Origin of the sequence: Mangrovibacterium diazotrophicum (assembly GCF_003610535.1) — a bacterium.
GTDB lineage: Bacteria > Bacteroidota > Bacteroidia > Bacteroidales > Prolixibacteraceae > Mangrovibacterium > Mangrovibacterium diazotrophicum.
The window spans coordinates 230,687-346,029 of record NZ_RAPN01000003.1 but is presented as its reverse complement, the minus strand read 5'-3'; the positions used below and the strand labels follow the sequence as shown (position 1 = coordinate 346,029).

Below are 115,343 nucleotides of genomic sequence, written 5' to 3'. Positions count from 1 at the left end.
CAGCAGCTCCAAAGGTGCATCAACAATTCAGGTCAATTTAACCCCAACTTACTACTTCTCGTTCGATGATGATGATACGCGTCGTGAAGCGACATTTACCCGCACCTACTACAAAAACGACGATGACAAAAACTACGTGGAAAGTACAACGGGGCTGGCCTGTGCCAAATGGAACCGCCTGTGGTTAACCAACGATCCCGGCTCCTCTTCATCTAAAGGTACAGGTATTAACTGGCCACTGATGCGCTACTCCGACGTTTTACTGATGTTGGCAGAAGCGGAAAATGAACTAAACGGACCAACATCAACTGCAAAGAATGCACTGAAGCGCGTACGTGAAAGAGCATTCCCCGAAGATGTACAATCGGAAAAAGTTGACCAGTATGTTGATAACCTGTCATCAAAAGATGATTTCTTCGATGCCTTGGTTGACGAACGTTCCTGGGAGTTTGGAGGAGAATGTCTGCGTAAATTTGACTTGATCCGCTGGAATATCTACGGTAAGAAAATTATTGAAACCAAAGCCACTTTGGATAACCTGGGTAAAGCAGCTTTCGATTTGGAACTTGAAAATCCGGATGTTGCCCAGTACGCCGATTATGCGAATTACCTGTACTACCGCAAGGCAAATGGCGAAATTACCTTCTTAAATGTCAAGTATCGTCCGGACGACGTGCCCGAAACAATTGTTGATGTGGAAGATCTGGATGAAGAAGGAAACGAAAACGCCTATGCCCGTGCAAACTGGTCGCGTAGCTTGTACAAATACACCGACGATGCAACAACCGGCGAACGCACTTACGATTCAGCCGACTACACTGTTCGCTGCTGGAGAGGATATACCGACCCAACCGGACAATCAGCTGTTCCGTACGTGCTACCGATCTCAACCACCACCATTGGAAGTAGCGAGTACCTGGATAACGATGGTTACCTGTTAAATTAAAAAATGCTGTTTAATTACGGATTAAAATTAATTTGAAAAAAGATCTTCTTATGAAATATAAAACGAACAAAATAAGCTGGTTATCGCTCGCAGCCATAATTTTCACACTAATTTACAGTGGCTGTAAAGAAGACGATGACCTGGGGATGGCGGATCGACTATTCCGCCCCATTATCAGCGACACAAGCTATGGTGGCACATGGATCAGATTGGTGTGGGACAAATATGCCAGTGCCAACTCTTACCAATTACAATTGTCAACTGATACTTTTCAGACAATCCTGTCGGAGGTTGAAACCGATACAACCTTCTACCGATTCGACAACCTGGAGTACGATACCGATTACTTCATTCGAATTAAGTCGATCGGCGAGACCCTGGAATCGGACTATTTTGAGAATGACATTATCCGTACTTCCGATTACCCGACAAAACTGGAAAACATCACATCGAGCGATGTTATTGACACTCAGGTTAAAGTAAAATGGACAGACGTTAGCTACGATAGTTTGGTTGTAATGAGTGCTGATACTGTTTTCAAAACGGTTGTTTTAACCGAGACCAACAATACCGACAAGCAGGTTATTATTAAGGCTTTGACTGCTGAAAGTGATTACGTTGTAAAAGCCTATCTGGATGGCGGATACCAAGGTAAGAAAAGCTTCTCGACAATCGCTCCTCAGGTTTTCGACGGCGACGTGCTCGATTTGCGCGGTTACTCGGATGAAGAAAGTTACAGCATGCTCAATCAAACATTCTTCGATCAGTTAGCCATTGACTATCCGAATGGCGTTACGATCGTTCTCTCGGGCGGTACAAAATACGAGCTTAGCGGTGGTATTGGCATTACTTCGCCGTTCAGTCTGGTGACCGGATATACCGTCAACGGAAAAGCAATTATCGAAGTAAACGGCAACTTCGACCTACCGGCATCAGCGACTGTGGGCAACGTTTATTTCGAATCACTGGCTTTCACCGATCACCCAAACAAACCAAAAACAACCGACAGCAACTATGGAGGAACCTATGTGATGAACATCTCCGGTTCCGGTTCAAGCCTCGATTCTTTGTTGTTTGAAGACTGCGATATTCGCTATAAACGTGGTGTACTCCGGATTAAAACCGGTGCGACCGTAAAAGCGATTTCATTCAATAATTGTTTTATCGACTCTATTTCGGGTTATGGCGTTGTTAACCTCGACAACAGCGGTGTAATTACGAATTCCATCTCGCTGACCAATTCGACGATCTCTCATACTTACTTGATTGTTCGTGCCGATAAAGCATCCAATCCGCTTCAGTCGTTTGTTGCAAGCAACCTGACAATTTATAAATCAGGAGGGACTACAGGCACGTACCTTTTCGATTTGAAAAATCATCCGTTGACAGAGAAAGGCGAAATCTCCAATTGTATATTCGGACCCGGTGCTGCAGAAACGCTCAACGGCTATCGAAGCGCTTCTTCAACAATAAAAATCCAGAACAATTACCGCACTTCCGATTGTGTTTGGACTTACAACGTTGATGCCAATGGTGTGCCGACCGGAGATGTTGCTCCAATCGAATCGACACAACTGACTGAAACAGCAGCCGAAATTTTCGGAGATGTTAACGATAACGACTACACTGTGACGGATTCCAGACTGAAAGATAAAATTGGCGATTCTCGCTGGTGGTAGACTGCAAATTCTGATTTTAAGTTTTAGATAAATTGGTTTTTAATTAGACGAACATTTTCAAACAAAGAACTGAAGTCCCAAACCCTTATAAAAGGACGGGACTTCAGGTTCTTTTTCCTTTCTGCAGCACCAATCTTCCGGTTGCTTTGCTTCATTACGACTAGTTATTGTACGAAGCAAGTTTACTCTTACCAGTCATTCTGCTGGAACTAGACTTATCTGAATTCGATACGGATATTGAATTGAAACCTAACTTGTAAAAGAATGAAATTCCTTTGCTTTACTGTTTTGTTATTGTCATTGCTTTTGGTAAGCTCGACCACGCCGGCGCAAGTGACTGCAGGTAACGCAGACATTGTCGTTGCACTCGACGGCAGCGGCGACTTCACGAAAATTCAAGATGCCATTGATGCTGTTGCCAACAACAGCGACCGAACTACTACGATCTATATAAAACGCGGCACATACAACACTGAAAAACTCATTGTCCCCTCTGAAAAGAAGAATATTGCATTAATTGGTGAAAGCCGTGACGAAACAATTATTAGTTATCACATCTACGACTGCTCCGCCGGGAAATGCCCAACGGAAGACGTAGCTTTGTGGACGGGCGACAATATCACATCGTCTGCTACGCTCACCGTTTTAGCGGATAATTTTAAAGTCGAAAATATGACCATCCGGAATACGGCCGGACCGGTTGGACAAGCACAGGCACTGACAATCAGAGGCGATAAAAACATTTTCATCAATTGTAATCTGTTAGGTTACCAAGACACCATTTGGTTTTGGAACGATGGAAAGCGATGCTATTTTAAAAACTGCCTTATCAGCGGACGAACAGACTATATTTACGGCGGCGGAATTGCCTTTTTCGAAGCTTGTGAAATAAGAAGTTATGGCGGAGGCTGGATTACAGCGCCTTCAACGGCTCAAAGCCAGACCTACGGATTTGTATTTTCGAACTGCAATGTCACGTATGCATCTGGCAGTCCCCGCGCAGGAGACGATGGACAATTGATCCGCTTGGGCCGTCCCTGGCATAACTACCCCAAAGTTGCCTGGCTCTATTGCCAAATGACTGAAATGATTAATCCCGAAGGCTGGGGCGACACCTGGAATATGGACTACGCCTCAACAAGTACCGACCTTCACCTTTACGAATACCTAAATACCGGAGCCGGAGCAGATATGAGCGGACGTGCTGCCTGGGTCGGACTGCGCTCACTCACTACCAGTGAAGCCGAAAACTATACGGCACAAAAAGTCTTAGCCGGCATCGACAATTGGGATCCAACAGCTGAAGCACCTCTGGTGACCAGTTATGAATGGATCGGCACTGGCACTGATTTAGGATGGCTTGCTGCCAGTAACTGGAATCCCGAAGGCACGCCAGCCGCAGGCGAATTAGCAACTGTGAGCGGGAAAGACACCATCGAAGCGAACGGAGGAACCTTTAGTGCAGACCTCAACCTCAACGACACTACCAAACTTTTCGTTAGCGGAGTGAACACCGTAAATTATATGGCGGTCAACGGTGGGAAAATTCAAACAGCCACAGCGGGTACGCTCGGTGGGAAAATTGCAACTAAAGATTCTGTCATTTTCAATATCGCGGGCACATTGACGCTCGATGCACAGCTAACCGGTGTGCACAAACTCATAAAACAAGGCTCTGGAAGACTGATTCTAAATGCTGACAATTCAGCTTTTAGCGGAGCGATCCTGGTGGAAGAAGGTCAACTTGAAGGAGCAACGGCTTCTTCACTCGGCAAAGGTGATCTTCAAGTAAGTTCTACCGGAGAGCTGATCGTCTCAAACAACAATGCCTTTTTGCCAACATCAAGCTTGTCTGTACAAACCGGGGCGAAACTATCTCTGAATGCCACTTTAACAACAAGTGAATTCTTCATTGAGGGATCGATGCAGGCGGTTGGCACATACAATTCAACAACGACTCCTGATCTAATCAGCGGAACCGGATCCGTATTGGTTGGCCGACCAGACGTATTTACGTTCACCGGTGCCATTAGCGGAACCTGGGATGAACCGGGCAACTTCACCCCGGCATTAATGCCCGAAGCCGGTGAAACGGTTGAGTGTTCCATTCAAATAGAAACCACCTCGACCGTGTTTCCGGCCAATCTGAATATCCACGCTCCCGGTAATATTCGCATGCGGGGAGACCATTCCGCCACCGGAACCATCACCATGGACGACGCAACCAATTTGAATTACAACACAGGCGGAACAGGTATGAGCTTAAATGCCCCGCTAACGCTGAACGGCGACATCGAACTGACTATGGAGAGTGGCAACTCTGCCGGAAGTGCGCTTACGCTGGGGGGGCCGATTTCGGGAACCGACACCATTACGCCAATAAACAACGGAAAAGGCACCGTCAATACCGGCACATTGGTATTGAATGGAGATAACAGCAACTTTACGGGAGTCTGGAACCTCAGCTCCGGAAGTAAGAAATACCCCAGTGAAAACTACATCACCGAAATTGAAGGTAAAGTTGCCAATGCCTTTGGTGCAGGGAAAATCGTCGCCGATAAAAACAATCGGGTGATTTTTGCCAATGAAAATTGCGCAGGCGACAAACTGACAATGGATCTGCTTGGCAGTTCGAAAGCGAAGCTCACCTCCAATGTGTTTGTACAGGAATTCATTTTAAACGGCACCAGTTATACTGAAGGAAGTTTTTCGGCCACTTCGAATCCGGATTACTTCGAAGGTGCAGGTACAATCTACGTTGGAAACACCGAAGTTGAAGAACCGGAACAGCTCCCTGCTTTTCCGGGGGCGGAGGGACATGGGAAATATGTGACGGGTGGCCGCGGTGGTCGCGTCATCTACGTAACAAATCTCGAAGATAACTCCCTGCCGGGGTCACTACGTTATGCGGTTGAACAGTTGGGTGCACGTATCGTGATCTTCCAGGTTTCGGGAACCATTCAACTAAAATCAGAACTTAAAATCACCAATCCCGACATTACAATTGCAGGGCAAACAGCTCCTGGCGATGGCATCACCATTCGCGACTATCCAGTGGTAACCAGTGCCGACAATATCATTATTCGCTTCATGCGTTTTCGGATGGGTGATGCCGCACAACAGGAAGCTGACGCCTTGGGAGGACGATTCCATAAAAACATCATCGTCGACCACTGTTCCATGAGCTGGTCCACCGATGAATGTGTCTCGTTTTACCAGAACGAGAACTTCAGCCTGCAATGGTCCATCATTTCCGAATCGTTACGCAATTCGGTTCACGACAAAGGAGCGCACGGTTACGGTGGCGTTTGGGGTGGTAAAAATGCTTCGTTTCACCACAATTTACTGGCACACCATGATAGCCGAAATCCTCGCTTGGGCGAATATGCCGGCGATATATTTGCATTGACCGATAACGTAGACCTTCGAAATAACGTCATCTACAACTGGGGCAATAACAGCTGCTACGGTGCAGAAGGCATGAATGTGAACATTGTAAATTGTTACTATAAACCGGGACCCGCCACCGCAAAAACGGAGCGAATTATCGCAATCGACAAAAACACGGTTGAAGGAACAGCCGTGTACGACCAATGGGGAAAATTTTACATTGACGGGAATGTCATGACAGCGTCGGAACGGGCAACCAGCGACAACTGGACTTACGGAGTCTACAACCAGTATCACAGCAAATACGGTACAGTTTCCGATGAGGACAAAGCTGCTATGAAACTCGATGCCCCTCATCCGTTCGGAGAAGTGACCACACAAACAGCAGAAATCGCCTATGCAAAAATTCTTCAATATGGCGGTGCAAGTCTTGTCCGCGATGCTGTTGATACCAGGGTACTGAGCGACGTTAAAAACGGAAACGCAACTTATATGGACGGTGGAAACGGTAGTACGAACGGCATTATTGATACCCAAACAGCTGTCGGCGGATGGCCGGTACTGAATTCTCTACCAGCTCGAACCGATACGGATTTAGATGGTATGCCAGACGACTGGGAGAATGCAAATTCCCTCGACCCAAACGATGCCAACGATGCCCAGCTTAAATCTGTCGACGGAATTTATCCCAATATTGAAGTCTATATTAATAGTCTGGTTGCTGACATTGTGGAAAACCAAAATACAACTGACATTTCCACAGGCCTAACCACATTGCAAAAACAACAGGATACATTTATAGCCTACTTCAACAATTCAACCAACCAATTGAATCTACAACACGATTCGAAAATACGACAGGTCGAACTGTTCGATATTACCGGGAAAAAGCAGCTAATTCAAAAGCCGAATGGGAATCCGATATATATACAACTTTCAAAACAATTAAGCGGCGTGTACATCATTCGGATTCTGGATGAAGAAAACAACTGGCTTAGCCAAAAAATTATGATCGCAAATCAATAAACAAACGAAGCATTTTTAAGAACCGCAAATAGGAATGAAAAGCTTATTTTCGCCCGCCGATTTGTAATCCTCCCTGCCTTTCAACGGGTGGAAAAAATCAACTTTAAATAAACACACAACTATCAATGAATCTAAGAACTGTATTATTTTTCGCACTACTGCTGATGTTTATAGTTTCCTGTTCAAAGAATGAGAACGAGGAAGTCACTCTACCGGATGATGAAGAGGAGGAAATCACAGGCCCAATTGATGGTCCGGCATTTCCGGGAGCCGAAGGATACGGGAAATATACCACCGGAGGACGCGGAGGAAAGGTTTATTATGTAACCACGCTTGAAGATACTGGTGTATCCGGATCGCTTCGCTACGCCGTGAACCAAACAGGAGCGCGAACCATTGTCTTTGCCGTTTCGGGTAACATCAAACTAAAATCGAACCTGACAATTACCAACGGCGATTTAACGATCGCGGGGCAAACAGCTCCCGGCGATGGCATCTGTATCCAGGACTACACGGTGGTTGTGAATGCCAGCAACGTTATTATTCGTTTTATGCGTTTCCGCTTGGGCGACGAGACCAAAACGGAGAATGACGCTATTTGGGGACGCAACCAATCAGACATTATTATTGACCACTGCAGTATGAGCTGGAGCACCGACGAAGTTTCATCGTTCTACGACAACTCAAACTTTACCATGCAATGGTGTATTTTGGCTGAAAGTCTGCGTAACTCGGTGCACGACAAAGGTACGCACGGTTACGGCGGGATCTGGGGTGGCAAAAAGGCCTCTTTTCACCACAACCTACTGGCTCACAATGACAGCCGCAATCCCCGTTTTTGCGGTAGCCGCTACTCGAATAAACCCGACGAAGAAATCGTCGATTTCCGGAACAATGTGCTGTTTAACTGGGGCGGAAACACTGCCTATGCAGCCGAAGGTGGCTCGTACAACCTGATCAACAATTATTACAAAGCGGGCCCTGCCAGCTCAAACAAAGGGCGCATTATTCAACCTTATCCCGATGGTGGCACCAACTCGCAACCAGCAGGCGTTTACGGTAAATTCTACATCACCGGTAACGTGCTGACGGCAAGCAGTGCGAATACAGCAGACAACTGGTTAGGTGTGAATATGCACAGCACATTTTCAACTTTAGCGCCGGGAGTAACACTGAGCGATTTAAAGTTGACAGAAGAAGTATCACCTCCGGAAATTACCACCCACTCGGCAACCGATGCTTACAGTAAAGTGCTGGCTTACGCCGGTGCCAGCCTGAGTCGGGATCCGATCGACACCCGAATCACCAGCGAAACCAGCTCTGGAACACCGACCTACTTGGATGGTGGCAACGGAAGTACCAACGGACTGATCGACACGCAGACCGCTGTGGGTGGATGGCCGACATTGTCGTCGGGAACGGCATTGACCGATACCGACGGAGACGGCATGCCCGATGACTGGGAGATCAGCAAAAAACTGGATCCGGCAGATCCGGCAGACGGAAACAAAAACAACCTGGTTACAAGTTACAGTAACCTGGAAGTTTATCTCTATGGCCTGGTGAGCACAATTATTGAAAGCCAAAACCAGGGAGGCACAGCCCAATAACTACACTACGATAGCAGCAAGCCACATTGGTGAGCTAGAAAGGCTCGTTACAAATCAGGTAACGGGCCTTTTGTTTTAAATGACTTTCACAATTCCGATGATGAAGTTTTAAAACACAAACGATAAAGGTATTACTTACTTTTATTAAATTTGAAAGATCATTCAATAACTAAATCATGAAAAAAAACAAAAGCCTGCTGCTGGCAGCAACCCTGTTTTTGGGAATGGGTGTATCAGCCCAAAACTCCATCAACCTGGATACTGAAGCAGCAAAAACAACAATCAGTAAAGAAATCTACGGACATTTTGCAGAGCACCTCGGACGCTGTATCTACGGTGGTATTTTTGTTGGCGAGGACTCTTCCATCCCCAACATTCAAGGCTACCGCGAAGATGTTGTGGGTGCGTTAAAAGATATGCACATTCCCCTACTCCGCTGGCCCGGAGGATGTTTTGCCGACACCTACCACTGGAAAGACGGCATCGGCCCTCGCCAGAACCGCCCTTCAATTGTCAATGTAAACTGGGGAGGCGTTACCGAAGATAACAGCTTTGGGACACATGAATTCCTCAACTTTTGCGAACTAATCGGCGCCGAGCCGTATGTCAATATCAATGTTGGTTCTGGTACCGTTCAGGAAGCATCCGAATGGGTTGAATATGTAACTTCGTCGAACGTGAGCCCAATGACCGACCTGCGTAAAAAGAACGGACGCGAAAAACCCTGGGATGTTAAATTCTGGGGAATCGGTAACGAAAACTGGGGCTGCGGCGGCAACATGACTCCCGAGTACTACTCAGACTTATATAACCGTTTTGCCACTTATTGCCATGGCGATTTGTACCGCATTGCAGGCGGGCCCAATGTTGCCGACTATAACTGGATGGAGGTAGTCATGCAAAAGACAACGCGCCACCGCCACCTGGTACAAGGCGTCTCCCTGCACTATTACACTTTCACCACCGCTTGGGAAGACAAAGGTTCGGCAACCGACTTTGGCGAAAAAGAATGGTTTGCCGTTTTGAGCAGAACATTGAGAATGGATGAACTGGTTACAAAACACTCCGCCATTATGGACAAATACGATCCCGATAAAAAAATTGGGTTGATTGTTGACGAATGGGGCGACTGGTTCAACGTTGAAGAAGGAACGAATCCCGGATTTTTATACCAGCAAAATACCTTGCGCGATGCTTTGGTCGCAGGTGTCAACCTCAATATTTTCAACAACCATTCCGATCGCGTGAAAATGGCCAACATTGCCCAAATGGTCAATGTATTGCAATCGGTTATTTTAACTCAAGACGATCAAATGGTGCTCACTCCAACTTATTTTGTATTTAAAATGTACGCCGTCCACCAGAATGCAGAATTGATTCCGATGGATTTGAAGTGCGAAGATTACGAAGTGGATGGTCAAAAAATTCCGGCAATCAGTGCTTCGGCCTCAGAGAAAGATGGAGTTGTATCGATTACCATGTGTAACCTGAACCCGAACAAAGCTGAAACAATCGATTTGAACCTGGCAGGCACGTCGGTGAAAACAGCAAGCGGAGAGATTGTCACTTCAAAAAACATGAACGACTACAATGATTTTGGGCAAGCTGAAAAAGTGAACCTACAATCATTCGAAGTGAAAAAGCCAAAAGACGGAAAACTGACCATTGAAATTCCGGCAAAATCTGTTGTTTTAGTGCAATTGCAATAAAAAACTTTTTAAAAACATACGTGCATTAAAGGGTATTCTTCGGAATGCCCTTTTTTTTCTTAAAAATGCTTAAGTATATTCTTTAACATCCCCTCTCACGGTAGGAGAAATAACATTTTGTCATATGTTTGTTAAGCAAATGTTACCGAAGGTTAAGTTAAAGTTATACGCTATGAGAAATGTAAATTTAAAAGGGAATTCCGTTGAGAAGAAAATTGATCTGGAAGAATTCCGCAAACTATACAGGTTCGTACACCAACTGGCTGCCATGGGGGTACGAAATGAAAAAGAAGACGAGTTATTTTACAAGAGTTTAAAACGGAGTACAGAGCTTCTTCATTACATCCATCCGTATAAAGACCAACATATTGATGAGATGCTGAATTTCTCGTTTCAATATTATATGACAAAACGGGAGGAGGCTATGGATGGCAATCTTAAATCACAGAAAATTGTCAATGAATTGAAGCCACTGTATCAAAAAGAATTAATGGCACTTCTTCATTTGAATTAAAAAGTTTTTGGGGTTACAACAAATTAGTAAATAGAAAATCCCAGGTTGGCTATCCAACCTGGAATTTCTCTTTTAAATAAGATCGTCGAGCTTAGTTTAAAAAACAGATGAGATCATTGTCTGTGTTAAAAGTGAACGACCGGCCATCCGTCTTTATCCCAGTTGATCTCACGAATCAGCAATTTCGGATGTCCCCCGTCGTTTGCATCGTAGCCGTGAAAAACCAGGTAGTCTTTGCCGTCGAACCGAACAACCGCATTGTGTCCTACGCCATGCCAGTTTTCGTTTCCTTTCAGCACAACACTTCCTCCTCCGTGAGCCATATCTTTCCCATCTTTATCTTTGAAATTACCGGTGAGCGTTTCCGAACGACCAACGATCATCTTGTAGGTACTTTTCACACCCCTGCAGCAATAATCAATCGATGCGAACAGGTAGTAGTCGTCTCCCTTTTTAAATACAAAAGGAGCCTCAATGGCATTTGCTCCGGCATCAGCCGAAATTTCGTCCGAATCCGCTTTGGCACCTTTACGGGATGCCACGGTTGGGATTGAATAAATATCTTCAGCAACCGATAATAAATCGTTGTTCAGTTTTACCCGTTTTAATCCATCCCAGAATGAGCCAAAGAAGAGGTACGGTGTACCATCATCATCCAGAATCAGGTTCGGGTCAATCGCATTCCAATCAGTTTTTCCCGGAACTGACTGAACAACTTTACCGTGATCCACCCATTTAAATTCCGGATCGTCCGGATCAAGTGTTTTATTGGTCGCAACGCCAATGCAGGAAGTATTCTTGCCAAAGGCCGAAACCGAGTAGTACAAGTAGTACTGTCCGTTGTGATAGGAAATATCAGGTGCCCAAATGTGCCCCTTGTAACCGGGGATTGCATCCATCGCCCATTGAGGACCCGATTCGAAAACCGCCTTTTCCTTCTCCCAGTTTACCATATTTTTCGAGGACCAAACATCGATCCCCATACCGGTTGCAAACAAGTAATAGGTCGAATTTTCGCGAATCATCACCGGGTCGTGCACAATAACAGATTGTGCCTGCGCCTGTACTCCCATCGCCAACCCAAGAAGGGCAAATACAAAAGTTCTAAGTGCTTTCATATGTCGTTGCATTCTTGTTAATATTATTTTGACATTTTGCCCCAATAGGTTGCATTCAGCGACTTCTCTGTTCCGGCATAAACGAACGTCACGCGCCGTGGACTTGCTTCCCAGTCAACCTCACGTTCAACGCAAACAATTACGTTGCCCAATGTCAGTTGCTTTTTGGCTGCATCGTAACTCCAGCTACCGGTTAATGCTCCCGACATGGTACCGTCAGACTTCAGTGTCAACGAAGTCGCAGCATCTTGCTGGCCGTAATTGTATGCCAGGTTGATGTGTTCCCATGTTCCAATGAGCGAGTCTTTGGTGATTGTGCCGTAATCGGGTACAGCGGCGTAACGTTCGGGCAAGGCAATTGGCCACAAGTTATCAGGTTCACTGGCCGAAGCAGGACACCAAACAATGCGGCGTACATGTCCCATCATAATCGCATTAGAGTAGGCATTACCTCCAACATTTGCAGGTAATCGACCCTGCGACATGTAGAACCACTCGTCTGTATTTTCCTTTTGGAAAATGCAGCAGTGAGCAATTCCGACCCAGCCGTAGCTTAAATTGAATTTATAAGGATGAGTTACGATCGGATAGCAATCACCGCGTCCGTTTGTGAAGTTACGTCCCGTGATATCGAGGTACGGACCTTCAATATTTTCACTTCGTACCACACGCGTATTATAAGGTACATCCAAGCCATCGTAAGCCATAAACAAATAGTAGTAACCATCTTTGTAAATAACTTCGGGCGCTTCACTACCCTGCCAACGCGAACCATCGGTGCGTGTACCAACCCGCTCTCCATATCGGGCCGTCAGCTCACTTGTACTGCTTGCCCAGGGGTTACCTAATGCATTCAGCGGTTTACCTGTCGTCGCATCCAGTTGCAACAAAGCGAAGCCGCTATGCCACGAACCGTGTATCAGGTAGTGTTTTCCTTCCGGAGTGACGATATAGGTCGGGTCAATCGCGTTGTAGTAGAAATAAGCGCTCCAATCAGATGTACTGGAACGACTGTAGTCCAAGCCGCGATCAGATGAAGAGCTGGTAACAAATCCTTTATCTGTCCAGACTGCTCCGGCAGGGTCGGTTGATTCGCACATGCCGATAAAGGCACGTTCACTCCAGCTTCCATCAAAGCTGGTGCCGCCTGTTTCAATATAGTTAAAGATTACAACGCTGTAGTACATCCGCAGAATGTCCTGTCCGCCGACGTTGACCTTGCGTACGACCGGTGCCCAATAGCCATAGGATATATTGCTTTCGGCAATAGCATCCAGTCCCATGCGCAAACGAATGGCATTGAGCGAATCGGCTACCCATGAAGGCGGATCATAAAAAGGACCGCCAACCCATTGCCAGTTCACCAAATCTTTTGAACGCTTGCCCTGAAAATGGCCGTGTCCTTCTGCCTCGTTGCCATAGGACGCATCGGTACCGTACATGTAATAATAGCCATCATAATAGGCTACCGACGGATCGTGCGTGTTCGCCAGGTTCCAATCGCTGCGGTTTGACCACGATGCTATCGCTGAGTAGTCATCGTCATATGTTGGAATCGTAAAATCTGTTTCGGTGCCAGGATCTCCTCCCCCGCCCGGATCATCATCATCAATATCATCTTTACACCCTACAAATGTGAGAGCAGTTATGCTGATTGATAAAATCAGTAAATACTTTAGTTTCATGCCTTAAATGTTTAAAGTTTAAGAAACTTCCCTGGCAACATTCAAAAGATGTGCCGCCAAGGAAGTCCCCGGTTTCAGAGAATGGTTTCTAATCTACCACCGGATGAACAGAATAACCTTTTTCGAAGAAGGCAGGTCCGTTATCTTCGTTATTATTTGCCGAGTTACCCACCAAATTCGGGTTGGCATTTAATGTTGATTGATAGATTGGGAAATATTCATGTCCCTTGTAATAGTATTGGAACGACGAGCCGCTTGCAGTTTCAGCAGTAAGCTCATCGGTATTCGCTGTACCATCAAGTACGTAATAACCATGTTCAACCAATTGATTCAGACGAGCTGAATCGTAGAAGAATCCCCAACGCAGCAGGTCGATACCACGTCCGTTTTCGCAACCGAATTCTTTCGGGCGTTCAACGTTTGCAATTTGTTCGAACAGGGCATCAGTTGACGGGAAGTCAGCCAATTGAAGATCGTCCAGAGCTGCACGTTCGCGTACTTCATTAATGTAATTGATCGCTGTTTGAGTGGGGCCATTGATTTCATTTTCGCATTCAGCAGCGCGCAGTAAAACGTCGCTGTAACGCATCAGCCGCAGGTTAACACCACAGTGCAAACCGTTTGTAATCGAGCTGTAAATGTTGTTGCGTGCATTGGTGAATTTCGCGATAGAAATACCACCTTGCGAATTATTCGACAACGGAGTTTTGGTCATTTCCTGTTGGTAAACAGTGTTGGAACGAGGATCTCCGTCTGGATAAGCCGCTGTTTTAATCCCGGTATAAACATCGTATTCAGATTCGTATGTAACCAGAGTCCAGTACAAACGAGGATCAAGACGGCCATCGGTACATTTTTCTTTGATAAACAGGTTGTACAACCATGGTGAACCGGCTAAGTCGCCCCAGCTACCCAACTCCTGCGAAGCATAGTTACTTTCAACGGCGTGTCCCTGAGTGGCTTCCGAGCTAATGTTTACCGGAGTCCATTCTTCGTCTGTACCACCTGTTCCGTAATCCAAAAATTGTACTTCAAACAGACTCTCTTTGTTATTTTCGTAGGCTGAACCTTCTCTGAAGTTATCACCATAGTCGGCAGTCAATTCGTAATGACCGTATTTACCGGCAATGATATCTTTCAATACCGCGTAAGCCTCGGTAAATTTATGACGGAACATCAACGCGCGAGCCAAGTATCCGGCTGCAGCACCACAAGTGGCACGACCTTGAGCCCACTCGCCACCTTCGTCGCGCGATGGCAACATTTCCATGGCTTGGGTCAGATCTGTTTCAATTAGGTCAAACACCTCGTCTTGAGTAGAGTTGGCTGCGAACATCGTATTGATATCCGAATAGTCTGAATAATCAGTAAACAGCGGAACAGTTTGATAATAAGTAGCCAGGTTATAGTAAGCCAATGAACGAAGGAACAACGCTTGACCTTTAATCTGGTTGTAAGATTCTTCCGTCATTTCAACACCTTCAACCTTAGACAATACCAGGTTCGAACGGTTCACCACATGGTAGTTATCACGCCACATCCACAGGTCACCGATTTCGATAGTCCCCGGAGAGTTCAGGTTGTCGTAGTTGATATACCACTGCTGAGATGAGTTCCATACTTCGTCGCCACGCACGGCATCCATTGTATAACCAACGCGGGCAAAAGTACCTTCGAGGCGAATACGGTTGTAGCAGGCGATAACAGCCTCCTGTAACTCCGACTCGGTATCGCCGAAATCGTAAGTTCCCTGGGCGTTCGGATTTGTAACATCAAGCTGGTCATCGCAGGAAACCAAGCCTCCGATAAGCGCCAGTATTGCTAGAAATATATTTAAACGTTTCATATTGTTACCCAATTTTTAGATTTTGAATTTAGAATGACAAGTTTACACCGAACATGATGGTACGTGGCGTTGGATACGAAGCATAGTTGTAACCAGGAGTCATTGTACCGCCGGCGAAGTCAACGTTGTAACCTTTGTATTTCGAGAATGTAGTTACGTTTTGAGCTGAAGCGTACATCCGAACGCCGTGAATATAACTTCCGAACCATTTATCAGGGAAGTTGTAGCCCACTTCGATATTGGCTATTTTCAGGTATGACGCATTTTGAATGAAACGTTGGCTAAACAAATCGTTGGTAATCGCGCTTGATGTTTTGTAGGCAACGCGGGGCACATTGGTGGTTGTGTTTTCCGTTGTCCAGGCATTCAACAAATCAACGCTCTTGTTGAGTGCACCGTATGAACCACGCAAAGTAACGTCAACAAAATCCACTGCTTTGAAATTTGCAGCTCCGTAAGTGGCAACACTCAGGTCGAAACCTTTCCATTCAGCGCGAACATTCAAGCCGTAGTGGATTTTTCCAAGACCGCTTCCAAGGAATGTTTGGTCACCGGCAAGGGTAATTTCACCATCGTTGTTCACGTCTTTGTACTTCACATCACCCGGTTGTGCTCCTGCCTGCGTTACTAATTCGCCTGCTTCGTTATAATTGTTGTCAATCTCTGATTGTGACTGGAAGATACCTTCTGAAATCAATCCGTAGAATTCACCCACTTCGCGACCTACTTCGGTGCGGCAGTAGCCACTTGTAATCGGGTTATCCAACACACCTAACTTGGTTACTTTGTTGGCCAGGGTTGATAAGTTAGCCGAGATATCAAATTTAACGGCGTGTTCGCGGTTGTGATAAGCAGCCAGGAATTCAAAACCTGAGTTTTCCATGGTTGCAGCGTTCATTGTAACAGTTGTGTTGGTAACACCAGCCTCTGCCGGAACCGCAACATCATAGTGAAGATCTTCAGAGATCGCTTTGTAGTAGCCCAGCGTGAACTCCAACTTATTATTGAACATCGCCAAATCGAGTCCTAAATCAAGCATTTTCTTCTTTTCCCACATCAACACTTCGTTCACGTAGTTTGAAATAGATGAACCGGTAACTTTATTGTTGCCAAAGCTATAAGTGTAGTTTCCTCTCAACATCGTGTCCGTGTAACCGTACGCTGGAAGGTTGGAGATATTTCCCAACTCACCGTAGCTGGCGCGAAGTTTGAACAGGTTGATTGTTGATTCGGCAACCGGGAAGAAGTTTTCACGTTCCAAACGCCAGCCTGCAGAAACGGAAGGGAACCAGCCCACGCGGTCGGCAGATGAAAGGCGGCTCGAAGCATCGCGACGAACAGTTGCGGAAAGCAGGTATTTCTCATCGAAATTATAGTTGATACGGCCGATATAAGAAGCCATCAAACTTTCTTCCTCATAACTTGAGGATGATTTTTCTTCAGCATTATCCAAATGCAGGTAGTAGGGTTCAGACAAGGTATGACCTGTGCCGGTAAGGATGTAAGTGTAATTGCGTTCAAATGTTTGACCAACAACAACACTAAGATTATTGCGACCGAATACACCTTCGTAATTCAATGTGTTTTCAACAAGCGCATCGCTGTAGTTAACAGTCTGTTGTGTCAGTACCTCGTTGCTCTTTGACAAGTAGTTTGTTGTACTCTGGATAAATGCAGGTACGAAAGTCAGGTTCTTCACAAAGGTTTTGCTTTGCGACAAGTTCAGATTGTAGGACAACTTATGGTTCTTACTGTTGACTTTTAGCATCTCCATAAAGTCAACATTTACAGAACCGGTAGCAACGATGCGGTCAACTTTCGAATTCCGTTTCAGCAAGCTGTTAGTCAGCAAAACGTTCGTCAGACGCAGGTCGCCATGAACATCATCATAATAAGTACCGAAACCGTAGGAGTCGTAGCTGTATTCTGACGCAGCCGAAATCTTATCGTCGAGCACCCAGGTTGATTCATCGTAAGCTTTGATACTTGGAGGTGTGATCAGCGCCGAAGCCATCACCGGATATTGTGCACCGTATAAACCCTGCACATACTCGTTCGCATTACTAAGCGCCATGTTATCCTGATCACTGTGGCTATAAACCACGTTGGTTTTGATCTTGATAAATTTGACATCCATCGAGTTGTTAACACGGGCTGTGTAACGTTCGAAGTTCGGTCCGGCACCAACCATTGTTCCTTGTTGTTTGTAATAGTCTAGACCAACGTTGTAAGTGTTATTTGCACCACCACCCGATAGGTTGATGTTATGGTTCTGGCGCTCGCCTGTTTTAAATGCCTCTTCAAACCAATTTGTATTCACTTCGTTTGGATCAACATATTTTGTGCTTGTCGGATCGTATCCAGCCGGAACATCCATGCCACTATTGCCATAGGCCATGGTAACGTAATCAGCATATTGGTAGGCATCCATTACATCATATACGTCCTTTTGTACCTGGTCGTATCCAACGTATCCACTGTAGTCAATCTTCATTGCCTGGTTCTTCTGTCCCTGCTTGGTAGTGATGATTACCACACCGTTAGCAGCACGTGAACCGTAGATAGCAGCGGCAGAAGCATCTTTCAAGATCTGGAGTGTTTCGATATCGTTTGGCGAGAAGTCGCGAATGGTTGTTCCCATTGGTACACCATCGATCACATAAAGTGGTGCGGTGCTACCGAATGAACCGATACCGCGAATACGCACGGTTGGGTCGGCTCCCGGTTGTCCGTCGGTTGTAATCTGAACACCTGCAACTTTACCTTCAAGCATTGTCGAGATATTCGAGTTTGATACCTTCTTCATGTCTTCGGTGTTCACAATGGCAACAGAACCGGTAAGGTCAACTTTACGTTGTGTACCGTAACCAATGGCAACCACTTCTTCCAAGCCGATCGAAGCTTCCTTCAAAACAACATTGATAACGCTACCGCTCACGGGTATTTCCTGCGTTTCCATACCGACAAACGAGAAAACCAATGTCGCATTTTCCGGCAAACCACCCAGCGTATAGTTTCCGTCAATATCGGTAATGGTACCAGTACTTGTTCCTTTTACAGCCACGGTAACTCCTGGAAGTCCGGTACCGTCTTCCCCGGTAACCTGACCTTTTACTGTGATGTTGCCTGGTTGAGTCGTGGACATTTGGTCGGCATTGCCGGTACCTTCGGCATATGTTGTCGGCGCCAGCGCCAGTAGTCCCAACAGGATTAAATATGAATATTTCATAGGTTGAATATTTTTATCTTATTGATTATTCGAAAATTACTAGGTAGGACTCTTCAGTTACGATAGCGCAATTCAAATCAGCACTGTCTACGGTTATACCGGCATATTCCTGGAAATGGGTCTCGCCGCTAGCGTAAGTAACATCGTAACGAATATTAGCAGTATTGTCGCCATTATTGGTCACCGTGATGACAATCACTGAATTGCTAATACTTGCCGTGAAAATATCCCAATTCCAATCACTGGTAGCCACCAGGTTGGCATTACCTTCATAACCGGTTCCCCATCCGAAGTTATCCATACGAACCACTGCACTTTCAACTAAAGCAGTATTGCGAAGGATTGTACATGGGCTGTGCCAGTTAGCCAGATTATCAGATTTGCAGTACATTTTAATTACAGTTGAGCCACCTGAAGGAACATTGTATTCTGGTGAGAATGTCGTCCACCAACCGTTGGTATAGTCTTGGGCTCCTACCTCTGCAACACCCATCACTACGGTAACCGGACAAGTCGTCGTTACTGTGCCTGTTGCACCAACATAAGAAATGATCACATCTTGTGAACCTTCCGCCTGCGGAACCTCAAACATAAGGGTTTCGTTTGCCAACACACCGGTTGTTCCATCCGAGTAAGTCGCTGTTACGACAAGGCCCGTACTATTGAACGCAGCAGCGCTACTGTAGTAATAGTAAGTTGTTTGGTCAGGCAGCGTAGTAACCACCATGCTCGCTACCGGGTTAGTTACTTCCAGGTTGTAATAGGTTGATACAGCCGGGCAGTATTCGCCTTGTTTTGTTTTGTTGTATGCTACAATAACAGTCTTTTCACCGAGGGTCGTCATGTCAGGAATTACGGTGAATGAAATATCTGTAGAATCAACTTCTTCTGAAGAACCGTCAGCGTAAGTAACAGTGGCAATGGCATCGCCCCAGAAGTTCTCATCACCTAATTCAACAGCAGAAGGAGCACCTGTAACCGTGATCGAAACCGGGTTAACATCTTCAACAACCGTCACCTTAGAAGGTATAAGGTAAGCTTGTTTCATTTCGAAGTAGCTGGCATCGCAAACAAGGAAAGCCACAATATCATCAGTTGCAGAAACAGGTTGTTGGTAGGTTTCAGTTATCGTTGTACCATTTGTTCCAACTGCAGTCGCAGTTACATAAACATTACCGGTGGCCGAGTGGTCCACGTCAATGGTAACGTATGCACCATCCATCGTCGTACGGAAATCGTTCCAGACATCTCCATCACCGTCGGTGTCCGGATAGTCATTGGTTACCATACTTAAGTCGAAATCATCGTTCCCCCAGCCGTAAGCATCCGAACGCAAAAGAAAGTATTCGGAATAGTCATCGGCGTCGCGATCATCAACATTGACAATAGCGAGGTTCCAGTTATTCCAGTTGTTTGTGCTACCACCATTGTGGTTCACAAATTCCAAATGCAACAGTTTGTTTGTTGGAGCTGTGAAGTAATCAGAAAAGTATGCCCACCAAGCTGCGCTATAATCTTCAGCTCCGACAATCGCTGTAGCGATGTCAATGTAAGTCGTGTCACCTGTATCAACACTTGCTTTTGCTGCTGCAATTGAGTCGATCCTTGCTTGCAGGTCGGAGGGTGAATCGATCGTATAAATATCCATCTTTTCACACCCAACTAAGCTAAATGCTGCAATGACTGCTACGCCTAAAGCGTATCTCATCAGTTTAGTTATTTTCATAAGTTTAAATTTGATTGAAGTTATTTCGTCTACTAATTATATATGGTTCGTTTATCTTGTGCCCGACATGCTGGTTTGATTTATTGATATGGACTGCTGTTATACCGAATCCTTCAAATTGTGATGAATGAATTCGCAGGAAGCCCAAATACCAAATCAGCATAGCGTTGCAGGCGGTACTTTTGGGGTATCGTCGCCTATCGGCGGATCAAATGTTATTTTGAATGTAGATTTTTGTACTGCAAGCAGATTTGCCTGAGACATTGCGAAGACACCTATATAAGAAAAAATCAGGTGTAGGACGACAGCGTTTAGTTTCATCATAAGTTTGGTTTGTGTCGTTAATTAAGTACCCTAAAATTAGATTGGCTTGATTTGCCAAAGGAGGACTTAAGAATATTTGAAGTGGACAAAACAGGAATTCAATTATCCACCTCAAAAACAAACCACACAAACCACTGATATTCTGAAAATTATTCCAAACCGGAAAATTCTGTCGGCGTCATTCCATAAAACTTTTTAAATATTCGGCTGAAATATTTAGGATCGTTGAAACCAACCTGAAACGCAACTTCTGATATAGGCTGCTTGTTCTCCCGGATTAGTTCAACAGCCTTTTTTAACTTGAACGAATTGATAAAATCGGAAATATTCAGATCGGTAATCGCCCGGATCTTCTTGTACAACAAACTTCGGCTCATGAACATTTCCGAAGCGAATTGACTAGCTGAAAACTCCGGATTTTGATAGGATTTTTCCAACACAGCATAAACCTTACTCAAGAATTCCTCATCGACGCTACTGTTTGTCAATTTGTCGACATCAACTTCCTGCGGACTACTAAACATTTTTTTCAAACGTCGCCGGCTGTCTATTAAGTTTTGCATGCGTGCCTGCAGTACTTGCAAATTGAAAGGTTTAGGAATGTAATCGTCGGCTCCTGTTTCCAATCCTTCGATCCAGTTCTCGATCATATTTTGAGCCGTGAGCAAGATCACCGGAATATGACTGGTTTGGATGTCCTTTTTCAGTCGGCTACAAAGTTCCATCCCATCCATAATCGGCATCATCACATCGCTGATAATCAAATCAGGCGAATATTTTTTGGCTAGTGCCAGACCCTCTTTCCCATTTTCTGCACCAATCAGGCGGTATTCGGTTCGCAAGGTTTGCATCAGGAACGACCGAAGATCGAAGTTGTCTTCAACCACCAGCACCAGCGGATTCGATTTTGCCGGCAAATCCTCCCGATCATCCAGATCTTCATCAGCAGTATTCGAGAAAACCATATTCTCGAGCAGTACATCTACCCGTCCCTGCAAATTAACTTCAGCCGGCACTGCAGTTTGATCCAGCTCCTTCTCGTCAAAACGATCTGAGGTGTATGGTAACCGCACAATAAATTTGCTGCCTTTCCCTTTTTTACTCTCCACATCAATGTGTCCCCGAAGCGCTTGTACCAACTCGAAAGTCAGCGCCAAACCAATACCGGAACTCTTCAGATTGGTATTTTTTTCGGAAGGTGCCTGGAAAAAACGCTCGAAAATAAAAGGCATGTGCTCTTCCTCAATCCCCATCCCCGTGTCTGATATTTCGATACAAACATGAGGCGCGTCTATTTTGGCCCCAGCTTCTTTCACAAAAACCGCCGTCATACTGATTTGTCCACCTTCCGAAGTATATTTGAAAGCGTTCGACAGCAGGTTGTAAAAAATATTCTCCATTTTCTCGCCGTCGAACCAGGTATCTTCAGCGGCTTCCGCCATATCGAAACGGTAATCGATATGTTGGTGCTGAGCCAAATCTCCAAACGACTCATAAATCTGGAACAGGAATAGGCGGAGATCTCCTTTGCTCACGTGCAAATTCATTTTTCCCGTTTCAAGACGCCGAAAATAAATCAGTTGGTTGATCAAATGCAACAATCGCTGTGCATTCCGATTGACAAGTTTCAACGTGTTGACCGCTGTTTTGTCTTCTTTCAGGGTTTTCATCAGTTGCTCAATCGGGTCGATAATCAACGTCAACGGTGTACGAAACTCGTGCGAAATATTCGTAAAAAAACGTAATCGCAATTGGTTAACCAGGTTTACTTTCTCATTCAACTCCATTAACTCATCCCGCTGCTGACCGATTTTTGCGTTCTGTTGTTCCAACTCGATCTTCTGCCCCTCAATCAACTTTTGCCGTTCTTCCAACTGCAAGTTTGTTCGCTGTAACCGAAATGCCTGCTGTTCAAGCTTTTCTTTTTGCAATTCGATCTGCTCGGTGCGCTCCAATACCTGACGCTCCAGTTTTCGCTTTTGTTCCTGCAGGAAACGGGTACGATAGCGGATATAGGCCATCACCGACAAAATGACGAGCATGACAACCAAAAAGCGAAACCATGTTGTATTGTAGAATGGCGGCGTCACCACTATTTTCAACTCAGCCGTTTCGTCCGACCAAACCCCATCGCTGTTCGAAGCCCGAACACGGAAAATGTAATTACCACCCGATAAATTCGTATAGTTTGCAAAACGTCGCGTCGCCGGAACTTCGACCCAATCCTGATCTATCCCTTCCATTTTATACTCGTATCGGACCTTCTCCGGTAAAAAGTAGTCCAATGCTGAAAATTCGATTGAGATGACCGCGTCCTTGTAAGACAATTCCAGTTTATCCGTCTCAGAGATCGACTTGGAAAGAATGACGCTGGAATGAAATTTTGCGCCAATCTGAACAGGTTCGTTGAAAATTGAAAATGAAGTAAATACCGGTTTTTCAATTTTCTGATACAGCTCGATATCTGAGGCTTTGAAATAATTCAATCCCCCAATTCCGCCGAAATAAAGTGTTCCATCCGCTGCCGCATAGGACGACGACCAGTAAAACTGGTCATTCAACAGACCATCTTTGACAAAGAAATTCTGAAAAGACTTATCTGACGGGCTAAATTTCGACAACCCTTTATCGGTACTGATCCAAATATTCCCATGCGGATCTTCCTGCAGCGCATAAGCAACATTATTACAGAGCCCTTTCGCCTGATCGTAATTTACGAAGGCCAACGTCCCCTTGTCATTTTCTGAAACGGAACAGATTCCGTGGCCGTACGTGCCTACCCAAATTGTACCGTCTTTCGCCTGCATCAGAGAGATCACGTAATTTCCGGGGATCGTAGTCTCATCTTCCGGGTCGTTTAAATACACCTGCAACGGTATATCTTCATACGAGTCAAAGTCTTTCAGGTATTTCGCGTCCAAAACAAACAAGCCATTCCGGGTACCAATCCATACTCGTTTCTGCGAATCAATCAACAAACAGCCCACCTCCAAAGGCTCAACCCTGTCAAGTTTCGAATCGACACGATCAACTGTTTCCCCATCGATGTGAAAAATATTTAGTCCGCTTTCGGTTCCAACCAGTAAGCTATTGTCCGACAATTGAGCAATCGAAGAAACAAAGTTCGAGGACAAACCCGTGTCTCCTGCATTTACATAGGAGATGATATTCTGACTATTATTAGATACCAATCGTTTTAGCCCTGCCCCCCAGGTTCCCAGCCACAAACTCTGTTTCTTCCCGCGAAATATGGCTGTCACGAAATTGTCTCCAACCAACACTGAGTTACGGGGTTCCAGGTTTAGTCGCTCCACTCTAACTCCGTTTCCAATTATCTTGTTTAGTCCTCCGCCGGCTGTTCCAACCCAAAGCACATTACCTTCTTTCAAAATAGAATTCACCGTATTGTGGCTCAAGCTATTGGCATCTGCCGGATTGTGCACCAGCGAATAAAACGGCTTTTGGTGACTGTTATAATGATTTACCCCTCCTTTGTCTGTACCGATCCAAACATTACCATCAGTGTCAGTCAATATGCTATTCACAAATGGATTATTCAAGTGCTCGTTTTCCAGATTCCCCTGCGACAAATGACTAAATGAATTCGTCTCAGGATGGTAATAATTGAGTCCACTGTAGGTTCCGATAATCACATTGTGATTTGTATCTTCAACAATCGACGTCGTCGCCATGTGGTTCAGACTGCCCGGATCAACCGGGTTGTGGTAGTATTCGTAAGTTTCGCCGGAAGCTTTGTTTTGCTGAAAAAGCCCGTAGTTTGTTCCGACCCAGATATTCTCGCTCGAGTCGATAAAGATTGTATTGACATTAACAATTTGGACGGTTTGTAATAAGTGACTGTAATCCTGAATCACCTTCTCCGTTGTCACATCCAGGATTCCCATCCCGGTGTCGGTACCAATAAACAAACGATTACCGTGCAGATAAAAACAGTTGATATTACGGTTCGGAAGTAAATCATCGTCGACCTTATGTACCGAATCCCCGTTTTTTAGGTCAACGATCCAAATCCCGTTATTCGCGGTTGCAACCCACAATTTGTTGCTGTTATCGATCAATAAATCGTTAATCGTAAATGATGAAAAAATCTGCTCCAGGCTAACAGGGATCGAAAACCGATTCTCATTGAAAATATAATAAGTCAATCCCTTACGGGTTCCCACCCAAATATTTCCAATTGAATCTTCGCAAAGGGTATAAATAAAATTGTTCGGCAGCTCGGCAGGAGTTGATTCACTACGAAAATTGGTGAAAGAATAGCCATCGAACTTACTCAAGCCGTTCCAGGTACCAAACCACATAAAACCACGCTTGTCCTTCAGAATGCAGTCAACCGTATTTTGCGGAAGCCCTTCGTTTGTCGTGTAATATTGAAATTTAATTGGAGTAATATTCGACAGGTCAGGCGCCGCACTGCTAATTACGACAATCGCCATAAACAGTATCAATCCTCCAATGCACTTTACAAGTTTATTCATAGTCTGGTTAAGTTTCATGATAGCCTGGAAAAAAGAGAGAATACCTGGTTATGTAGGCGAGGACAAACTCTTCAATTTCCTTTACTATGCTTGTCGAAATTAGTAATTTTTAAATTGAAGCAATAGAAGACTCCTGTTAAAAGTACTATTTACTCTTATAAAAAAGATTCTCGCGTTTAATCTCTGACCACTTAAAACCCTCTCCCTACTTCCCTTTTGTTTCCTGTCAAACAGCCCGAAACTGTATTCAGAAACAGGCGCTTTAACGTAACAGATTGCCAACTAACATGGTAAATATAAATAAAACCAAAAAGAAAGGAGTATGCTATGTCTGACAGTGTTTATAAAGTAATTGAACTCGTTGGAACCAGTAACGAAACTTGGGAGAAAGCAGCGGCAAATGCAATCTCAAAAGCTTCAGAAACGCTCCGCGATCTGCGTATCGCCGAAGTAACCGCCATGGATGTCCACGTAAATGACGGTCAATTGGAATACCGCACGAAACTAAAAGTATCCTTCAAATTCGAAGGACATCATTGAAATTGAAAGCAGGAATTTACTTTAGCCCCGATTGGGGGAGATTCCTGCTTTTATCAGTACATTAATTAAAGGAGAAGCCTGAATCGGTTAAAGCTGCAAAGACAATTCCATCCCTTAACCTGCCGGCTTCGGAATAATAGATTGAAGTCATGGAAAAACTGTTAGCAAAAGTCGACAGACGAATCAAGAAACTGGGAGATGAATTGCAGCAGCTTTACACCGAGCATCCGGATGCCACGATTGGAGAAATCACATTCCAAAACCTGCTCAGCGGAATGCGCGGAATGAAGAGCCTTATTTGCAATACATCCTTTGTTGATCCCTACCGCGGACTATTTATTAGCGGTTTAGAGGTTCCCGATTTTGAACACAAAACACCGGAAGAAATTTTTTTCTTGCTGGTTACCGGTACACTGCCCTCAAAAAGCGAATTAGAGGAACTATCGTCTGAACTGAAAAAAAGAAGTAAAGTGCCGGAATATGTATGGAAAATGCTCCGATCCCTTCCAAAAACAATTCACCCGATGACCATGTTCAGCCTGGGTATTTTAGCTATGGAAGGAGAATCTGTCTTCAAAAAGAAATATGAAGAAGGTCTGCACAAAGACGAATACTGGAAATATACCCTGGAAGATTCTCTCAACCTGATTGCCAAACTGCCTTCGCTGGCGGCAGGTATTTACCGCATCTTGTTTATGAACGGTGACATCATCGACTCGGATCAGCAACTGGATCTGGCAGGTAACTTAACACAGAGGTTGGGCTTTAACCGCCATAATCAGGGATTTGAAGAGCTGAACCGACTTTACCTGGTGTTGCATTGCGACCACGAGGGCGGTAACGTCAGTGCATTTACGTCCCGTGTTGTCAACTCCGCTCTTTCAAATATTTACTACGCTGCATCTGCCGGGTTAAACGGGTTGGCTGGTCCGTTGCACGGATTGGCAAACCAGGAATGTCTGCATTTCATTACCAATATTCACGATACCCTCGGTAACAAACCAAGTGTGGATGAAATTCGCAAATATGTAATGAAGACGCTGGACGACGGAAAAGTCATACCTGGCTACGGACACGCCGTATTGCGCGTTACCGATCCGCGCTTCACTGCTTTCATGAAATTCGGCGACAAACATTGTCCCGAATCACCGTACTTACAAACCGTGAAAAAATTGTACGAAGTCGTTCCCGATATCCTAAAAACCTACAAAGGTGGAAAAGTATCGAATCCGTGGCCTAATGTCGATGCCATTTCCGGTTCGTTGCTGTACCACTATGGTATGACGCACTACGAGTATTATACCGTGATGTTCGGAATCTCGCGTGTACTAGGATTCTGTGCCCAAAACACAATCGCACGCGGACTACACCAACCTATTATTCGCCCAAAGAGCGTTACAAACTCTTGGTTGAAAGAACACCTCGAATCCCAAACCGTTGCCGGTCATTAATAAAAAAAGCCGTTACCTCTAAAAAGGTAACGGCTTTTAAATATCCTAGCTCAAAAAATCAGGCTTCGGCTGTGGGACCTCCGAATGTCATCGGCGGCATCACAGGATTGTGTCCACCGGGAACGTTGATTGGTCCATTCATTTGTTCAAACTTCTTCACATTGTCTTCCAACGCCATTAGCAGACGTTTGGCATGTTCCGGAGTTAAAATGATTCTCGACTTCACATTCGCTTTCGGAATACCGGGCATAATGCGAACAAAATCGAGCACAAATTCGGATGTTGAATGGGTGATGATTGCCAGGTTCGAGTAAACGCCCTGAGCAACTTCTTCACTCAATTCAATGTTCAACTGATTCTTTGTTTTTTGATCTTCCATAATTAGTCTTCACGATTGGCGTGTTCCGCTTCTTTAATATCGACCATACGATCGTACTCTTCGCGTGAACCAACAACCAGGTTTTTGTATTCTTTCAGACCGGTACCGGCAGGAATCAAGTGACCACAGATCACGTTTTCCTTCAGACCGTCCAAGTAGTCAACTTTACCCTGGATGGCAGCTTCGTTCAATACTTTTGTGGTTTCCTGGAACGATGCAGCCGACAACCAGCTTCGTGTTTGCAGGGCAGCACGTGTGATACCTTGCAAAATTTGGCCTGATGTTGCGGGGATCGCATCACGCGACTCGATCAGTTTCTTATCACGACGACGCAGCGATGAGTTTTCGTCACGCAAACGACGGGCAGTGATAATCATACCGGCACGCAGGTCTGAGTCTCCCGGTTCAACAACAACTTTCTTGTTGTAAATCCAGTCATTCTCGTGCAGGAATTCGTTTTTATCAACCACTTGTTTCTCGAGGAAGCGAGTGTCACCGGCATCATCGATCTCAACTTTACGCATCATCTGGCGAATGATCACCTCGAAGTGCTTGTCGTTGATTTTTACCCCCTGCATACGGTATACGTCCTGAACTTCATTCAAAATGTATTCTTGTACGGCAGTAGGCCCTTTGATACCCAGAATGTCTGAAGGTGTAATTGCACCGTCTGACAATGAAGTACCGGCTTTGATATAGTCGTTTTCCTGTACCAGGATTTGTTTTGACAACGGAACCAGGTATTTCTTAACGTCACCAGCTTTTGAAGTAACGATAATCTCGCGGTTACCACGTTTGATTTTACCCAACGAAATTTCACCATCGATCTCAGAAACCACAGCCGGGTTAGACGGGTTACGAGCTTCGAACAACTCGGTAACACGAGGAAGACCACCGGTGATGTCACCTGCTTTACCAGAAGCACGCGGGATTTTCACCAATACTTTACCTGCTTTTACCATTTCGGCTTCGTCAACCGAGATGTGACCACCTACCGGCAAGTTGTATGAACGGATCACTTCACCACGTTCATCCAACAGCTGCAACGATGGGTTTTTGGTTTTATCACGGGTTTCGATAACCACTTTTTCCTTGAACCCGGTTTGCTCATCCGATTCTTCGCGGTAAGTAACACCTTCAATCAAGTTTTCGAATGAAATCTTACCGTTGTATTCTGAGATGATTACACCGTTATATGGGTCCCATTCACAAATCTTCTGTCCTTTGGTTACTTCAGCACCGTTCTCGATGTAAAGTTTAGAACCGTAAGGGATCGTGTGATTTGACAATGGAATACGTGTGTTTTTATCGATAATACGAAGTTCAGCCAAACGACCAACCACAACATAGACGTTGTTGCCCATTTCGTCTTTGGTTTCAACTGTACGCAATTCTTCGATTTCAGCGATACCATCGTAACGAGACTCAACCATTGACTGAGAAGAGATGTTACCAGCGATACCCCCTACGTGGAAGGTACGAAGTGTCAACTGTGTACCCGGTTCACCGATTGACTGTGCAGCGATAACACCAACAGCTTCACCGCGGCGAGCCAGGTTGGCAGTTGCCAGGTTACGTCCGTAACACTTGCTACATACACCTTGTTTTGCTTCACAAGTCAATACTGAACGAATTTCGACGCTTTCAATTGGTGAATCTTCGATCTTGTTACCAACTTCTTCAGTAATCAAATCGCCTGAGCGAACAATCAAGTCACCTGTCAGCGGGTGGAAAATATCGTGAACAGAAGTACGTCCGATGATACGCTCGAACAGTGATGAAACAACTTCCTCGTTGTTTTTAACTGCTGTTGCAACCAAACCACGCAATGTACCACAGTCTTCGTCTGCGATGATCACGTCCTGAGCAACGTCGACCAAACGACGTGTCAAGTAACCTGCATCAGCTGTTTTCAAAGCGGTATCCGCCAAACCTTTACGAGCACCGTGGGTAGAGATAAAGTACTCCAATACCGACAGACCCTCTTTAAAGTTTGCCAAGATGGGGTTCTCGATAATCTGAGCTCCGGTAGAACCTGATTTTTGAGGCTTAGCCATCAAACCACGCATACCGCAAAGCTGGCGAATCTGTTCTTTCGAACCACGAGCCCCAGAGTCCAACATCATGTATACTGAGTTGAAACCTTGGCGGTCGGTGCTCAGCGTTTTCATTACTGAGTTGGTCAGTTTCGCGTTCGCATGTGTCCAAATATCGATTACCTGGTTGTAACGTTCGTTGTTGGTAATGAAACCCATGTTATAGTTGTTCATTACTTCTTCAACTTCTTCGTAACCGTCTTCTACAATTACTTTTTTGTCTTCAGGAATAACAACATCGCTGAGGTTGAACGACAGACCACCACGGTAAGCAGCCTTGTAACCCATTTCCTTGATGTCATCCAGGAACTTCACGGTAGTGGCGTTACCTGTTTTCTTGAAGATATCAGAGATGATATTACGCAATGACTTTTTAGTCGCCAGCTCGTTAATGTAACCAGCTTTGCGTGGAACCACCTGGTTGAAAAGAATACGACCTACGGTTGTCTCAACGATGTGTTTAAAGTATTCGCCGTTGTCGTCAACATCTTCAACTTTTACTTTGATGATGGTATGCAGCTCAAGCTGACCTTCGTTGTAGGCAATAATTACCTCTTCCGGAGAATAGAAAGTCATACCTTCACCGCGAGCACCTTCACGATGTTTGGTCATGTAGTACAGACCCAATACCATGTCCTGAGAAGGAACCGTGATCGGAGCACCGTTGGCAGGGTTCAACAAGTTTTGTGAAGCCAGCATCAACAGCTGGGTTTCCAAAATTGCAGCGTTACCAAGTGGTACGTGTACCGCCATCTGGTCACCGTCGAAGTCGGCGTTGAACCCGGTACACACCAACGGGTGCAAACGGATTGCCTTACCCTCGATCAACACAGGTTGGAAAGCCTGGATTGACAAACGGTGCAGTGTGGGCGCCCGGTTCAACATCACCGGATGTCCTTTCAATACGTTTTCCAAAATATCCCAAACAACAGGATCTTTACGGTCAACGATTTTCTTTGCTGATTTTACAGTTTTTACAATACCACGCTCAATCAGTTTACGAATGATGAATGGTTTGTAAAGCTCTGCAGCCATATCTTTCGGAAGACCACATTCGTGCAATGACAATGTAGGTCCAACGACGATTACAGAACGTGCAGAATAGTCAACACGTTTACCCAACAAGTTTTGACGGAAACGACCTTGCTTACCTTTCAACGAGTCTGAAAGCGATTTCAGGGCACGGTTATTTTCAGTCTTAACTGCGTTTGATTTACGTGAGTTATCGAATAATGAATCGACAGCTTCCTGAAGCATACGTTTTTCGTTACGCAAGATTACCTCAGGGGCTTTGATTTCAATCAATCGTTTCAAACGGTTGTTACGGATGATTACGCGACGGTACAGGTCATTCAAGTCTGAAGTCGCGAAACGACCACCATCCAATGGCACCAACGGACGCAAATCCGGTGGGATAACCGGAACAACTTTCACGATCATCCATTCAGGACGGTTGATGTTTTTAGAAGCACGGAAAGCTTCAACAACCTGCAAACGTTTCAACGCTTCGTTTTTACGTTGTTGTGAAGTTTCAGTACTTGCCTGGTGGCGCAAGCTGTATGACATTTCATCCAATTCAAGACGCTCCAGCAATTGATACAATGCTTCGGCACCCATTTTTGCGATGAACTTGTGTGGATCATCGTCATCCAGGTATTGGTTTTCTTTCGGAAGTGTATCCAAAATGTCCAGGTATTCTTCTTCAGTCAGGAAATCCAAATTCTTGATTCCGTCCTGAGCTTTCACACCAGCCTGAATAACTACGTAACGTTCGTAATAAATAATTGTGTCCAGCTTTTTAGTTGGCAAACCAAGAAGGTAACCAATTTTGTTTGGCAGTGACTTGAAGTACCAGATGTGTGCAACCGGAACCACCAATGAGATGTGTCCCATGCGCTCACGACGTACTTTCTTTTCGGTCACTTCAACACCACAACGGTCACAAACAATCCCTTTGTAACGGATACGCTTGTATTTACCGCAATGGCATTCATAGTCTTTTACCGGCCCGAAAATACGTTCACAGAACAAACCATCACGTTCAGGTTTGTATGTTCTGTAGTTGATAGTTTCAGGCTTCAATACTTCACCGTGAGAACGTTCCAGGACTTCTTCCGGTGAAGCAAGACTAATTGCTATCTTGGAAAAACTGCTTTTTACTTTATTATCTTTTCTGAAAGCCATATATCGACGTCTTTAATATCAAATTAATTAAGAGGAACGCAAACGCGTTCCGTTGTCATCAATCCAGAGTTACACTCAAGCCCAAACCACGTAATTCGTGCAGCAATACGTTGAGTGATTCCGGAATTCCGGCTTGTGGCATTGGCTCACCTTTTACAATTGCTTCGTAAGCTTTTGCACGTCCAAGTACGTCATCAGATTTCACTGTCAGGATCTCTTGAAGGATGTGTGATGCACCGAATGCTTCCAGTGCCCAAACTTCCATCTCCCCGAAACGCTGACCACCAAATTGAGCTTTACCACCCAATGGTTGCTGTGTAATCAATGAGTATGGTCCGATTGAACGAGCGTGCATTTTGTCTTCAACCATGTGACCCAGTTTCAACATGTAGATCACACCTACCGTTGCCGGTTGGTCGAATGGCTCTCCGGTTTCACCATCGCGCAGATAAGTTTTACCGAAGGCTGGCACGCCTGCTTTGTCAGTGTATGCAGTTACTTCTTCCAAACTAGCACCATCGAAAATAGGAGTGGCAAATTTCAATCCCAATTCTTTTCCGGCCCATCCAAGAACAGTTTCATAAATCTGTCCCAAGTTCATACGAGAAGGTACACCAAGCGGGTTCAATACAATATCAACCGGTGTTCCGTCTTCCAGGAACGGCATGTCTTCATCACGTACAATACGCGATACGATACCTTTGTTACCGTGGCGACCTGCCATTTTATCACCGATTTGCAGCTTACGTTTTTTAGCGATGTAAACTTTCGCCAATTGAATAATACCTGCAGGAAGCTCATCACCGATTGTCACGTTGTAACGTTTACGACGTGCAACCGCTTCGTGTTCCTTGTATTTTTGGATATAATTCAATACCAACGCATAGATCATATCGTTTTTGTCCTTGTCTGTCGTCCATTTTCCAGGGTTCACAGTCAAGTAGTCGATTTCTTGGAGTTGTTTCAACGTGAATTTTACGCCTTTCGCAATCAACTCTCCGCCGTAGTAATCTTTCACACCCTGGCTGGTTTTCCCGTTTACCAGGTTGAAAAGTTTATCTTCCAAGCGAGCTTTCAATGCGCTGATCTGACGGTCAAATTCTTCGTCAATTTGATCCAGCAAGGGCTTAGTAGCCATTTTCCCTTTTTTGTCTTTTACAACACGGGAGAACAGTTTTTTGTCGATAACCACACCATTCAATGAAGGAGAAGCTTTCAACGAAGCATCTTTCACATCACCTGCTTTATCTCCGAAAATTGCACGCAACAATTTTTCTTCCGGTGAAGGATCAGACTCCCCTTTCGGTGTAATCTTACCGATCAAAATATCACCTGGTTTTACAACGGCACCAATACGGATCAAACCGTTTTCGTCCAGGTTACGGGTTGCTTCCTCACTCACGTTCGGAATATCAGAAGTAAATTCTTCTACCCCGCGTTTTGTGTCGCGTACTTCCAAAGCGTATTCATCAACGTGAACAGATGTAAATACATCTTCACGAACGATACGTTCAGAAATCACGATCGCATCCTCGTAGTTATATCCCTGCCATGGCATGAAGGCCACACGCAGGTTACGTCCCAATGCCAACTCACCTCCTTCGGTTGCATAACCTTCAGTCAGGATCTGACCTTTAGTTACACGTTGTCCTTTTTCCACAATCGGTTTCAGGTCAACAACAGTACCTTGGTTGGTTTTTTGGTATTTGGCAATTTTATAGCTCTTCAATTCTGTGTCGAAGCTAACGTATTTCTCATCATCCGTCATATCGTAACGAACAATTACTTCGTCAGCATCTACATAGTCGATAACACCTTCGCCTTCAGCAGCAATCATCACCCGTGAGTCTTCAGCAGCTGATTTTTCCAGTCCGGTACCAACAATTGGTGCTTCCGGACGAAGCAACGGCACTGCCTGACGCATCATGTTCGATCCCATCAAAGCTCGGTTCGCATCATCATGTTCCAGGAAGGTAATCAACGAAGCGGCAACAGAAGCAATCTGGTTAGGACCTACGTCCATCAATTGAACTTCTTCTTTTTCAACCAATGGGTAGTCACCTTCCAAACGAGCTTTAACACGTTGGTTAATAAAATGACCATCATCATCGATTGGCGCGTTTGCCTGTGCAATCACCTTACCTTCTTCTTCCTCGGCAGTCAAGTACATTACGCCGTCTTCCGACAAGTCAACCTGACCGTTTTCTACCTTACGGTATGGAGTCGAGATAAATCCTAAATCGGTTACTTTGGCGAACACGCACAAAGAAGAAATCAAACCGATGTTCGGACCTTCAGGAGTTTCAATCGGACACAAACGTCCGTAGTGAGTATAGTGAACGTCACGAACCTCGAAACCGGCACGTTCACGAGAAAGACCACCAGGTCCCAAGGCTGACATACGACGTTTGTGCGTCATTTCCGCCAGTGGGTTTGTTTGGTCCATGAACTGTGACAGCGCGTTGGTACCGAAGAACGAGTTGATAACAGATGAAAGTGTTTTCGAATTGATCAAGTCAATTGGAGTAAACACCTCGTTATCACGTACGTTCATACGTTCGCGAATGGTACGGGCCATACGGGCCAGACCAACACCAAACTGGTTGTACATTTGTTCGCCAACTGTACGAACACGACGGTTACTCAAGTGGTCGATATCATCGACATCGGTTTTTGAGTTAACCAGTTTGATCAAATATTTGATGATTTCTATAATGTCCTCTTTAGTCAGAACAGTAACATCCATTTGAATGTCCAGTCCTAACTTCTTGTTGATACGATAACGTCCTACTTCACCAAGATCATAACGTTTCTCTGAGAAGAACAATTTGTCAATCACGTCGCGGGCGGTAGCCTCATCAGGCGGTTCTGCGTTACGCAACTGACGGTAGATGTGCAATACAGCTTCTTTTTCCGAGTTACACGGGTCTTTTTGAAGCGTATTGTATATAATGGCAAAATCCTGAAGGTTGTGATCCTCTTTGTGCAACAAAATTGTTTTTGCACCTGAATCAACAATCTCATCGATATGTTCTTTTTCGATGATCGTTTCACGGTCGATCAAAACTTCGTTACGTTCGATAGATACTACTTCACCAGTATCTTCATCTACGAAGTCTTCAACCCAGGTTTTCAATACACGGGCAGCCAGTTTACGACCAACCACTTTTTGAAGACCTGTTTTTGAAACCTTGATTTCATCGGCAAGACCGAAAATTTCCAGGATGTCTTTATCGCTTTCGTAACCAATGGCCCGTAACAAAGTTGTTACAGGTAATTTCTTTTTACGGTCGATGTACGCATACATCACACTGTTGATGTCGGTAGCGAACTCAATCCATGATCCTTTGAAAGGGATGATACGGGCTGAGTACAACTTAGTACCGTTTGCGTGTACACTTTGACCGAAGAAAACCCCAGGTGAACGGTGTAATTGAGATACAACCACACGTTCAGCACCGTTGATAACAAAGGTACCTTTGTCTGTCATGTACGGCACTGTTCCCAGATATACGTCCTGAACGACTGTGTCAAAATCTTCATGCTCAGGATCGGTACAATACAGTTTTAGTTTGGCCTTCACCGGAACACTGAACGTTAATCCCCGCTCAATACATTCGTCGATTGAGTAGCGTGGCGGATCAACTTGATAATCAATAAACTCTAAAACGAAATTATTTCTTGTATCTGTGATCGGGAAGTTTTCTTCGAATACCTTGAATAAACCCTCGCTTTTTCTATTCTCAGGCGTTGTTGCCATCTGAAAAAACTCTTTAAAGGCTTTAATCTGAACTTCGAGGAAATCGGGATAATCAAATACTGTTTTTGTAGAAGAGAAACTAATCCTCTGGTTTTCAATGTTTAATGACATGTATCAACTAAATTAAGTGAACTTAAAATCTAAATATGCAAAAAGGCTTAGAATCCCACATACGTGGGACTCTAAACCATCCAGACCTTATATGGTCTTCAGTCTCTTATTTAAGTTCAACTTCAGCTCCAGCTTCTGTCAACTGATTTTTCAAAGCTTCTGCTTCGTCTTTTGAAACTTTTTCTTTGATAGCTTTCGGTGCACCGTCAACTACTTCTTTAGCTTCTTTAAGACCTAACCCAGTCAATTCTTTAACCAATTTAACAACAGCCAATTTTGATGCTCCTGCAGATTTCAGGATTACGTCAAATTCTGTTTGAACAGCTTCTTCAGCAACTTCACCACCAGCAGCAGGGCCAGCAGCTACAGCTACAGCAGCAGCAGCAGGTTCAATACCATATTCTGTTTTTAAAATGTCAGCTAATTCATTAACTTCTTTTACAGTCAAGTTTACTAACTCTTCTGCAAGCACTTTTAAATCTGCCATTTTCCTTTAAATTTTTATGCGATAAAATGTAACTAAAATTATTCTTTTTCTGAAAGTGTCTGAAGGATGCCGTGGATTGTGTTTCCGCCTGATTGCAATTGACCCAATACGGTTTTGATTGGTGATTGCAGCAAGCCAACAAGTTCTCCAAGTAACTCATTCTTAGACTTGATTGAAGTCAACGCTTCTAATTGGTTTTCACCTACGTAAACTGATTCTTCAACGTAAGCGGCTTTAAGTACTGGTTTTTTGTACTTTTTACCGAATTCTTTGATCAGTTTAGCTGGCTCGTTACCAACTTCACAAAACATGATAGAAGTGTTTCCTTTAAGTACATCGTAAAGTTCCTCTGCATTCTTTTCAGAATTTTCGAGTGCTTTACGCAGGAGTGTATTCTTAACAACAACCAATTTAATTTGTTTGTTGAAACACTGACGTCGCAGACTGCTTGTGTCTTCAGCATTCAAGTCAGCTGTGTCGGCCAGATAAAAGTGGCTGTAAGAATTGATTTCCTGCGTCAGATTATCGATGATATCTAATTTCTCTGATTTTTTCATTTCAACAATTCTTTACTAGTCAACTGACTTTGGTTCAACTTGAATACCCGGACTCATAGTACTTGAGATGTAAATACTTTTTACATAAGTACCTTTTGCAGCAGTTGGCTTCAATTTGATGATAGTGTTCATAAATTCACGTGCGTTTTCTTCGATCTTTTTCGGGTCGAAAGAAACTTTACCAATTGAGGTATGCACGATACCGAATTTATCAACTTTAAAATCAATTTTACCTTGCTTTACTTCTTTGATAGCTTTGCCTACTTCCATCGTAACGGTACCGCTCTTTGGGTTTGGCATCAAGCCTCGTGGACCAAGTACACGTCCCAGTGGGCCAATTTTACCCATCACTGGTGGCTGTGTAATTACAACATCGAAATCAGTCCAACCACCTTTGATTTTGTCGATCATGTCGTCCAAACCAACGTAGTCTGCACCAGCTTCTTTCGCTTCGGCTTCTTTGTCCGGAGTTACTAAAGCTAGCACGCGAACTTCTTTCCCTGTTCCGTGGGGTAAAGAAACAACGCCTCTAACCATCTGATTAGCTTTGCGAGGGTCAACTCCAAGACGAACATCTATATCAACAGAAGCATCAAATTTAGAAAAGGTAATATCCTTTACTAATTGTGCAGCTTCCTCGATTGTATAGAGTTTGCCTTGTTCAAGTTTCTCCTGAGCAAGCTTCATATTTTTTGTAATTCTGCCCATCTTTAATAATTTAATTAGTTATTAGCTGGGAATTCACCTTCAACAGTAATCCCCATACTTCTGGCAGTACCAGCAACCATTCTCATTGCAGATTCCATTGTAAAACAATTCAAATCTGACATTTTAGTTTCTGCAATTTGTTTTACCTGATCCCAGCTTACCTTCGCTACTTTTTTCGCGTGAGGTTCAGCTGAACCAGATTTCAATTTTGCAACTTCTAACAATTGAACGGCTACCGGGGGTTGTTTAATTACAAAATCAAACGATTTGTCTGCATAAACAGTAATAATAACCGGGAGCACTTTACCAGCTAACTCCTGAGTACGGCCGTTAAACTGTTTGCAGAACTGCATGATGTTTACACCTTTGCTACCCAATGCTGGTCCAACTGGTGGTGAAGGATTAGCCGCACCCCCTTTTATTTGCAATTTGATTAATCCAGCAACTTCTTTAGCCATAATAATTAATAATAAAATTTACTACTCCTTTTCGACTTGCATGAAGCTAAGTTCCAAAGGCGTTTTTCGTCCAAAAATTTTGACCATCACTTTCAACTTCTTCTTCTCCTCGTTGATCTCCTCAATGATTCCATTGAATCCGTTAAAAGGACCGTCAGTCACTTTCACAGTTTCGCCAACAACATACGGAATGTTAACCTCTGCATCAGCTTCGGCCATCTGGTCAACACGTCCTAAAATACGGTTCACCTCTGACAATCGCATGGGAACAGGATCTCCCCCTTTGGTGTCACCTAAGAAACCGATCACGTTGGTAATATTTTTCAACATGTGCGGGATCTCACCTACCAGGGCAGCTTCAATCAAAATGTAACCTGGAAAGAAATTTCGTTCTTTACTAATTTTTTTCCCGTTACGGATTTGATAAACCTTTTCCGTTGGAATAAGTACCTGCGAAATGTACTCTTGAAGTCCAGCATTCGCTATTTCGCTTTCGATATATTCTTTAACCTTCTTTTCTTTACCTCCGACGGTTCTGAGAACATACCATTTTTTGACGTTTTCGCTCATTCTGACTCTCCAATCGTATTAATAAAATAAACTGTACACTAGATTCATAACGTTCTCGAAAGAGATATCCATTACGAATACAACAAGTGCTATGATAAAGGAAGCAACCATTACAATAAATGCACTATTTTGCAACTCTTTCCAAGTAGGCCAACTTACTTTATGTACTAGTTCGTTATAAGCCTCTTCGAAATATAGTTTAAGTTTCATTCTAACTTTCTTTATTTAGTTGTTGTGGATGAGCAAGAATCGAACTTACTTTTAAACAGCAAAAAAACTCCCGTCGAGTTTCATCCGAAAAGAGTCCCGAGTCCAAAGACTCGGGACTTCTTCAAATTTATCTTATACCGAAGTATTATTCTACGATTTCAGTAACCTGACCCGCACCTACAGTACGTCCACCTTCGCGGATAGCGAAACGAAGACCGATGTTCAATGCTACTGGGTAGATCAATGTAACGTTGATAGACACGTTATCACCTGGCATTACCATTTCACGTCCTTCTTCCAAAGAAATCTCACCGGTTACGTCCAATGTACGCAGGTAGAATTGAGGACGGTATTTGTTGTGGAATGGAGTGTGACGACCACCTTCTTCTTTTTTCAATACGTAAACCTCAGCTTTGAATTTAGTGTGAGGAGTGATTGAACCTGGTTTTGCCAAGATCATACCACGTTTGATTTCTTTTTTGTCAACACCGCGCAACAACAAACCTACGTTGTCACCAGCTTGACCATCATCCAAAATCTTACGGAACATCTCAACACCAGTACATACAGTCTTACGACCTTCAGCACCCAAACCGATCAATTGCAATTCATCACCTGTGTGAACCAAACCAGTTTCGATACGACCAGTGGCTACAGTACCACGACCAGTGATCGAGAATACGTCTTCTACAGGCATCAAGAATGGTTTGTCGATATCACGTGGAGGAAGTGGAATCCAAGTGTCGCAAGCGTCCATCAATTCCATTACTTTTTCTTCCCATTGTGCTTCACCGTTCAATGCACCAAGTGCTGAACCTTGAATAACAGGAGTATTATCGCCGTCGAAGTTGTAGAAAGAAAGCAATTCACGAACTTCCATTTCAACCAATTCCAACAATTCTTCGTCTTCAACCATGTCAACTTTGTTCATGAAAACAACCAAACGAGGTACGTTTACCTGACGAGCCAACAGGATGTGTTCGCGAGTTTGAGGCATAGGACCATCAGTAGCAGCTACTACGATGATCGCACCGTCCATCTGAGCAGCACCAGTTACCATGTTTTTCACGTAGTCGGCGTGACCCGGACAGTCAACGTGTGCATAGTGACGAGTAGCTGTTTGATATTCAACGTGAGCAGTGTTAATAGTGATACCACGCTCTTTTTCTTCTGGAGCACTGTCGATAGAAGCGAAAGATTTAACTTCAGAAAGACCTTTTTTTGCCAATACAGCAGTGATAGCAGCTGTCAGGGTAGTTTTACCGTGGTCAACGTGGCCGATAGTACCAATGTTAACATGGTCCTTATCCCTATTAAAATGTTCTTTAGCCATAACAAATAAGAATTTTAAATTTTATTTTAATTTCAATCTGAGCCGAGGATGAGAATTGAACTCACGACCTCATCCTTACCAAGGATGCGCTCTACCCCTGAGCTACCACGGCAACAAGTTCGTCGCAAATATTTTGAGCGGGAGACGGGATTCAAACCCGCGACCCTTAGCTTGGAAGGCTAATGCTCTATCAGCTGAGCTACTCCCGCAACTTAATCAGTTTAAAGTTTCGAGTTTAAAGTTTCAAGTAATTCAACTCAAAACTATTAACTGTAAACTTGCAAACTGTTTGGTGGGGAGAGCAGGATTCGAACCTACGAAGGCGTACGCCAGCAGAGTTACAGTCTGCCCCAGTTGGCCACTTTGGTATCTCCCCAACTAATTTTGCTTTCAATATTTTAAAGAACTAAAGCCTTAAGGCTTAAACTTTTGAGCCGGATCACAGATTCGAACTGTGGACCCCGAGATTACAAATCACGTGCTCTGGCCAACTGAGCTAATCCGGCATAACATTTGCTTAACTTTTCGCCGCAGTATCCTCTCCAAATCAGTATACTAACTTATTTTTTGACGATTAATTCTCCCTCAAAAGGAGTACTTCGAAAAGGGTTTGCAAATGTATAAATATTTTTAATTAACACACAAATTCTGGTGTAAATTTTAAAATTATTTTTCTTTCAGCTTTTCTTTGAATTTGGAGAGCTGTTTCTTCAATGCATCAATAGACAAATCGATAGCTTCTTCAAAAGAATCTGCCTGCTTTTTAGCAAACAAATAGTCAGCGGAAGGAATGGAAATTTTAACCTCTGCAACCTTATTATTATTAATCTCAGGTTTCTCAATTTTCAGGATCACTTCAGCAGAAATAATTCCATCGAAAAATGTATCAAGCTTGTTGGTTTTTTTAACGGCAAAATCAACTAGTTTTTGATCTGGCGTAAAATGAACGGCATTCACATTAATATTCATAACTTTTCCTCCTCTGTTAATTTAAGCCCTGGGGTGAGCTTGTTTATAAATGCTTTGTAGTTTTTCTGTCGAAGTATGAGTGTAAACCTGCGTTGCTGCCAAATTGCTATGCCCCAGCAATTCCTTTACAGCATTCAGATCTGCACCCCGGTTCAACAAGTGAGTTGCATAAGAGTGTCTTAATATGTGCGGACTTTTCTTTTCTAGCGGGGTCACCAAAGCCAAATGATTATACACCACGCGATAAATCAACTTGTGGTAAACCGGTTTGCCCTTTGAGGTTACAAAAAACTGTGGGGAATTATTTCCGAATTCGGTCTCTCTCATGTTCAGATACTCTCCGATCAAGTTATTCAAACTCCGTGGATATGGAACAATTCTTTCTTTATTGTTTTTACCCAAAACCCGAAGCAAAGTTTCGCTTTGACGGATATCCGAATCTTTTAAATTAACCAATTCAGAAAGACGCATCCCGGTACCGTAAAACAAGCTTAAAATTAGCTTGTCACGAACACCTTCGAAATCATTCCTGAAATACCCGTTATCCAGCAAACGATGCAAACTTCCCTCATCAACAAAATAAGGAAGTTTTTTGGGGACCTTTGGCGAAATCACCGAATCCATCGGCGTAACCTCTATCAATTCCTGCCTCAATAAAAATTTATAAAACGATTTCAAAGAAGTAATCTTGCGGTTCACCGTCTTTGCTGCCATTCCGCCATCCATTAGCGAAACAACCCAAGACCGAACCATCTTACTATCAACCTTTAAAACGTTAAAATCCCCGACCGTTTTGAACAAAAACTCTTCAAACTGATCGAGGTCTTTCTTATAGGCAACAACTGTATGATCCGAACATCTTTTTTCGAATCTCAAATATTTCAGAAAAGATTCCTGATAGGACATAAACCCTAAATTTCTGCAACCAGGAACCAGGCTTAGAAAATACTAGTCGTCCTGACGTTGCATGTTTTGAATGTAGATCGCTTTTTTAACCTCAGCTCTTCTTGTTACTGAAGGTTTTGTAAAAGCTTGTCTTTCACGCAATTCTTTGATTACGCCAGTTTTTTCAAACTTTCTTTTGAATCTTTTCAGGGCTCTTTCGATATTTTCGCCTTCTTTAACCGGAATAACGATCATATTTTTAAATTTTAATGTGTTTTTATTTTTCGAGCCGCAAATTTAGAAAATCTTCAATACTTATCAAATTTATCTTGAAAAAATTAAAAATAAAAAGATTGAAAAACTGGATTCGTAACGAAAGCACTCTACTGAGAATTACTCTTTTAATGTAGTTGACTTACCTGGATGGTAAACTTTCACTAGTCTTGGGTACCTGAAATCAAAGTATGGGAAGGAGTTTGTATCCTTTATTTTTCCCGGCCGCAAAAGATTAATTTTTCTCATGCATCTTTATTTTAAGTAGAATACAAGTTTCCGGAATTTTTCAGTTCCGATTATTGAATCCGTTAAAAGGATGTTCTTATCGCTAATATAACCGTTTTTGCTTCGCAAATCAATAATCCGCCTCGCTTCTTTATAATTTATATAGGGATGCCGACTCAACTCGTCAACCGAAGCAAAATTCAGATCCAACTTTCTTACTTCAACACCGTCAACTCTGAAATTGTTTAGGTTCTGCTGTACAACTTCTGGCTTCAGTCCGTAAACCTCGTAAAGCTGATCGGGACTAACAAAACCGCCCAATAAATTCCGGTAGCTTACAATCCGCTTGGACAGCACCGGCCCGATACCTGGCAGCTTTTCGAACTCGCTCGCATCTGCTATATTAATCTCAATTTGCAAAGAGATTGCCTCTTTCGTATTGAAATCCTGAAGCGGCAGCACTGACGCTTCTTTAGTTTGTGACTGGGCCTCTGTAACCGCGGGATAAGATTTTCGGGGAGCAGGCTGATCGACGGGCTCAATCTCGACAAACGATTCAACGACAGCAAAAATAGAATCGTTCATGCCGTAGATTTTTCGCAAATCGTCGGCTTTCCTGAATTTTCCACCATGGGCCCGGTAACTCAATATATTTCTTTTGACGTAGGCTGGAAGGTCCAAACCACTCATGGTGATGGAATCAATTGTATTGGGGTCGAAATGAAATAATGAAACAGGCTGGGATTGTTTCTGATTTTCGCCAGCTTTTACTTCGGCCAAAAATTTCTCGAACGCCTGCTCGTCGGCCAGAGTTGGTTTTTCGAAATAGAAAAAGATACGATTAGCAACAATCAGGAAGCACACTATAATAATAAGTACGACAAGGCCCGAACGCTCGCCTTTCGTAAACGTGAAATACTCTCGTATAATTTTGCGCAGTTTCATTGGTCGAAATCGTCCAAAAAAGTTACGCAAAATTCATTAAGATAAAAACACCCGGCAAAAGGCAGTTGCTTGCAGAACCAACTTGCGCTCTTATACCCGTATTGGTGCGTTTAAATATTCAACAAGCCAATTCCCTTCAGGAAGACGATAGCGATTGCAATTGGCGCAATAATACGTACCAGGAACATAAATATCGACAAAAACATTTCGGTAATGCTTCCACCTTTCTGAATTTCTTCACGAACCTTCTTGCGCCCCAATCTCCAGCCCACAAAAAGTGAGATAAATAATCCACCAAGAGGAAGGAGCAGGTTGGCCGAAACCCAATCAAGTAAATCGAAGAAGTTCAAATCGAAGAAAGTATAATGATCAAAGATCCCCATTGACAGGGAGCAGATGATTCCCAAAAGCGAAATAATCACCGTTGCAAAAACGGTCGCAACACGGCGTTTCATTTTTAGTTCTTCATTAAAATACGCGACGACTACCTCCAAAATTGAAATAGACGAAGTAAGCGCTGCAACAGTCAGCAAAAGGAAGAACAAAATCGAAAAGATATAACCTCCCGGCATTTGCTGAAACACGTTCGGCAGTGTAATGAAAACCAATCCGGGGCCGCTGCTCGCCTCGATCCCGAAAGCAAAAACTGCCGGAAAAATAGCAACACCTGCCAGAACTGCTATCAACGTATCGGCGACAGTCACATTAATTGCTGTATTAATCAGGTTGTTTTTATTATCGATGTATGAACCGTAGGTAATCAAGGTTCCCATCCCCAAACTCAACGAGAAGAACGCGTGGCCCAATGCACTCAATATCCCCTCGCCTGTCAATTTCGAAAAGTCGGGGTGAAACAAGAACTTCAGACCCTCGCCTGCCCCCGGCAATGTGATGGCACGAATATCAAGAACCAAAATAATAACAACCAAAAGTGGCATCATGATCTTCACATTCTTTTCGATACCATCCTTGATCCCGATCATAACGATCAAACCGGTGAGAAACATGAAAATCAACTGGTAAATTACCGGGCGAAAAGGTGCAGCAATAAAGTCAGAAAACATCGAAGACAACTGATCGGGCGTTTGCGACTTAAATCCATTTAGGACCGACACCACCACATACTCGACACTCCAGCCCGCAACAACTCCGTAAAAAGCCAAAATCATAAACGCCGCTCCTACTCCAAGCATCCCAACATAGCGCCACATCGATTTTGGAGCCAGTTTTTTGAAAGCTCCGAAAGCATTTCGTCGTGATTTACGACCAATAATCAACTCGGAAAGCATGACCGGCAAACCGATAGCCGCGATAAATCCAAGGTACACAAAAAGGAAAGCTGCCCCACCGTATACACCGGTGATGTATGGAAACTTCCAAATATTTCCCAATCCGACTGCCGAACCGGCTGCTGCCGCGATTACACCAAACTTACTGGAAAACTCAGCTCTGCCGCCTTTACGTTTTTCTGTCATGTCTCATGATTTAAATTGAAATTTCTTCGGGTTGTTTTGTTGCAATTTGAAATCAAAAATGCAAAATAAATCAATGGAGACAAAAAAAGCTCTCCGCAGTGCGAAGAGCTTTAATAAATATTTTATACCGGAAATTAGTTTACACCGATACAGTTCAAATCTTCGAAAGCAACTTTCAAACGAGCGATTGTTGCCTCTTCACCTTTACGAATCCAAACGCGAGGATCGTAATATTTCTTGTTCGGTTTGTCTTCACCTTCCGGGTTACCGATCTGTCCTTGCAGATAATCGTGGTTAGCAGCTTCGTAAGCACGAACACCATCCCAGTATGACCATTGCGTATCCGTATCGATGTTCATTTTGATAACACCGTAAGAGATCGCTTCGCGAATTTCTTCACGAGTTGAACCTGAACCACCGTGGAATACGAAGTTTACAGGTTTTACATCAGTCAAACCGAACTTTTCTGTGATGTATTTTTGAGAAGCATCCAGAATTTTCGGAGTCAATTTAACGTTACCTGGCTTGTAAACACCATGTACGTTACCGAACGACGCAGCAATTGTGAAGTTCGGGCTGATTTTCTTCAGTTCTTCGTAAGCGAAAGAAACTTCTTCAGGTTGTGTGTACAACAAAGCATTGTCAACATCTGTGTTGTCAACACCGTCTTCTTCACCACCGGTAACACCCAACTCAATTTCGAGTGTCATATCGATTTTAGCCATACGCTCAAGATATGTTTTACAAATCTCGATGTTTTCTTCCAGTGATTCTTCCGACAAGTCAATCATGTGAGAGGAGAACAATGGTTTTCCGGTTTCTGCATAGAATTTTTCACCCGCTTCCAACAGACCGTCAATCCAAGGCAATAATTTTTTAGCAGCATGGTCAGTGTGCAAAACAACACGTACACCATACAATGCAGCAACCTCATGAATGTATTTTGCTCCGGCAACAGCACCGGCAATTTGAGCTTGCTGTCCGTCCAATTTTAATCCTTTACCAGCATAGAATTGTGCTCCACCGTTTGAAAATTGAATCATAACAGGAGAGTCAACAACTTTGGCCGCTTCCAGAACTGCATTCACAGAACTTGAGCTTACAACATTTACAGCAGGCATTGCAAACCCACCTTCTTTAGCAAGTTTGAAAAGCAACTGTAAATCAGAGCCTGTAACAACTCCAGGCTTAATGTGATCAGAAATTTTTCCCATTGTTAAAATGAATTTTAATAAACAACTACACCCAAAACTACGAAGTCGCAGAAATGTTCATTAAAATGTGTTAAGCTTAGTTTAAAATCAGAAAGCAGTGCGATTCCTTTCTCCGGCAAATCTTTAAATATTTACTAAAATTGTTGCAGTTTTGAAAAAGCCGAAAAGAATAGTCTATCTGCAAAAGCGTTCCTGTCTTTTTCGAAACCAGAAAAAACCAAAGAAAAAAGTAATTTTTATCAACTAATTATTCATTAAAATGGCAGTAAGTTATAAAGACTTAGGGCTCGTTAACACGAAAGAACTGTTCAAAAAAGCTGTTGACGGCGGTTATGCAATTCCTGCATACAATTTCAATAACCTGGAACAACTTCAGGCAATCATCCAAGCATGTGTTGAAACAAAATCACCTGTAATTCTGCAAGTTTCTTCAGGTGCACGTAAATATGCCAACGCTACTTTGTTGCGTAACATGGCTCGCGGTGCTGTTGAATATGCTGAAGAATTGGGTTATAAAATTCCGGTTGTTCTTCACCTTGACCACGGTGATACATTCGAATTGTGTAAAGACTGTATCGACAACGGTTTCTCTTCTGTAATGATCGACGGTTCTCACCACTCATACGAAGAAAACATTGCCCTGACTAAAAAAGTAGTTGAATACGCTCACGCACACGGTGTAACTGTTGAAGGCGAATTAGGCGTATTGGCTGGTGTTGAAGATGACGTGGTTGCTGAACACTCAACTTACACTAAACCTTCAGAAGTTGAAGATTTCGTAAACCGTACCGGTGTTGACTCACTGGCTATTTCAATTGGTACTTCTCACGGAGCACACAAATTTACTCCTGCTCAGTGTACTAAAAATGCTGACGGCGTGTTAATTCCACCTCCATTGAAATTCGAGATCCTGGAAGAAATCGAAAAACGTATTCCTGGATTCCCAATTGTACTGCACGGTGCTTCTTCTGTTCCAATGAAATATGTTGACGAAATCAACGCTAACGGTGGTTCATTAGCTGCTGCTGTTGGTATTCCTGAAGAACAATTGCGCAAAGCTGCTAAATCTGCCGTTTGTAAAATCAACATCGACTCTGATGGTCGTTTGGCAATGACTGCTGCTGTTCGCAAAGTGTTTATCGAAAAACCGGGAGAATTCGACCCTCGTAAATTCCTCGGACCTGCTCGCGACGAACTGAAAAAACTTTACATGCACAAAAACGTGGAAGTTTTGGGTTCTGCTCAACAAGCGTAAACAAACACACCCGATAATTTTCAAAGAGGATGGCCAATTGGTCATCCTTTTTTATTTCCGATCACCTAACTTTACCAATAAAAAGCCATGCATCCAGTTTTAGTTCAAGTTCGCTCGGAACTTCAACAACTCGCCAATCCTGAAATCGCTGAAATTAATCAACGCTTTTTCAAAGAGCCCATCACCGTTTATGGCTTAAAAGCTGTAGATATCCGTAAACTTGCAAAATCGAGTTACAAAGACATAAAAGATCTCCCGAAAGCAGAAATATTCGACATCTGCGACCAGTTTTGGCAATCGGGTTATCACGAAGAAGCGATCATTGCCTGTCTTTGGGCTTACGAATTGCGAAAAAGTTACACCCTCGACGACTTCGCGGTGTTTGAAAAGTGGATTAAAAACGATATCACCAATTGGGCCCAGTGCGATACGCTTTGCAACCACCCGGTTGGCGACCTGGTCATGTTGTACCCGGATTTGATTTCAAAGTTGAAGGCCTTCGCCAATTCCGAAAACCGATGGGTGAAACGGGCTGCTGCCGTCAGCCTCATTATTCCAGCCCGCCGAGGCAAATTCCTCTACGACATCTTCGAAATTGCTGACCTTCTGCTAACCGACACCGACGATTTGGTGCAAAAGGGTTACGGCTGGATGTTGAAAGCAGCCTCGGAAGCACACCAACAGGAAGTGTTCAATTACGTCGTAAGCAAAAAAGCAGTCATGCCGCGAACCGCACTGCGCTACGCCATTGAAAAGATGCCGAAAGAGATGAAGGCAGAAGCGATGAAAAAGTAATATTTCAATCCTCACCGAATATCCATCCATAAATTTTGTAACAATCCCTTTTTAAGCCCAACTAAATAGAAAACAAGCAGAGAATTGATGATGACGAAAGAAACGCGTTTCAAAGAAATTGTCGCTGAAAACGAAGAACGGATCCGACGAATATGTCGTTATTATGCCCCGTCGGAAGAAGATTCGAAGGATATGTGCCAGGAAGTTCTGGTGAATATCTGGAAAAGCCTGGACAACTTTCGGGGCGACGCTGCCATGAGTACCTGGATTTATAGAATTGCAGTGAACACCTCACTCAGTCATTCGGGCAAAGCGTTTAAGCAGATGAAATTCCGTGTCGATGCAGACGAGCAAACGCTGGGCAAACTTTTAGAGGACGACGGAGGCGAACAGGTTCAGTTACTCGAAAAACAACTGGAGCTGATGGAATCCGAAATCAACCAACTCTCCGTCATCGACAAAGCTTTAATCAGTCTGATGTTAGAAGATGTTCCCGGCAAAGAAATCGCCAACATTATCGGGATCACCGAACCCAATGTGCGGGTAAAATTGCACCGGATCAAAGAAATTCTTCGTCACGCAATGAAAAACTCATTAATCAATCAGGACGCTTAAAAAGAATTCAACATGAACCAATTATTAGATAAATTAAAAGCAGCAGACAAGCGAATGATACGCATCTCGCGCGGCGTTCAGATCTTGTATTTAATTATGGTACCGCTTTATGCTATATTCTACATATGGAATCCCGGCGGCGAAATGAACCTTTACGAGCGCCTCGGCGGTGGTGTAATTGTGATCGCATTATTCTGTTTTGCGTTGATATTCAGACTTCGGATCAAACGACTAAAAAGCGTGGACTATGCGCTACCAACCACTCAAATGCTGGCTGAAGCCACTAAGCGCTTCAAATTGTGGAAACCTGAATTAAAATGGGCCTTGCTAACCGCTGCCCTAATGGATATTGGAGTATCTGTTTCAAGCTACAATCACCTGGAAGAGACCGCTCCCTGGACACGCGTGGTAGAAATCCAGTACATCATGATACCGGCACTACTAATTGGCTTGGGAATAGGAATCATCTGGTGGCATTTCAAATACAAACCTCTGCGCGACCATGCTCAGAAACTATTGAACGAATTAACTGCTGAATAAAAATCACCCGGAATTCCCTTTCCTAGAGTCATCTCCTGTTGAGACCAAATTCTTAACAATAAAAAAAAGAGCCTCGACTTTCGATGAGGCTCTCGGACTAGTTTGCTCCCCCGACTACCGCCTGAATTAACCGGTAGCTATTGTGACCATTCAACTCAAAATGTTGTCTGACGAATGATTGATATTTTCAATTTGAAATTTCAATCATTTGTGCAATATAAAAAATCAGAATGATATAAATCAAGTATGCAAAATATGTTTACAATCATATAATGCAATAGCCAACCACTCAATAATTTGAAGTATTTTATATTAGCAACTACCAAATAATCAGTGGTGAAAGTTGAAAAATAAAAGAAGATTTATTCTGATAAGTTTTGTAAATTGTGTTTTAAAAACGACCGATTTATTAACCTTAACACGAACCATATGTTACGCTTAACGATTGGGCAACTCACTTTTGGCTCAACAGCTCTCCTCCTGATCGCAATCAGTTTCTTTTGCTCTGGTTTGATCATCGGCCTGATTATCTCAGCAGCCATCTTTGATGAAATTCAACTCAGCATTTTTGTTATTATGTTGCCCGCCTTCATTCCCTGGTTGTTTTTGATTAAAGCAATCAGGAAGGAAATTAAAACAGCTAAAATCGCCGACTAACCGACAACTTGCTTTATGAATACACTCCTCAAACAAAATAAAGATTGGCCATGGATTAAGTTTGGCCTCGGCTGGGGGATCTTCATGTTCCTTTTCACGACACTCGTACTACCTTTAATTGAACACGAAACAATCACCCTTAGAAGAATCCTGATCGCCATCCCGATTTGGCTACTTGGAGGTTTGAATTTGGGGTATTTGTTACGCAAAAAAATAAACAAAAAGAACGGTAGATCCAATTCTACATTCGTAGAATAAACACGTTCAATAAAACCAGCCTAATCACCGACTATGAAAAGCCAAACAAAACTCAAAATCCTAGCTTCCTCCGGATTGTTGATTATTAGCGTTCTCCCTTTAATTAGCAAGGAATTGTTTATTGCGGCAAATGGACATTTGAAAACACCGATGGCCGATCCGCTTCTGCCCCTTCTATTCATCGTTGGTTTATTCTTAAACTGGAAATATATCCCCCAAATTCTCATTTCAATACTCGGAATTATTTTCCTGGTCTCAGCATTTATGTTAGTCGGCACAATGGCTTCCAGCGCCAGCCCTTTCCGTCCCGGCTGGATTATCTTCATTCTCTGCTCCATCTTAAGCATCCTCTCATTATTTCAGATTACAAAACCTACCGGTCAGAACTGATTGCCATTACAACTAAGAAGATCCAGCCATTCTAGCACTCCCCTCTTTCACAGCCGAAGTGCCCGTATTCTAGCACAGAGAGTTTTCTTGCGTCTAGAGAAAACCAAAGTCAACTTAACCAGATGATTATCTGTCACGAAAAAACTAAATGCTTTTTAATCCATTTCTCCCAATAGCCCCTGCTGTAAGCTTATCAAAACAATAGGAGGGACCTTCCGGAACGAAAAGGCTCAGTAATGCCGGTTAACTGAAAAAAATCCCCAAAAACGACTGAAAAAATGAACTAAATCAAGATGCGTTTATTCGCATAAATGTGGATTCCCGATTGCTTTTGCTTGGAAAGATACCGCGTTGACAACTGGACCTCAATTCGATACACCACGAGCGGGCTGTGAAAAATTAGCAATGAACTAGAAAACGTAAGCTTGTAGTCGGGCTACTTCACAGTCAATTTACTAAACCATTTTGAACCGAATCGGGATTTGACTTTCATCACATTGGTTAAAGAAAGATAGCGACACCCTCCTTCATTAACGTTACCTTAACAATCAATCTAACAGAACATTAAACAACGCACAAAATTACACCTCCTTGTCTTTTATTCAAGCTGAATTTGTATATTTAGCAAACGGGGATAAAGTCTGGAAAAATTTAGATTCGATAACGTTAAAAAGGGACATTAAACTACTATCGACCACTATCCAGCTTGTTTATTTGATCGCGATTATTCGAGCCTAGTTAGTCAGAACTCTGGTTCTGATTTTATGTGCTTTAATTTTTAAGTCTGTAAACTTTAAAATCGAAAAAATGAAACAAGCGTTGAAATCTGTTGTAAAAGGTAACCCGATCGTGGAAAAATATGCTCGGATCTTAATGAATCGAAATAATTTTGCGGCTCTCTTTCCGCGAAAAAGAATCTCCGGAAAAAATAACATCATACGAGTTAAAAACTCTGTAATCCTGAACAATTGCAAGTTCGACATTGCAGGCAATAATAACAGTGTTGAAATTCACTGTTCTGCGATCTTGAACAACGTAACATTCTTCATTCGAGGAAACCAAAATAAGATTGAGATTGGTGAAAAAGTCAGATTCTGGAGGGGTGGAGAACTTTGGATTGAAGACTACAACGGCACTATCAAAATTGGAAACCACAGTACATTCGAGAATACACATATCGCTGTCACTGAGCCATATTCTAAAATTGAGATTGGAGAGGATTGTATGTTTGCTTACGGCATCGATATTAGGACAGGAGATTCACATTCCATTATCGATATTAATACAAATAAACGAATAAACTATGCGCAGGATATCTCGATAGGCAACCACGTATGGGTGGCCTCTCATGCATCTATTTTGAAGGGTGTTACTATTGGTGACAATAGTGTTATTGCAACCAGGTCTGTTGTCACAAAAAATTTCGAGGAAGATCATATTTTAGTTGGCGGTTCTCCTGCTAGAAAGCTAAAAGAGGGAATCAACTGGGATAGGCAACGAATATACGAGGAAGAACAAAGAATAATTGCTTCGTGACATCATCCAAAAGTTTCAAATTGTGAGAACTAAAAATGCTTTTGAAGATTATTAGACTTCTGCCTCCAAAAGCATTTTTAATCTTCCGTCCTAAAACTCCAGCGCAATTTTTACAAGCTGCCATGCTGAAAGCAATACTTGCTGCCCGGTTTGGCTTTACGCTTGCATCTGGCGCCGCTGGCAGTGATGCCTTGGCATTGCCCGCTGGTTGTTTCCTCCTTGACTTTTTCTACAACTTTTGGAGGAATAACTGATCCATTGAAATCCCATTTCGTAACAGACACATTGCCTTCTAACCGAGTTTCAATTTTGTCCTCCATTCCCGCAAAGAAATCAATCCCGGTTAAGCGCTCCACCTCGTCAACAGCTACGGCGTATTCCTTCAACTCATGGTCGATTTTCGCGTTGGGCATCACGAAAGCGATCATCTCTCCCTGATTCGGAGCATAAATGACTTTGTAATAAAAATTGGGAACAGTCACTTTATCCGGCCCAATGTGCATGTTTGCGCCTCTCAGCAACGGGCCTGTAATCACATATAAACGATCGTACTCAGCCACCCATTTTCGGACCAACGTCTCCAACTCTTTCCATCCGCCGCGATTAAATGCCGGAAGCTGGGGTGACATGTTCGATAGATAAAAGCTTTCGGACATTGCCGTCGCATTTATGGTCATCGAACCCGCAGGACAAAGATGCCCGCGATCGTAACCAGAACCTGCGTAGTCGCTAAGCTGTGCCGAGGCAGTTGACACCTTTGGATCTGGCCGAAAATCATCCGAGCGCTTTGCATTTCCGGCGACAAACTCCGGTGTCAATTCATAATACACCCATTCGGCCTGTTCATTCGCTTCGCTGTACGAAAGTGTAATGTAAGTATGCTCAACAAGCTCACCGCGAGACGAAGGCAAATACTTTTGTGCAAACAAAATACCAACCGAGAGCAGCAAAATAAAAGTAAAGAGTAGTCTTTTCATGCTTTTAGAATCAATTTCGAAAGCACTAAAACTACAGTTTAAACCTTATAAGATCCTGCCAGTGCCGACAAACTAATCAACAAAGGCCAGTCGATAAAAAAGATGTAGCGTTGGTGCAATATTTTTTTGCTTCTAAAATGAACCTTTCAAATTTCGCGTGTACTGTACCTTAAAAACATGCCTATGCTTTTTGATCGAAAGAAATATATCCGGCTGATTTCCATCCTGCTTTTATTAATTTTAGGCTTTGTATTGATGAGCGGCCCGGGAAAACACCCGGCGAATGAATTTGATCCGTCAATTTTCAGTTTTCGCCGTATTACACTGGCACCAATTATTGTGCTGGCAAGCTACGCCGGGATTATTTGGCTGATCATGCACAAACCCAAAGACGAATGTTCGGACGAAAAATAAAGAATTACAGCGACGAAAAACTGATGCAATTCATTGCATCGGGCGATCAGCAGGCTTTTACCCAGCTTTACCAACGATATCAGCAGCGGCTGTACTACTATTTTTTTCGCATGCTGGGAAATTCGGAAGAACTGGCAAACGACTTTCTACAGGAGGTTTTTCTGAAGATCTTTGAAAAACCGGAACGCTTCAACCCGGAGTACTCTTTTAAAACCTGGGTCTTTTCGGTTGCCTACAATTTGTGCAAAAACGAATACCGTCGGTTGGAAATCCGCAAAGACAGCCCGCCCCTGGAAACCGAACTTCCACCTGTATTACCACAAAGTATCAGTCAGGAGGAGTTGCTCAGTCAAATTTTTGCGAGTCTGGATGAACTCAGCACCGAGCACCGATCGGTGTTCCTGATGCACTATCGCGAAGGTTTCGCGGTGAAAGACATTGCCAAGATGTTGGATATTGCGCCGGGAACAGTAAAATCGCGCCTATTCAACACACGGAAATTTTTGGCGGGTAAGTTTCTGTATTTAAAAGACGAAATTGAATTTTAAACACCAACGACGATGAAAACACAACATATCAAACAGCTGATTCAAAACGATTCTGTGGGTAAAGCCAATCCTGCGACCGAAGAGCGACTGCAAAAGGCTTTCCTGGCTCGATCCGCGTCTTACCGTGTTCATCAGAATTCGTTTGCCGGGTTTTTCGCATGGTTATTTACCTCCAATCAGCTGGCTACCAAGCTGGCAATTGCCGGTTTGCTGATCGGATTCCTTGCCATTCGCCCAGCCTTCAACCTGAATCCGCAATTCCCGGTTACAGCCGACAGCACTCGGGTTGATCAGTCGCGGGTACTGGATTCAGCCTTGTTGATTTTACCGAGTGACACGACCGGAGAACGACGGTTTTAGCATGGAGCATCGAGCGAGGGGCTAGGAGCCAGTCCTACCCCAGCCTTTCACTCTGATATCCATTATTTTTTAGGAGTCATTAAAATCGACGGACGGTCTGGTGTGTTTACCATCCAGTTCGAAAAATCATGCAAGTAATTCCAGAAAGCTTCGATAACCGGTTCTGGAACACCGTCCAGTTTACTTAATACTTTTGCATAACACTGCAACCACACCACACGCGCCTCGCTATCGATGCGGAAAGGGAGGTGACGCGAAGCCAGTTGCGGCGATCCACGACGCTGATTGAAGTAATCAGGTCCTCCGAGACGTTGAATAAAAAAGTCGGCAGAACGCTGTTTCGCTCCGTTAAGTCCTTTTTCGTCATCCGGGAATAAATGCTTCATTTTGCTGGCAGCCAACAAATCGTAGTGGTCGCTAACCATTTGGCGAATTCCTTTTTCACCCAAAATAGTATACAGCTCATTGTCTGGCTGATATTTATTCAATCGTAAGCCGAACGGCAGTCGTGTAATCTTGAATTCCATCTTCTAAAGGCTTTGGTTTTTTCTGAAATTTACCCACTATAACCCTCATAAGGCTCCGATGGTTCATTGAAAACTGGCACGAATTGCTCACAAATACCCCTAGTTTTCCGCAGATATACGATCCAGGTAAGCCGAAAATTTCGCATCCATTTCCCGACTAACTTCTGGATCAACCTTTTGAGCCAGCAACAACAATTGACGGTAGTAATAAAGTTTTGCCGTTCGTTCCTCTGCAATAAAAGCTTGCTGCTCCTCGCTGAACTGCTCAAAATAATCGAGCCATTGCTCCAACAGATAACGCTGTTCCTGCAAGCGCTGCATCCCGGCATCAGTCTCTCCAATTTCAAAATATTGCGCAGTACCCTCGCACAACCAATAATCGACCGGCCAAAGGCTGAAAGGCAAAATTTCTGCAGAGCGATCCAACACTTTTTTTGCACGCTCCAAATCACCTTCGCCGATCAATGCATCAGCCAACCGATAGAAAGCTGCGCGGATATTCATCACTGCAAACATACGCCGGTGGTGCCAGTCGAAATAGACTGATGAATCAGTCAGATTATCCCAATTGCAGCGATTCATCAACTTATCGTACAAAACATCGGATTCGATGCCGCCCATATCAGCCACATTTTCCGAAGGTGTTTCTGTGGCAACCAATTTATACACCATCCCGTCAAAACGCAGATAGTCCTTCAGCCCAAAATCGCGCGGGTCGACCCACGATGTGAAGTAGATCGGACGCTCGCTGACATTCGAAGCAATGACATCCCAAAAAGCAAGTTCGTTCCGAACAATATATTTTCGATCCAACTGCAGCGGAATTTGGGTGTCACCCACTGGCAAAGTGATCCGGGTAAGCGGAATATAATCGACTTGTTCACCGTCTTGCAACTCCACCTTGGTCTGGGTCGAGTCGTCGGCCACAAAATTGAGCACCTCTTTCCATCCCGCTTTTTTGCTAATGCGCGACACAACCGGCAAATAATCCACATCGCCCGTTTCGTACTTGGCTAGTGGCACCGTCAACTTCAAACCCGGGTTATCGTAAATTTTTCGGTTAACCTGCCGCAAATACCAACCAGCGCTCAGGTAAGGCATCACCACCACACGCACATCGCGCCGGATTCCTTCAACCTCCTGGCAATACCACAACGGATAAGTATCATTATCAGCATGAGTAAACAAAATAGCATTCGGCTCACAACTTTCCAAGTAATTTCGTGCCAGGTCGCGTGCCGTGTATCGCCCCGACCGATCATGGTCATCGTAATTTTGCGCCAGTAAAATTCCCGGTCCTGCGGCCAGCAACAACAGTCCGCCGATTCCAATCGCCAAGGGAGATTTTAATCTTCGCTGCAACCAAACCAACTCAGCCAGCGCGCCAACGCCCATCCATAAGGCAAACACATAAAAAGAGGCCACATAAACATAGTCGCGTTCGCGGGGCGTTTGCGGAACTTCATTCAGGTATACCACCAACCCGAGGCTCATAATCGCAAACAAAAGCGCCATTGGCCAAAATGATTTTCGCTCCCGTTTAAAATGAAAAACCAATCCAATCACTCCCAACAGAAAAGGCAAAAAGAAATAATGATTTCGCCCTTTATTATTTTTCAACTCTTCCGGTAGATTTTCTTGCGGCCCCAACCGGGCTTGATCAACAAACGAAATTCCGGATTCCCAGTTACCGTGCAACGAACCGCCGAAGCCTTGGACATCATCTTGTTTTCCTACAAAGTTCCACATGAAGTAGCGCCAGTACATATGCCCAAATTGATAACGCAGAAAAAACTGTAGATTTTCACCGAAAGTCGGAATCACCGTCTGCTGCCGCTGACCTTGTTCATCCCGGTAGAAAACCTTCTTCCCTTTCAAATCAACCCAACTGTTATAGGCCTGTTTGTGGCCTTCGTCTTTGCTGGACATACGCGGAAAAAAGCCAACCGTCTCTGGCACATAGTCAACCTTTGGATTTAATTTGACCGGCACATAATGATCTCCTTCTGTAACGTAACTTGTTCGGTCGTGATACCCACGTGGCACTGAAGCGTAATTTTCGCCGTACAAAATGGGGCGCGTCCCGTAATTTTCGCGATTCAGATAGTTGATTAACTCAAAAGTGGTTTCCGGGTTTCCCTGATCGACCGGCGGATTGGCTGCCGAACGAATAAAAACCGTGAAATAAGATGTATAGCCCAACGTGAGAAAAAGCAGGCTCAAGATCACTTGCGTGAACAGGTTGCCGGCGCGGCGATGCGCATAAAACAAAGCCGCCGTAAACACGGCGACCAATACGAACAGGTAAAAGTAAAATCCGGAATTGAACGGTAGGTGAAATGTATTCACCGCAATCAGCTCGAAAGGTCCGGCCAGAGAAAACAATCCGGGAATGTAGACTTTCATTAGCAGCAGGATCAAGGCGAGCGATCCGCCCAGTGCCAGGAATAGTCCCGGCCAGCTAAAGCGATACTTTTTAAAATAGACAATCAAAGCGACCGAAGGAATTACCAACAAATTCAGCAAATGGACGCCAATCGACAAACCCGTTAAAAAGAAAATGAGCAAAATCCAGCGAGAAGCATTCGGATCGTCAGCTTCCTCTTCCCAACGGGTAGCAGCCCACAAAACCAAGGCTGTAAAAAGCGACGACATAGCGTACACTTCAGCCTCGACTGCCGAAAACCAAAACGAGTCGGTAAACGCGTAAGCCAGCGCACCAACTGCCGAAGCTAGCCACACTAAACCAATCTTTTCTGGCACTATTTTTCGCATCAACCATACCGACGTCCAAAATAATAACATCACTGTTCCAGCGCTCGACAAGGCAGAAACTAGATTCACCATCACGGCCTGCCGCTCGGGATTGCCAAAGCTCAGCAGCGAAAAAATTCGACCGATCAGCATAAACAAGGGAGCTCCGGGAGCGTGCGGTATTTCGAGCTTGGTGGCGGCAACCAAAAATTCGCCGCAATCCCACAAACTCATGGTTGGCTCCAGGGTTATCACATAAACGACAAGGGCGATGGCAAAAATCAGCCAGCCCCACAGGCAATTCTTTTTTCTGAAAGTCATGGCTCGGGCAATTTGTTATGCCTATTGATACACCCGAAAAAACGAAGGTTCATTTTCCAATATTAAACCTGTAAAAAGATTCTATAACAGACCTTCCTATCCGGAATAGTCCAAACATTTTTTGTTACTTTTGTCGTACCAAAAAAGTACCGGTAAAAAATCTATGTTTGAAAAGCTAATATTGCTGGAAGGGGTTGATCCTCTTGAATTTTACGGTGTAAACAATGCGAAAATCGACCTGATTAAAGCATTCTTTCCCAAACTGAAAATTATTAGTCGAGGCAACCAATTGATCGTTCAGGGCGACAAAAAAGAAAGCGCTTCTTTTGAGCAAAAGCTGGAACAATTACTCGACCATTATCACCAATTCAACATTTTGCCCGAGGAGACCATCCGCCAGGTCATGAACAATGATCCGCTGGCCATGGAAGCTTTGAATGTTTCGCCCGGAGACGTGTTACTGCACGGCAACAGTGGGAAACCCATTCGGGCACGCACACCCAATCAGCGCATTTTGGTTGAAGAGAGCCGCAAGGCAGACCTGATATTTGCCATTGGCCCAGCCGGTACCGGAAAAACTTACACGGCAATTGCATTGGCAGTTCGCGCGCTGAAAAACCGGGAAATCCGCCGGATTATTCTGAGTCGCCCTGCTGTTGAAGCAGGAGAACGATTGGGCTTTCTGCCAGGTGACCTGAAAGAAAAGATCGACCCGTATTTACAGCCGCTTTATGATGCCTTGCAAGACATGATTCCAGCGAAGAAATTGGAAGAATTTATGAAAGACGGCATCATCCAGATTGCCCCGCTGGCATTCATGCGCGGGCGCACGCTCAGCGACGCCTTTGTGATTTTGGATGAAGCACAAAACACCACGCTAAACCAGCTGAAGATGTTCCTGACGCGTATGGGGATGAATGCCAAATTCATCATTACCGGCGACGAAACGCAAATTGACCTGCCATCGGCCAGCCAATCGGGATTAATACAGGCCAAGAAAATTTTGCGAAACATTGAGGGCATTTCCTTTGTTCAATTCAACACCAAAGACATTGTGCGTCACCGCTTGGTGCGCGACATTGTTGAAGCTTACGATAAACACTATCAAAAACAATTAGCAAAAGCAGAAGAACGAAAATCACAAAATAAATTAGAAGAAAGATGACTAAAGCATTGACCAGAACGGATTTCAATTTTCCGAATCAAAAAAGTGTTTACCATGGTAAAGTTCGTGACGTTTACAACATCGATGGCGAGTACCTGGTAATGGTTGTTAGCGACCGCATTTCTGCATTCGACGTAATCCTGCCTGAAGGTATTCCTTACAAAGGACAGGTGTTGAACCAGATTGCAGCCAAATTCCTGGACGCAACTGCCGACATCGTACCTAACTGGAAAATTGCAACTCCCGATCCCAATGTAACTGTAGGCCACGCTTGCGAGCCATTCAAAGTTGAAATGGTAATCCGCGGCTACCTGACCGGCCACGCATGGCGCGAATACAAGAGCGGGAAACGCAGTCTTTGCGGCGTTCCACTTCCTGAAGGAATGGTTGAAAACCAAAAATTCGAAGCTCCAATTCTTACTCCAACGACAAAGGCAGACGAAGGCCACGATGAAGATATTTCACGTGAAGAAATCATCAGCAGCGGATTAGTTAGCAAAGAAGACTACGAAATGCTGGAGGACTACACATTGAATTTGTTTGCTCGCGGAACTGAGATTGCAGCTGAAAAAGGCTTGATTTTGGTTGACACCAAATACGAGTTTGGTAAAAAAGACGGTAAAATCTACCTGATCGACGAAATCAACACACCAGACTCTTCTCGCTATTTCTACGCTGAAGGTTATGCTGATCGTTTGGCAAAAGGTGAACAACAAAAACAATTGTCGAAAGAGTTCGTTCGTCAATGGTTGATCGAAAACGGCTTCCAGGGTAAAGAAGGACAAAGCATTCCGAAAATGGACGAAGCATTCGTTACATCTGTTACCGATCGTTACATCGAGCTTTTCGAAAACATTACCGGCGACAGCTTTGAAAAATCAGACATCGATCAAATTCAAGGTCGCATCGAGAAAAATGTAACCGATTTCCTGAAAACTCTCTAAGGAAAGCGTTTCAAAATATCATTTACAAAAAATTAACTTCCGGCAATTAACAGCCGGAAGTTAATAACTCATGCGAGATTTAAACAATACGCAACTGCAATCTTGCCGAATAATTTCTATATTGGTATTCATAAATAGACTTTTACAGAATGAAAACGTGGGCTATTCTAGTCTTATTTACACTTAATTTACTGTCTATAAATGCGAAAGCTCAGGATGAGCCCGAAAAGTCAACTTTGGTAAAGGTTGGCCAGGACGCTCCGGATTTCTCATTTACTGACGAAAGCGGTGTGTCCCACAAATTGGATGAGCTGAAAGGAAAGGTCGTATTGTTAAATTTTTTCGCGACTTGGTGCGGCCCTTGCATGAAAGAAATGCCGCATGTTCAAAAAGAAATTTTCGATAAATACGGCAAGAATGATAATTTCATTTTGTTATCGATCGGACGGGAACACAGCCCGCAGGAGATGAAAGATTTCAAAGAGAAAAAGGCGTTTACATTCAACATTATAGCTGATCAAAACAGGGAAATTTATTCTAAATTTGCGCTACAGTACATCCCTCGCAATATATTGATTGATAAAGATGGGAAAATACTGTACAGTTCGATCGGCTTTGACGAAGAAGAATTCGCTCAACTAGTAAATAAAATTGAAGCTCAACTAAATTAGCACGATGGCCCGTAACCTGATCACAGCGTTGATTTTTTTGGCAGTAAGTTTAAGTTGGAATTTCCAACTTAGGGCTGCTGGTGAAAATACGCTTGACGACATTCGGGAGAAAATTCACTCGCTTAACGAGCTGGCCGGCATGGAGGCGAAAAATGAAAACTTCATGACCAGCATGCAATTGAGCCAAACAGCCCTTGATCTTTCCCAAAAATACGGCATTTTAGACGAGGCTGCTGCAGCCAATGAAAACCTGGCAGACAACTACCTGGGATTTAAAAACCAAGCGGAAGCTGTACGGTTTTATCAGGAAGCTGTAAGGCTAAATGAGAAATTAAACAACAATGATGCAGCTTTGCGTCTGCACAAGAAAATATCCGCCCTCTTGCTTCAAAACGGCAATTACCAGCGGTCTATTGAGCACCTTAACGCCTACCAGAATCTAAAAGACAGCATTGACAAGCAAAAGCAGAAGGAGCAAATTGCCGGAATGGAAGCTCAATTTGCAAAGGAAATTTCGGACACCGAAAATCGCCTGACTGCCGTCCAGGATCAGAAGCAAAAAACAAACGAAATTTTACTGATCACTGCTGTGGCCCTGCTGGTTCTGGTTGTTATTGCACTGATTATCGCCGTACAGAAGCACCTGCAGGTTAAAAAATACTTCCTGCGCCTGAACGAGCAAAAAGATCGAATGTTCTCGCTGATCAGCCATGGATTGCGTGGCCCGATTGGTAGTGTAAAAGGCATTTTCGACCTGATTGTGGAACAAGACATGGACGATCCGAAGGAATTGAAGAGCATTTTGAACGAATCCCGCGAAGTAGTTGACAGTTCTTTCAACTTATTGGAAAACCTGCTTAACTGGTCGAAAAGCCAAACCGGCAACCTGACTGTCAATCCGCAAAAAATTAGCGTGGGAAGCTTGGTTAAAGAAAATCTGATGCTGTTTACCAGCTCCATCAAGCATAAGAACTTCACAATCGAAAATCATGTCAGCGACGAGCACTACGCTTATGCCGATATGGAAATGATCAATATTGTTATCCGGAATATACTTTCGAACTCAGTAAAGTTCACACGTACAGCCGGGAAAATCAGCCTTTATTCTCAGATTGCCAAAGACCGGCTATTACTGACTGTTTCTGATACCGGAGTTGGAATGACACGTGACATGATTGACGAGATCATGGAAGATGATCCGGTTGCAATTGGCTACAATGAAGCAAATTACGAAAAGGACAGAGGCATTGGCTTAAAGATTTGCAAAGACTTTCTACAGAAAAACAACGGCAAACTCAGCATTGAAAGTTCACCAAATCAGGGCAGTCGCTTCTTTATCTACTTGCCTTTAAGTGCCTAAGGCAGAAGTTGATCTACTTAGAAACAGGAATGTAAAATTCGAACTGTGAACCTTTTCCTTCGTCCGACTTCACGGAGATTTCTCCTCCCAGAATATTCACGATATTTTTAGAAATAGCCAGACCTAAGCCTGTTCCTCCAAAGTTCTTCGAAAGGTGATTACCGGCCTGCATGAAGCGCTCAAAAATTGTTTCAATATCCGCATGAGGAATACCAATGCCGGTATCGGATACATTAAAAATGATCTTCTCATTTTCAACGAGATTTACATTTAATTTCACCTTCCCTTCTGAAGTAAACTTTACAGCATTGCCCACCAAGTTAAGCAGAACCTGCTTCAATCGGAACTCGTCCGACTGACAAATGAAATTTTCCGGCAAATTGCTCTCCAACTCCAATTGAATATTTTTAGCCGGATCTTTATCCAAAACGCCTTGGAAATGCTGATTGACACTTACCAACAATTCCGACAGGTTAAACTCGTGACTCATGACAGACATCTGCCCCGATTCGATCTTGGCAATATCTATGATATCGTTGATCAACTTCATCAGCATTTCGCCATTTTGAAGAATCAACCGAACAAACTCGCGACTAACATCAGGCGGCAACTCTTCGTCGTTCAATAGCTCCGAAAATCCCAAAATCGCGTTCATCGGTGTGCGGATTTCGTGCGACATGTTTGCCAGAAATGCTGTTTTCAAACGATCCGACTCCTGCGCGCGTCGTTGCTCTTCCAACAACTGCTCATGCACGCGAACCCGCTCTTCGATCATCTCATTGGCTACTTTCCCCATGTTTTTAAATTCACGGAAGTGAATCTTGTCAACACCGATTTTCTGATACCGCCCTTTTCCAACCCGAAAGAACCGGGTAAAATGATTAAAATCTGCTTGAAAATTTCTATTAAAACGGTAAAGCAAATACAGTTCGAACAAAACCGCCAATGCCAGTATGACGATCACTTGCAGGATATTCCAGAACAATCCGGACTTCAACTCCTTGTTCTGAACGGCGATTTCCGACTCAACTTCATCGGTGTAAAAACCAGCACCAATTAACCATTCACAGGGTTCAAAAAAACGCACGTACGAAATTTTCTCCGAGTCCTCGTTTTCACCTATTTTATTCCATCGATAAGAAAAATAACCACCGTCGGCATTTCCTTTAGCTGCTTCAACCTGTTGTTTGAAAATCTCTTCCCTCCCATTGTCCGAGCCATCAAAAAAATTGAAAGTACCCTTATATATTTTGCCATCCATCACAACAGGATGGCCATCCAATTCATTCATGAAAACATAGCCGCCGTAGCGAAAACGCTCCGAGCTAATCTTACGGGCAATCTCCATTTTGAAATCCTCATAATAATCATCCAAATAACATTTCGCCCCGAAATACCAATTAAAATGCGGAAACCGTTTCACGAAACAGATTTTACTATTCAGATCGTCATGCCCTTTAACAGCACCATTATCATAATTTATAAAACCCTCTTCCTCCACGTTTATAAGGTTTATTTCGGCCTGAATAACTTTGTTCCCATGTAAATCTTCCAGCCCCGAGAGGTCCTTCCCATTGAAATCAGAATTTCCGAAATAAAACACCCCCCGCCCGTTCCGGTTATTGATAAAGACATGTGTATAGGGAGAGGTGCTATGCAAAGAAGCTACCGCCTGAATAATTAAGCCTTTAATTTCAGACTCCGACATTTTGCCTTCATAGCGTTGATAGAGAGCTGTCGCCAATTGATAGGCTTCGGTTACACTTTCCGAAAGTTCGCCGGCCACCCGTTTATCAAATTCTATTTTTTGATTCGAAACGTAATCTAACTCTATCGCAATCAAATCCTTGACAAACTGTTTGTGCTTTTCAATTACATCCTGCCGTCTCTGTCCACTAACCCGCTGATAAAAAACAAATTGTTGAACAGTAATCGCCAACCCCACCCCCACAGAGATGAGAATCGTCGACAAGATTACAATTTTGCGTATGTATTCTGGTATTCTTGGGGCTACTATGTCTTTTTTCATTCCGTACTACCGTTTTGACAGGCTAAGCGACTATTCAACTCAAATTTAAACAAATAATAAAAAAACGGTAGTTTGACTATCGTTTTGTTGCTTGTGAAATAACTTTTGTGGAAAATCAGAAATATTGTCAGGTACTTTTATCCAGACTTATTTTATGGCCTGGTTCTTGTATCATCCACCGTTAAAACATGTTAAACAATATAAACGAATTAAAAACGTGAAAACACTGGCACTTATTATGCGTTAATTTTAGCACTCGATTAAAAAGCTAATATTCGTAAACAAAAAATACAGAATGCTATGAAGAACGCTAAAAATTTAGGTTTAACACTGATTATCGCTTTTGGAAGTGCATTTGTAACCTTATGGGCTTACACCCAGTTTTTTGAAAAACCGGAAATTGTTCGGGTCGAAGAGAACCAGGCGATGAAATACGCCAACCTTCCTTCTGCCCCTCAGGGAGAAGCCCCCGATTTAACTTATGCCGCAGAAAATTCAATCCATGCTGTTGTTCACGTCAAAGTGATGTCAAAGGAAGATGTTTCCACCTACAGCAACCCGTTTTACGATTGGTTCTATGGTGGCGACCGTGCTCCTCGGCAGCAGCCAAGAGTGAGAGAAGGATCCGGTTCAGGCGTGATTATTTCAGCTGATGGTTATATTGTAACTAACAACCACGTCATTGATCAAGCCGACGAAATAAAAGTTGTATTGAACGATAAGCGTGAATTCGATGCTAAACTGGTCGGTACTGACGAGACCACGGACATTGCTCTTCTCAAAATCGACGCAAACCAATTACCGTCGCTCAAATTCGGCAACTCAGATGCGTTAAAACTAGGGGAGTGGGTACTGGCTGTAGGAAATCCATTCAATCTAACGTCGACCGTTACTGCTGGGATTGTAAGTGCTAAGGGCCGTAACATTGGTATTAACAGAGCCGACATGAGTATTGAATCATTTATTCAAACTGATGCCGCAGTAAACCCTGGCAATAGTGGTGGTGCTTTGGTCAATATGAATTCAGAACTAGTTGGGATCAACACAGCCATTGCATCGCAAACAGGTTCTTATTCCGGCTATTCGTTCGCAGTTCCATCTGCCATCGTTCAGAAGGTTATAGCCGATTTAAAACAATACGGACAGGTTCAACGGGCAGTTCTTGGAGTTGGAATCCAGGACGTTAATGCCAAACTGGCAGAAGATATGAATTTGGATAAAATCGAAGGTGTCTTCATTGGAAGCTTGGCTGAAGGTGGAGCTGCCGAAGAAGCCGGAATTAAAGAAAAAGATATTATTATTTCTATTGACGATGTGAAAGTAAACTCAACTGCAGAGCTGCAGGAACAAGTAGGCAAACACCGTCCCGGAGATGAAGTAAAAGTTTTGATAAAAAGAGATAATAAACCGAAACCCTATACCGTTACACTCCGTAACATGCACGGAGATACGGAAATTCTTACCACGGACGTTAATGAGTTTCTTGGGGCAAAATTTGACAATGTTACAGAAAACGAAAAGTACAAACTGCGCATAAACCAGGGAATAAAAATTACCGAATTAAATCGAGGTAAATTAAAGGATGCCGGTCTGAGAGAAGGATTCATCATTACCAACGTGAACAAGCAAGAGGTGAACGGGGTTAATGATATGCGAACGATTGTAAAAGGGGCTAAAGGAGGCATTTTAATTGAAGGGATATACCCAAATGGAGAAAGGGCCTATTTTGTCTTCTCTACTGAAGAGAGATAGATATTGGTATATTAACATTTCAATACTGTTTACCCAAGCTTGCTTTTTTATTTGAATTATTGACTTACAAAGTCTATATTTGCACGATTTTTTTAAAAGGGTATGAGACAATTAAAGATCACAAAATCTATTACCAACCGTGAGAGCGCGTCTTTGGACAAGTATTTGCAAGAAATTGGCAAAGAAGAACTTATCACTGTTGAAGAGGAAGTTGAATTAGCACAGCGCATCAAAAAAGGTGACCAAGCTGCTTTGGAAAAGCTGACCCGTGCTAACCTTCGTTTTGTTGTTTCGGTAGCAAAACAATACCAGAACCAAGGATTAAGTCTTCCCGACTTGATCAATGAAGGTAACTTGGGATTGATTAAAGCTGCTGAAAAATTCGACGAAACACGCGGGTTCAAATTTATTTCGTACGCCGTTTGGTGGATTCGTCAGTCCATTCTTCAAGCTTTGGCTGAACAGTCTCGTATTGTTCGATTACCGTTGAATCAGGTAGGCTCGTTGAATAAAATCAACAAAGCTTATTCAAAATTTGAACAGGAAAACGAACGAAAGCCTTCACCTGAAGAGCTGGCCGAAACACTAGAGTTGCCTGCTGAAAAAGTAGCCGATACATTACGTGTATCCGGACGCCACATTTCAGTTGATGCTCCTTTTGTTGAAGGCGAAGACAACAGCCTCCTCGACGTTCTTGTGAACAATGATTCCCCCAATGCTGACCGCAGCTTGATTATGGAATCACTTGCACGGGAAATTGAGCGTGCTCTTGCTACCCTTACTGAACGAGAAAGTGACATCATCAGGATGTTCTTTGGAATTGGTTGCCAGGAAATGACCCTGGAAGAAATTGGAGAACGATTCGGCTTAACCCGCGAAAGGGTGCGCCAAATTAAAGAAAAAGCCATCCGCAGGTTGCGGCATACATCCAGAAGCAAATTGCTAAAATCATATCTTGGATAGTAGTAATGAAAAACTTTTTAACCGCCTGCGTAAGGGCGGTTTTTTTATGCCTAATTTATACTACAGCGCGAATATCCTAGGTATCGAAATCTAAAATTCATTCGATAACAACCATTTTTCGGGATTTAACAATGTAGCGCGATACTAATTTCACATGCTAGAAAGTTATAGATAGATTAAATATCGAATCGCAGCTTTTTTGCGACTGAAAGTATCGACCGCAAAGTGGTAACTTGTAAACATCGGAAAATGCAAAGCGTTATATAATCTAAAAGTTCCAATCATGAAAAGTCTACTTATTCTTTTTTGCGTGTTACCTTGTTTCTTATTTGCGCAGCAAACCGGGGAACCTCAAAATAAAGAGAGTATGTATAGTGATATCGCCAACACACTTATTTCATTTGTGGTATCCAAAACACCGGAAAACAACATCGTGTTTTCTGCAGATAACTTTATTCTTGACCGGATTCCGGATTCTTATTCGGGAAAGGGAATAGAGAAAACCGCACGTTACAAGCCCATTGGTAAATTCGTCGGGTATACATGGATTCGAATTGAAAAATTCACAGTCTATCAAAACAAGGTTTTCGTGTTTGCGAAAATACAAAAACAAGAAAACGATGAACTCGTGGATTGGGACCACGAAAACTCAAATTGCAAATTGACCTACGTTTTAAATGCTAAAGAAGGCACGTACGAACTCGTCGACTTTCAAGCCGTGAAAGCCGTGATGAAATAACACAAAAGATATTGGGAAACTAAACTTCTGCGACAACAACCAAAGGCAGGTGATCTCCACATGGTTTTTTGTCGAAACCACCATAAAAATGAAGTTTCGGGAAACCGGCCAACAGAAGTAACTTCTCTAATTCATTCTTTTGAACAGGAATCAAAGGAGCAGAATTTTCGAAAACGAGATTTTCTGACTTGACAAACAATTTCGTTTTAAAATTGACCTTCGGCTGGTTCGGAGTAGGTAACTCGTAACTACGCTCAAAGCGCACATACTGATTGTCAATAAGCGGCAGTTCCTCGATCTTGTTTCCCAAAATATATTGATAATTCAAAATCTGGAACAATAACTTTCCTCCAGGCTTCAGCAACTGAAAAGACTGCTGAAAGAAATTCCGGATTTGAGTCACCGAGTCTAAATGGACAAGTGTATTTCCAAAACAGATCAACGCATCGAAGTAACCGGGCGTAAAGTTCGAATTGATGTTCATCATATCCATCACCTTAAACGATAGATCCGCTGCCTGATGCGACTCACGTGCACGTTCGATCATCGATGAATTGAGATCAATCCCAATACCCAATGCTCCCAATTGGCACAAACGATTAGCCAATTGCCCGGTAGAACAACCTACATCCAAAAAAAAGAATTCTTCTAACGAGTCGAATTCAGACTGCACAAAACCAACTTGCTGATTACTTAATGGAAATATGTATTCGTAATAGCTGGCGATAGAGTTATAGAAAGCTTCCTGCCCCATTTATTCCTTCCCCCTTAATCAGATAAAACAGCACATTGAGCAGAAAGTTTTCATTCCACCGCCCCAGACATCACCCGCGCACTTCGTTCAACAAACCTTCACAAGCGTCTTCCAAAATATCAAGCACCAACTCAAATCCTTCGGAACCACCGTAGTAAGGATCAGGAACCGAATAATGTCCGCCATGGCTGCAAAAGTCAGTCATCTTGAAAATTTTATTCAAATCTTCGATACCGGAAGCCATGTCTTGCAAATCGTTCACATTATCATCATCCATTCCTACGATGTAATCAAACTTTTCGAAATCTACTGCAGGATCAAATTTACGGGCAATGGAATTCAATCGGTAACCACGTCGGATTGCATGGCTCTGCATACGCTGGTCAGCCGGTTCACCTTCGTGATAAGCAGCTGTCCCCGCCGAGTCGCATTCAATTAAATCCGACAGTCCGTTTTGCTTCACCAAACCGTTAAAAACAGCTTCAGCACTGGGCGAGCGGCAAATGTTACCAAGACAAACAAATAATACTCTTTTCTTCATAATGCAAACAATTCAAATTCATAGTCAACCTAATTAAGATTAACGTTGGTTCCACACCCCGAGCGGGGTATTTCAAACAAAATTAGTGCTTTCATGCTACCTTGAAACACAAGTTCAAAAACTTAACCCAACATTAACTTTCACTGTTCTATTTTGAATTTCACGTAAAAATCGAGAGATTTGAAACCATTAATTCGACTTATGAAAGACTTTACGGAAGGGAATGAAGCACGTCTTATTCTTCAATTTTCAATTCCGCTTGTACTTGGAAATATCTTCCAAAATTTATACAACATTGTCGATAGTGTGATTGTCGGCAATTTTTTGGGAAAAGAAGCACTCGGTGCTGTCGGCGCATCGTTTCCCATCATATTTACCTTGATATCGATGGTTATCGGGATCGGTTCCGGAGCATCCACCGTCATTTCCCAATTTTTCGGGGCCAAACAGGTTGACCAGGTTCGCCGCACCATCGACACCATTTTTACCTTTTTCCTTTTCGCCTCAATCCTTGTAACGTTGATTGGGATCCTGTGTAGCAAATCAATTTTCCTGTTATTGCAACTCCCGGATGAAATGCTACCGGAAGCCGTCACCTACCTGAATATTTACCTCACGGGTATGTTCTTCTTTTTCGGTTTTGCCGGTATCAGTTCGATTTTAAGAGGAATGGGCGACGCCAAAACACCGCTATGGTTCATGATCCTGTCCACCGTTGTCAACATCTTTTTCGACCTGCTTTTCGTTGTCGTTTTTAAATGGGGAATTGAAGGTGTTGCATTTGCAACCGTTGTTGCACAAGCCATTGCTTTTTTCTCGGCAACCTGGTATCTCAACAAAAAACATCCGGTCATCAACCTGTCCTTCCGCAAATACATTTTCGACCGCGAGATTTTTAAAAGCTGTGTGAAAATCGGGCTGCCGACCGGCTTCCAGCAATCATTTATAGCATTCGGGATGATGGCAATTATGGGAATTGTGAACACCTTCGGTACTAATGCAGTGGCTGCTTACACGGCCGCTATGCGAGTCGACTCATTCGCAAAAATGCCGGCGCTAACATTTAGTTCAGCCCTTTCTTCATTTGTCGGTCAAAACTTGGGCGCATTTCAGGAAAAAAGAGCCCGAAAAGGATTAAAGATCACCATCGGCTTTTCACTGGCTTATGCCGTTTTCATCTCCATTATTATCATTGTTTTCGGGAAATACATCATCCAGATTTTCACTCCCGACCAACACGTCATCGCCATCGGACAGGACTACCTGGTTATCGTGTCTTCTTTCTACTTATTACTCTCCATCATGTTTTCACTCACCGGCTTTTTACGAGGTGCCGGGGCAACTTTCATCCCCATGCTGACAACGCTCTTATCGCTCTACCTGGTAAGAATACCGCTCGCATTCTGGTTATCCGGAAAAATTGGCGTAAACGGTATTTGGTGGGCCGAACCGGCTGGCTGGTTCATCGGAATGGTTATCCTCATTGTTTATTATTTCACCGGAAGGTGGAAAGGTCGGGTTGTCGTAAAATCGCCGAAAAAATAAGAGCCACAGCGGCCTGCTCCGCGAATCCTATTTTGAACAAATGATCCCTTTGAAAGAATCATCTACTTTAGATTGATTTCAAATTAACTTCCAGAGAGAAAAGCAGCACCTGCTTGTTTTCAAACAGTTATACTATTAATCATTAAGTTACCTACCGAAAGAGTGCCCAAGAACATTCATTCCCGTCTGACACAGCTTTTTATTATTGCTAAATTCAAAGAGTAGAATCTAACACTAATATTATCTAACCGCAACCCTGTTGCACAAAAACATAACATTTATGAATGCTATCTTTTGGCTCGTACCACTTTGTTCCGTAGTGGCCTTGATATTCGCATGGGTGTTTTTTAAATCCATGATGAAAAATTCGGAAGGTACCCCCCGGATGATGGAAATCGCACAGTACGTGCGCGAAGGGGCGATGGCCTACCTTTATCGCCAATACAAAGTTGTTGGCATCGTTTTTATTATTCTTCTGCTAATCTTGTTAGTTCTGGCTTACCTGGGTGTTCAAAACCCGTTCGTTCCCGTAGCCTTTTTGACCGGTGGTTTCTTCTCCGGCCTCTGCGGTTATCTGGGTATGAAAACAGCGACTTACGCATCCGCACGAACCGCTCACGGCGCTTCTAAATCGCTTAACCAAGGTTTGAAAGTTGCTTTCCGAAGCGGCGCGGTAATGGGACTCGTTGTTGTAGGCTTCGGACTTTTAGATATTGCCGCCTGGTATTTATTTCTGAATGAAGTAATTTTCTCACCGGAACACATGGCCAAAGGCTTGCATTTCATTGGATTGAATTTAGTGCACGCGGGAACAACCGAGCACCAAAAATTGATCGAAATTACCACAACCATGCTGACCTTCGGTATGGGTGCATCAACCCAGGCGTTGTTTGCCCGCGTAGGGGGCGGTATTTACACCAAAGCTGCCGACGTTGGTGCTGACCTTGTTGGTAAAGTTGAAGCCGGTATCCCGGAGGATGACCCTCGCAACCCCGCCACTATCGCCGATAATGTTGGGGACAACGTAGGCGACGTTGCCGGAATGGGAGCCGACTTATACGAATCCTATTGCGGATCTATTTTGGCAACCGCTGCGTTGGGAGCAGCCCTTCCGGCCCTCTCTCTAGAACAATCAGGTATTGAAACTGAGATGGCGGTTATCGCCCCCATGTTGGTTGCAGCAATCGGAATCATCTTCTCAATTATCGGGATCTTTATGGTTCGCACCAAAGAATCAGCAACACAAAAGAACCTGCTGAATGCTCTCCTACTTGGAACCGGTGGTTCATCTTTATTAATTCTGATTGCCATGTATGTTATGGCCTATTTCAGTTGGATCACCTACGGTGTGTTCGGTTCTGTTGTTATCGGCTTGGCTGCAGGGGTGATTATCGGGCAAGCAACGGAATATTTCACATCCGATGAATACGGCCCAACAAAAGGAATTGCAAAACAAGCACAACAAGGTCCGGCAACAACCATTATCGACGGTATTGCCGTCGGTATGTACTCAACCTGGATTCCGGTTATCACCATCGTTTTGGGTATCATCGGCTCGTTTTGGTCAGCCGGTGGTATGACTGACTTCGCGATGGGTGTTTATGGTATCGGTTTCGCTGCCGTTGGTATGTTATCTACTTTGGGAATCACCCTGGCAACCGACGCATTTGGTCCTATTGCTGATAATGCCGGAGGTAACGCCGAAATGGCTGAATTGCCAAAAGAAGTTCGTGAACGCACCGATGCACTCGATATGCTTGGAAACACAACTGCAGCTACAGGTAAAGGATTCGCAATTGGTTCTGCTGCCTTGACTGCAATGGCATTGATTTCAGCCTATATGGAAGAAATTCGCCTGTGGTTTGGTAAGATAGCAGGACCGGAAGGTTTTGTATCGAAAGGAGACTACGTCTTCTACACAAGCGTAAAACCGGCTGTTGAAGAAGGAATGAAAGCAGTTCAAATTTCAGCGGCTTCCGTGAAAGATTTTTCTGCTGCTTACGATATCACTTTATTCAACCCTCTTTTTCTGGGTGGTATTTTCGTCGGATCAATGATGGCCTTTGTATTCTGCGCCATGACGATGAAAGCCGTTGGGCGTGCAGCCGGTGCTATGGTTGAAGAGGTTCGACGCCAGTTCCGAGAAATAAAAGGAATCATGGAAGGAAAAGCAACTCCTGAATATGCCAAGTGTGTTGAAATTTCAACCAAAGGTGCTCAACGCGAAATGTTGCTGCCATCACTTATTGCCATCATCGTTCCAATCGCTGTTGGTGCAGTCATGGGTGTTGCAGGTGTTGTTGGATTGCTGGCTGGTGGTTTGACTTCCGGATTTACCTTAGCAGTTATGCTAAACAATGCCGGTGGGGCCTGGGACAACGCCAAAAAGTACATTGAGAAAGGAAACTATGGCGGCAAAGGTAGTGAAACACACAAAGCCGGTGTTGTTGGCGACACCGTTGGCGACCCGTTCAAAGATACTTCCGGCCCATCTTTGAACATTCTGATCAAATTAATGACCATGGTTTCGGTGGTTATGGCCGGCTTAACAGTAACGCTGTCTTTAATGTAAACAACCCCTATTTATAGGATTTTGAGGACCTGCAGGCTTTGGCTTGCAGGTTTTTTTAATTTAAAAGAGCAAATCATTTATGAATGAGGTAGTAGTCGTCAAGCAATTGCTCCAAAAATTTAATCGGTTTTAACTCAGTCGTCAAACTCAACTTTTGCTTCATATTTGCACTTACCTGGATCACCATTTTTGCCGATTTACCGATGTAGCCGTTTTCTTTCCCATAGGCCAAAACTTCCTTGATTATTTCAACATCCTCATCTTCCATCAACGAAGCCTGTGCAAAAACAACTTGCGCCTCCGGCGACACGTGTTTATTGAAGCTGAAATTCTGAAATTTCGTACTTGAATCGAGCCGAACGACAAGCGTTTTAGCCGCCAGATCCCCCAGGCGTTGCCCATGCTTACTAAACAGTATCGAACAAATACCAACGACGCCTGCAAAGCTGTAAATGTCAATAATGCGAAGAAGCCAACGAAGCAGGTATGAGCTGAAGGGAACTTGCCGCCCTTCCTGGTGTACAACTTTGATTTTCATGACCATTTTCCCCAAGCTTTGCCCGTTAAATGCAAGCTCCATGATTAAACTGTAGAAATAGATCGGTAGCCCATAGATAATCCAGAACGTATTCGAACTAAAGCCAAATTGAGCGATGATCCCACCAATCATCAGGTAAACTGAAAATACCGCGACATCAAGCAATGTTGCCAGAATTCGTTCGCCAACGCTGGCTTTGTTTTGCACTAATAAGGTGTTTTGCGCAGTTTGAAGACTAATTTCGTACATAGCAGATTATTGGTTCTCTTTTTTTTATTGTCCAACGGACTATTTTGTTATTTTAGCTATGAAAATAACATATTCTTTTTTAATAAAAGAACTTATTTTCATCCGGAGGAAGGTTTAATTCCCCTCTACTAACCCCAAACGCAGATCGAGTTGACAGAGGTATGAAAGAGATCGTTTTTATTAAACGGAATTCTGAAAAGTGGAAAAAAATTGAAGATGCCCTAAACGGACATGTGCGCATTTCGCCCGACGAACTTTACAACCTTTATGTTGGACTGAATGATGACTATTCCTATGCGCGAACCTTTTATCCGACGGGAGAGTCTTCTGCCTATTTAAACCAACTCACAATTCGGGTTCACCAACAGATTTACCGGAATAAAAAGATCAAAAAGAACCAATTCGCCCAATTCTGGAAAACCGACTACCCTCTCCTCCTATACAAGAACCAAAAATATTTTTGGTACGCGTTTACCATTTTTGTATTGAGTATCTTAATCGGAGTGGTGTCAACTGCAGCCGATCCGGACTTCCCCCGTTTAATTCTGGGAGACTCCTACGTAAACATGACTTTGGATAATATCGAGAGTGGTGATCCGATGGCGGTTTACAAAAAAGCACAGGAAATGGATATGTTTCTGGGGATTACAATCAACAACATCCGAGTGGCATTTTATGCTTTTATCGCCGGGGTTTTGTTTTCCTTCGGTTCCGGACTGATCTTGCTTTCCAACGGAATCATGCTGGGTTGTTTCCAGTATTTCTTTTACCAACATGGTTTATTGGGAGAATCGATTTTAACGATATATATCCACGGAACACTCGAGCTATTTTCAATCGTTATGGCCGGCGCTGCAGGTTTGGCTATCGGGAACAGCATTCTGTTTCCCGGAACTTATAAGCGTTTGGTTTCGTTCCAACGAGGGGCTGTCATCGGTCTAAAAATGGTAAGCGGCGTGGTACCCCTGTTCATCGTCGCCGGATTCCTGGAAGGCTTTATAACCCGCCATACCGAGTTCCCCAATTCAATCCGCATAACCATCATCGTTGCATCATTAGCGTTCATTGTTTGGTATTTTTTCAGATACCCCAAAACCATACACCTAAAATTATCATCGAATGGAAAAGATTTTTAAATTCAGAATGGTCCGGGATTTCGGAACCGTTTTAAACCACGCTTTCGAATTTATCAAACACGAGTATAAACGCATCGGACAAGCCTTGCTTTATTTCGTTCTGCCCGTTTTCATCCTCACCGGTATAGCTATGGCGTACACCACAAAAGTCTACACCGCTGACCTTCTAAATTCTACTGACTTTACAACCGTAAATTCACCATTCAACAACCTTAAAATAACTGGAATAAACTATCTCCTAATGTTAGTTAACCAATCAGTTCTGTGCACCGTCATCTATCTGTTCATAAAACTATACCAGGAAAAGCGGGGCGATTTTAAAATCGAAGAACTGAAACCATTGATTTTAAAGTATGTTCCCAAAGTTTTTCTAGCCAGCATTATTACGGTTATTATTACGGTAATTGCCATGATGTTTCTCTTAATTCCGGGCATATACCTGGGTGTCGTATTTTCCCTGGTATTCCCTCTTCTGATCATTGAAGATTTAAGCATCGGCCAAGCTATGAGCCGCAGTTTTGACCTGATCAAAAAAAGATGGTGGGTCACTTTCGGGATCCTTGTTATTTCTGTGATTGTTTTCTATGTGTTCAGCTTAATATTCGCGCTCCCCATGATGTTGATCACCGGATTTAAAGCCTTTAATGCTATCAGTACCAATAACCTCGGCGAGCTCTATTCAACGTCATATCTCATTGCCAATACAGTGATAACCATCATACAAACGTGCTTGTATCTGATTCCGTTCATTTGTATTGGCTTGCAATATTTTAGTCTGGTAGAAGAAAAAGAACGACCAACGCTGCAAGAAAAGATCGACCAGATGACACTCGCGAATGATTAGACTGTTAGCCAGAATATTACTTTTTACCACGTTATTGACTATTCAGATCAGTAACACCGTTTGGGCTGAAAATTCAGAAAGCGCTGCGAAAGAGGTTCAGTTTGATTCTGAAAAACTGGAACAATACCGGAACGACATCGATTTTGATTACTATTCCAAAAATCAGGAATCGTTTCAATTCCGAAATAAGATTATGGAGTATCTCGTTCGTTTTTTGAGGGCTGTTTTTAGCGACAAAGGGGCAGCTCCGATCGTCCGTTACATCTTACTGTTTGCCTTTGTAATTTTTGTCGTACTGAAGTTGAGCGGCGGTCAATTCCAATGGTTCCTCGGCTCGGGCGCCCGAATCCAAAAGGGGAAAGTTCTTATTCCGGAACAAGATATCCACGAGCTCAATCTATTACAGTTAGCTACCGATTCGCGACAAAACGGCAACTTGCGCATGAGCGTACGTTACTACTACTTGCATTTGTTGAAACTGATGGATGCAAGTGGAATCATTCAATGGCACAAAGACAAAACCAATCGTGATTACATTCGCGAAATCAAGTCGGACGAACTAAAATCTCAGTTTAAGCTGCAAACACAAATTTTCGATTATGTGTGGTACGGGCAGTTTAATCTGAATGAAGAGCAATATCTGCGGGTGCAATCCGAGTTCATCAAACTTTTCGAAAATATAGCAAAACCCCGAAAACAATGAAAGGACGGATAGGCTATATGATTGGATTGGTGGCACTGCTGGTGGTGTTAGTACTTGCGGAGAGCGTTGTACCCAAAGAAGCAGACTGGCGTGCGACATACGCCAAACGGGACAAAATTCCCTACGGAACTTACGTTCTCCATCAGTCGCTGACTGACCTTTTCCCTGATTATGAATTGAACGATATTGATCGTAGTTTTTTCCAGGAGTGGTTGGACGACAGTTTCGAAGACGGCAGCTTGCTGGTGATTACCCAGAACTTCGAACCGGACTCGCTCGATCTCAATTTGCTATTCGACCGGGTGGGCCGGGGAAATACAGCTCTGATTGCAGCTGAATATTTTTCACAGAATCTCATTGACTCGCTCGGTATCCATTTTGCCTACAATTTTACCTTGAAAGATACCGCCAGTAACCTGCAATGTCTGGGGAAAAATAACTGGGGACCAAGCTTTCGTTTCGATAAAATTAGTACCGACCGTTGGTTTGAGGTTGATTCGGTACCGAATGCCGAAGCCATTGGGAAAAGCAACGATAAAATCAACTTTGTGCGTGTGCCATATGGTGACGGATTTTTCCTGCTTCACTCGCAGCCCAGAGTATTCACCAATTTTCATGTTTTATACAATGATCATCGCTACCAGCAACGCGTTCTTTCGTGGCTAAGCAGTAATCAGAAGAAACTGGATTGGGATGAATATTACAAACCTTTCCGGCTCGAAGCAAACACACCGTTAAGAGTTATTTTGTCCATTCCCGCTTTACGAGCCGCTTACTGGACGCTGCTCATCGGACTTTTTATCTACATCATATCCAACATGCGCCGTCGGCAGCGCGCCATTCCGGTTGTTCGGCCAAAAATGAATTTATCACTCGATTTTGTACAAACGATCGGCTTGCTGTATTTCGACACGAAGGATCACAAAAACCTGGCGACAAAAATGTTCGCTGTGTTTACCGAACACATCTATTCTCAATACCTGCTGCGCATTGAGCAGAGCGATGCGTTTTACAAACAATTAGCTGCCAAGTCGGGAACTCCGGAAAAGCTAATCCGAAGCATCTTCGACCGCCATCGTCAGATCCAGGCTAAAATGCAAATAACCGAGGCTGACCTGATGATCTTCAACAAGGAAATTGAACAGTTCTACCAATTGAGCAGCCAGGGGATAACTAAAACAAAACTTGAAAATTCAATACCGCGATAAATCATGGAAGAAAATACGCTATTTGAAAACCGCACTGATTTCAGCTCGCTGAGTGCTGCAGTAGAGGGCATCAGAGCTGAAATTAAAAAAGTAATCGTCGGGCAGGACCGCATGATTGACCTGCTGATTGTGGCCATGCTAACCAATGGGCACAGCCTGATTGAAGGTGTTCCCGGAGTTGCTAAAACGCTGGCAGCACGTTTGCTGGCCAAATCGGTCGATACCAACTTTTCGCGCATCCAGTTTACGCCCGACCTCATGCCGTCGGATGTGCTGGGAACATCAGTCTACAACATGGGCAAAGGTGAATTTCAATTCAAAAAAGGACCGGTTTTTTCGAACCTGGTGCTTATTGACGAGATTAACCGGGCACCTGCAAAAACGCAATCAGCTCTTTTCGAGGTGATGGAAGAACGGCAGGTTTCGGTTGATGGGATCAGCCACCCCATGCAGGCTCCGTTCCTGGTATTTGCCACGCAAAACCCGGTTGAACACGAAGGAACCTACCGTTTACCTGAAGCTCAGCTGGATCGTTTCCTGTTCAAAATCAATGTGGATTATCCTTCGGTTGAAGAAGAAGAAGACATTCTGAATTTTCACGATTCGGCAAAAGACCAAGTAAAAACAGAAGTGATTTCTCCTGTTGTAACGGCAGAGCAGCTGGTTGCGTTTCAAAAACAAATTTTTGATGTGCAGATCGAATCTGGCCTAAAAAACTACATTGCCCGCATCGTTACGGGCACCCGAAATCATAAAGATATTTACCTCGGTGCCTCTCCCCGCGCGAGCATTCACCTCATGAACGCAGCAAAAGCAGTCGCGGCTATTGAAGGGCGTGATTTTGTGACTCCGGCAGACATCAAAGAAGTGACTGTGCCTGTATTAGCGCACCGGATTATTTTGTCGCCCGAAAAAGAAATGGAAGGTTTCCGCCCCGAAGAAATGATCCAACTGCTTGTTCAGTCCATCGAAGTTCCACGATAAACCGAAACTCTTGAAAGGTAACAGAACACTCTATTTCAGCAACCGATTTTTCACTGCCCTGCTGGGGGTTGTGCTGCTATTTACACTGGGCTATCCATTTCCGTGGATTTTCATTGTGGCCCGTTTTGCCTTGGTCATTTTGGCGGCAACCGTACTCATTGACCTCCTTTGGCTTTTCGCCAGCAAAGGCAAAATCTCGGTAAAACGAAAAATTGGAATCCGCTTGTCGCTGGGGGATGAAAACCCGGTTACGTTACAGCTGAAAAGTAGCTTCCCCTTTCAACTCAAAATTGAAATTATTGATGAAGTACCCTCGCAGTTTCAAAAACGCGATTTCTACATCAAAAGCCACATTGGCGCCGGAAAACGAAAGAATTTTAATTATTTCCTGAAACCGCTCAGCAGAGGCGAATATGAATTTGGCCAAACCCGCGTGATCGCCGGTACACTGTTAGGACTCGTACAGCGTCGGTTCAGTGCAGGCAACGAGCAAATGCTCCCGGTTTATCCGTCCTTTATTTCGATGCGGAAATTCGAACTCATGAGCATTTCCAATCGACTGGAGGACATCGGCATTAAGCGCATACGGAAAATCGGCCAGCACTCCGAATTTGATCAAATTCGCGAATATGTACCAGGCGACGATTCGCGCACACTGAATTGGAAAGCCACGGCACGCAAAGGCGCACTGATGGTCAATCAATACCAGGACGAACGCTCGCAACAAGTCATCTCACTATTGGATATGGGGCGCGTGATGGAAATGCCTTTCGAAGGTATGGCCTTGCTCGATTACGCGATAAACGCAAGTTTGGTAATCTCCAATACGGCGATGCTGAAACACGACAAAGCCGGCTTAATTAGTTTCTCCAACCAGTTGCACAGCCTGGTGTCGCCCGACCGCCGCGGAGGCCATATGCAACGAATTCTGGAGACACTTTACAACCAGAAAACCGATTTCAGCGAGTCGTCCTACGAACGCCTGTACGCAGCCATCCATTCCCGCATTCGGCAACGATCGCTGCTGGTTCTATACACTAATTTCGAGGGACTGCCCTCTCTAAAACGACAATTGCCCTACCTTCAAAAGTTAGCCAGCAAACACTTGTTGCTTGTCGTGATTTTTGAAAATACAGAAGTGAAACAGTTAGCTGCGAATGAATCGAAAAACTTGCAAGAAGTATACATTCATGCGATCGCCCGCAAATTCATTCACGACAAAAAAGTCATGTGTAACGAACTTAAGCGTTATGGAATTCTGTCACTTTTAACCCGTCCCGAAGAGCTTTCCGTCAATCTCATCAACAAGTACCTCGAAATCAAAGCTCGCGAATTAATCTGATACCGGACTGACCGAAACCTACAGCTCTTAATTTTTGATAAAACTGAAACTTTGCCTGCTCTAGAATAATCGAACGAACCCATTAATCCGCCTGGGTTCTCTTTACTTCAAAAACATGGTGTTAGCTTCGGCTAACAGATTTTTTTTGTATTTCATTGCCGCCTCCTTCCGATTCAGCTAAATTCTTGCTAAATTATACTGCAAATAAATTAACATTGAATTAGCTGAAAATTTAAAATATTGCTTGAACAAAAGATTAATTCATTCAGTTTAAATACCAGAAAACAATCCAAAAAATCAATATTATGGCAGATTTATCCACTAGCTACATGGGGTTAAAATTGAAGAACCCGATTATTCTCGGCGCCAGCAATCTTGTTACAAAACCGGAGGCAATTGAGCAGATTGAGGAAGCCGGAATTGGTGCTATCGTTTACAAATCATTGTTTGAGGAACAAATTCAGCTCGAATCTATTCAGATGGATGAAGAACTGCACGAATATGAGGAGCGGAGTGCGGAAATGACCCGTTTGTTCCCGGAGATGGAGCACGCTGGTCCGAAGGAACATTTGATGAATGTGAAAGCGCTCAAGAATAAAGTAAAAGTGCCGGTTATTGCCAGTTTAAACGCCATATATGAAACGACGTGGATTGACTATGCCCGCGAATTGGAACAAACCGGTGTTGATGCGTTAGAACTCAACCTGTATGCTACTCCAGGATATTTCGAAATTGAAGGGGAAAAAATTGAAGAAAAGCAGATTCAGGTTGTTAAGAGCATTAAAAAAGCCGTGAAAATCCCGGTGAGCGTTAAATTGAGTCCGTTCTATTCCAATACCTTGAATTTCATTAAAAAACTGGATGAAGCCGGAGCTGACGGTTACGTACTTTTCAACCGCTTTTTCCAGCCCGAAATTGATATCGAAAAAGAAGAATTCTACTACCCCTGGGATTTAACTCAGGAACGCGACTACCAGTTGGCTCTTCGTTATGCCGGTTTGCTTCATGGCAACATTGATGCCAGCGTTGCTGCCACCCGCGGTATTTCAACTTCATCCGATGTGATTAAAATGTTGCTCGCCGGTGCTGATGTGGTACAGATGGTATCTGCATTCTACCGGAAACAGCCGACTTATGCTGCCACGCTTATCAAAGAGTTGAGCGATTGGATGGATGCTAAAGGCTACAAAAAGATTAAAGATTTCCGCGGCAAACTGTCACGCAAAAACATGAAAGATCCTTTCACCTATCAACGCGCACAGTACGTCGACATTTTGATGAAATCAGAAGAAGTTTTCAAAACTCACCCGATGATTTAGTTTTCAATTAGTTTATAAAATCGAAGGGGCTCCTGTAATGGGAGCTTTTTTTGTTTTATGAGAACAAAAAAGACAACCCGAGTTCATATTCCGAGGAAAATTAGTTCACATCTATGCTTTGGGGAGAAACTCAGTCGACTACTGCAACCCGAACTTTTTTATTTTTCAACTTGCTGTTATCCACCAACTGAATCAACTGTTTTACTTTGGAACGGTGTACTGCTGCAAACGCACAATCTTGTTTCAGCTCGATCACTCCCAAATGATCTTTGCCCAACTGCCCCTGCTTGAAGAACAATCCTGCCAAGTCGCCTTTTGAGATTTTGTCTTTTCGACCGCCCGAAATCATCAGCGTCGCCCATTGCGAGTCTTGTGGTAAAGGAGCCTCTGTAAGTTCTTCAATTTCTGCATCAGGAATAAATTCGGGCAAGCTTTCTTCCGCCCACTTCAAGATATAGGCGGTTCCGTCGCTGAACATGCGAGCCGTACGACCATTACGGTGCGTAAACTCGTGACTTCGTCCCGGCAACTGGTAATGGATAATGAAACGAATTTCGGGAACATCGATACCGCGGGCGGCCAGGTCGGTTGCCAACAGTAACTGATGCGTTCCATTCCGAAATTTAATCAGCGCCCGTTCCCGGTCCACCTGTTCCATGCCTCCATGAAAACAGCCATGTGCAATTTTCTTCTCCGACAAATAGTTGCTGATCCGATCGATGCTTTCCTTGTAGTTACAAAACACAATGCCTGGCTCGTTCCCAATATGACAAAGCGCTTGAACGAGCGTTTCCAACTTATCTTTTCCCGGCGACACAATCGTTTTGATAGTCAGTTGTGATTCACTCTCACCCAGAAAATTCAGAACTGCTGGCTTTTTCAAGCCTACAAAAGCAGGTATCGACGCGTGCATGGTTGCCGAGGTTAGTACCTTCTTTTTCAAATCCGGAAGCAGGGTAATAATTTCACTCATTTCAGCTTCAAAGCCGACCTCAAGTGACTTGTCAAATTCATCGAGCACCAACATTCGAACCTCATCCGTGGAAAAAGTCTCGCGGCGCAAATGGTCAGCTAAGCGCCCTGGCGTTCCAATCAAAATGGCCGGTGGATGTGCTAAATTCAGTTTATCCTTCGAAAAAGACTGGCCTCCGTAAACCGCATTGGTTTTAAAACCCGAGCCCATGTCGCGGGTCACCTGCTCAATCTGAATAGCCAGTTCGCGCGTCGGGACGATTACCAAAGCCTGCACTTCCTTCACTTCCGGCTTAAGACCGGCAATCAACGGCAACATGAAAGCCAGCGTTTTCCCCGATCCGGTTGGCGAAAGTAAAACGACTTCGTTATTCGAATGAATGGCTAATTGCGCCTCCTCCTGCATCGGATTGAGCTCGGCAATATTCAATTTAGCCAGTATATTTTTTTGATTTTTAATCGATTTTGACATGCCACAAAGATAAGTGAATTTGTTTCTGCCTGATAAACCCTAATTTTGGAAGCTCAAAAAAGATTGTTCATGCCCGAAAAGAAAACAAATAGTTCGTCGGTGAAAACCGAGCTGCATCCGCGAAACAAAAACCGGGAGCGTTATAATTTTCCGCAGCTCGTTGCGGCCTGCCCCGAACTTGCCCCCTTTACCAAAATAAATCCATTCGGAGATGAATCAATCGATTTTTCCAATCCCCAAGCTGTAAAAGAACTTAACAAAGCCTTGCTGAGTGTCGACTACGGCATCGAATGGTGGGATATTCCGGCGGGATACCTTTGCCCTCCTATCCCCGGGCGGGCGGATTACATTCATCATATCGCCGATTTACTGGCGAGTTCAAACGGCGGAGTCGTTCCGACCGGCTCGAAAGTTCGCTGTTTGGATGTCGGTGTTGGAGCCAACTGCATTTATCCTATTATTGGAGCTACAGAATACGGGTGGAATTTTACAGGCGCTGACATCGATCCTGTTTCGCTCGAATCGGCAGAGCTGATCGTTTCCAGGAATGCAAAACTAGTTGGAGAAATTGAACTGCGGCATCAAGTCAATCCACAAAATATTTTTACAGGCATCATCGAGCCAGACGACCGCTTCGATTTGACGATCTGCAATCCGCCGTTTCATGCTTCGGCAGAAGAAGCCCAACGCGGAACTAACCGTAAAAACACAAACCTGAGGATTCGACAACAAGGGAAATCCAACCTCAACTTCGGAGGAAAGAGTAATGAGCTTTGGTGTGTTGGCGGCGAAGAAGTATTTCTGCAGCGAATGATTCGACAAAGCAAGCAATTCGAGAAGTCGTGCCTCTGGTTTACCAGCCTGGTTTCGAAAAGTGAGCGACTGCCGCGTATTTACAAAACGCTAAAACAAGAACAGGCTGTTGAAGTTCGAACCATCAACATGGGACAGGGAAACAAAGTCAGCCGTTTTGTCGCCTGGACTTTTTTAACAGCTGCGGAGCAAAACGAGTGGATAAAAAAATGGAAGTAACCTATTATCGACGGACACAGAAATCCTAACAGCGACCGCGGGCACAAGGGCTGTTTGTGATTAAAAAGCCGAACAGTGCTCCAATCATCAAACTATAAACATTCTCACCCAAGCTTAACTTTTGGAGGTCGCCAGTAATCAATGAAAACACCAGACTCAGCACCGCTCCCCCCGCCATGTAAACAAGCGTTTTCTTTCCGTGTTGTGTCCAAATATTCCGTTGGAACCAATTGCCTTGCGGCTTCAGATCTAATTGTTTAAACTGCATGTCTTATTTTATCAAAACATACAAATATATGAATATTTAATTTCAACCTGACGATCTTTTCCCGAATCAGAGAATTTCTTCGAGAATAATTTTCTTTCCGCCAAAGACGAGTTCATCACCAGCTTCCTTCCCGAAAAACGATTTTCCAAGGGGCGACGCCAGTGACAAGCAAATGTATTCTTCGCCCATAAAAGCCAGTTTCCCATAAGCAATCGAAAGAAAATAGTTTCCCGCATTCGTAACCAACAAACTACCAAACTCCGCCAGTTCATATTTTTTCTCCGGGTTGATTTTCAGCAAATCATTTTTCATCGCACCGGTTTTCGCCAGCTGAGCCGCTTGCTTGTCCATTTCTTGTTGAATCATTTCGCGACCAGTCTCATACTTGTCGCCTGCACTGCTTTTGGTATCGTTGTCGCGCGATTCTTTGGCTGCCTGAAGCGAATGCTCAATTTCATTCATTCGCTCGTCCATCAATTGGATCAGCGCATCCAACAATCCAGCTTTTATTGTTTGCTTGTTCATTTTTCGATTTTCAATTCGATCAACAAAAATCGTTTATTTCTTCACTTAAATAAATTCGAGGAATACTTTCTTGAAAAATCGCTCTTCCAGAATTTTCACAATGCGCCGAACCACGAACTTGCGAATCTGTATTTCAAAAGGTTGCTCCGGATCCTGGTGTGCGCGATTGATCCGTGTTCCCAAAAGGATATGAATCACATCGTGCTCCAGCAGCAGCTTGGCAACTTCTTCGGGTGGCGAGTTTTCAAGCCGTGTATTACTGGTGTGGCTTTCCAAAATCTCCTCAACCCGGCTCAGTGTTAAAATTCCTTCGGTCACCATTTCAAATCCTTCCATATCGGCAGCAGGCGGGATATTGTCCCAGTCGTAGTGGTGTTGAATGGAAATATCCAGCTGCATCTCGCGCGCAATGATCTCGGCTGTTGTTCCGCCACAAATGATCTTTTTCCCCGGGAACCCGGTTACGCGGCTCACAAAATCCTGGTCTTTAATTTTATAAAACGGAGGCCCGGTTATCAACATGAATTCCCTTGGCTTCCTGAAATTGATGACTCCGCAACTGGCGTCGTCCTTCATTTCAAACCCGTCGTTCATTTCCACCTGGTTCATGATTTTGCGGGCCAAACGGGTCGCTGTTACTTCTGGTTCGCGCTCCAGCTGATTCTGGACAAACGCTTCAAGCTTTTCGCGTCCCCATCCCATCGGAAAACGCTTTTCTCCCAAACCGCTCTGGGTCACACCGTCACTCACAAACACAATCCGGTCCCCTTTGATCGGCTTAAACTCGCGGACCCGAATGATTTTGCCCTTGTTCTCTTCACCCCGAATCGGGATCTCTAACTCCCTTGGCAGGTAAGGCTTCCCAAAACGGAATATTTGAGTCGGCGGATTGTCGTAATTGATAATGCGTACCAGCTCATCGTTGTCAATTTCAATGATCGTAAACGTGGCGTAGCTTTCTTTCCCGTCGCTGCTTCGCGGCAAAACGCGCATAAAAATATTAGCGGCGATTTCAGGCCGGGTATGAAACGACGCGTAATTCATCGCCATCGAAGCGGTCAGCGTTGCCATCACATTCGCTCGGATGCCATGCCCCAGGCCATCGGATAAAATCAGGATGTAGCGCCCCTCACCGCTGATCCGGCGCGAGTGAAACACATCGCCGCAAACAACCTGACCATGAGTCATCTTCTGTTGCAAATCAACGTCAACGTGCAGCTCGCTCATGCCTCGTCTTCCTCCCCGTAACTATAAGATTCAATTATTGAATGCAGCAACTCCTCCATCACCGAGGCATTTTCGCCCAACAAGAAGGCGATTTTCTGCACCGTCTCCATGTTCTGCTTGTTGACTCGGTGAGCCCGGCTAACAATTTCCTCGCGAACGAGCGCCGGTGCCGACATGTCGCGAATTAACGCGCCAACAACCCGATTCTTGTAAATGGTGATCACCGAAACATGCAATAATTTATTCTGATAACGGAGGTCGCGATCGAGACTGGCTTCTCCCGAACTCATAATCGAAACAAACATCCGGTAGATCGTGTCCGGCACCAATTCCTTCAGGTTGGCACCTTTCAGCCCGGGAACCGATTCGTACAATTCGGCAACGTCACCACCAATTAGCTGTGCAAATCCGGGATTCGAGTTGATCACATGCCAATCACTGTCAACAATCACAATCCCCGCCCGAATTTTGTGCAGCATAGCCGAAGCCATTTCCGACGCTTCCAAAGCTTCCTCAACCCGACGTTCAATTTTTCGCAGCTCACACAAATCGCGCATCAGGCAGAAAATACCTATCAATGCTCCACTTTCGTCATGTATCAACGACTTCTCGAACGCATATTCACAAGTTGCACCCGCAATATTTCGAATCCGGGCTTCATAATGCTGCTTCCCCTTTCCGGCAAGCAACTCGCCATCCAATCGTTCAAATGGTTCCAGTCGATTCGGATCCAGAAAATCACTTAAAGTTTTCCCGGAGAATACAACCTGCCCGCAATCGACAAGCTCACAAAAAGCACGGTTTACAAACAGGAGTTCTCCTTCAGGCTTCCGAAAGAAAACCGGCGTGGGCAAAGTATCGATTATTTGCTGTTGAATGCCTGAAAAGTCAGACCAACCGGATTGAAAAGATTTGTCATCGTAGATCATGGGCAAAGGTCTGTTAGATGGTTCTGTTAGTTCTGAAAATGTACAAAAAATAGTTCAAACGCCGAAGGATTGACTCACTGACTTATCCTTCCCAATCAATCGAAACAACAACACGATTTCAAACACGTCCGCTAAAACAACAAGCAATCGATTGCCTCCGATAAGCGACTTCTCAGATAAAGAATATACGACGCAACAAAACGACTAACTCGCAGTAATAGCGGGCAATGGCGTATTTTATAATCAATCTAAATTTGGGCACAAAAGCTCAGTTTATGGCTGAAAAAATCGTCGGTTTCTGCCTTTTCATCCATATTTGTAAAAACCATTTTTTGAACCCATGAAGATCTCTGAAGTCTGCGAATTATTGGAAGCAAAAATAATTTGCGACACCAAGCAGGATCACACCCTTGTTGAAAAAGGCTACAGCTCCGACTTAATGAGCGATGTGCTGACACTGGACACGGATCACCTGCTGTTAATAACGGGTATGTGCAACCTGCAGACCATTCGGACAGCAGAGATGGCTGAAGTTCGCTACGTCGTATTTGTTCGTAATAAAAAAGCGACAAAAGAAATGATCGCCTTGGCAACAGAACATGGCATTTGCCTGATGGAATCGCCTTACACTATGTTTAAGGCAAGTGGATTACTGTTTTCTGCAGGACTAAAACCTGTTTACTAGAATGGAGCTAAACTTTTCAATTGAGGGAGGAGATTTTACGCAGGCCGGACAAGCATCCAGCCGGGTAAAGGCGGTGTTGAAACAATTGGGAGTGAACACAAAATGTATCAAGAGTATTGTCATTGCGTTGTATGAAGCCGAGGTAAACGTAGTGGCTCATGCCTACAAAGGGTGGATCAATATTCAGATTGACAAAGACAAGATACGAATTGTCATCACCGACGAGGGCCCCGGGATTCCGGATATCGGCAAAGCGATGGAAGAAGGATTCTCGACGGCCAGCAAAAAGGTGCGGGAAATGGGATTTGGAGCCGGTATGGGGCTCCCGAACATGAAGAAAAACACCGATGAACTGAATATTGAAACAGTGGTTGGCGAAAGCACAACTGTAACAATGGTAAATTATTTCTGATGACAACGGCAGTACCTACATATCATGCGTTAAAAGTCGATGCCCAAAAATGCATCGGGTGCACGCACTGCATGACCTCATGTCCGACCGAGGCGATTCGCATCCGGAACGGGCTGGCTGTTATCGAGCAGAAACGTTGTGTTGACTGCGGACGTTGCATGCGGAAATGCCCGGCGAAAGCCATTTTTGTGGAGCAGGATGACCTCGACAAAATCAAGTCGTTCAAATATCGCGTAGTGCTGTTTCCATCGGTGATGATCGGTCAGTTTCCCGAGAATTATTCTGAAGACCAGATTTATGCAGCTTTACTGAAAATTGGCTTCACACATGTTTACGAGGTCGAACAACCAATCGGATTTTTGAAGGAATCGATTCGGGAATCCTGCAAAAAGGACAAAGATCACCGACCGCATATTTCTACCTTTTGTCCGTCGATTGTTCGGCTGATTCGTATTCGTTACCCGTCGCTGGCCGAAAACCTGATTCATTGCAAAGCACCGCACGATTTAGGAGCTCACTTCGCCCTGGAACAACTCATGGCACAAGGTGCCAACCGTGACGAAATCGGCTTGTTCTATGTGACTCCCTGCATCGCCAAAATGAGTGCCGTTAAAAGTCCCTTGGGCGAGAAGGAATCGATTGTGAATGGCATCATCAACATGAATGAGCTTTACAACAAGGTTCGTAAAAATATCAGTACCAAAGAAGCTCCGGATACGTCGGATCAACGAGCAACCCTGACCCGCGACGGAATCCTTTGGAGCCTCACCCGCGGCGAAGCCCGCCACTTTGGCGAACGAAGCATGGCGATAGACGGGATTCACAATGTTGTAAAATTTCTGGAGCGACTGGAAAACGAGGAAGTCCCGGATATCGATTTTCTGGAACTTCGTGCCTGCGACCAAAGTTGCGCCGGCGGAAACCTGCTTTCGGGGAATCGTTTCCTGACATCCGAGCGGCTTGAACGCCGGGCAAAACGCTATCAGCCGGCTATCAAGTTCAAGAATCATCCGATTCAGGAAATGGCTGCCACATTAAAACCCAAGCTCGCCTTGGATGCCATCAAGCCCAACCCGGTTTTCATTCTCGACCAGGATCGCGAAAAAGCGTTGGAAAAGATGAGCAAAATGCAACGCATCATCTGTTTCCTGCCCGGAATTGACTGCGGAGCCTGTGGCGCCCCCAATTGCCAGGCATTGGCCGAGGACATGGTGAATCAAAAAGCAAAAATGTCGGATTGTGTATTCCTGCAGCAAACCTGGCAGGAAGAAAATAAAATATCAACCTCCAAAGCCCTGAAAAATATGGAGAAAAAATGGGGCAAAGATCGATTTAAAGCAGACTGTAACAAAAGAGGAAGAAGAAATGAAGGTTTCTGAAATCATAGATCAACTCGGATTAAAAGTTGTTTCGGGCGGGAAAGGTCTCGACCGCGAAATAAGCGGAGCTTATGTCTCCGACCTGTTAAGTGATGTGATGGGCAATGCCCACGAAGGACAAGTGTGGATCACGCTGCAAGTGCACCAAAATGTGATGGCCATTGCGTCGTTGAAAGACATGGCCGCTGTTATTTTGGTGAAAGATCTGAAAGCGAATGAAAATACGATCCATCACAGCAACGAAGAACAAATCCCGATCCTGTCAAGCTCTCTGTCAACATTTGAAATCGCCGGTAAATTGTACGCTTTACTGAACGGCCAATGATGCGGAAGTTCAGGGCCGACCTCCACCTGCATACGGTGCTTTCGCCGTGTGCCGATTTGGCGATGAGCCCTGACCAGATCTTGACCATTGCCCGGCAGAAACAGCTGGACATTATTGCCATCACCGATCACAACAGCACCAAACAATGCAAAGTGATTCGGGAAATGGCTGCCGATCACGGGATTGTTGTGCTGAACGGATGCGAGGTGAACAGCCGCGAAGAAGTGCACTCGCTCTGCCTGTTTGAAAATGATCACAGCAGAGCAGAATTTCAGGCTTTCATCGACCAGTATTTGCCCAACATCCCCAACCGCCCCGATTATTTTGGATACCAGGTTGTGGTAGATCGGGAGAACATGATTCTGGAAGAAATTCCCTGGTACCTGGGCAATGGCCTGCAGGTAAGTTTGGAAGAGATCGCTGATTACACCCACCGATTAAACGGGATTTTTATTCCCGCACACATCGACCGCCCCATCAATAGCCTCTTCAGCCAACTGGGCTTTTTACCCAAAGAGCTGAAGATTGACGCACTGCAAATCAGCAAACAAGCCAGTGAAATGTCGATTCGAAAGATGTTCGACATTCATTCGGACATTACGCTGATTAAAGCCTCTGACGCACACTACCTCGAAGATATTGGCACAGCCTGCTCCGTCTTTGAACTGGTTAATCCGACCTTCGAGGAAATACGCTGGGCACTTCATCGCCAACATGGTCGATCGGTAAAAATTGAAACATGACTGAACTAGCCTTACATATTCTCGACCTTGCCCAAAATTCGATCAGGGCAAATGCCCGGCTCATCGAAATCTTCATCATGGAGAATCCTGACGCGGATTACTACCGTATTGTGATAAAAGATGACGGCGATGGCATGACACCTGAGACACTGCAAAAAGTTACCGACCCGTTTTTCACCTCCCGAACAACCCGAAAAGTTGGGCTCGGCATCCCGATGCTGAAGCAAAATGCAGAGCAATGCAATGGTTCATTTCAAATTGAATCGACACCTGGAGCAGGCACCAAACTCGCGGCTACTTTTGGCTACCATCACATCGATCGCCCTCCATTGGGCGACATCACAGGCACGATCCTCATCCTGCTGGCAAACGAAACCGACACCGATGTTTTATACCGCCATCAGACCCTGCTGGGCGAATTCAATTTCGACTCGCGCGAGATTAAGAAAATACTGGAAGGAACTCCTTTGGTGACCAAAGAAATCAGAGAGTTCTTAAAGTCGATGATTGAAGAAAATTTAGATCAAATACAGATTGCAAAAGAATGATTTTTAATCTGTTTCACCCGATACAAAAAACCGAACTTTAAAATAGAAATCGAAAAAAACGTAATAACTAACCCAAAATCACGATGACAAAAATCAAATCGCTGGCTGACCTTCGCAAACTCAAAGACGAGGTGCAGTCGAAAATCAAACTTCGGGAGAAAGGAGATAATCCCGAAAATCTGATCCACATCAAAGTATCCATGGCCACTTGCGGCATCGCATCGGGAGCCAAGGAAACCATGAACTACCTAATCGAAGAACTCGATCACCAGGGAATCGATGCCATCGTTACCCAAACAGGTTGCATGGGCTACTGCTATGCCGAGCCAACCATCGAAGTGAGCATCCCCGGCAAGGAACCCGTTATTTACGGACATGTCAACAAAGACAAAGCACTCGAAATCATCGAAAAGCACCTCAAACTGAACGAGCTGGTGGACGGCATTATCCCGACCAACTACAAAACCATCGAAGACTAACTAACCCAAACAAAATGGCAGAATTTAATACGCATATACTGGTCTGCGGCGGAACCGGCTGTAAAGCTTCCCAAAGCGACCTGCTAAAAGCAAATTTGAAAAACCGACTGGCTGACCACGGACTACAGAACGAAGTGCAGGTGCTGCAAACCGGCTGTTTTGGTTTTTGCGAGAAGGGGCCGATTGTCAAAATTCAGCCCGACAATACTTTTTACGTTTCGGTTGAGCCGAAGGACGCCATCGAAATTGTAGATGAGCATATTTTGAAAGGCCGTAAAGTGGAACATTTGCTGTTTAAAGATCCGAAAAACGACAAGCGGGTGGACGACAGCAAACACATGGACTTTTACAAAAAACAAGTTCGTATTGCACTGCGCAACTGCGGTTTTATCAATCCCGAAAATATTGAAGAGTACATCGGTAACGACGGCTACGCTGCGCTGGGTACCTGCCTCGAAAATTACAAACCGACCGAAGTAATCGATCTCATCAAAAAGTCGGGCTTGCGTGGCCGTGGCGGTGGCGGATTCCCCACCGGCCTGAAGTGGGAAATCACCAACAAAGTTGAAGCCGACCAAAAATATGTGGTTTGCAATGCCGACGAAGGCGACCCGGGAGCCTTCATGGATCGTTCAATCCTGGAAGGCGACCCGCATTCGGTGATCGAAGCCATGGCCATTTGCGGCTACTGCATCGGCGCATCCAAAGGCTTGGTCTACATTCGGGCTGAATACCCACTCGCGATCAAACGTCTGAAGGTTGCACTAGAACAAGCTGCAGAATATGGCTTGCTCGGTGAGAAAATTCTGGGTTCCGACTTCGATTTCGAGATTGAAATCCGCTACGGAGCAGGTGCTTTTGTTTGCGGTGAAGAAACAGCACTTATCCACTCCATGGAAGGTCTGCGCGGCGAACCAACTTTTAAACCTCCATTCCCATCAGAATCGGGTTACATGGGCAAGCCAACCAACGTGAACAACGTGGAAACCTTTGCCAACATTCCGCCAATCATCAACAAGGGAGCTGACTGGTTCGCCGGCATTGGCACCGAAAAATCAAAAGGAACCAAAGTGTTTGCCCTCGCCGGCAAAATCAACAATGTCGGCCTCATCGAAGTACCCATGGGAATCACCCTGCGAGAAGTCATTTACGACATTGGCGGTGGCATTAAAGACGGCAAAGAATTTAAGGCTGTGCAAACCGGCGGACCGTCGGGTGGTTGCCTCACCAAAGATTTCCTCGACACTCCAATCGACTACGACAACCTGCTGGCGGCCGGATCGATGATGGGATCGGGTGGTATGATTGTGATGGATGAAGACGACTGCATGGTGTCCATCGCCAAATTCTACCTCGAATTTACCCTCGACGAATCCTGCGGAAAATGTACCCCTTGCCGCATCGGAAATAAACGCCTTTTCGAGATTCTCGACAGCATCAGCCAAGGCAAAGGAACCAAAGAAGATATTGACAAATTACGCAGGCTGAGCTATGTGATCAAAGACTCGAGCTTATGTGGCTTGGGCCAAACCTCTCCCAACCCGGTGCTTTCAACCCTCGATCATTTCATCGACGAGTACAACGCCCACGTCGAGCACCACAAGTGCCCGGCAGGCCAGTGTAAAGCACTTTTGAGTTACCACATCGACGAAGAAAAATGTACCGGTTGTACGCTGTGCTTCCGCAACTGCCCGGTTGGCGCCATTTCTGGCGAAAAGCGCGGACCACACTACGTCGATCAGTCGCTTTGTATTAAGTGCGGCATCTGTTTGGAGAAATGTAAGTTTGACGCGGTGAAGATCGCATAACGAAGAGGATTTAACATGGAAAAAATCACCTTAAATATCGACCATAAAAACATCGAAGTTCCCAAGGGAACGACGATTTTGGAAGCAGCTGCAGAAGTGGGCATCGACATTCCGACGCTTTGCCACATGAAGCTGCACGACATGAATATTGAAAATAAGCCCGGCGGTTGCCGTGTTTGCGTGGTAGAAGTGAAAGGCCGCCGAAACCTGGCACCTGCTTGCTGCACCGAAGTGGCTCAGGGAATGGAAATCAGCACCCACTCGATGCGTGCTGTGAATGCCCGCCGTACAATTCTCGAGCTGATCTTATCCGATCACCCCGCCGACTGCCTGGTTTGTGCCAAGTCGGGCAATTGTGAGCTGCAGGACATGGCTCACCAAATGGGTATCCGCGAAATCCATTACCAGGGAGCACAAACCCATTACCGCGAGGATACTTCGCCGGCAATCATCCGCGAAATGGATAAATGCATCCGCTGTAAACGTTGCGAAACCATGTGTAACCACGTGCAAACCGTGGGCGTGCTGTCGACGATTAATCGTGGTTTCGAGGCGGTGATTTCACCCGCTTTCGAAATGAACCTCGACCACTCCGTTTGTACCTATTGCGGCCAGTGCGTAGCGGTGTGTCCTACCGGCGCCTTAACCGAGGTTGACGAAACAGGTGCCGTGATCCGGGCATTGTCTGATCCTTCCAAAACAGTGATCGTTCAAACTGCTCCCGCCGTGCGCGCTGCCTTGGGTGAAGAATTTGAAATGGAAGCCGGAACACTGGTTACCGGGAAAATGGTATCGGCCCTGCGTCGCCTTGGGTTTGACTATGTGTTCGACACCGACTTCGCTGCCGACCTCACCATCATGGAGGAAGGCACTGAATTGCTGAGTCGTTTGGGCAAATACCTGGCTGGCGACAAAGAGGTAAAAATGCCAATCCTGACATCGTGCTGCCCGGCCTGGGTGAAATTCTTTGAACACCAATTCCCTGAATTGAAAGACATTCCGTCGACAGCCCGCTCACCACAGCAAATGTTTGGTGCCATTGCCAAAACCTATTTCGCTGATAAGATCGGTGTGAAGCGCGAAGATTTGGTAGTCGTATCCATCATGCCATGTGTGGCCAAGAAATATGAAAGCAGCCGCGACGAGTTTGCCGTAGATGGCAATCCCGATGTCGACCACGCCTTGACAACCCGAGAATTGGCGTCACTGATCAATTTATCGAACATCGATTTCAACTCGTTACCGGAGGAAGACTTCGACAAACCACTAGGCGAATCGACCGGTGCCGGAGTTATCTTCGGAACAACCGGAGGTGTGATTGAAGCAGCTGTTCGTACCGCTTACGAAGTGCAAACCGGCAAAATGCTACCTCGGCTCGATTTCCACGAATTACGCGGAATGGAAGGTCTGCGCAAAGCGACCATCGACTTCGACGGCACTCCAATCAATATTGGAATTGCACACGGACTGGGAAATGCCCGCCAACTGCTCGAGGAAATCAAAGCAGGCAAAAGCGAGTTTCATGCCATTGAAATCATGTCGTGCCCCGGCGGATGTATCGGCGGAGGCGGTCAACCCTATCATCATGGTGATGTAGAAATTCTGAAAAAACGTCAGAAAGCGCTCTATTCCGAAGACAAGAACAAAACACTTCGGAAGTCGCACGAGAACCCACACATCAAAAAGCTTTACGAAGAGTTCCTGGGAGCACCGATGAGCGAAAAAGCACATCACCTGTTGCATACCAAATATTTCGACAGAAGCTAGTTGTGAAAACGCCAGATATTAGATGATAGATTTTTAGACAAATCACTTAAGAGACACAACATCATGACTAAAATAAAATTAGCAGAAAATACCATAGAACTGATCAAATCGGTCTGCGCTCAGTTTGAGAACAAGGAATCGGAGTTGATCAATGTGCTACATCAGGTTCAGGGGAAATTAGGCTACCTGCCGGCTGAAGTTCAGGAGGTAATTGCCAACGAGCTGAACATGTCCGTAGCCAAAGTTTACGGCGTCGTCACTTTCTATTCATTCTTCACCATGCTGCCGCAAGGCGAACACCCAATTTCCATTTGCATGGGAACAGCCTGTTACGTGCGTGGCGGCGAAAAAGTATTGCACGAGTTTAAACGTCACCTGGGTATCGAAGTAGGGCAAACCACCCCGGATGGCAAGTTTTCGATCAACTGCCTGCGCTGTGTCGGCGCTTGCGGTTTGGCTCCGGTTGTATTGGTTGGCGAAAAAGTGTACGGACGCGTATCGCCGCAACAGGTGAGCAAAATTATTGCTGAGTACCAGGAAGGTTGCGCAAATGCGCAAACGGCATAGAGGAACACTTCAAATAACAGCGGGCTCCCATTTACGGGAACCCGCTGATTGCTTAACAATTAAAATTAGACGTCTCTGCCTCGTCAATGAAAAATATTTTGCTTCACTATTCCAGCAATCGCTTTACAGAGCTAATCGGAATAGTCATTCGGATCACCATCTGCAGATCTCGTCCATCGTTATTTTGCGCATAAACGCCATCGGTTGACGAAACAATTGCTACCAGGTTTCCACAATCGTCGAAGATTGGTCCACCACTGGAGCCGATTGCAAACTCTGCGGATATTTCCGTACGGTTCTCCCATGGGTTACCGTCGTATGCAACATTGCGTGCCACAATTCCCTCCGAATAATAATAGGGCACCCCTATTGGGTTTGTCAACGCATTCACGTGCATTCCAACCAACGGGTCTTCACCCAGTTTGAAGGGTTGCAGTTTGTGCTTACCAACATTAACTTTAAATATTGCTAAATCGGCTAACTGATTATAAGCCAATACTTCCTCTATTTCGAAGGTATTCCCATCCAGGTCTGCAATAAACATGAGGCTATCCTGAGGGTGAATACCCTGTTCCTGGTCAATAATCGTCTCCAGTACGTGATAATTAGTCACGCAAAGCCCATCTTCGCGAATGGCCACTGCCGTTGCCCCAATCAGAATAAAATCGTCGTATGCTCCAAAACCACGCTTGTATTTGCAAAACATTAATGACGCCTTTTTTACTGACGGCACCAGATCGAATGCCGGCATCGCCTTTTTTGATGCTTTTGTGTCAACCTTCAGGCCCAAGCCTTTAGAATCCAGAGCCGATGCACTTTTTTCCCGTAAGACTTCAATTGAAGCATAGGCCTTTTCGCGTTGAGCTTCCTTCAGATTTTTCATGATCAGCTCCGGCAATTTCGTGTACTCCACAAAATCGGCCTTTGGCTGTGCATGAGCAACAAACCCGAAGCAAACAGCGAGTACTAATAAACAAATTCTCCTGCTCATACTATTAGTTTAGAATCTCTTTCAATTTGTTCTCCAGGTCTTCTCCGCGAAGATTTTTTGCAATAATCTTTCCTTCTGGATCAATCAGGAAATTGGTCGGTACACTGTTCACTCCGTAGAGCTGCACACCTAAACTTTGCCATCCGGCCAAGTCTGAAATCTGGTTCCATACCAAACCATCTTTTTCAATTGCCTCAGTCCAGCTGTTCAGAGCATTACCTCCGCCATCCAACGAATAACCGAGAATGGTGAAGTTTTTATCTTTATAGCTATTGTAAGCTTGCACCAGGTTTGGGTTTTCGCGACGACATGGACCACACCACGATGCCCAGAAATCCAACAAAACATATTGACCGCGCAATGAGCGCAGACTCAACTTTTCACCATTTGGTTGTTTGGCAGCCAGGTCAGGTGCTTCAGAACCGATATCTGCCGGCTTGGTTTGTTTAAGGATGTTCGAATAGATTATACCTGCTGGTCCTTTCTTTAGTTCTTCTGAAAAGCTATCGAAAACCTCGTTTGCTAAATGACGTTCCTGAACAACATTCACGTTTTGACGTAACCAATCTAAGCTAACATCCGAATTGGGATGGCTCATCGCAAACGCCTTCTCTTCGGCTTTCTTTTCTTCAGACAGCTTATTATAAGCTTCTTGAAGTTCGGCAACTTTTGCGTTGTCGCCTGCCTGCATAGCCGCAGAATAAGGCGCATTCAAAGCATCCATTTTTTTCTCAATCGGTTTTCTCAATGCATTCAGTTCTTGCAGTACTTCATTGTTCCGGGTACCGCTAACCTTTGCGCTGATCAACGAATCTTTTCCGGTAATCAGGGTTGCTCCTTCATCCAAGTAAACCGAAATACCGTCGTCCTGAGAAGGAGGTAAAGTTGGATCGATTTTTTCATGTGCCATTTTCAGGAACCCACGGTTGTTAACCGGAACTTCTCCTTCGAAAACAAATTGGCGGTCAGCATTCAACTGCATCGTGTCCACGTTCATTTTGCCGTTCTCTTGCCAACCAAGCATAACTGTCGCATCATCGTTGACATTTTCCAACTTGATACGAATTGAGTATTTACCGCCATCAGTGGCTGCATTCGACTGAAAAGCCGATACTGAAAGGCCTGCCAAAGCAAGGGCGGCCATACCTTTTCTAAAATTGAATAATTTCATTCTAGCTAATTTTAAATTATATACCCTTTAAGTCTGATAAGAATTCTTTCGTTTTGGGATCGGAAGGACGTGTGATTTTTATTTTTAACACGTTGCCGTCTGGTCCCAGGAGAATACAACGGGGGATCCGATCAATTCCGAATGCTTCTTCAAAGCCCTTGTCTACGACCTTCCATTGAATGCCTTCGATGTGATCGAACTGGATTGAGCCCAACCATCGAAAATCACGGAAGTCGACATTTACACCAACGAAGGCGATGTTCTTTCCTTCAAAATCCTTTTCGAGTTGCTTAAAAAAAGGAATCTCTTTGCGACAAGGGTAACACCAGGAAGCCCACACATCGATGTACACATATTTTCCACGAAAGCTTTCGAAACTTACTTCGGCTCCGGTTGTATCCTTCAAGGCAAAGGCAGGGCAAATATCGCCCGCCTTTAGCACTGTTTTCGTTTGATCGTTTGATTCATTCTGAGCCTTTGCCATGCTAAAAAAAAGACATAGCATGGCCATTAAACCTAAAATTTTCCGTACCATCGTGCTGCTAATTATAAAGATAAAGTTTACCCTCCCAGGAGCCATAAGAGCTACCTGTAGTTGAAACATACATTACTTTGTTTACCTTACCGGTGCCGCTTAAAACCTGATTTTGTTTTGTGACACTGGATAAGCCTTCAAGTTTGTACTGATAAATTTTGTACGTTCCGGTTGACTCCTGATAGGTCGCTACAACAAGCCCTGCAAAATCAGGATCGGTTGACTGGTAAGAGCACTTAATGTATTTCATGAATGTTATCTGCTCATCCGAAGGAATATCGGTAATAAAAGACTCGTTATCCACGTCAGTTGCAATATTGTAGGCTCCGATTCGTCCATTGTTCTCGTAATACATAATTGCCACACTTTTATTCAGCGCATAATGACCAGCGTTTACAAAAGCCTCGTGCTCGCTCGCAGTCATTACCTTTTTATAACTAACCGGACTGTATTCGCCGGGGCGCACCACCGTGTAATTACTATAATCTGTCGGATCAGGATAATAGTAATAAGTACTTTTCACGAACTTGGTAATGTCGAGTCCCAACAGGGTTATTTCGTTGCTTGTCCCGTTTTCCTTAAACAAAGAATAGGCATATACATCTGTACTCCAACCATCGCTGCCGGGGCTAGTCGTGTTCTCCAAATAAACTATTTCACCATTCATATTATTTACCGGGAACTCAACGTCTTTGTTAAACTCGCCAAATTCATCCTTGAAATAGCCGAGCGTGTCGGACGTATTATAGCCGTTTTCGCTAAGGAACAAGAACCGCTTCATTTTGCTATCGTACGCCAAAGTATTTCCGTAGTCAGCGCAGGTGAAAAGCCCGCTGGTCTTGTAATCTCCTTCAACAACGGGGAAGAACGCCGGATTACCGCCATTCATCGAGTAAGCGCCGTTTTCTGTAGAAAGTACCACTTTGGAGCTGTTGCACATGGCACCGTTAATCGCATACTGGCTGCTTGCAGGATCTAAGAAGAACAAATCGTCCAGATTTCCAAGAGCCTCTGTCGTATTCACGTCATAAGACATTGCCCCGTGCTCACTAAACGCAAGCAGTACCGGTGCTGTATTATCGTAATAAACTGACGAACTTGTATTAATCTTAAATGCAGGTGAAAAGACCAAAGCCTTAGGACTTCCAGTCAAACTCTCGCCGGTTCTTCCTGTTACAATATTGTACTCAGGATTGCTTACACCATTGTAAAAGCCGTCCACATCAGTATTCCCATTGGCTGTTTCCTTTAACACATACCAGCCCTGACTGGTTACAGAACGGATATAAAGTGTTTGAACCACATAAGAAGTTGTTACTTCGGTTTGGTTATTGGTCACTTCGTAATTCAACACAAATGTACCTAAGGTGTCCAACACCAGATTCAGGTCCTTCTCAGTCGATAACTCACGAATCTCATCCGCCCCGACAAGCAACCATTTGTAGGAAAGGTCGCTGAAACCGGAATCATCTGAAGAAATCGCGGGTGTTACCACAAACTCTTCATTATAGTAATGCGTCTCGGTTAAATCACCGAAGGAGATTTCCAGCTCGGGAAATTCAGGAACATACTCCTGATCATCGGAACAGGAAAAACTAATGAGTAAGATGCTGCTCAAAAGAGTATACAGCATCGATATCTTTATTTTTGTCATTGTCATGAATCTTAGATTTATCAATCGTTAGTAATACTCAAAGCTCACTACGGTTCCATCAGCCTCTCGCAGCGGGCCGTCAGCTCCCAAAGCTTCATTCTCTTTAATTAAGTCCTGCTTGAACTTATACTTGTAATACGATGTCAGGAAAGAATCGTCGAGCACTGATTGCAGGTCTTCGGAATTCCACTTTAAATCGGAGTGTCTGATCATAAAGTCGAGCTTTACGTCACCATAAGCACCGAAATAATAGTCATCCCAGTTGCTTGGTTTACTTAATCGATCAGTGATATAAATAACGACGCGATTGTCTTCACCGTCGGCAGCCAGAGCATTTTCCGAATTAGCCAGACAAAAAGTTAAGCGGAAAGTTTTTGTCTTCATGGCTTCGTTTCGAAGAATAATAACAGGAATTGTGTCCTGCATCAAACCTGCATGAAAAACCAGATTCTTTTTCATTTCGTCCGAATCAAACGGAAGATAATCTTCTCCGGAAACCGCATTCACCGTATTTTCGTCTACTTGAGAGCTCCACGAGACGGTATCACTATCAAACACATTCAACTCCACAACCAAATTTTCCGTTGGAATCGCGGCAACCGAAACTAAAGGCACATAAACCGTATCGCGGGTGCGGCTCTCATCGTCGTAATAGTAGAAATTTTGATAAAGTCCCTGCACATAAAAGTTTCCGCCATCTTCGGCAAGTGGAAAACTCAAATAAGGTTTTCCTTCATATACAGCTGGATAGTCTTCGCTGCATGCTGTAAACAAGCCTGCCAAGGCAATTACAGCATTTATAAGTATTAAACTAAATTTTTTCATTTTCTATAAATCAGCATTGGTTTCACCTGAAGGTAATTTCACACGATAATCAGCAGTGCTAATGCTAGCACCAGACACAGGGAGCGTCGAACGGTTTTGTCGTTTGCAGGCATAAAATATCTGACCTTCAGCCCAAAGCTCTTTCACATATTGGGCAAACGCAATATCTGCCTGGTTGTCCTCGGTGATGGTTTTGATATCATCGTTTCGTGTGTTAAGCAACTTTTCGTAGTATGTCTGCGCCTCTCCAAGATCAGAATCAGCTTCAACAACAATCAGGTACATTTCGGCTAAACGGATAACCGGAATGCTCTTTTCACCGCTATCTTCTTCGCTCATATTACTGTACTTCTTCGTTACTTTTGCATTGTAAACCATTGCGTTACTGGAGAGTGTGCCCATTAATCCAACGTAGCGAATATCGGTGGTGTAGTTTTCAAATGCTCTGACGGTTCCATCCCAGCTTGTCCCTTCCAAGTAATACGAATCTCCAACAGCTGCCGCATTGTATGAGTTGTAATCCTCATCATCGTACTCGGTTATTTTCACACCAAAAAGGTGTTCTGTAGAAAAAGCATAGTCGCCATCGCCTATATTTGAAGTTGTACCTAACGAAAACTTCGAACTTCCATCTTCGTTTTTAGCGGCGATTACCTCTTTGGCGTAGGTTACTGCCTGATCCTTATTCCCCATCCACTGCTCAACACGGGCTAACAAACCGGTTACGGCATAATAATTCATCCGGTTTTGACGGTAGTACCAGTTTAGATCGTTGTATCCATCAATGCTTCCGGATTCACTAAGCTCATCATTGCTATATTTCAGAATCGGGTCGGACACAGCCAAATCGGCACGGGCATCATTCAGGTCGGCCAACAGCAGCGTGAAATACTCAGGGTAAGTTGAATAACTAAGAGGGTCTTTAGACGCCGTTAATGCGTAAGGCAAAACCAGGTCGCTCATGTCTTCTCCGGGAACCGGGCCGTACAGACGCCACAAGTCGAATTGAATCAGCGCCCTTAAACCTTTAGCTTCTCCTTCAATCAGTGCAAATTCTTCATCCGACAGCACATCGGATGTTTCGAGGTGTTCAATAATCACATTAATATTGACCAGAAGCTCATACATGCTCAGGAAAGCTGATCCCGAGGCATCGTCAAAATTCGTGTCGTCGTAGTCGTGGTTGTAACAACTATTTAGCGACGGGAAAGCTGAATAAGACGGAAATGCATAAATATTGGCCAGCTCGTCGGTTCCGGAACAAAACAAAAAGCTACTTGGAGAATACGAAGTCCTCATCTTTTCATAGACGCCCACCAATGCGGCAACATATCCATCTCTGCTGGACAAAGCTTTATCAACAGAAACCATATCTTTAGGTTCCACTGTCAGGAAATCATCGCAGGACGTGAAACTCACCATCACTGCAAATGCTGTTATTATCAGATTAAATAATTTTCTCATTTTCTTTTTCTTTAAAAAGTAACTGATAAGTTAAATGTGGGTGTCCGTGCATAAGGGTAATCTGTTCCTCTCTGCATCTTAATATTGGACAGGTAAAACACATCCGACATGGCTGCTGAGAAAGTAACCTGCTGGATATTATAGCGACTCAGCAACTTCTCCGGGAAATTGTAGGATATATTAATATTGCTCATCGAGAGCGTTTTTTCCTTGAATACAAAGCGATCGTTTGCTAATGTATTATCACTGCTTGCAATATCTTTAAATCCAGTTACGTCACCTTCGTTTATCCAGCGGGTGCCAAGTACGCGCTTGTCAAGATTATAGCGAACAAAGCTATTTTCAACAGTCAGCAGAGAGCTGTTTAACTTCGAAGCACCATAACGAACATTGAACGTGAAGTCCAGGGTCAATCCTTTATATCTGAACGAAGAACCAAAACGTCCGTTTATTTTAGGCTGAATAAGTCCAACCGGAATCTTACGCAGTCCATCAGTAATATGATCGTACACATAACCTGTTTCTGGGTCTTCGTACAGGACTTTCCCTGTCAACGGATCTACTCCCGGCGATTTCAGAACATACAAAGCATCCAATGATTCTCCTTCCCGATACTGGTAGTAGAAACTGTCACTACTTTGCCATCCTTCATATTTCTCGTTGGCTGTCTTAATTGCTTCAGAAAGTTTCAACAAAATGTTCTTGTTGTGATAGGCTCCCAGGCGGACGTACCAGTTAAAGTCTGATGTTCTCACCAAGTTCATACTCACCATGGCATCAAACCCGGTATTCCGAACTTCACCAAAGTTTTCGGTATAACTGGTAAAACCATTAGAATAAGGCAACGAAGCTTGTGCAATCAGGTTATCCGATGTTTTCCGGTAATAGTTGAAATCAATATCCAGGAAATTATTAAAAGCCGTCAAATCGAGACCAATATTGTGTTGGTACGTTGTCTGCCATTTCAAATCTTCATTTCCCAGAGCCAGCAAGTTGGTTCCAAGTTGTCCGTTGTATTCCGTATCCGTATTATACTGGTACGTTGACAATGCCTGATAAGCCGAAAAGTTCAACGAACCGGTTACACCGTAAGAATAGCGCAATTTAAATCGTTGCAAGACGCGCAAATTCTCTTTAATAAATCCCTCCTGAGCAACATCCCAGGCTGCTCCGACGGAATAAAATGGTGCAAAACGGCTGTTCTTTCCGAAGGACGAAGCGCCATCCAACCTCCATGAAGCATCAACAAAATAACGACTGTTATAATTGTAGTTCCCGGTAGCTGTTACCCCTACACTTCTCGTTGTCGACTCACTGACAGTCGGACTTGTTCCGGAATAAGAACTCCCGTTAGAGATATCATTCAATTTTTCATTGGTAAAACCCTTCACCGAAACATACATTCTTTCAGCTTTACTCTGCATAACCTGGGCATTTGCTCCAAGAAAAACAGCGTGTTTGCCAAAAGCTTTCCCCCAACTCAAGGTTGTAGATAGCTGGTAAGACATTTCTTTTCGGCTAGATTTTGTATAGAAACCTCTCGATAACAAGTCGATGTTATTTTGCAAATAGCCTGATTGCAGCGGAGAAGTAAAGTTATCGCCACCACCTCTCAACTGTGTCACCCCAATAGAAGAATCCCACTTTAAGGTTGGCGTGAAATTAACTGTTGCCGTAGTTTGATTTCGAATCGACGTATAATCCGTTTTCGAAAAGCTAGCCAACGAGGCGTCATACAAAGGGTTATACTTGGTTTGCCCAACCAAATCGGTATAGCTTGTAACCGGAGTGCCATCCTCGTTATAAGGACGCCAGTAAGGGTTCATATAATAGTAATCGTTAAACGAGCCGTATGGGCTGTTTACCCCTTTATTAAAACCTAACTCAAGCAAGTTTGAAAAACTCACTTTCTTATAGATGTACTGAAGGGTCATTCCAACGTTAACATTATCACGTTTTGAGCCCTTCATTGCACCGGTAATTTGGTTGTACGAAGCATTCAAATCATAGCGAAACTGCTCGTCTCCGCCACCAATTCTCAATTTATGGTACTGACCAACTCCAACCTGCGTTGGGATTTTCATCCAATTGGTATTTACGCCTTCTTTTATGGCTTTGTCGTTTTGGTAGTACATGGCCAATAAATCAGCCTGTTCCGAAGGGTCGTCCGAAGAGTACATTCCTGCCAATTGCTCGACATACAATTTCTCTTCGGCATTAAGCAAGTTATACGAAGACAGATCCGGAATCTCAAGATTTAGACCAGCATTATAGGTAACTCTCAGTTTCCCAATCGGTGGATGTGAAGATGTAATAACTACAACGCCGTTGGCTCCACGAGAACCATAAATTGCTGTTGCACTGGCATCTTTCAAAATAGACACCGATTCAACATCCGTTTGGTTCATATCCAACACCCGCTCCATACTGACTTCGAAACCATCGAGTATAAACAAGGGCGTGTTCAACTGGTTTCTGGCATCCAACTGCATATCGTTAATATCAGGAAGCGAAGAAGCTCCACGAATCTGAATGGCCAAATTGGTATTGTTCGGGTCAGATCCCATGTCCGGTTGTTCCTGTACATCAAACGAAGGATCGATGTTTGCCAGGGTCTGTAGCAAGTTTCGGTTCCCCGAACGTTTAATTTCATCCTTGGTGATAATAGTAGCCGCTCCGGTAAAGCTTTCTTTGGGCTTGTTAAAGATCCCGGTTACGAGCACTTCTCCAATTTCAGATTGCTTGGCTTTCATTACCAGCTTACCCATATCCTGAGTTTCTGCATCAACAATGCCCAGGTAAATTTTTTGCTCCTCCATCCCGATGAATGTCAACAGAAGGGTGTACGACCTGTCGTTCGGAACCATTATCTTAAAATTCCCATAATTGTCGGTAGCAACTCCTTGTCGAAGTTCCACGATAACGACATTCACTCCGGGAATCGGGTTCCCGTCTTTGTCAAGTATTTTTCCGCTGACTTCTCTTCGAAGATGTTGTAGCTGATCAGATTCGTTACTTTCGGCTTTCTTTTGAATCAAAATTGTGTTGTGATCAATCAGAAATTCCAAATCCGACTTTTTCAGGGCTTCTTTCAGAATATTCTCTACGGTCTCATTTTGCGCTTTTACAGAAACCGGAACACTCTCCAGATTTTCATCATACAAGAAGCCTAGCGAAGTTTGCTTCTCAATCACCCTGATCAATTCCTTCATATTGGAATTCTCCAGATCGACCGTCATCCGACTCTGCGAGTATAGGCTACTGTGTGCCTGCAACGTGAATACAAATAGAAACACCAATAAATTTCGCATAATCCACAAGGGTTTCCTGTGTTTTCGCAAAAAACCGAAAACACTCGTTAAAAGAGTTTTTTTCATACATTTGTAAGTGAATAGATTTAACAAACAGAATACTTTGGCGAGTATTCAACTTTATTCAATTCGGGAAGTGTTGGCGCATTTCCCGTTTTATTTTTCTCATTTTTTCGGTGAAACTTTTACTTGGTTTCCATCTCGTTCAAATGAAGTTCCGGCAATTTTCGACACCATTCCCATGATTATATCAAAATCGTCCTGTCGGTTAAGTTTTCCGAACAGCCTCTTTTGCCGATCCACTCCAGCGGAAATATGGTAATCAACATCATACCAGCGCGAAAGATTGCGCATTACTTGATCTAAGGTTTGGCCCTCGAAACGGAAATAACCGTCAATCCAGCCTACATAAAGCGTCGTATCCACTGTCTGGCGAAGTAGTTGTGCATCGGAACGCAAATATTCAGCCTGATCACCCGGTTTGAGCGAAACTTCGACTAGAGAACCATTGACTAATTTCGACTCTACATTCACCAATCCCCGGGTCAATGTTGTTTTCACCGCATCCTCATCCCGATAAGCCGACACATTGAAACGTGTCCCCAAAACGCGAACATTTACATCTTCAGTTTCTACAATAAATGGTTTCGTACTTTTGGTGACATCAAAAAAGGCTTCCCCTTTCAAGCTTACTTTACGAACGTCTCCGTTGAAAGCAACCGGGTAATGCAGTTCCGACTCACAATTCAGCCACACCTGTGTTCCATCAGCCAAAGTCAATTTGTACTCTCCTCCCCTTGGCGTGATCAAGGTATTGAAAGCAGTAAGCGTAGTTTCCGCTTCCTTCGGATAACTCAGCCCCTGCAACGAATCATTGACAATATGGATTCCGGCAATGGAATCCGTCAAATCGACGCCGGAAGCCGACAAGTCCAGCTCTGCTCCATTCGTTGTTATCAAAGTCGCTTTGGTTCGAATTGTGGCAATCGGAGTCTGTTCTGCTAATTGCTCATCGTTCGTTTTACTGTTTTGGTAGTACCAATAGGTACCGCCAACTAACATCAACGGCAGCACAATGGCTGCGGCAACCCGGAAGTTGCGATACAGCGTACGCACCTTGTTTCGGTGATTGAGTTTTTGCATAAACCCGACGGTGGTGTCCGGCACCAGATCCAAATCGAGATCCTCGACCTGCTTTTGATGGTAAGCCTGGGCTTGCCGGAAATATTGGCGATTTTTTTCCGACGCACTGAGCCAACGCTCAAACTGCCGTTCTTCCTGTTCGGTGAGCTTGTTATTTAGTTTTCGGGAAATGAGTCCCCATTCGATCGTTTGCTTTACTTTCTTCATTTGAAAAATGCGTTTTAGAAACATTTTGCTCTCAAGACGGGCATTTTTTAAGAAGGTTAACAAGAGAGTGACATTTTTTTTTGAAAAAATTATCTTTTAAAAGGGTGCAATTGCAACAAAAGCACCTTTTTTTTCGCAGGTCCCCCTAAAAAAGAAGGGGTGAAAAAATATTTCAGAATTTTTTGAACCGATGTAGTTTTTCGAAAAGGGAGAATAAAGACAAGCTTTCACGCAATCCACTCAGGTTCTCTTTTAAGTATTTCCGGGCGCGAAACATTTGCACTTTTACCGCGCTGACCGATATATTCAATTCATCCGCGATATCCTGGTATTTCATGTTTTGGAAAACCGCAAGCAGATAGACTTGCTTGCATTGTTCGGGGAGTTGTTCAATGGCATTCTTGATGATTGCGGTGCTTTTCTCGTCCAACTCCAAATCGGTTGAGTCGGATACGGCCTGGGCTTCAAACAATTTCTTTTTGTTTTTGTCTTCTACCTGCAGCGAACGCAAATGATCGAGACAGCGGTTTTTCACCATCTGAAACAAGTAGGATTTAAGAGAGCGTTCGACCGGAATAGTGGGCATTTCCCAAAGCTTTATAAACACCTCCTGAATGATATCTTCTGCCTGCTGTGAATCATAAACATAAGCTTCCGAAAAACGAAACAAAGCCGCATGATACATGGAATACAGGCGGGCAAACGCCTGACTGTCTTTCCTGACAATGCCGTCTAGAAGTATGGATTCGTTTTTTTCACTCATTTCGCTCATCTCTCATTCCCTGCCGTACCTGGTTACGGAATGGCTCGCCGATAATACAAAAAAATTACATAAAAATGAAAAACTGAACAAGGCCCTGCTTTCAATATTCACGCGCAATTAACTCATTCAACGTCTGACGAAGTCTATTAAAACGAAAAGGACCGTCCCCTGAGGAACAGCCCTTTTCAAACCCTAAATTAAATTTATCTATTTCTTCAGCATGATGTTGAGAACCATTTTATCGACCTCACTCATACCTTCAGAACCGATGTCGCTTAAATTGTTGATGGTTTTATCGACATCTTCGTCGGCAATTCCTTCCAACGAACTCACCACTTTGTTATCCATGGCCATCATGGCTGAAAATGTCGCTGAGGAAACCGAGCTCGACACTTTCAGTGCACAGCTTGGTTTGGCGCCATCGCACAACATACCGGCAATGTTGCCGATCATGTTTTTTACCGCGTAAGCTACCTGGTCGCGGTTACCGCCCATCAGGTGCGTGATTCCACAAGCTGCTCCAATACCGGCAACCGTCACACCACACAGGGCCGACAAACGTCCCAAACGGCGTTTGATGTAGATTACCATCAGGTGGCTAAGTGCCAACGCACGAATTAAGTCATCTTCCGGCTTGTTCATCTCTTCGGCAAAAACAACTACCGGGAGCGTGCAGGTAATTCCCTGGTTACCACTACCCGAGTTACTCATTACCGGTACCATCGCACCGGCCATACGCACGTCGCAGGCAGAAGCTGTTACTGCCACCAGGCGGTTGTAAACGCTGTTTCCCATCACATGGCGGAAGGACTCATTCTCAATCACTCGCGCGACCGAATGCCCAAAGGTTCCTTTCTTTGATTCCTCAGCTGCCATCTTATTCAAATGGGCTGCCTCGAGCATAAAGTGAAGTTCATCCAGCGGAGCTTCCATGGCAAAATCGTAAATCTTGTTGAAATTCAATTGTACATCGTTGCTTTCAACCTGTTGAAAATTGCCGTTGGTAAATTCGTCGTGAATGATTTCGCCATTTGACTCAACGTAAACGATGTTATTGTGGCTGCCGCAAATAATAGCTTTCGATTCGCCCTTTTCGCCGTAGCAGCGTGCTTCAATGTATAATTTGTCCGGCGCGTCTTCTTTCAACTCGATCGACGTGCATTTTTCGTCGACCAACTGTTTGGCTTCAGTCAACGCATCCGGATTCATATCCTTCAATACCTCGAGCCCGTATTCCGACTTTCCGATCACCATTCCCAGCGCAATCGCAATGGGTAAGCCGATCATTCCGGTTCCGGGAATACCTACCCCCATGGAATTTTTCAGGATATTACGACTCAGGAATAGTTCGGCACGCAACGGTTTTTCCCCCAATACTTCTTTGGCGCGGGCAACAGTTAAGGCAACAGCAACCGGCTCAGTACAACCAATTGCAGGAACAACTTCTTTCTTAATCAATGCTAAAATCGCATCAATATCTTCTCTATTCATTTCAGGAATTTTGATATCTATTCAGTCAACAATCGCATAGGTAACCGAAACAACGAATCATTACACATACCTTATCGATATTTTGAAAATGATTGTTAACATCGAAAATTGGTCGTCAAAATCATGACTTTTGACAGAAAATCCGGACCATAAATACAAAAATTACAGTAGTTTATCAGCCCAATTCTTCTTGCAGTAAATCCCGGATTTCCATAAAATTTCGTTCCAGGATGAGCATGTTATCAATGAAGAAATTGTAGATGTCGGGCCATTGATTTTGGCGGTGAATATCGAAGCCATCTTTCATCACATAAATGCGGCAAACCTCTTCCCCTCGCTCACGGGTGTAACAAAGCTCCCACACCAAACCATTTTCGAAACCATCTTCCAAAATGACTTTGTACTTCTCCAGTTGCTCAAAAATCTGCAGCCGACGGTCTTCACTTTTGGCGTTCACTTCAATCATCACCCAAGCCTCAAACCGGTCGATGTCGAACTTCAGATCCAGCCCACCAATCTTGGTGTCGTACAAAATCCATTTCTTTTTACGATACTGCAATTCGGGAACAATTTCGCAACGTTTGGCAAAAGTGATCCAGAAATCTTTTCGCAATTTTTTAGCTTCTTCTCGTGTATACATCCGATCAAATAATTCGTCAGCAAAAATAAGCCGATTAGCTCATTTTTGAAACCTTTTATCGATTATACTATTCTGCAGGTTTTATTATGAACTATCTTTCCGTTGGAATTGAGAAAAATAAACAGCGCTTGACCGTCTCCCAGACCTAAAAGTGCCCAAAGTCAACTAATAATCATATGCGTGTCGTAAATTCTGATCACCCCGGGATTTACAGGTATTCTATTGATTGCAAAGAACACCTGTGTTACGTTTACGTTGGAGGACGTATAGACTATCACATTACTGTTTCGCTTATAAAAGCGGTAGCAGAACATCCTGATTTCACCCCCGACATGTGTATCCTTCTCGATTTAACTGAGTTAAATTATCATCCCACTTACCAGGAACTAATGGCAATCCGGGATCATCTCAAATTAATGAAAGATCGTTTTCGGAGTCGAATTGCGGTACACGTTCCCCACGACTTACACGACTTAATTCTGATGATGAGCATGTTCTGCAAAAAGTTCGGTTTAAACATGCGTCCTTTCAGAAACCGGGAAGATTTGCAGGAATGGTTTTCGGAAATAAATTTAAGCCATTGTTCATTTCAACAAATTTCATAAAGCTGATAAACAATTCCCCGATTTTGTTGTCGTATAGACTGACTGAAAATTAAATATCCGACAATGAAACCTTTAATTGCTGTTTTACTGGCTTTTTCTATTGCCTGGCACATCATGGCCGAAGCAGCTGTTTTTATTTCATTTAAGATAAATCAGGATTACATTGAAAAATATCTGTGTGTAAACCGGGACAACCCGGAATCCGAATGTCATGGATGTTGCCAGCTGAAAAAAGAGCTGGAAGAACAAAAAGAAACGACATCGGACATGCCGGACACGCAGCTAAAAAAAGTCGAGATTCAATACTTTCCCACCAGTTCAAGTTATTTCAAATTATTCACTTCCGATTCGGAAGGACACAATCAGCCTTATCAATACGCACATTATTCAACCGCTTTAAAAGACATTTTCCACCCTCCCCGAACAGCACTTCTTTAATGTCATCTTAATCGGAAGGAAATACATCCATTCCTTAATATTTACGAAAGAAGTATCAAAAAACATGAAGAATACACATTCGCCTTTTCAGCGGAAAAGGCAGAAATACGTGCTGCTCACAAGTCTGTTGCTTTTACTATGCAACTGGGCTGGCTGGGCGCAAACGTCATCAATCCGTCTAATCGATCAGGACACGCAGTCGTTAATTCAGAATGCAGGTTTTCAATACGGGCATCAAAGCGGAAATTCAGGTGAAGACGGGACTATTGCAATCGTTCCGGATCAGGAAAGTACATTAATCATCAGTCATCTACAGTACGGCAAGCAGGAATTCAGTGCATTAATTGTGGCACAAGCTGTAAAAGCGGGTTTTCTCGCCATCGAAACTCAAACGCATTTGCTGCAACCTGTTGTTTACATGCAAATACACCAATCGGCCGGCGAAAAGGTGAGCAAGGATTTCCAGTCAGCTGATATCCTGGAACACGACGCCGGGCACTTGCTCGACCAATTTATGGGGATTGCCAGCATTCGCAAAAGCGGGGCTTACGGATTTGATCCGGTAATCCGGGGCTTCAAGTACGACCAGGTAAACCTGGTGATCGACGGCGTGCAAGGCGCAACAGCGGGGTGTCCCAACCGAATGGACCCATCGTCGAGCCAGGTACCGATGAACATGATCAACCAGGCCGAGGTAGTCAAAGGGCCGTACAGCCTGCGTTACGGCAATGCATTTGGCGGCACCGTCAACTTTAAAAGTGCTGGTTTTGAGTTTACCGATAAAAGCAAACTTGGAGCGCGCCTCAGTAGCAGTTACGAAACCAACGGAGCCGTTTCGCGCAACGAAGCGCTGGTGAACTACAGCAACCAACTCACCAACCTCAAACTGTTTGGTTCCTACGCCACCGGCGACGACTACCAAGATGGTGAAGGGTTGACGGTTCCGGCTAATTTCAACCGAAGGAATGTCGGCGGAAAGTTGGGTTTCAAACTTAGCGACAGCCAGCAATTAAGTGCGATGGTTGCCAACAATCACGCCGAAGATGTAGATTTCCCGACACTGCCAATGGATCTTCGAAAAGATGATACCTGGCTGTTTAACCTGGGGCATCAGGCTCAGTTTTCCGGTCACTCGCTGAATAATTGGGAGACACGCCTTTATGCTACAAAAGTGCATCACGTGATGGACAACTACGACAAGGTGATCAGCCCAAGGACTGTTGACGCGATCACTGTAGCGCAAACACGCAATTTTGGCGGACGTACCGAACTGCAATTCAATTTCGCACAATCGTTCTTGTATGCCGGTGCCGACGTACGTGTTGAAAAAGCCGAAGGCGAACGCCAGCGCACCATGCTCATGGGTAGCAATGCCGGTATGACGATGACCGACAATGTTTGGCAGGATGCTCAAATCAGCAAAAGCGGCGTTTTTGCGGAGTATCATCTTCCGGGCGATAGTTACCAACTGGTGTTTTCCGGTCGTTTGGAATTGAATCACGCCGAAGCCAACAACCCGGATTCGAATTTTGCGGACTTGTACGATGGAGATCTGAAGTCAGATTTGGTGAACCCGGCATTCAGCCTGGGAGGTACCAGGCAAATCACCAATCGCTTCTCTGCGGGTCTTTGGTTTGGATTGGCCCAGCGAAGCCCGGGACTGGCAGAGCGTTACATCAATTATTTCCCGATCGGCGTTGATCCCTATGAACTGGTTGGAAACCCGAATCTGAAAGCTGAAACCAACAAACAGATCGACCTGGTTTTATCGTGGAAATCGGAGCAAACCAACATCAACCTGAATGCTTTTTCTGCCTTTATCGGCAACTATATCTCGTCTGAGATTCGCGAAGATTTGAGCCCTCGCATGGCTTCAGCACCCGGTGTTCGGCAGTACATCAACATTGATCAGGCACTGCACAGTGGTTTTGAATTGAATTGGAAACAGCTGTTCGGCCAACACCTGCAACAGCAATCGGAACTAGCCTACACCTACGGCAAAAACAAAGACAGTGGAGAAGCGCTGCCTGAAATTCCGCCGATGGAATTCCGTTACCGCCTCATGGGTACTTTCCTGCAGCAAAGGTTACAAGCCGAAATCAGCTACCGGCATTCTTTCAAACAGGATCGGATTGCAGAGAGCTACGGTGAGAATGAAACGCCGGCTTTTGATGTGGTTGACCTGAAAGCCAGCTATAGGATCACACCGGCCATCAGCTTCCGAACCGGAGTGAACAACCTGTTGGACGAAGCTTACTACGAGCATTTGAGCCGAAACATGAACGGTTCCACTCGCCCGCTGTATTCACCGGGACGAAACTTCTACTTCGCTCTGGCATTCAATTTTCTGTAAATAAAAAAGCAGAAGATCCCAGTGACGGATCTTCTGCTTTTCTTCCCCAAAAGAGTCATATTTATTACCAGCCCGAAACATCCCAGCCGGCTGCCGAGTACCAATCGAAACTTTGATAATACGAATTGAAGTATTCGTAGTAAGCTTCAATCACGCTCGTGTACTGAGGATATTGTAAATAATAAGACCAGTATACAGCATCGAAGAAATTCTCATTGGCAGGAATATAGGTTGACAATCCGGTTGCATCGGCCATGGAAGTCATTCCGCCGTCGCCATCGTTTGCCAACGACGAGTAAGTGTATTCGGTCGTCAGGAATAACGGCACCGCCGCATCGTAATACGTTTTCCAGCTCGTGTAATCATCACCACCTCCGGTTAAGGATGCAATGAAACCATCCAGGTCGTAATAGAAGTTATAGAAATTATCGTCGTAATTATAAACAGAACTTGTTGCGACACTATCTCCGTCGGTGATGTAGCTGTTTAAAATTGATTTTGTTGCTGTTGCCAAAGCATCCAGTGCACTGCAATCAACAACTGAAACAGCAACTCCATAGGTGTAAGATGAACTTCCGGAGGTTCCTCCCGTGTAACGACCATAACCTTCTGTTGTTCCCGAGCTCCGGTTATTCGGACCTCCGGTCGAGCTGGCGTCGTAACTGTAATTTTCAGCGTATTGCGCGTAATAGGCTTGAGCCACCGCTAAAGCAGCATCACTTTCGGTAAACATGGCCGGCACAATGTCGTCGTAGGCACCTCCGTAAGCAGAGACTTCATTGGGTGAAGCCACAATGTAGTTGGCACAATCTTTCAGTTCATAAGCAACCTCCACTCCCTGCATTTCGCAGGCATCAAACAGAATATACTCAAAGTTGGCAATTCCCTTCAGCGCATCCTTCAAATCGGCGATGCTCATTTGGTCACTGTTTTGCGAATTACTGTTGTTTCCTAAATCTTCGCCAAAAGCACGGGTAACCGCTTCTGTTTCGGCAGTGGTTGGTAACCAGCCGTCGCCATGCGACCACAACACCAGGCCATAGCTATCGGCTTCAAACTGTTCCAGCGCATCACTAATAATCGACTTCATGTTGTCAACACTCAGCGAATTCACTTCCGTATAAGTTTCGATGGTGTCGACAACGACCACTCCTTTCTCCTGTGTGATCTGCAAAAGCCGCGGTGTGCTGTAATCGTCGAGGTAAACCAGCAAATTGGAATGTTCCGGATCGTCAACACTCGCATAGCCTTCTTCCATTTCTTCAAGATCCATGACTGCGTATGAGTTCAGGCTGTTATCGGCCACCATGTAGGCCAGCACCGTCCTCGTCGGGGTTGTGTCCTCCACTTCTTCCGACACTTCGTTCTCCTGGCAGGATGCAAAGAGCAAAACAGCAGCGAGCAAGCAAGGCACAATGAAATTAGATTGTTTCATGATATCTGTTTTGAAATTTTCTGTTTCGAACATCGAGCTGTTCGATTTTATCCTTTCAAAACGGCCTTTCTCCCTACCTGTAAATTGTAAATTTTTATTAATCCACCTCTTTTTTACAATCGGAGGATTTTGAACGACTGGCTTTCAAACTCCCAACAAAACAAAAAGCCGCTTTCCTTTCGGAAGCGGCTTTTCAAATTTATCGTGTATTCAGAATTACTTCTTGTATACTTTTTTGTATCCGTAGATAGCTGAAGCACCCAATTGTTCTTCGATACGAAGTAATTGGTTGTATTTAGCCATACGGTCAGAACGGCTCAATGAACCTGTTTTGATTTGACCTGAGTTTGTAGCTACAGCGATGTCAGCGATCGTTGAATCTTCAGTTTCACCTGAACGGTGAGAAGTTACTGAAGTATAACCAGCGCGGTGAGCCATCTCGATAGCGTCCAAAGTTTCAGTCAAAGTACCGATTTGGTTTACTTTGATCAGGATTGAGTTAGCAGCACCCAATTCGATACCGTTTTTCAGGTATTCAACATTAGTTACGAACAAGTCGTCACCAACCAACTGGCACTTGTCACCCAAGATTTTAGTCAAAGCAACCCAACCATCCCAGTCGCCTTCGTCCATACCGTCTTCGATAGAGTCGATCGGGAATTTTTCAACCAATTCTGCCAAGAAAGCAGCTTGTTCTTCAGAAGAACGTTTTGCACCGTTTGGTCCTTCGAATTTGCTGT

The 115,343-nt window shown here is 44.2% G+C and carries 96 protein-coding genes and 4 tRNA genes (2 of these 100 running past the window's edge); 49 read left to right on the top strand and 51 right to left on the bottom strand.

Features of this window, described 5'->3' with window-relative positions; translation table 11 throughout:
* From BC643_RS19645 to BC643_RS19620, 6 genes are all read left to right on the top strand, one after another.
* A protein-coding gene (locus BC643_RS19645; RefSeq protein ID WP_120274983.1) for a RagB/SusD family nutrient uptake outer membrane protein crosses the window boundary here: on the top strand, positions 1-946 show its end. 1,007 nt of this gene lie to the left of the window's left edge; only the last 946 of its 1,953 coding nucleotides appear in the window; its start codon lies beyond the left edge, outside the window; its stop codon occupies positions 944-946.
* A 50-nt stretch (positions 947-996) separates the two neighbouring features.
* Complete coding sequence (locus BC643_RS19640; protein WP_120274982.1) at positions 997-2,625, top strand: DUF5123 domain-containing protein; 1,629 nt, start codon at positions 997-999, stop codon at positions 2,623-2,625.
* Between the two features lie 264 nt (positions 2,626-2,889).
* On the top strand, positions 2,890-7,041 hold the full coding sequence (locus tag BC643_RS19635; protein ID WP_120274981.1) for a pectinesterase family protein: 4,152 nt from the start codon (positions 2,890-2,892) through the stop codon (positions 7,039-7,041).
* Positions 7,042-7,166: 125 nt separating this feature from the next.
* Positions 7,167-8,651: a pectate lyase family protein gene (locus BC643_RS19630; protein WP_120274980.1), complete on the top strand. Its 1,485-nt coding sequence runs from the start codon at positions 7,167-7,169 to the stop codon at positions 8,649-8,651.
* Positions 8,652-8,827: 176 nt separating this feature from the next.
* On the top strand, positions 8,828-10,360 hold the full coding sequence (locus tag BC643_RS19625) for an alpha-N-arabinofuranosidase (protein ID WP_120274979.1): 1,533 nt from the start codon (positions 8,828-8,830) through the stop codon (positions 10,358-10,360).
* A 172-nt stretch (positions 10,361-10,532) separates the two neighbouring features.
* Positions 10,533-10,874, top strand: coding sequence for a hypothetical protein (locus tag BC643_RS19620; protein WP_147377280.1), 342 nt, complete (start codon positions 10,533-10,535; stop codon positions 10,872-10,874).
* A 125-nt stretch (positions 10,875-10,999) separates the two neighbouring features.
* On the opposite strand, the gene BC643_RS19615 is transcribed toward BC643_RS19620, so the two are convergent.
* The 6 genes from BC643_RS19615 to BC643_RS19590 form a co-directional block, all read right to left on the bottom strand.
* Positions 11,000-11,992: an arabinan endo-1,5-alpha-L-arabinosidase gene (locus BC643_RS19615; RefSeq protein WP_120275005.1), complete on the bottom strand. Its 993-nt coding sequence runs from the start codon at positions 11,990-11,992 to the stop codon at positions 11,000-11,002.
* 23 nt (positions 11,993-12,015) lie between these two features.
* The gene (locus BC643_RS19610) at positions 12,016-13,677 is read right to left on the bottom strand and encodes an arabinan endo-1,5-alpha-L-arabinosidase (protein ID WP_120274977.1); all 1,662 of its coding nucleotides are present in this window, start codon (positions 13,675-13,677) and stop codon (positions 12,016-12,018) included.
* A gap of 88 nt (positions 13,678-13,765) precedes the next feature.
* Complete coding sequence (locus tag BC643_RS19605) at positions 13,766-15,523, bottom strand: RagB/SusD family nutrient uptake outer membrane protein (protein ID WP_120274976.1); 1,758 nt, start codon at positions 15,521-15,523, stop codon at positions 13,766-13,768.
* 28 nt (positions 15,524-15,551) lie between these two features.
* The gene (locus tag BC643_RS19600; protein WP_120274975.1) at positions 15,552-18,752 is read right to left on the bottom strand and encodes a SusC/RagA family TonB-linked outer membrane protein; all 3,201 of its coding nucleotides are present in this window, start codon (positions 18,750-18,752) and stop codon (positions 15,552-15,554) included.
* A gap of 25 nt (positions 18,753-18,777) precedes the next feature.
* Entirely contained in the window at positions 18,778-20,478 is a 1,701-nt protein-coding gene (locus BC643_RS19595) for a hypothetical protein (RefSeq protein WP_120274974.1), read from the bottom strand.
* A gap of 473 nt (positions 20,479-20,951) precedes the next feature.
* Positions 20,952-25,301 carry a hybrid sensor histidine kinase/response regulator transcription factor gene (locus tag BC643_RS19590; RefSeq protein ID WP_170154631.1) on the bottom strand — a complete coding sequence of 1,450 codons (4,350 nt, stop codon included), beginning with the start codon at positions 25,299-25,301 and terminating at the stop codon, positions 20,952-20,954.
* A 327-nt stretch (positions 25,302-25,628) separates the two neighbouring features.
* On the opposite strand from BC643_RS19590, the gene BC643_RS19585 reads away from it, so the two are divergent.
* A complete protein-coding gene (locus BC643_RS19585) occupies positions 25,629-25,841 on the top strand; it encodes a dodecin family protein (RefSeq protein WP_120274972.1) in 213 nt (70 codons plus the stop codon).
* A 149-nt stretch (positions 25,842-25,990) separates the two neighbouring features.
* Positions 25,991-27,292, top strand: a complete 1,302-nt coding sequence (locus BC643_RS19580; protein ID WP_120274971.1) for a citrate (Si)-synthase — start codon at positions 25,991-25,993, stop codon at positions 27,290-27,292.
* Between the two features lie 58 nt (positions 27,293-27,350).
* On the opposite strand, the gene BC643_RS19575 is transcribed toward BC643_RS19580, so the two are convergent.
* The 20 genes from BC643_RS19575 to fbaA all read right to left on the bottom strand — a co-directional run bounded on the left by BC643_RS19575 (position 27,351) and on the right by fbaA (position 46,134).
* On the bottom strand, positions 27,351-27,671 hold the full coding sequence (locus BC643_RS19575; RefSeq protein ID WP_120274970.1) for a DUF3467 domain-containing protein: 321 nt from the start codon (positions 27,669-27,671) through the stop codon (positions 27,351-27,353).
* 2 nt (positions 27,672-27,673) lie between these two features.
* Positions 27,674-31,951 (bottom strand): DNA-directed RNA polymerase subunit beta', encoded by a 4,278-nt coding sequence (rpoC, locus tag BC643_RS19570; RefSeq protein ID WP_120274969.1) that lies wholly within the window; start codon positions 31,949-31,951, stop codon positions 27,674-27,676.
* Positions 31,952-32,009: 58 nt separating this feature from the next.
* Positions 32,010-35,822 carry a DNA-directed RNA polymerase subunit beta gene (gene rpoB / locus BC643_RS19565; RefSeq protein WP_120274968.1) on the bottom strand — a complete coding sequence of 1,271 codons (3,813 nt, stop codon included), beginning with the start codon at positions 35,820-35,822 and terminating at the stop codon, positions 32,010-32,012.
* A 106-nt stretch (positions 35,823-35,928) separates the two neighbouring features.
* Positions 35,929-36,309 carry a 50S ribosomal protein L7/L12 gene (gene rplL, locus BC643_RS19560; RefSeq protein ID WP_120274967.1) on the bottom strand — a complete coding sequence of 127 codons (381 nt, stop codon included), beginning with the start codon at positions 36,307-36,309 and terminating at the stop codon, positions 35,929-35,931.
* A gap of 38 nt (positions 36,310-36,347) precedes the next feature.
* On the bottom strand, positions 36,348-36,866 hold the full coding sequence (gene rplJ, locus BC643_RS19555; protein ID WP_120274966.1) for a 50S ribosomal protein L10: 519 nt from the start codon (positions 36,864-36,866) through the stop codon (positions 36,348-36,350).
* 15 nt (positions 36,867-36,881) lie between these two features.
* Entirely contained in the window at positions 36,882-37,574 is a 693-nt protein-coding gene (gene rplA / locus BC643_RS19550; RefSeq protein WP_120274965.1) for a 50S ribosomal protein L1, read from the bottom strand.
* A gap of 14 nt (positions 37,575-37,588) precedes the next feature.
* Positions 37,589-38,032 (bottom strand): 50S ribosomal protein L11, encoded by a 444-nt coding sequence (gene rplK / locus BC643_RS19545; RefSeq protein WP_120274964.1) that lies wholly within the window; start codon positions 38,030-38,032, stop codon positions 37,589-37,591.
* A 21-nt stretch (positions 38,033-38,053) separates the two neighbouring features.
* Complete coding sequence (gene nusG, locus BC643_RS19540; protein WP_120274963.1) at positions 38,054-38,602, bottom strand: transcription termination/antitermination protein NusG; 549 nt, start codon at positions 38,600-38,602, stop codon at positions 38,054-38,056.
* An 18-nt stretch (positions 38,603-38,620) separates the two neighbouring features.
* Entirely contained in the window at positions 38,621-38,812 is a 192-nt protein-coding gene (gene secE / locus BC643_RS19535) for a preprotein translocase subunit SecE (protein WP_120274962.1), read from the bottom strand.
* A 145-nt stretch (positions 38,813-38,957) separates the two neighbouring features.
* The gene (tuf, locus tag BC643_RS19530) at positions 38,958-40,145 is read right to left on the bottom strand and encodes an elongation factor Tu (protein WP_120274961.1); all 1,188 of its coding nucleotides are present in this window, start codon (positions 40,143-40,145) and stop codon (positions 38,958-38,960) included.
* Between the two features lie 40 nt (positions 40,146-40,185).
* A tRNA-Thr gene (locus tag BC643_RS19525) sits at positions 40,186-40,257 on the bottom strand.
* Positions 40,258-40,281: 24 nt separating this feature from the next.
* Positions 40,282-40,354 (bottom strand) — tRNA-Gly (locus BC643_RS19520).
* Between the two features lie 81 nt (positions 40,355-40,435).
* A tRNA-Tyr gene (locus BC643_RS19515) sits at positions 40,436-40,521 on the bottom strand.
* A 56-nt stretch (positions 40,522-40,577) separates the two neighbouring features.
* A tRNA-Thr gene (locus BC643_RS19510) sits at positions 40,578-40,651 on the bottom strand.
* Between the two features lie 160 nt (positions 40,652-40,811).
* On the bottom strand, positions 40,812-41,114 hold the full coding sequence (hpf, locus tag BC643_RS19505) for a ribosome hibernation-promoting factor, HPF/YfiA family (RefSeq protein WP_120274960.1): 303 nt from the start codon (positions 41,112-41,114) through the stop codon (positions 40,812-40,814).
* Positions 41,115-41,135: 21 nt separating this feature from the next.
* Positions 41,136-42,020, bottom strand: a complete 885-nt coding sequence (locus tag BC643_RS19500; protein WP_120274959.1) for a tyrosine-type recombinase/integrase — start codon at positions 42,018-42,020, stop codon at positions 41,136-41,138.
* Between the two features lie 42 nt (positions 42,021-42,062).
* Positions 42,063-42,254 (bottom strand): 30S ribosomal protein S21, encoded by a 192-nt coding sequence (gene rpsU, locus BC643_RS19495; RefSeq protein WP_120274958.1) that lies wholly within the window; start codon positions 42,252-42,254, stop codon positions 42,063-42,065.
* Between the two features lie 273 nt (positions 42,255-42,527).
* Positions 42,528-43,445 (bottom strand): helix-hairpin-helix domain-containing protein, encoded by a 918-nt coding sequence (locus BC643_RS19490; protein WP_120274957.1) that lies wholly within the window; start codon positions 43,443-43,445, stop codon positions 42,528-42,530.
* 110 nt (positions 43,446-43,555) lie between these two features.
* A complete protein-coding gene (locus BC643_RS19485) occupies positions 43,556-44,920 on the bottom strand; it encodes a sodium-dependent transporter (protein ID WP_120274956.1) in 1,365 nt (454 codons plus the stop codon).
* Between the two features lie 134 nt (positions 44,921-45,054).
* Positions 45,055-46,134 carry a class II fructose-bisphosphate aldolase gene (fbaA, locus tag BC643_RS19480; RefSeq protein ID WP_120274955.1) on the bottom strand — a complete coding sequence of 360 codons (1,080 nt, stop codon included), beginning with the start codon at positions 46,132-46,134 and terminating at the stop codon, positions 45,055-45,057.
* Positions 46,135-46,393: 259 nt separating this feature from the next.
* On the opposite strand from fbaA, the gene BC643_RS19475 reads away from it, so the two are divergent.
* From BC643_RS19475 to BC643_RS19440, 8 genes are all read left to right on the top strand, one after another.
* Positions 46,394-47,389 (top strand): class II fructose-bisphosphate aldolase, encoded by a 996-nt coding sequence (locus BC643_RS19475; protein WP_120274954.1) that lies wholly within the window; start codon positions 46,394-46,396, stop codon positions 47,387-47,389.
* An 87-nt stretch (positions 47,390-47,476) separates the two neighbouring features.
* Positions 47,477-48,184, top strand: coding sequence for a DNA alkylation repair protein (locus BC643_RS19470; RefSeq protein ID WP_120274953.1), 708 nt, complete (start codon positions 47,477-47,479; stop codon positions 48,182-48,184).
* 87 nt (positions 48,185-48,271) lie between these two features.
* Complete coding sequence (locus BC643_RS19465; RefSeq protein WP_120274952.1) at positions 48,272-48,799, top strand: RNA polymerase sigma factor; 528 nt, start codon at positions 48,272-48,274, stop codon at positions 48,797-48,799.
* 12 nt (positions 48,800-48,811) lie between these two features.
* A complete protein-coding gene (locus BC643_RS19460; RefSeq protein WP_120274951.1) occupies positions 48,812-49,339 on the top strand; it encodes a hypothetical protein in 528 nt (175 codons plus the stop codon).
* A gap of 429 nt (positions 49,340-49,768) precedes the next feature.
* Complete coding sequence (locus BC643_RS19455) at positions 49,769-49,996, top strand: hypothetical protein (RefSeq protein WP_120274950.1); 228 nt, start codon at positions 49,769-49,771, stop codon at positions 49,994-49,996.
* 15 nt (positions 49,997-50,011) lie between these two features.
* Positions 50,012-50,254: a hypothetical protein gene (locus BC643_RS23425; RefSeq protein ID WP_120274949.1), complete on the top strand. Its 243-nt coding sequence runs from the start codon at positions 50,012-50,014 to the stop codon at positions 50,252-50,254.
* Positions 50,255-50,287: 33 nt separating this feature from the next.
* Entirely contained in the window at positions 50,288-50,644 is a 357-nt protein-coding gene (locus BC643_RS23325; RefSeq protein WP_147377279.1) for a hypothetical protein, read from the top strand.
* Positions 50,645-51,451: 807 nt separating this feature from the next.
* A complete protein-coding gene (locus tag BC643_RS19440) occupies positions 51,452-52,180 on the top strand; it encodes an acyltransferase (RefSeq protein ID WP_120274947.1) in 729 nt (242 codons plus the stop codon).
* Between the two features lie 110 nt (positions 52,181-52,290).
* On the opposite strand, the gene BC643_RS19435 is transcribed toward BC643_RS19440, so the two are convergent.
* Positions 52,291-53,157: a DNA/RNA non-specific endonuclease gene (locus tag BC643_RS19435; protein WP_120274946.1), complete on the bottom strand. Its 867-nt coding sequence runs from the start codon at positions 53,155-53,157 to the stop codon at positions 52,291-52,293.
* 183 nt (positions 53,158-53,340) lie between these two features.
* On the opposite strand from BC643_RS19435, the gene BC643_RS19430 reads away from it, so the two are divergent.
* Genes BC643_RS19430 through BC643_RS19420 form a run of 3 tightly spaced genes read left to right on the top strand, consistent with a single transcriptional unit; the run spans position 53,341 to position 54,479 of the window.
* Entirely contained in the window at positions 53,341-53,571 is a 231-nt protein-coding gene (locus tag BC643_RS19430) for a DUF3098 domain-containing protein (protein WP_170154630.1), read from the top strand.
* On the top strand, positions 53,553-54,119 hold the full coding sequence (locus BC643_RS19425; protein ID WP_120274944.1) for an RNA polymerase sigma factor: 567 nt from the start codon (positions 53,553-53,555) through the stop codon (positions 54,117-54,119). Before BC643_RS19430 ends, BC643_RS19425 begins: the two co-directional genes overlap by 19 nt.
* Before the next feature lie 12 nt (positions 54,120-54,131).
* Positions 54,132-54,479: a hypothetical protein gene (locus BC643_RS19420; protein ID WP_120274943.1), complete on the top strand. Its 348-nt coding sequence runs from the start codon at positions 54,132-54,134 to the stop codon at positions 54,477-54,479.
* Between the two features lie 62 nt (positions 54,480-54,541).
* Here the strand turns inward: BC643_RS19420 and BC643_RS19415 are convergent, their stop codons facing one another.
* Both BC643_RS19415 and BC643_RS19410 read right to left on the bottom strand, forming a co-directional pair.
* Positions 54,542-55,006 carry a globin domain-containing protein gene (locus BC643_RS19415; RefSeq protein ID WP_120274942.1) on the bottom strand — a complete coding sequence of 155 codons (465 nt, stop codon included), beginning with the start codon at positions 55,004-55,006 and terminating at the stop codon, positions 54,542-54,544.
* Positions 55,007-55,105: 99 nt separating this feature from the next.
* Positions 55,106-58,081, bottom strand: coding sequence for a glycosyltransferase family 117 protein (locus BC643_RS19410; protein WP_120274941.1), 2,976 nt, complete (start codon positions 58,079-58,081; stop codon positions 55,106-55,108).
* Positions 58,082-58,244: 163 nt separating this feature from the next.
* Here BC643_RS19410 and BC643_RS19405 point away from each other — a divergent pair, with 163 nt between their 5' ends.
* The 4 genes from BC643_RS19405 (at position 58,245) to BC643_RS19390 (ending at position 62,221) form a co-directional block, all read left to right on the top strand.
* A complete protein-coding gene (locus tag BC643_RS19405) occupies positions 58,245-59,246 on the top strand; it encodes a PhoH family protein (RefSeq protein ID WP_120274940.1) in 1,002 nt (333 codons plus the stop codon).
* On the top strand, positions 59,243-60,190 hold the full coding sequence (locus BC643_RS19400; protein WP_120274939.1) for a phosphoribosylaminoimidazolesuccinocarboxamide synthase: 948 nt from the start codon (positions 59,243-59,245) through the stop codon (positions 60,188-60,190). Before BC643_RS19405 ends, BC643_RS19400 begins: the two co-directional genes overlap by 4 nt.
* Positions 60,191-60,339: 149 nt before the next feature.
* A complete protein-coding gene (locus BC643_RS19395) occupies positions 60,340-60,861 on the top strand; it encodes a TlpA family protein disulfide reductase (RefSeq protein ID WP_120274938.1) in 522 nt (173 codons plus the stop codon).
* Positions 60,862-60,865: 4 nt separating this feature from the next.
* Complete coding sequence (locus BC643_RS19390; protein ID WP_120274937.1) at positions 60,866-62,221, top strand: sensor histidine kinase; 1,356 nt, start codon at positions 60,866-60,868, stop codon at positions 62,219-62,221.
* Positions 62,222-62,234: 13 nt separating this feature from the next.
* Here the strand turns inward: BC643_RS19390 and BC643_RS19385 are convergent, their stop codons facing one another.
* Positions 62,235-64,250, bottom strand: a complete 2,016-nt coding sequence (locus BC643_RS19385; RefSeq protein WP_120274936.1) for a cache domain-containing protein — start codon at positions 64,248-64,250, stop codon at positions 62,235-62,237.
* Positions 64,251-64,550: 300 nt separating this feature from the next.
* On the opposite strand from BC643_RS19385, the gene BC643_RS19380 reads away from it, so the two are divergent.
* The 3 genes from BC643_RS19380 (at position 64,551) to BC643_RS19370 (ending at position 67,704) form a co-directional block, all read left to right on the top strand.
* The gene (locus BC643_RS19380; RefSeq protein WP_120274935.1) at positions 64,551-66,002 is read left to right on the top strand and encodes a Do family serine endopeptidase; all 1,452 of its coding nucleotides are present in this window, start codon (positions 64,551-64,553) and stop codon (positions 66,000-66,002) included.
* Between the two features lie 102 nt (positions 66,003-66,104).
* Positions 66,105-66,965, top strand: coding sequence for a sigma-70 family RNA polymerase sigma factor (locus BC643_RS19375; RefSeq protein WP_120274934.1), 861 nt, complete (start codon positions 66,105-66,107; stop codon positions 66,963-66,965).
* Between the two features lie 367 nt (positions 66,966-67,332).
* Complete coding sequence (locus tag BC643_RS19370) at positions 67,333-67,704, top strand: hypothetical protein (RefSeq protein WP_120274933.1); 372 nt, start codon at positions 67,333-67,335, stop codon at positions 67,702-67,704.
* A gap of 19 nt (positions 67,705-67,723) precedes the next feature.
* Here BC643_RS19370 and BC643_RS19365 read toward each other — a convergent pair whose 3' ends face one another.
* Both BC643_RS19365 and BC643_RS19360 read right to left on the bottom strand, forming a co-directional pair.
* Positions 67,724-68,458: a class I SAM-dependent methyltransferase gene (locus BC643_RS19365; protein ID WP_120274932.1), complete on the bottom strand. Its 735-nt coding sequence runs from the start codon at positions 68,456-68,458 to the stop codon at positions 67,724-67,726.
* A gap of 70 nt (positions 68,459-68,528) precedes the next feature.
* On the bottom strand, positions 68,529-68,999 hold the full coding sequence (locus BC643_RS19360; protein ID WP_120274931.1) for a low molecular weight protein-tyrosine-phosphatase: 471 nt from the start codon (positions 68,997-68,999) through the stop codon (positions 68,529-68,531).
* A gap of 201 nt (positions 69,000-69,200) precedes the next feature.
* Here BC643_RS19360 and BC643_RS19355 point away from each other — a divergent pair, with 201 nt between their 5' ends.
* Together BC643_RS19355 and BC643_RS19350 are read left to right on the top strand one after the other, a co-directional pair.
* On the top strand, positions 69,201-70,544 hold the full coding sequence (locus BC643_RS19355) for an MATE family efflux transporter (protein WP_120274930.1): 1,344 nt from the start codon (positions 69,201-69,203) through the stop codon (positions 70,542-70,544).
* A gap of 280 nt (positions 70,545-70,824) precedes the next feature.
* Entirely contained in the window at positions 70,825-73,116 is a 2,292-nt protein-coding gene (locus BC643_RS19350; protein WP_120274929.1) for a sodium-translocating pyrophosphatase, read from the top strand.
* Between the two features lie 73 nt (positions 73,117-73,189).
* On the opposite strand, the gene BC643_RS19345 is transcribed toward BC643_RS19350, so the two are convergent.
* Complete coding sequence (locus BC643_RS19345; RefSeq protein ID WP_120274928.1) at positions 73,190-73,903, bottom strand: RDD family protein; 714 nt, start codon at positions 73,901-73,903, stop codon at positions 73,190-73,192.
* Between the two features lie 161 nt (positions 73,904-74,064).
* Here BC643_RS19345 and BC643_RS19340 point away from each other — a divergent pair, with 161 nt between their 5' ends.
* From BC643_RS19340 to BC643_RS19310, 7 genes are all read left to right on the top strand, one after another.
* A complete protein-coding gene (locus BC643_RS19340) occupies positions 74,065-75,039 on the top strand; it encodes a stage II sporulation protein M (protein WP_120274927.1) in 975 nt (324 codons plus the stop codon).
* The gene (locus BC643_RS19335) at positions 75,023-75,883 is read left to right on the top strand and encodes a hypothetical protein (protein WP_120274926.1); all 861 of its coding nucleotides are present in this window, start codon (positions 75,023-75,025) and stop codon (positions 75,881-75,883) included. The genes BC643_RS19340 and BC643_RS19335 overlap by 17 nt, the downstream gene beginning before the upstream one ends.
* Positions 75,876-76,586, top strand: coding sequence for a DUF4129 domain-containing protein (locus BC643_RS19330; protein WP_120274925.1), 711 nt, complete (start codon positions 75,876-75,878; stop codon positions 76,584-76,586). The genes BC643_RS19335 and BC643_RS19330 overlap by 8 nt, the downstream gene beginning before the upstream one ends.
* On the top strand, positions 76,583-77,794 hold the full coding sequence (locus BC643_RS19325; RefSeq protein WP_120274924.1) for a DUF4350 domain-containing protein: 1,212 nt from the start codon (positions 76,583-76,585) through the stop codon (positions 77,792-77,794). Before BC643_RS19330 ends, BC643_RS19325 begins: the two co-directional genes overlap by 4 nt.
* Before the next feature lie 3 nt (positions 77,795-77,797).
* The gene (locus tag BC643_RS19320; RefSeq protein WP_120274923.1) at positions 77,798-78,778 is read left to right on the top strand and encodes an AAA family ATPase; all 981 of its coding nucleotides are present in this window, start codon (positions 77,798-77,800) and stop codon (positions 78,776-78,778) included.
* Between the two features lie 10 nt (positions 78,779-78,788).
* Positions 78,789-80,120, top strand: coding sequence for a DUF58 domain-containing protein (locus tag BC643_RS19315; protein ID WP_120275004.1), 1,332 nt, complete (start codon positions 78,789-78,791; stop codon positions 80,118-80,120).
* A 305-nt stretch (positions 80,121-80,425) separates the two neighbouring features.
* Positions 80,426-81,439: a dihydroorotate dehydrogenase-like protein gene (locus tag BC643_RS19310; protein ID WP_120274922.1), complete on the top strand. Its 1,014-nt coding sequence runs from the start codon at positions 80,426-80,428 to the stop codon at positions 81,437-81,439.
* A gap of 130 nt (positions 81,440-81,569) precedes the next feature.
* Here the strand turns inward: BC643_RS19310 and BC643_RS19305 are convergent, their stop codons facing one another.
* Positions 81,570-82,883, bottom strand: a complete 1,314-nt coding sequence (locus BC643_RS19305) for a DEAD/DEAH box helicase (protein ID WP_120274921.1) — start codon at positions 82,881-82,883, stop codon at positions 81,570-81,572.
* Positions 82,884-82,952: 69 nt separating this feature from the next.
* On the opposite strand from BC643_RS19305, the gene rlmF reads away from it, so the two are divergent.
* The gene (gene rlmF / locus BC643_RS19300; protein WP_120274920.1) at positions 82,953-83,915 is read left to right on the top strand and encodes a 23S rRNA (adenine(1618)-N(6))-methyltransferase RlmF; all 963 of its coding nucleotides are present in this window, start codon (positions 82,953-82,955) and stop codon (positions 83,913-83,915) included.
* Positions 83,916-83,940: 25 nt separating this feature from the next.
* On the opposite strand, the gene BC643_RS19295 is transcribed toward rlmF, so the two are convergent.
* The 4 genes from BC643_RS19295 to BC643_RS19280 form a co-directional block, all read right to left on the bottom strand.
* Entirely contained in the window at positions 83,941-84,183 is a 243-nt protein-coding gene (locus tag BC643_RS19295; protein ID WP_120274919.1) for a hypothetical protein, read from the bottom strand.
* A 66-nt stretch (positions 84,184-84,249) separates the two neighbouring features.
* The gene (locus BC643_RS19290; RefSeq protein ID WP_120274918.1) at positions 84,250-84,708 is read right to left on the bottom strand and encodes a 3-oxoacyl-ACP synthase; all 459 of its coding nucleotides are present in this window, start codon (positions 84,706-84,708) and stop codon (positions 84,250-84,252) included.
* 45 nt (positions 84,709-84,753) lie between these two features.
* The gene (locus BC643_RS19285) at positions 84,754-85,935 is read right to left on the bottom strand and encodes a SpoIIE family protein phosphatase (protein WP_120274917.1); all 1,182 of its coding nucleotides are present in this window, start codon (positions 85,933-85,935) and stop codon (positions 84,754-84,756) included.
* Positions 85,932-86,864: a PAS domain-containing protein gene (locus BC643_RS19280; RefSeq protein WP_120274916.1), complete on the bottom strand. Its 933-nt coding sequence runs from the start codon at positions 86,862-86,864 to the stop codon at positions 85,932-85,934. The genes BC643_RS19285 and BC643_RS19280 overlap by 4 nt, the downstream gene beginning before the upstream one ends.
* Positions 86,865-87,204: 340 nt before the next feature.
* Between BC643_RS19280 and BC643_RS19275 the strand changes: the two genes are divergently transcribed.
* The 10 genes from BC643_RS19275 to nuoE all read left to right on the top strand — a co-directional run bounded on the left by BC643_RS19275 (position 87,205) and on the right by nuoE (position 95,577).
* Positions 87,205-87,549 (top strand): hypothetical protein, encoded by a 345-nt coding sequence (locus tag BC643_RS19275; RefSeq protein WP_120274915.1) that lies wholly within the window; start codon positions 87,205-87,207, stop codon positions 87,547-87,549.
* A gap of 1 nt (position 87,550) precedes the next feature.
* The gene (locus tag BC643_RS19270) at positions 87,551-87,961 is read left to right on the top strand and encodes an ATP-binding protein (RefSeq protein WP_120274914.1); all 411 of its coding nucleotides are present in this window, start codon (positions 87,551-87,553) and stop codon (positions 87,959-87,961) included.
* Positions 87,961-89,340: a [Fe-Fe] hydrogenase large subunit C-terminal domain-containing protein gene (locus BC643_RS19265; RefSeq protein WP_120274913.1), complete on the top strand. Its 1,380-nt coding sequence runs from the start codon at positions 87,961-87,963 to the stop codon at positions 89,338-89,340. Before BC643_RS19270 ends, BC643_RS19265 begins: the two co-directional genes overlap by 1 nt.
* Entirely contained in the window at positions 89,327-89,665 is a 339-nt protein-coding gene (locus tag BC643_RS19260; protein ID WP_120274912.1) for a DRTGG domain-containing protein, read from the top strand. Before BC643_RS19265 ends, BC643_RS19260 begins: the two co-directional genes overlap by 14 nt.
* Entirely contained in the window at positions 89,662-90,408 is a 747-nt protein-coding gene (locus BC643_RS19255; protein WP_120274911.1) for a PHP domain-containing protein, read from the top strand. The genes BC643_RS19260 and BC643_RS19255 overlap by 4 nt, the downstream gene beginning before the upstream one ends.
* Positions 90,405-90,956: an ATP-binding protein gene (locus BC643_RS19250; RefSeq protein ID WP_120274910.1), complete on the top strand. Its 552-nt coding sequence runs from the start codon at positions 90,405-90,407 to the stop codon at positions 90,954-90,956. Before BC643_RS19255 ends, BC643_RS19250 begins: the two co-directional genes overlap by 4 nt.
* A gap of 83 nt (positions 90,957-91,039) precedes the next feature.
* Positions 91,040-91,435, top strand: a complete 396-nt coding sequence (locus BC643_RS19245) for a (2Fe-2S) ferredoxin domain-containing protein (RefSeq protein ID WP_120274909.1) — start codon at positions 91,040-91,042, stop codon at positions 91,433-91,435.
* Between the two features lie 14 nt (positions 91,436-91,449).
* Positions 91,450-93,243, top strand: coding sequence for an NADH-quinone oxidoreductase subunit NuoF (locus BC643_RS19240; protein WP_120274908.1), 1,794 nt, complete (start codon positions 91,450-91,452; stop codon positions 93,241-93,243).
* 15 nt (positions 93,244-93,258) lie between these two features.
* Positions 93,259-95,010 carry an NADH-dependent [FeFe] hydrogenase, group A6 gene (locus BC643_RS19235; RefSeq protein WP_120274907.1) on the top strand — a complete coding sequence of 584 codons (1,752 nt, stop codon included), beginning with the start codon at positions 93,259-93,261 and terminating at the stop codon, positions 95,008-95,010.
* A 63-nt stretch (positions 95,011-95,073) separates the two neighbouring features.
* The gene (gene nuoE, locus BC643_RS19230) at positions 95,074-95,577 is read left to right on the top strand and encodes an NADH-quinone oxidoreductase subunit NuoE (protein WP_120274906.1); all 504 of its coding nucleotides are present in this window, start codon (positions 95,074-95,076) and stop codon (positions 95,575-95,577) included.
* Positions 95,578-95,683: 106 nt separating this feature from the next.
* Here nuoE and BC643_RS19225 read toward each other — a convergent pair whose 3' ends face one another.
* The 11 genes from BC643_RS19225 to BC643_RS19175 all read right to left on the bottom strand — a co-directional run bounded on the left by BC643_RS19225 (position 95,684) and on the right by BC643_RS19175 (position 109,772).
* Positions 95,684-96,568 carry a S1 family peptidase gene (locus tag BC643_RS19225; protein ID WP_120274905.1) on the bottom strand — a complete coding sequence of 295 codons (885 nt, stop codon included), beginning with the start codon at positions 96,566-96,568 and terminating at the stop codon, positions 95,684-95,686.
* A 4-nt stretch (positions 96,569-96,572) separates the two neighbouring features.
* A complete protein-coding gene (locus BC643_RS19220; RefSeq protein ID WP_120274904.1) occupies positions 96,573-97,739 on the bottom strand; it encodes a TlpA disulfide reductase family protein in 1,167 nt (388 codons plus the stop codon).
* Between the two features lie 16 nt (positions 97,740-97,755).
* Positions 97,756-98,274 carry a TlpA family protein disulfide reductase gene (locus BC643_RS19215; protein ID WP_170154629.1) on the bottom strand — a complete coding sequence of 173 codons (519 nt, stop codon included), beginning with the start codon at positions 98,272-98,274 and terminating at the stop codon, positions 97,756-97,758.
* 7 nt (positions 98,275-98,281) lie between these two features.
* Complete coding sequence (locus BC643_RS19210) at positions 98,282-99,928, bottom strand: PKD-like family lipoprotein (protein WP_170154628.1); 1,647 nt, start codon at positions 99,926-99,928, stop codon at positions 98,282-98,284.
* A 27-nt stretch (positions 99,929-99,955) separates the two neighbouring features.
* Positions 99,956-100,753, bottom strand: a complete 798-nt coding sequence (locus BC643_RS19205; protein ID WP_120274901.1) for a DUF4843 domain-containing protein — start codon at positions 100,751-100,753, stop codon at positions 99,956-99,958.
* A gap of 3 nt (positions 100,754-100,756) precedes the next feature.
* Positions 100,757-102,217 carry a RagB/SusD family nutrient uptake outer membrane protein gene (locus BC643_RS19200; RefSeq protein WP_120274900.1) on the bottom strand — a complete coding sequence of 487 codons (1,461 nt, stop codon included), beginning with the start codon at positions 102,215-102,217 and terminating at the stop codon, positions 100,757-100,759.
* Between the two features lie 11 nt (positions 102,218-102,228).
* The gene (locus BC643_RS19195; RefSeq protein WP_170154627.1) at positions 102,229-105,528 is read right to left on the bottom strand and encodes a SusC/RagA family TonB-linked outer membrane protein; all 3,300 of its coding nucleotides are present in this window, start codon (positions 105,526-105,528) and stop codon (positions 102,229-102,231) included.
* Between the two features lie 165 nt (positions 105,529-105,693).
* Positions 105,694-106,878 carry a FecR family protein gene (locus BC643_RS19190; RefSeq protein ID WP_170154626.1) on the bottom strand — a complete coding sequence of 395 codons (1,185 nt, stop codon included), beginning with the start codon at positions 106,876-106,878 and terminating at the stop codon, positions 105,694-105,696.
* A 172-nt stretch (positions 106,879-107,050) separates the two neighbouring features.
* Positions 107,051-107,641 carry an RNA polymerase sigma-70 factor gene (locus tag BC643_RS19185; protein WP_170154625.1) on the bottom strand — a complete coding sequence of 197 codons (591 nt, stop codon included), beginning with the start codon at positions 107,639-107,641 and terminating at the stop codon, positions 107,051-107,053.
* A 207-nt stretch (positions 107,642-107,848) separates the two neighbouring features.
* Positions 107,849-109,132 (bottom strand): L-cysteine desulfidase family protein, encoded by a 1,284-nt coding sequence (locus BC643_RS19180; RefSeq protein WP_120274896.1) that lies wholly within the window; start codon positions 109,130-109,132, stop codon positions 107,849-107,851.
* Between the two features lie 175 nt (positions 109,133-109,307).
* Positions 109,308-109,772, bottom strand: a complete 465-nt coding sequence (locus BC643_RS19175) for a DUF4268 domain-containing protein (RefSeq protein ID WP_120274895.1) — start codon at positions 109,770-109,772, stop codon at positions 109,308-109,310.
* Between the two features lie 176 nt (positions 109,773-109,948).
* Between BC643_RS19175 and BC643_RS23320 the strand changes: the two genes are divergently transcribed.
* From BC643_RS23320 to BC643_RS19165, 3 genes are all read left to right on the top strand, one after another.
* On the top strand, positions 109,949-110,377 hold the full coding sequence (locus BC643_RS23320) for a hypothetical protein (RefSeq protein WP_147377277.1): 429 nt from the start codon (positions 109,949-109,951) through the stop codon (positions 110,375-110,377).
* Between the two features lie 63 nt (positions 110,378-110,440).
* Positions 110,441-110,815 (top strand): hypothetical protein, encoded by a 375-nt coding sequence (locus tag BC643_RS19170; RefSeq protein WP_120274894.1) that lies wholly within the window; start codon positions 110,441-110,443, stop codon positions 110,813-110,815.
* Between the two features lie 64 nt (positions 110,816-110,879).
* Complete coding sequence (locus BC643_RS19165) at positions 110,880-113,168, top strand: TonB-dependent receptor domain-containing protein (RefSeq protein ID WP_120274893.1); 2,289 nt, start codon at positions 110,880-110,882, stop codon at positions 113,166-113,168.
* 64 nt (positions 113,169-113,232) lie between these two features.
* Here BC643_RS19165 and BC643_RS19160 read toward each other — a convergent pair whose 3' ends face one another.
* A complete protein-coding gene (locus tag BC643_RS19160; protein ID WP_170154624.1) occupies positions 113,233-114,603 on the bottom strand; it encodes a clostripain-related cysteine peptidase in 1,371 nt (456 codons plus the stop codon).
* A gap of 216 nt (positions 114,604-114,819) precedes the next feature.
* Positions 114,820-115,343, bottom strand: partial view of a phosphopyruvate hydratase gene (eno, locus tag BC643_RS19155; RefSeq protein ID WP_120274891.1) — the 3' portion only. It continues 778 nt past the right edge of the window; only the last 524 of its 1,302 coding nucleotides appear in the window; its start codon lies beyond the right edge, outside the window; it ends in the stop codon at positions 114,820-114,822.

Bases quoted from the DNA above. Each gene is read 5' to 3' on its own strand.
- BC643_RS19640 (WP_120274982.1), top strand. From the start codon at position 997: ATGAAATATAAAACGAACAAAATAAGCTGGTTATCGCTCGCAGCCATA.
- BC643_RS19635 (WP_120274981.1), top strand. From the start codon at position 2,890: ATGAAATTCCTTTGCTTTACTGTTTTGTTATTGTCATTGCTTTTGGTA.
- BC643_RS19630 (WP_120274980.1), top strand. From the start codon at position 7,167: ATGAATCTAAGAACTGTATTATTTTTCGCACTACTGCTGATGTTTATA.
- BC643_RS19625 (WP_120274979.1), top strand. From the start codon at position 8,828: ATGAAAAAAAACAAAAGCCTGCTGCTGGCAGCAACCCTGTTTTTGGGA.
- BC643_RS19620 (WP_147377280.1), top strand. From the start codon at position 10,533: ATGAGAAATGTAAATTTAAAAGGGAATTCCGTTGAGAAGAAAATTGAT.
- BC643_RS19615 (WP_120275005.1), bottom strand. From the start codon at position 11,992: ATGAAAGCACTTAGAACTTTTGTATTTGCCCTTCTTGGGTTGGCGATG.
- BC643_RS19610 (WP_120274977.1), bottom strand. From the start codon at position 13,677: ATGAAACTAAAGTATTTACTGATTTTATCAATCAGCATAACTGCTCTC.
- BC643_RS19605 (WP_120274976.1), bottom strand. From the start codon at position 15,523: ATGAAACGTTTAAATATATTTCTAGCAATACTGGCGCTTATCGGAGGC.
- BC643_RS19600 (WP_120274975.1), bottom strand. From the start codon at position 18,752: ATGAAATATTCATATTTAATCCTGTTGGGACTACTGGCGCTGGCGCCG.
- BC643_RS19595 (WP_120274974.1), bottom strand. From the start codon at position 20,478: ATGAAAATAACTAAACTGATGAGATACGCTTTAGGCGTAGCAGTCATT.
- BC643_RS19590 (WP_170154631.1), bottom strand. From the start codon at position 25,301: ATGAATAAACTTGTAAAGTGCATTGGAGGATTGATACTGTTTATGGCG.
- BC643_RS19585 (WP_120274972.1), top strand. From the start codon at position 25,629: ATGTCTGACAGTGTTTATAAAGTAATTGAACTCGTTGGAACCAGTAAC.
- BC643_RS19580 (WP_120274971.1), top strand. From the start codon at position 25,991: ATGGAAAAACTGTTAGCAAAAGTCGACAGACGAATCAAGAAACTGGGA.
- BC643_RS19575 (WP_120274970.1), bottom strand. From the start codon at position 27,671: ATGGAAGATCAAAAAACAAAGAATCAGTTGAACATTGAATTGAGTGAA.
- rpoC (WP_120274969.1), bottom strand. From the start codon at position 31,951: ATGGCTTTCAGAAAAGATAATAAAGTAAAAAGCAGTTTTTCCAAGATA.
- rpoB (WP_120274968.1), bottom strand. From the start codon at position 35,822: ATGTCATTAAACATTGAAAACCAGAGGATTAGTTTCTCTTCTACAAAA.
- rplL (WP_120274967.1), bottom strand. From the start codon at position 36,309: ATGGCAGATTTAAAAGTGCTTGCAGAAGAGTTAGTAAACTTGACTGTA.
- rplJ (WP_120274966.1), bottom strand. From the start codon at position 36,866: ATGAAAAAATCAGAGAAATTAGATATCATCGATAATCTGACGCAGGAA.
- rplA (WP_120274965.1), bottom strand. From the start codon at position 37,574: ATGGGCAGAATTACAAAAAATATGAAGCTTGCTCAGGAGAAACTTGAA.
- rplK (WP_120274964.1), bottom strand. From the start codon at position 38,032: ATGGCTAAAGAAGTTGCTGGATTAATCAAATTGCAAATAAAAGGGGGT.
- nusG (WP_120274963.1), bottom strand. From the start codon at position 38,602: ATGAGCGAAAACGTCAAAAAATGGTATGTTCTCAGAACCGTCGGAGGT.
- secE (WP_120274962.1), bottom strand. From the start codon at position 38,812: ATGAAACTTAAACTATATTTCGAAGAGGCTTATAACGAACTAGTACAT.
- tuf (WP_120274961.1), bottom strand. From the start codon at position 40,145: ATGGCTAAAGAACATTTTAATAGGGATAAGGACCATGTTAACATTGGT.
- hpf (WP_120274960.1), bottom strand. From the start codon at position 41,114: ATGAATATTAATGTGAATGCCGTTCATTTTACGCCAGATCAAAAACTA.
- BC643_RS19500 (WP_120274959.1), bottom strand. From the start codon at position 42,020: ATGTCCTATCAGGAATCTTTTCTGAAATATTTGAGATTCGAAAAAAGA.
- rpsU (WP_120274958.1), bottom strand. From the start codon at position 42,254: ATGATCGTTATTCCGGTTAAAGAAGGCGAAAATATCGAAAGAGCCCTG.
- BC643_RS19490 (WP_120274957.1), bottom strand. From the start codon at position 43,445: ATGAAACTGCGCAAAATTATACGAGAGTATTTCACGTTTACGAAAGGC.
- BC643_RS19485 (WP_120274956.1), bottom strand. From the start codon at position 44,920: ATGACAGAAAAACGTAAAGGCGGCAGAGCTGAGTTTTCCAGTAAGTTT.
- fbaA (WP_120274955.1), bottom strand. From the start codon at position 46,134: ATGGGAAAAATTTCTGATCACATTAAGCCTGGAGTTGTTACAGGCTCT.
- BC643_RS19475 (WP_120274954.1), top strand. From the start codon at position 46,394: ATGGCAGTAAGTTATAAAGACTTAGGGCTCGTTAACACGAAAGAACTG.
- BC643_RS19470 (WP_120274953.1), top strand. From the start codon at position 47,477: ATGCATCCAGTTTTAGTTCAAGTTCGCTCGGAACTTCAACAACTCGCC.
- BC643_RS19465 (WP_120274952.1), top strand. From the start codon at position 48,272: ATGATGACGAAAGAAACGCGTTTCAAAGAAATTGTCGCTGAAAACGAA.
- BC643_RS19460 (WP_120274951.1), top strand. From the start codon at position 48,812: ATGAACCAATTATTAGATAAATTAAAAGCAGCAGACAAGCGAATGATA.
- BC643_RS19455 (WP_120274950.1), top strand. From the start codon at position 49,769: ATGTTACGCTTAACGATTGGGCAACTCACTTTTGGCTCAACAGCTCTC.
- BC643_RS23425 (WP_120274949.1), top strand. From the start codon at position 50,012: ATGAATACACTCCTCAAACAAAATAAAGATTGGCCATGGATTAAGTTT.
- BC643_RS23325 (WP_147377279.1), top strand. From the start codon at position 50,288: ATGAAAAGCCAAACAAAACTCAAAATCCTAGCTTCCTCCGGATTGTTG.
- BC643_RS19440 (WP_120274947.1), top strand. From the start codon at position 51,452: ATGAAACAAGCGTTGAAATCTGTTGTAAAAGGTAACCCGATCGTGGAA.
- BC643_RS19435 (WP_120274946.1), bottom strand. From the start codon at position 53,157: ATGAAAAGACTACTCTTTACTTTTATTTTGCTGCTCTCGGTTGGTATT.
- BC643_RS19430 (WP_170154630.1), top strand. From the start codon at position 53,341: ATGCTTTTTGATCGAAAGAAATATATCCGGCTGATTTCCATCCTGCTT.
- BC643_RS19425 (WP_120274944.1), top strand. From the start codon at position 53,553: ATGTTCGGACGAAAAATAAAGAATTACAGCGACGAAAAACTGATGCAA.
- BC643_RS19420 (WP_120274943.1), top strand. From the start codon at position 54,132: ATGAAAACACAACATATCAAACAGCTGATTCAAAACGATTCTGTGGGT.
- BC643_RS19415 (WP_120274942.1), bottom strand. From the start codon at position 55,006: ATGGAATTCAAGATTACACGACTGCCGTTCGGCTTACGATTGAATAAA.
- BC643_RS19410 (WP_120274941.1), bottom strand. From the start codon at position 58,081: ATGACTTTCAGAAAAAAGAATTGCCTGTGGGGCTGGCTGATTTTTGCC.
- BC643_RS19405 (WP_120274940.1), top strand. From the start codon at position 58,245: ATGTTTGAAAAGCTAATATTGCTGGAAGGGGTTGATCCTCTTGAATTT.
- BC643_RS19400 (WP_120274939.1), top strand. From the start codon at position 59,243: ATGACTAAAGCATTGACCAGAACGGATTTCAATTTTCCGAATCAAAAA.
- BC643_RS19395 (WP_120274938.1), top strand. From the start codon at position 60,340: ATGAAAACGTGGGCTATTCTAGTCTTATTTACACTTAATTTACTGTCT.
- BC643_RS19390 (WP_120274937.1), top strand. From the start codon at position 60,866: ATGGCCCGTAACCTGATCACAGCGTTGATTTTTTTGGCAGTAAGTTTA.
- BC643_RS19385 (WP_120274936.1), bottom strand. From the start codon at position 64,250: ATGAAAAAAGACATAGTAGCCCCAAGAATACCAGAATACATACGCAAA.
- BC643_RS19380 (WP_120274935.1), top strand. From the start codon at position 64,551: ATGAAGAACGCTAAAAATTTAGGTTTAACACTGATTATCGCTTTTGGA.
- BC643_RS19375 (WP_120274934.1), top strand. From the start codon at position 66,105: ATGAGACAATTAAAGATCACAAAATCTATTACCAACCGTGAGAGCGCG.
- BC643_RS19370 (WP_120274933.1), top strand. From the start codon at position 67,333: ATGTATAGTGATATCGCCAACACACTTATTTCATTTGTGGTATCCAAA.
- BC643_RS19365 (WP_120274932.1), bottom strand. From the start codon at position 68,458: ATGGGGCAGGAAGCTTTCTATAACTCTATCGCCAGCTATTACGAATAC.
- BC643_RS19360 (WP_120274931.1), bottom strand. From the start codon at position 68,999: ATGAAGAAAAGAGTATTATTTGTTTGTCTTGGTAACATTTGCCGCTCG.
- BC643_RS19355 (WP_120274930.1), top strand. From the start codon at position 69,201: ATGAAAGACTTTACGGAAGGGAATGAAGCACGTCTTATTCTTCAATTT.
- BC643_RS19350 (WP_120274929.1), top strand. From the start codon at position 70,825: ATGAATGCTATCTTTTGGCTCGTACCACTTTGTTCCGTAGTGGCCTTG.
- BC643_RS19345 (WP_120274928.1), bottom strand. From the start codon at position 73,903: ATGTACGAAATTAGTCTTCAAACTGCGCAAAACACCTTATTAGTGCAA.
- BC643_RS19340 (WP_120274927.1), top strand. From the start codon at position 74,065: ATGAAAGAGATCGTTTTTATTAAACGGAATTCTGAAAAGTGGAAAAAA.
- BC643_RS19335 (WP_120274926.1), top strand. From the start codon at position 75,023: ATGGAAAAGATTTTTAAATTCAGAATGGTCCGGGATTTCGGAACCGTT.
- BC643_RS19330 (WP_120274925.1), top strand. From the start codon at position 75,876: ATGATTAGACTGTTAGCCAGAATATTACTTTTTACCACGTTATTGACT.
- BC643_RS19325 (WP_120274924.1), top strand. From the start codon at position 76,583: ATGAAAGGACGGATAGGCTATATGATTGGATTGGTGGCACTGCTGGTG.
- BC643_RS19320 (WP_120274923.1), top strand. From the start codon at position 77,798: ATGGAAGAAAATACGCTATTTGAAAACCGCACTGATTTCAGCTCGCTG.
- BC643_RS19310 (WP_120274922.1), top strand. From the start codon at position 80,426: ATGGCAGATTTATCCACTAGCTACATGGGGTTAAAATTGAAGAACCCG.
- BC643_RS19305 (WP_120274921.1), bottom strand. From the start codon at position 82,883: ATGTCAAAATCGATTAAAAATCAAAAAAATATACTGGCTAAATTGAAT.
- rlmF (WP_120274920.1), top strand. From the start codon at position 82,953: ATGCCCGAAAAGAAAACAAATAGTTCGTCGGTGAAAACCGAGCTGCAT.
- BC643_RS19295 (WP_120274919.1), bottom strand. From the start codon at position 84,183: ATGCAGTTTAAACAATTAGATCTGAAGCCGCAAGGCAATTGGTTCCAA.
- BC643_RS19290 (WP_120274918.1), bottom strand. From the start codon at position 84,708: ATGAACAAGCAAACAATAAAAGCTGGATTGTTGGATGCGCTGATCCAA.
- BC643_RS19285 (WP_120274917.1), bottom strand. From the start codon at position 85,935: ATGAGCGAGCTGCACGTTGACGTTGATTTGCAACAGAAGATGACTCAT.
- BC643_RS19280 (WP_120274916.1), bottom strand. From the start codon at position 86,864: ATGATCTACGATGACAAATCTTTTCAATCCGGTTGGTCTGACTTTTCA.
- BC643_RS19275 (WP_120274915.1), top strand. From the start codon at position 87,205: ATGAAGATCTCTGAAGTCTGCGAATTATTGGAAGCAAAAATAATTTGC.
- BC643_RS19270 (WP_120274914.1), top strand. From the start codon at position 87,551: ATGGAGCTAAACTTTTCAATTGAGGGAGGAGATTTTACGCAGGCCGGA.
- BC643_RS19265 (WP_120274913.1), top strand. From the start codon at position 87,961: ATGACAACGGCAGTACCTACATATCATGCGTTAAAAGTCGATGCCCAA.
- BC643_RS19260 (WP_120274912.1), top strand. From the start codon at position 89,327: ATGAAGGTTTCTGAAATCATAGATCAACTCGGATTAAAAGTTGTTTCG.
- BC643_RS19255 (WP_120274911.1), top strand. From the start codon at position 89,662: ATGATGCGGAAGTTCAGGGCCGACCTCCACCTGCATACGGTGCTTTCG.
- BC643_RS19250 (WP_120274910.1), top strand. From the start codon at position 90,405: ATGACTGAACTAGCCTTACATATTCTCGACCTTGCCCAAAATTCGATC.
- BC643_RS19245 (WP_120274909.1), top strand. From the start codon at position 91,040: ATGACAAAAATCAAATCGCTGGCTGACCTTCGCAAACTCAAAGACGAG.
- BC643_RS19240 (WP_120274908.1), top strand. From the start codon at position 91,450: ATGGCAGAATTTAATACGCATATACTGGTCTGCGGCGGAACCGGCTGT.
- BC643_RS19235 (WP_120274907.1), top strand. From the start codon at position 93,259: ATGGAAAAAATCACCTTAAATATCGACCATAAAAACATCGAAGTTCCC.
- nuoE (WP_120274906.1), top strand. From the start codon at position 95,074: ATGACTAAAATAAAATTAGCAGAAAATACCATAGAACTGATCAAATCG.
- BC643_RS19225 (WP_120274905.1), bottom strand. From the start codon at position 96,568: ATGAGCAGGAGAATTTGTTTATTAGTACTCGCTGTTTGCTTCGGGTTT.
- BC643_RS19220 (WP_120274904.1), bottom strand. From the start codon at position 97,739: ATGAAATTATTCAATTTTAGAAAAGGTATGGCCGCCCTTGCTTTGGCA.
- BC643_RS19215 (WP_170154629.1), bottom strand. From the start codon at position 98,274: ATGGTACGGAAAATTTTAGGTTTAATGGCCATGCTATGTCTTTTTTTT.
- BC643_RS19210 (WP_170154628.1), bottom strand. From the start codon at position 99,928: ATGACAAAAATAAAGATATCGATGCTGTATACTCTTTTGAGCAGCATC.
- BC643_RS19205 (WP_120274901.1), bottom strand. From the start codon at position 100,753: ATGAAAAAATTTAGTTTAATACTTATAAATGCTGTAATTGCCTTGGCA.
- BC643_RS19200 (WP_120274900.1), bottom strand. From the start codon at position 102,217: ATGAGAAAATTATTTAATCTGATAATAACAGCATTTGCAGTGATGGTG.
- BC643_RS19195 (WP_170154627.1), bottom strand. From the start codon at position 105,528: ATGCGAAATTTATTGGTGTTTCTATTTGTATTCACGTTGCAGGCACAC.
- BC643_RS19190 (WP_170154626.1), bottom strand. From the start codon at position 106,878: ATGAAGAAAGTAAAGCAAACGATCGAATGGGGACTCATTTCCCGAAAA.
- BC643_RS19185 (WP_170154625.1), bottom strand. From the start codon at position 107,641: ATGAGTGAAAAAAACGAATCCATACTTCTAGACGGCATTGTCAGGAAA.
- BC643_RS19180 (WP_120274896.1), bottom strand. From the start codon at position 109,132: ATGAATAGAGAAGATATTGATGCGATTTTAGCATTGATTAAGAAAGAA.
- BC643_RS19175 (WP_120274895.1), bottom strand. From the start codon at position 109,772: ATGTATACACGAGAAGAAGCTAAAAAATTGCGAAAAGATTTCTGGATC.
- BC643_RS23320 (WP_147377277.1), top strand. From the start codon at position 109,949: ATGCGTGTCGTAAATTCTGATCACCCCGGGATTTACAGGTATTCTATT.
- BC643_RS19170 (WP_120274894.1), top strand. From the start codon at position 110,441: ATGAAACCTTTAATTGCTGTTTTACTGGCTTTTTCTATTGCCTGGCAC.
- BC643_RS19165 (WP_120274893.1), top strand. From the start codon at position 110,880: ATGAAGAATACACATTCGCCTTTTCAGCGGAAAAGGCAGAAATACGTG.
- BC643_RS19160 (WP_170154624.1), bottom strand. From the start codon at position 114,603: ATGAAACAATCTAATTTCATTGTGCCTTGCTTGCTCGCTGCTGTTTTG.